Raw genomic sequence first — 111,917 nt, 5'->3', positions numbered from 1 at the left:
TCAACCCCGAGCCCTGGCCGGGCCAGCGCGCCATGCCGGCCCTTGAGTCGGACGAACTCGCCCACGTCGAGCGGCTGGTACGGAAGGCCACCGGCGCCCCGCGCATCTGGGCGCAGGACCCCGGCGGCGCCGGCACGTTCAACCACAACTGCGTCCAGGCCGTCGGCAAGGACGAGTGCGAGAGCCGCCCCCACACGGACTCCCGCAGTCTGTGCCGCTACGCCGCCGTGCTCTACCTCAGCACGGACACCCCCAAGGACTGCGGCACCAGCTTCTACCGGCAGAGCCTCCCGGGCGGCCGGCTCGGCGGCAACCAGGTGCTGGCCCCGCACAACAACCTGGTCGACGCCCTCGGCACCCGTTTCGTCCCGCCGGACTCCTTCACCGAGGACATCAGCGTCCCGCACCGCTACAACCGCCTGCTGCTCTACTCGGCCAACATCATCCACAGCGCGACGAACTACTGGGGCACCACCCTGGAGGACAAGCGGATGACCGCGGTCTTCTTCTGGATGGCCTGACCACCGGCACGTACGGCGAAGGGCCCGGGCTCCCACGGGGGGAGGCCGGGCCCTTCGCCGTTTCGATGCCGACGCGGCTACCGCACGAACACTCCCGCCTGGCTCGCCAGGTCCAGGAAGTACTGCGGCGCCACACCGAGCACCAGCGTGACCACCACGCCCGCCGTGATCGCCACCGACGTGAACGCCGACGGCACCGCGACCGTGGGGCCGTCCGCCTTCGGCTCGCTGAAGAACATCAGCACGATCACCCGGATGTAGAAGAACGCGGCGACCGCCGAGGACAGCACACCGATCACGACCAGCACGCCCGCGCCGCCGTCCGCCGCCGCCTTGAAGACCGCGAACTTCCCGGAGAAGCCCGAGGTCAGCGGGATGCCGGCGAAGGCGAGCAGGAACACCGCGAAGACCGCCGCGACGAGCGGCGAACGGCGGCCGAGACCGGCCCACTTGGACAGGTGGGTGGCCTCGCCGCCCGCGTCCCGGACCAGCGTGACGACGGCGAAGGCGCCGATCGTCACGAAGGAGTAGGCCGCCAGGTAGAACAGCACGGACGAGACGCCGCTCGGCGTGGCCGCGATGACACCGGCCAGGATGAAGCCGGCGTGGGCGATCGACGAGTAGGCGAGCAGCCGCTTGATGTCGGTCTGGGTGATGGCGACGATCGCGCCGCCCAGCATGGTGGCGATGGCGACGCCCCACATGACCGGCCGCCAGTCCCAGGTGAGGCCCGGCAGCACCACGTACAGCAGGCGCAGCATCGCGCCGAACGCGGCGACCTTGGTGGCCGCGGCCATGAAGCCGGTGACCGGGGTCGGGGCGCCCTGGTAGACGTCCGGGGTCCACATGTGGAACGGGACGGCGCCGACCTTGAAGAGCAGGCCCATCGTCACCATGGCGAAGCCGATGAGCAGCAGCACGTCGTTGCCCATGGTGCCGGCGAGCGCCGGGTCGATCGCGGTGACGTCGCCGCTGACGACCTCGGCGATCGCGGCGTACGAGACGGAGCCCGCGTAACCGTAGAGCAGCGCGATGCCGAAGAGCAGGAACGCCGAGGAGAAGGCGCCGAGGAGGAAGTACTTGACCGCGGCCTCCTGCGACATCAGCCGCTTGCGGCGGGCGACGGCGCACAGCAGGTAGAGCGGCAGCGAGAAGACCTCCAGGGCGATGAAGAGCGTCAGGAGGTCGTTGGCGGCCGGGAAGACCAGCATGCCGGAGACCGCGAACAGGACCAGCGGGAAGACCTCGGTGGTGGTGAAGCCGGCCTTGACGGCGGCCTGCTCCTGCTCGCTGCCGGGGACGGCGGCGGCCTCGGCGGCGAAGGAGTCGACCTTGTGGCCGTGCCGGGCCGGGTCGAGCCGGCGCTCGGCGAAGGTGAACACCGAGACGATCGCGGCGAGCAGGATCACGCCCTGGAGGAACAGGGCGGGTCCGTCGACGGCGACGGCGCCCATGGCCGCGATGTGGGCCTTGGTGGAGCCGTAGCCGCCCGCGGCGAGGCCGACGACCGCCGCGAAGGCGGCGGCGAGGGCGAGGACGCTCAGGAACACCTGGGTGTAGTGGCGGCCCCTGCGCGGCACGAACGCCTCGACGAGGACACTGATGACGGCCGCGCCCAGCACGATGAGCACGGGCGAGAGCTGGGTGTACTCGATGTGGGGTGCCGGGATCTTGTCGACCGGCCCGGCGGCCGCCGACGTCCACAGGCTGTGGACAGCCATGGAACTCACTTGGCCGCCTCCAGGTTCTGAGTAGGCACTTCGGGGCTCGGGTCCTTCTGCTGGACATCGGACATGGTGTGCTGGACCGCCGGGTTGACGACGTCCGTCAGCGGCTTCGGGAAGACGCCGAGGAAGATCAGTACGGCGATCAGCGGGGCGACCACCGCCAGCTCGCGCGCCCGCAGGTCGGGCAGCTTGCGGACCTCCTCCTTCACCGGGCCCGTCATCGTCCGCTGGTAGAGGACGAGGACGTACAGCGCGGCGAGGACGATGCCGGTGGTCGCGATGATGCCGGCCACCGGGTAGCGCTCGAAGGTGCCGACGAGGACCAGGAACTCGCTGACGAACGGGGCGAGTCCGGGCAGCGACAGGGTCGCGAGGCCGCCGATCAGGAAGGTGCCGGCGAGCACCGGGGCGACCTTCTGCACACCGCCGTAGTCACCGATGAGCCGCGAGCCGCGCCGGGAGATCAGGAAGCCGGCGACGAGCATCAGCGCGGCCGTCGAGACGCCGTGGTTGACCATGTAGAGCGTGGCGCCGGACTGGCCCTGGGTGGTCATCGCGAAGATGCCCATGATGATGAAGCCGAAGTGCGAGATCGACGCGTAGGCGACCAGGCGCTTCATGTCCCGCTGGCCGACGGCGAGCAGCGCCCCGTACACGATGCTGATCAGGGCGAGGACGACGATCGCGGGCGTGGCCCACTTCGACGCCTCGGGGAAGAGCCCGAGGCAGAAGCGGAGCATCGCGAAGGTGCCGACCTTGTCGACGACGGCGGTGATGAGGACGGCGACCGGGGCGGTGGCCTCCCCCATCGCGTTCGGCAGCCAGGTGTGCAGCGGCCACAGCGGCGCCTTCACCGCGAAGGCGAAGAAGAAGCCGAGGAAGAGCAGCCGCTCGGTGCTGGTCGCCATGTCGAGCGAGCCACTGGCCCGGGCCGCCGCGATCTCCGGCAGGGAGAAGTTGCCGGCGACGACGTACAGCCCGATGACCGCGGCCAGCATGATCAGGCCGCCGACCAGGTTGTAGAGCAGGAACTTGACGGCCGCGTACGAGCGCTGGGCCGCCGCGTTCTCCTCGGTGCCGCTGTGGGCGTGGTCGCCGAAGCCGCCGATGAGGAAGTACATCGGGATCAGCATGGCTTCGAACAGCACGTAGAAGAGGAAGACGTCGGTGGCCTCGAAGGAGAGCACCACCATCGCCTCGACCATGAGGATCAGAGCGAAGAAGCCCTGGGTGGGCCGCCACCGCTTGGAGGCGGTCTCCAGCGGGTCGGCGTCGTGCCAGCCGGCCAGGATGACGAACGGGATGAGCAGCGCGGTGAGCGCGATCAGCGCCACCCCGATGCCGTCCACGCCCAGCTCGTACCGGACCCCGAAGTCCTTGATCCAGGCGTGGGACTCGACGAGCTGGTAGCGGTCGCCGCCGGGCTCCAACCGTACGAAGATCACGGCGGCGAGCACGAGCGTGGCGAGCGAGACGAGCAGCGCGAGCCACTTGGCGGCGGTGCGGCGGGCGGCGGGCACGGCGGCGGTGAGCACGGCGCCCACCGCGGGGACCGCCGCCGTCACCGTAAGGAGCGGGAAGCCCGCATTGACCACTTGGGACATTCGATTACACCGCCCTCATCAGCAGGGTCGCGGCGATGATCACGGCGGCGCCTCCGAACATGGAGACCGCGTACGACCGTGCGTAGCCGTTCTGGATCTTGCGCAGTCGGCCGGAGAGGCCGCCGACCGAGGCCGCGGTGCCGTTGACCACGCCGTCCACGAGGCTGTGGTCGACGTAGACCAGGGAGCGGGTCAGGTGGGTGCCGCCGCGGACGAAGACGACGTGGTTGAAGTCGTCCTGGAGCAGGTCGCGGCGGGCGGCCCGGGTGAGCAGCGAGCCGCGCGGGGCCACCACCGGCACGGGGCGGCGCCCGTACTGGAGGTAGGCGAGGCCGACGCCGAGGACCATGACCGCGACGGTGGCGGTGGTGATGGCGGCCGCGCCGATCGGCGGGTGGCCCTCCTCGAAGCCGGTGACCGGCTCCAGCCACTTCACGAAGCGGTCGCCGATACCGAAGAAGGCTCCCGCGAAGACCGAGCCGAAGGCGAGCAGGACCATCGGGATCGTCATGGACTTCGGCGACTCGTGCGGGTGCGGCAGCTGCCCCTCGGCGTGCTCGGCGGCCGGTTCGGCGCTGGGCACCTTGTCGGCGTCCGGCGCGGGCTGCCAGCGCTTCTCACCGAAGAAGGTCATGATCATCACGCGGGTCATGTAGTACGCGGTGATGGCCGCGCCGAGCAGGGCGGCCGAGCCGAGGATCCAGCCCTCGGTGCCGCCCTGGGCGAAGGCCGCCTCGATGATCTTGTCCTTGGAGAAGAAGCCGGACAGGCCCGGGAAGCCGATGATGGCGAGGTAGCCGAGGCCGAAGGTGACGAAGGTGACCGGCATGTACTTCCGCAGGCCGCCGTAGTGGCGCATGTCGACCTCGTCGTTCATGCCGTGCATGACCGAGCCGGCGCCGAGGAACAGCCCGGCCTTGAAGAAGCCGTGGGTCACCAGGTGCATGATCGCGAAGGCGTAGCCGATCGGGCCGAGGCCGGCCGCGAGGATCATGTAGCCGATCTGCGACATCGTCGAGCCGGCCAGCGCCTTCTTGATGTCGTCCTTCGCGCAACCGACGATCGCACCGAAGAGGAGCGTGACGGCGCCGACGATGGTGACGGCGAGCCGCGCGTCCGGGGCCGCGTTGAAGATGTCGGCGGAGCGGACGATCAGGTAGACGCCGGCGGTCACCATGGTGGCGGCGTGGATGAGGGCCGAGACCGGGGTCGGGCCCTCCATCGCGTCCCCGAGCCAGGACTGCAGCGGCACCTGGGCCGACTTGCCGCAGGCCGCGAGGAGCAGCATCAGCCCGATCGCGGTCAGCTTGCCCTCGCTCGCCTCGCCCGCCGACGCCAGGACCGGCCCGAAGGCGAAGGTCCCGAAGGTGGTGAACATCAGCATGACCGCGATCGACAGGCCCATGTCGCCGACCCGGTTGACGATGAACGCCTTCTTGGCGGCGGTGGCCGCGCTGGGCTTGTGCTGCCAGAAGCCGATCAGGAGGTACGAGGCGAGGCCGACGCCCTCCCAGCCGAAGTACAGCAGCAGGTAGTTGTCGGCGAGGACGAGCAGCAGCATCGCCGCGACGAACAGGTTGAGGTAGCCGAAGAAGCGGCGGCGCCGCTCGTCGTGCTCCATGTACCCGATCGAGTAGACGTGGATCAGCGTGCCGACGCCCGTGATGAGCAGGACGAAGGTCATCGACAGCTGGTCGAGCTGGAAGGCCATGTCGGCCTTGAAGCCGCCGACCTGGATCCAGGTGAACAGCTTCTGGTGCAGGGTCCGGTCGTCGGCGCTCCTGGAGAGCATGTCGGCGAACAGGACCAGGCCGATCACGAAGGACGCGCCGGCGAGCAGGGTGCCGAGCCAGTGCCCGGTCTTGTCGAGCCGCCGCCCGCCGCACAGCAGGACGGCAGCTCCGAGCAGGGGCGCCGCGATCAGCAGCGCAATGAGGTTGTCCACGGTCAGCCCCTCACAGCTTCATCAGGCTGGCGTCGTCGACCGAGGCCGAGTGACGGGCACGGAAGACGGACACGATGATCGCGAGTCCGACGACGACCTCCGCGGCGGCGACGACCATCGTGAAGAAGGCGATGATCTGGCCGTCGAGGTTGCCGTGCATGCGGGAGAAGGTGACGAACGCGAGGTTGCAGGCGTTGAGCATCAGCTCGACGCACATGAAGAGCACGATCGCGTTCCGTCGGATGAGCACCCCGATCGCGCCGATGGTGAACAGCAGGGCGGCGAGATACAGGTAGTTGACGGGGTTCACCGCGTGGCCTCCTCTCCGTCACGGATGTCCCGGACCGCGTCCCGGTCGCGGCCCAGGCGCTCCTCGGAGCGCCGCTCCAGGGCCTTGAGGTCCGCCAGCGCCTCCTGCGACACGTCCCGGATCTGGCCGCGCTTGCGCAGCGTCGAGATCACGGTGAGGTCGGCCGGGGTGCCGTCGGGCAGCAGGCCGGCGATGTCCACCGCGTTGTGCCGGGCGTAGACGCCGGGCGCGGGCAGCGGCGGCAGGTGCTTGCCCTCGCGCACGCGCTGCTCGGACAGCTCGCGCTGGGTGCGGGCGCGCTCGGTGCGCTCGCGGTGGGTGAGCACCATGGCGCCGACCGCGGCGGTGATGAGCAGGGCGCCGGTGATCTCGAAGGCGAAGACGTACTTGGTGAAGAGGAGGGCGGCGAGGCCCTCCACGTTTCCGCCGTGGGCCGTGTTGGCCGCGCCGAGCCCGTCGAACTCCTTCAGGGAGGCGTGGGCGAGGCCGGCGACCAGCAGGATGCCGAAGCCGAGCCCGCAGGCGGCGGCCCACCAGCGCTGTCCCTTGATGGTCTCCTTCAGCGAGTCGGCGGCGGTGACGCCGACCAGCATGACGACGAAGAGGAACAGCATCATGATGGCGCCGGTGTAGACGATGATCTGGACGATGCCCAGGAAGTAGGCGCCGTTGGCGAGGTAGAACACCGCCAGGATGATCATGGTGCCGGCGAGGCAGAGCGCCGCGTGGACGGCCCTCCTCATCAGGATCGTGCCCAGCGCGCCGAGGACGGCGACGGTGCCGAGCACCCAGAACTGGAACGCCTCACCCGTGGACGTCGTGTAGGCGGCGAGCGCGCTCATGCGTCCACCTCCTCCGGCGCTGCGTCGTCGGCGGCCTTCTCCCCCTTGGAGACGGCGACCTGACGGACCGTGCCGGGCGCGGCCTCGGTGACGGAGCCGCGGTAGTAGTCCTGCTCGTCCGTGCCCGGGTAGATGGCGTGCGGGGTGTCGACCATGCCCTCGGTGAGCCCCGCGAGCAGCTGCTCCTTGGTGTAGATCAGGTTCTCGCGGGAGGAGTCGGCCAGCTCGAACTCGTTGGTCATCGTCAGCGCGCGGGTGGGGCACGCCTCGATGCACAGGCCGCACAGGATGCAGCGGGCGTAGTTGATCTGGTACACCCGCCCGTACCGCTCGCCCGGCGAGTAGCGCTCCTCGTCGGTGTTGTCCGCGCCCTCCACGTAGATGGCGTCGGCGGGGCAGGCCCAGGCGCACAGTTCGCAGCCGACGCACTTCTCCAGACCGTCGGGGTGACGGTTGAGCTGGTGCCGGCCGTGGAAGCGGGGCGCCGTCGTCTTCTGCTGCTCCGGGTACTGCTCGGTCAGCCGCTTCTTGAACATGGCCTTGAAGGTCACGCCGAAGCCGGCCACCGGATTCTGGAAATCAGACACCGTCCGTCTCCTTTCCATCACTCGCAGTAGCAGTATCGGGGCCACCACTGACAATCAGCTCCCGCTCGCTGCGGGGCCGACGCCGCGGTACGGGCGGCAGGGACTGTCCGGGCATGGGCGGTACGGGGAAGCCGCCGGCCATCGGGTCGAACGGGGCCGGGGCGGGCGCCTTCGCGGCCTCGCCCTTCGCCTTCCTGTCGCGGAAGACGTCCACGACGAAGGAGAGCAGCAGCACCGTGAGGACGGCCCCGGCCACGTACAGCACGATCGTCTGGAAGTCGTAGTTCTCGTTGCGCAGCGCCCGGACGGTGGCGACCAGCATCAGCCACACCACGGAGACCGGGATGAGCACCTTCCAGCCCAGCTTCATCAGCTGGTCGTAGCGGACGCGGGGCAGCGTGCCGCGCAGCCAGATGAAGAAGAACAGCAGCAGCTGGACCTTGATGATGAACCAGAGCATCGGCCACCAGCCGTGGTTGGCGCCCTCCCAGAAGCCGGAGATCGGCCACGGGGCGCGCCAGCCGCCCAGGAAGAGGGTGGTGGAGACGGCCGAGACGGTCACCATGTTCACGTACTCGGCGAGCATGAACAGCGCGAACTTGATCGACGAGTACTCGGTGTTGAAGCCGCCGACCAGGTCGCCCTCGGACTCCGGCATGTCGAAGGGGGCGCGGTTGGTCTCGCCGACCATCGTCACGACGTAGATGAGGAAGGAGACCGGGAGCAGCACGATGTACCAGCGGTCGGCCTGCGCCTCCACGATCGCCGAGGTCGACATCGACCCGGAGTAGAGGAAGACGGAGGCGAAGGCGGCGCCCATGGCGATCTCGTACGAGATCATCTGCGCGGCCGAGCGCAGTCCGCCGAGCAGCGGGTACGTGGAGCCGGACGACCAGCCGGCGAGGACGATGCCGTAGATGCCGACGGAGGCGACCGCGAGGATGTAGAGCATCGCGATCGGCAGGTCGGTGAGCTGCATCGTGGTGCGCTGGCCGAAGATCGACACCTCGTCGTCGGCCGGGCCGAACGGGATGACGGCGATGGCCATGAACGCCGGGATGGCGGCGACGACCGGGGCGAGGACGTAGACCGCCTTGTCGGCCCGCTTGACGATCACGTCCTCCTTGAGCATCAGCTTGACGCCGTCCGCGAGGGACTGGAGGAGGCCCCAGGGGCCGTGCCGGTTGGGGCCGACGCGCAGCTGCATCCAGGCGACGACCTTGCGCTCCCACACGATGGCGAGGAGCACGGTCACCATGAGGAACGCGAAGCAGAAGACGGCCTTGACCGCGACGAGCCACCAGGGGTCCGTGCCGAACATGGACAGGTCTTCCGCGGCGAGCAGCGTGTTCACGCCTCCACCACCTCCTTCGAGGTCGCCGGGCCGATGCGGACCAGGTCGCCGGGGCGGGCGCCGGTGTCGGTCAGGACGCCGTGGCCCGCGGAGTTCAGCGGGAGCCAGACCACCCGGTCGGGCATCTCGGTGACGGCCAGCGGGAAGGCCACCGAACCGGCAGGGCCGGTGACTTCGAGGAGGTCGCCGTCCTTGACGCCGGTGGCCTGCGCGGTGTCGGCGGAGAGCCGGGCGACGGCGGCGTGCCGGGTGCCGGCCAGGGCCGTGTCGCCCTCCTGGAGGCGGCCCAGGTCGAGCAGGAGGCGGTGTCCGGCGAGGACGGCCTCGCCGTCGCCGGGGCGGGCGGCGGCCTGGCCGGGCTCGGCGGGCTCGGTGGCCCGCTCGCCGGTCCAGCCGGCCAGCCGGTCCAGCTCGCGCCGGATCGACCGCAGGTCGGGCAGCCCCAGGTGCACGTCCATCGCGTCGGCCAGCATGTGCAGCACGCGGGCGTCGGTCGGCGGCAGCGGCCGGGTCATGTGCTCCGGCTTCAGCGCCGCCTCGAAGAGCCGGGCACGGCCCTCCCAGTTCAGGAAGGTGCCGGGCTTCTCGGCGACCGCCGCGACCGGCAGGACCACGTCGGCCCGCTCGGTGACCGCGCCGGGGCGCAGCTCCAGGGAGACGACGAAGGCCGCGTCGAGCGCCTCGCGGGCGCGGGCCGGGTCCGGCAGGTCGTCGACGTCGACGCCCGCGACGACGAGGGCGGCGAGTTCGCCGGTGGCGGCGGCCTCGACGATCTGGCCGGTGTCGCGGCCGTAGCCGTGCGGCAGTTCGCGTACGCCCCAGACGCCGGCGACCTCCTCGCGGGCGCGGGGATCGGTCGCGGGCCGCCCGCCGGGCAGCAGCGCCGGGATGGCGCCCGCCTCGACGGCGCCGCGCTCACCGGCCCGGCGCGGGATCCACACCAGCTTCGCGCCGGTGGCGGTCGCGGCCCGGACGGCGGCGGTCAGCGCGCTGGGCACCCCGGCGAGCCGCTCGCCGACGGCGATGACGGCGCCGTCCCGGCGCAGCGCCTCGGCGGCGGCGGTCCCGTCCGGCGAGAGCCCGACGCGGGAGGTGAGGGCGTCCAGCCACTCGGTCTCGGTGCCGGGCGCGGCGGGCAGCAGCGTGCCGCCGGCCTTCTCCAGGCCACGGGTGGCGTGGGACGCGACCGCGTAGGTCCGCTGCCCCTTCTTCCGCCACGCCTTGCGCAGCCGCAGGAAGACGCCGGGTGCTTCCTCCTCGGCCTCCAGGCCGACGAGCAGCACCACCGGGGCGGCTTCGAGCGAGGTGTAGGTGAGGCCCGTGCCGTCCAGGTCACGGCCACGCCCCGCGACGACGGAGGCCAGGAAGTCGGCCTCCTCGCCCGAGTGGATCCGGGCCCGGAAGTCGACGTCGTTGGTGTCGAGGGCGACCCGGGCGAACTTGGCGTACGCGTAGGAGTCCTCGACCGTCAGCCGGCCGCCGGTCAGCACGCCGGTGCGCCCGCGCACGAGCCCGCGTGCCGCCGCCTCCAGCGCCTCCGGCCAGGACGCCGTCTCCAGGACGCCGGTCTCGGGATCGCGCACGAGCGGCGTGGTCAGCCGGTCGCGCTGCTGCGCGTACCGGAAGCCGAACCGGCCCTTGTCGCAGACCCACTCCTCGTTGACCTCGGGGTCCTCGGCGGCGAGCCGGCGCATGACCTTGCCGCGCCGGTGGTCGGTGCGGGTCGCGCAGCCGCCGGCGCAGTGCTCGCACACGCTCGGCGACGACACCAGGTCGAAGGGCCGGGAGCGGAAGCGGTACGCGGCCGAGGTCAGCGCGCCGACCGGGCAGATCTGGATGGTGTTGCCGGAGAAGTACGACTCGAAGGGGTCGCTGTTGCCGAGGCCGACCTGCTGGAGCGCGCCGCGCTCGATCAGCTCGATCATCGGGTCGCCGGCGATCTGCTGCGAGAAGCGGGTGCAGCGCGCGCACAGCACGCACCGCTCGCGGTCGAGGAGCACCTGCGTGGAGAGCGGGATCGGCTTCTCGTACGTCCGCTTCTTCCCGTCGAAGCGGGACTCGGCCTGGCCGTGCGACATGGCCTGGTTCTGCAGCGGGCACTCGCCGCCCTTGTCGCAGACCGGGCAGTCCAGCGGGTGGTTGATGAGCAGCAGCTCCATCACACCGTGCTGGGCCTTCTCGGCGACCGGCGAGGTGAGCTGCGACCTGACCACCATGCCGTCGGTGCAGGTGATGGTGCAGGACGCCATCGGCTTGCGCTGGCCCTCGACCTCGACGATGCACTGGCGGCAGGCGCCGGCCGGGTCGAGGAGCGGGTGGTCGCAGAAGCGGGGGATCTCGATGCCGAGCTGCTCGGCGGCGCGGATCACCAGGGTCCCCTTGGGGACGGAGATCTCGATGCCGTCGATGGTCAGCGTGACGAGATCCTCCGGCGGCACCGCCGCACCTCCCCCTCCGGGGGCGGACGTGGTGACGGTCATGCGTTCACCTCCCGGTGCTTGTCCGCCCAGGCGGTCGACTTGGCGGGGTCGAAGGGGCAGCCCTTGCCCGTGATGTGCTGCTCGTACTCCTCGCGGAAGTACTTCAGCGAGGAGAAGATCGGCGAGGCGGCGCCGTCGCCGAGGGCGCAGAACGACTTGCCGTTGATGTTGTCGGCGATGTCGTTCAGCTTGTCGAGGTCGGACATGACGCCCTTGCCGGCCTCGATGTCGCGGAGCAACTGGACCAGCCAGTAGGTGCCCTCGCGGCACGGGGTGCACTTGCCGCAGGACTCGTGGGCGTAGAACTCGGTCCAGCGGGTCACCGCCCGCACCACGCACGTCGTCTCGTCGAAGCACTGCAGCGCCTTGGTGCCGAGCATGGAGCCGGCGGCGCCGACGCCCTCGTAGTCGAGCGGGACGTCGAGGTGCTCGGCGGTGAACATCGGCGTCGAGGAGCCGCCCGGGGTCCAGAACTTCAGCCGGTGGCCGGGCCGCATCCCTCCGCTCATGTCGAGGAGCTGGCGCAGGGTGATGCCGAGCGGGGCCTCGTACTGGCCGGGCGAGGCGACGTGGCCGCTGAGCGAGTAGAGCGTGAAGCCCGGGGACTTCTCGGTGCCCATCGACGTGAACCAGTCCTTGCCGCGGTTCAGGATCGCCGGAACCGACGCGATGGACTCGACGTTGTTCACGACAGTGGGGCACGCGTACAGACCGGCGACCGCGGGGAAGGGGGGACGCAGCCGGGGCTGGCCGCGGCGTCCTTCCAGCGAGTCGAGCAGCGCGGTCTCCTCGCCGCAGATGTACGCCCCGGCGCCGGCGTGCACGGTGAGTTCGACGTCGAGCCCGCTGCCCTGGATGTTCCGGCCGAGGTAACCCGCCTCGTACGCCTCCCGCACGGCCTCGTGCAGGCGGCGCAGGACGGGCACGACCTCGCCGCGCAGATAGATGAAGGCGTGGCTGGACCGGATCGCGTAGCAGGCGATCACGATGCCCTCGATGAGGGAGTGCGGGTTGGCGAAGAGGAGGGGGATGTCCTTGCAGGTGCCGGGCTCGGACTCGTCGGCGTTGACGACGAGGTAGTGCGGCTTGCCGTCGCCCTGCGGGATGAACTGCCACTTCATCCCGGTGGGGAAGCCGGCGCCGCCACGGCCGCGCAGGCCCGAGTCCTTCACGTACGCGATGAGGTCGTCGGGGGACATCGCGAGGGCCTTGCGCAGGCCCTCGTAGCCGTCGTGCCGGCGGTAGGTCTCCAGGGTCCAGGCGTCGGGCTGGTCCCAGAAGGCCGACAGGACGGGTGAGAGCAGCTTCTCCGGGCTGCTGTTGTTGATCTCGGCCGCCAAGGTCATCACGCTCCCTCCCCACTGGCTGCCTCGCCGCGCGGGTGGACGATTCGGGTGGGCTGGGTCTCGCCCTTGGCCAGGCGCAGACCGACGAGCGATGCGGGTCCCGCGGCGCCGGACGCCTCGACGGCGCCCTCGCGCTCGTCGGGGAAGCCGGCCAGGATCCGGGCGGTCTCCTTGAAGGTGCACAGGGGAGCGCCGCGGGTGGGCGAGACGGGGCGGCCGGCCCTCAGGTCGTCGACGAGCCGCTTGGCCGACTCGGGCGTCTGGTTGTCGAAGAACTCCCAGTTGACCATCACGACGGGCGCGTAGTCGCAGGCCGCGTTGCACTCGATGTGTTCGAGGGTGACCTTGCCGTCGGGGGTCGTCTCGTTGTTGCCGACGGCGAGGTGCTCCTTGAGCTCCTCGAAGATGGCGTCGCCGCCCATGACCGCGCACAGGGTGTTGGTGCAGACGCCGACCTGGTAGTCGCCGGACGGCTTGCGCCGGTACATGGTGTAGAAGGTGGCGACGGCGGTGACCTCGGCGGTGGTGAGGTCCAGCAGGTCGGCGCAGAACCGCATGCCGGTGCGGGTCACGTGGCCCTCCTCCGCCTGCACGAGGTGCAGCATCGGCAGGAGCGCGGAGCGGGAGTCGGGATAGCGGGCGATGATCGCCCGCGCGTCCTCCTCCAGCCGGGCGCGGACCTCGGCGGGGTAATCGGGCGCGGGGAGCTGGGGCATGCCCAGGCTGACGTTCTCGGTCATCGATCGACGCCTCCCATCACAGGGTCGATGGAGGCGACAGCGACGATGACATCGGCGACCTGGCCGCCCTCGCACATCGCGGCCATGGCCTGGAGGTTGGTGAAGGACGGATCACGGAAGTGGACCCGGTAGGGGCGGGTGCCGCCGTCGGACACGACATGGACGCCGAGTTCGCCCTTGGGCGACTCGACGGCCGCGTAGGCCTGTCCGGCCGGGACCCGGAAGCCCTCGGTGACCAGCTTGAAGTGGTGGATCAGGGCCTCCATGGAGGTGCCCATGATCTTCTTGATGTGGTCGAGGGAGTTGCCGAGGCCGTCGGGGCCGAGGGCGAGCTGGGCGGGCCAGGCGATCTTCTTGTCGCCGACCATGACCGGCCCGGGCTCCAGCCGGTCGAGGCACTGCTCGACGATCCGCAGCGACTGGCGCATCTCCTCCAGGCGGACCAGGAAGCGGCCGTAGGCGTCGCAGCTGTCGGCGGTGGGCACCTCGAACTCGTAGGTCTCGTAGCCGCAGTACGGGTCGGTCTTGCGCAGGTCGTGCGGGAGGCCCGCGGAGCGCAGGATCGGTCCGGTGGCGCCGAGCGCCATGCAGCCGGTGAGGTCGAGGTAGCCGACGTCCTGCATGCGGCCCTTGAAGATGGGGTTGCCGGTGGCGAGCTTGTCGTACTCCGGCAGGTTCTTCCGCATCGTCTTCACGAACTCGCGCACGGCGTCGACGGCGCCGGGCGGGAGGTCCTGGGCGAGGCCGCCGGGCCGGATGTAGGCGTGGTTCATGCGCAGGCCGGTGATCAGCTCGTACAGGTCCAGGATCATCTCGCGGTCCCGGAAGCCGTAGATCATGATCGTGGTGGCGCCGAGCTCCATGCCGCCGGTGGCGATGGCGACCAGGTGCGAGGAGAGCCGGTTGAGCTCCATGAGGAGCACCCGGATGATGCCGGCCCGGTCCGGGATGTCGTCGGTGATGCCGAGGAGCTTCTCCACGGCGAGGCAGTACGCCGTCTCGTTGTAGAACGAGGTGAGGTAGTCCATCCGGGTGACGAAGGTGGTGCCCTGCGTCCAGGTCCGGTACTCGAGGTTCTTCTCGATGCCGGTGTGGAGGTAGCCGATGCCGCAGCGGGCCTCGGTGACGGTCTCGCCGTCGATCTCCAGGATGAGCCGGAGCACGCCGTGGGTGGACGGGTGCTGGGGGCCCATGTTGACGACGATGCGCTCGTCGTCGGCCTTGGCGGCGGACTGGACGACCTCGTCCCAGTCGCCGCCGGTGACCGTGTAGACGGTCCCCTCGGTGGTCTCGCGTGCGTCCGAGGCGTTGGGGCTGGTCACGAGTACGACCTCCGCTGGTCCGGAGCCGGGATCTGGGCGCCCTTGTACTCGACGGCGATGCCGCCGAGCGGGTAGTCCTTGCGCTGCGGGTGGCCCTGCCAGTCGTCCGGCATCATGATCCGGGTGAGGGCGGGGTGGCCGTCGAAGACGATGCCGAAGAAGTCGTACGTCTCGCGCTCGTGCCAGTCGTTGGTCGGGTAGACCGCGACCAGCGACGGGATGCGCGGCTCGGCGTCGGGGGCCGAGACCTCCAGGCGGATCAGCCGGCCGTGGGTGAGCGAGCGCAGGTGGTAGACGGCGTGCAGCTCGCGGCCCTTGTCGCCGGGGTAGTGGACGCCGGAGACGCCCGTACACAGCTCGAAGCGCAGGGCGGGGTCGTCGCGCAGGGTGCGGGCGACCCGGACGAGGTGTTCGCGCGCGATGTGGAAGGTGAGTTCGCCGCGGTCGACGACCGTCTTCTCGATCGCGTTCTCCGGGACGAGGCCCTGTTCCTCCAGGGCGCCCTCCAGCTCGTCGGCGACCTCGTCGAACCAGCCGCCGTACGGCCTGGTGGCCTCGCCGGGGAGTCTGATCGAGCGGACCAGGCCGCCGTAGCCGGAGGTGTCGCCGCCGCCGTCGGCGCCGAACATGCCGCGCTGGACGCGGACCTCCTCGCCGTGCTCCCCGCGCTGGCCCGGCAGGTTCTGGGCGCTCAGCTCCTTCTCGGGGTTGGGTGTCTCGTCGCTCACCGGAGCAGACCCTTCATCTCAATGGTGGGCAGCGCCTTGAGCGCCGCCTCCTCCGCCTCGCGGGCCGCCTCCTTGGCGTTCACGCCGAGCTTGGAGGTCTGGATCTTCTGGTGGAGCTTGAGGATCGCGTCCATCAGCATCTCGGGGCGGGGCGGGCAGCCCGGCAGGTAGATGTCGACCGGGACGATGTGGTCGACGCCCTGGACGATCGCGTAGTTGTTGAACATTCCGCCCGAGGAGGCGCAGACCCCCATGGAGATGACCCACTTCGGGTTCGGCATCTGGTCGTAGACCTGCCGCAGGACGGGCGCCATCTTCTGGCTGACGCGGCCGGCGACGATCATCAGGTCGGCCTGGCGCGGCGAGCCGCGGAAGACCTCCATGCCGAAGCGGGCCAGGTCGTAGCGGCCGGCGCCGGTCGTCATCATCTCGATGGCGCAGCAGGCGAGGCCGAAGGTCGCGGGAAAGACGGACGCCTTCCGGACCCAGCCCGCGGCCTGCTCGACGGTCGTCAGCAGGAAACCGCTCGGCAGCTTCTCTTCGAGTCCCATGGGTGCTCCTCAGCCCCTCAGTCCCATTCCAGGCCGCCGCGCCGCCACACGTAGGCGTAGGCGACGAAGACGGTGAGCACGAAGAGCAGCATCTCCACGAGCCCGAAAAGCCCCAGGGCGTCGAAGGTGACGGCCCAGGGGTAGAGGAAGACGATCTCGATGTCGAAGACGATGAAGAGCATCGCCGTCAGGTAGTACTTGATCGGGAAGCGACCGCCCCCGGCCGGCGTCGGCGTGGGCTCGATGCCGCATTCGTACGCCTCAAGTTTTGCCCTATTGTACCGCTTTGGCCCGATTAGCGTGGCCATGACCACGGAGAAGATCGCAAACCCGGCTCCCAGGGCACCGAGCACGAGGATGGGCGCGTACGCATTCACGCTCCTCGCTCCTTCCAGTCGTCCTTGACCGTTGGACCGCACCGCCGGGGCCCTGAAAGATCGCCCCCATGTGAGGCAGTTCACAAGCCCGGCTGCCGCGTATCTTAAGCCCGCCCCTCTGTGATCTGCGACACGGGGTACACCAACGACTTTGTGATCTCCACCACCTGACGAAGGATCATGAAGTCGGATGAGCGGTGATCTTGCCACTCGAAGCGCCCAGGTGATCACCAGATGTGACATCCGTACCGGAAATCGCTGGTCGAGAGGGGTGTCGCACTATCAAGAGTTGGGCCCTACAGGCAAATTGGCACTGGAACGCGCACGGGTGATAAGGGAACCGGCCGTCGCCCGGTCGGGGGGTCCGGCGTACCGCGGTGGACGTGTGCACGCATTCACGAGCCAGGATGTGACCTGCGTCACTCGATCCCGGTCGCCGGAAGAACGGGGCTTGGCCATCGACGTGAAGAGGTGGTAAGCGGCGGGCAATTCGGACGTTTCATTGAAAACGCGTGATCAAGAGCCTGTTGGCGCCTGCCCGATTTGCCCGTTACGGCGTCAATAAGGGCGTCAGAGAAGCGGATTAGGTGGTTCCGGACGTAACTGTGGCGCAACCCACGTTTCTTGAAGGGAACCGTGAAGCCCTGATAGCGGTTGTTCTCATGTCCCAGACCGCTCACATACGTAGCCACCGGAAGCCCCGCCAGAGCGCCTCGAAGCTCGCGCTCCGGGCCGGAGTTGCCGGTGGCGTTCTCAGCACCATCGCGGTGGCCGGTGCGGCCGCCCCGGCGAACGCCGAGCCACTGACCGAGAAGACCCTCGAGATGCCCACCCTGGGCTCCCTCGACGCCGATCTCGCCAGCGCCGTCTCCGCCTCCGCCGAGGCGTCCCAGCAGGAGGCCCTGGACCAGGCCCTCGCCTCCCAGGAGGACGCGGCGCTGAAGAAGGCCGCGAAGGACGCCAAGAAGGCCAAGGCGGAGGCCGAGCGCAAGGCCGAGGCCGAGCGCGCCGAGAAGGCCCGCGCCGAGGCCCGCGAGCGCGCCTCCCGTACGGCGACGCGCACCTCGCTCTCCGCGGGCTCCTCGTCGTCGTACAGCTCCATGTCGAGCAGCAGCAGCTCGCAGGTCGCCACCGGCTCCGCCGCCGCGATCGTGGCCTTCGCCAAGGCCCAGATCGGCGACGCCTACGTCTCCGGCGGCACCGGCCCCAACTCCTGGGACTGCTCCGGCCTCGTGCAGGCCGCGTACCGCCAGGCCGGCATCGACCTCCCGCGGGTCTCGTACGACCAGTCGAGCATGGGCACCTCCGTCTCCCTGAGCAACCTCCAGCCGGGCGACATCCTCTACTGGGGCTCCCGCAGCGGCTCGTACCACGTCGCCATCTACGTCGGCGGCGGCAAGTACGTCGGCGCGCAGAACCCGTCCACCGGCGTCGTCGAGCGCGACCTGGACTGGGACCCGCCGTCGGGCGCCGTGCGGATCCTCTGATCGCGCACCCAGTCGTACGAGACGAAGGGCCGTCACTCCTCGGGGGAGCGACGGCCCTTCGCCGTTTCATCCTAAAGAGGGCGCTACTTCCGGTATGCCTCGATGATCCGCGCGTAGCTGCCCCCGCCGTGGCCGGCCTCGAGCGGATCGGGGAGGAGAGCGGTTGGGTTCGGCGGCGAACCTGCGCCGCCACTTCACCCGTGCCGTCGGCGTCTCCCCGGCCGCCTACCGGGCCCGGTTCACCCGCTGAGGCTCATGCCTGCGGGCTCACGCCTTCGGGGCGACCTTCGACAGACCGTTGATGATGCGGTCCATCGCGTCGCCGCCCGTCGGGTCGGTGAGGTTGGCCAGCATCTTCAGCGTGAACTTCATCAGCAGCGGGTGCGTCAGGCCGTGCTGCGTCGCGACCTTCATGATCTTCGGGTTGCCGATGAGCTTCACGAAGGCGCGGCCCAGCGTGTAGTAGCCGCCGTAGGTGTCCTTGAGGACCTTCGGGTAGCCCTGGAGGGCCAGTTCGCGCTGGGCGGGGGTGGCGCGGGCGTGTGCCTGGACGATGACGTCGGCGGCGATCTGGCCGGACTCCATCGCGTAGGCGATGCCCTCGCCGTTGAACGGGTTGACGAGGCCGCCCGCGTCGCCGACGAGCAGCAGGCCGCGGGTGTAGTGCGGCTGGCGGTTGAAGGCCATCGGCAGGGCGGCGCCGCGGATCGGCGTCGTCATGTTCTCCGGGGTGAAGCCCCAGTCCTCCGGCATGGACGCGCACCACGCCTTGAGGACCTCGCGCCAGTCCAGCTCGCGGAAGGCGGCGGAGGAGTTGAGGATGCCGAGGCCGACGTTGGAGGTGCCGTCGCCCATGCCGAAGATCCAGCCGTAGCCGGGCAGCAGCCGGTCCTGCGGGCCGCGCCGGTCCCACAGCTCCAGCCAGGACTCCAGGTAGTCGTCCTCGTGGCGCGGGGTCGTGAAGTACGTGCGCACCGCCACGCCCATCGGCCGGTCCTCGCGCCGGTGCAGGCCCATGGCGAGCGAGAGCCGGGTGGAGTTGCCGTCGGCGGCGACGACGAGCGGCGCGTGGAAGGTGACCTCGCGCTTCTCCTCGCCGAGCTTCGCCGTGACGCCGGTGATCCGGCCCGTACGGTCGTCGACGACCGGGCCGCTCACGTTGCAGCGCTCGTAGAGCCGCGCCCCGGCCTTCTGCGCCTGCCGGGCCAGCATCTCGTCGAAGTCGTCGCGCTTGCGGACGAGTCCGTAGTCCGGGTAGGAGGCGAGATCCGGCCAGTCCAGCTGGAGCCGCACGCCGCCGCCGATGATCCGCAGGCCCTTGTTGCGGAGCCAGCCGGCCTCCTCGGAGATGTCGATGCCCATCGCCACCAGCTGCTTGGTGGCGCGCGGGGTGAGGCCGTCGCCGCACACCTTCTCGCGCGGGAACGCGGTCTTCTCCAGGAGCAGGACGTCGAGTCCCGCCTTGGCCAGGTAGTACGCGGTGGTCGAACCCGCCGGGCCGGCCCCGACGACGATCACATCTGCGCTGTGCTCGGACAGGGGCTGCTGCTCGGTCACGGCGGGGTCTCCCGGGGGTTTTGACGGTAGGACGGTGCGCTCCCGAGTCTATGGGGCGCGCCCCCGGATGTTTGGGGGGCCACCCGTCAGCGCATGATCATCGACCGTGATCATCAATCGCACACACATACGCCGAAGGTGGCTGCTCGCCGCCGTACTCGCCCTGTTCGCCGCGGCGTTCCTCGTCCTGCCGACGGACGCCGAGGCCGAGCCCTTCCCGGACTGCCCCGCCGGACGGTTCTGCCTCTACGACGGCAGCGGCGGCACCGGCACCCGCGTCGACCTCGCCGAGGGTGCCAGGGCCGAGCGGGACGCCGGCACCATCCTGTCCGTCCAGAACAACACCCGCATGTGGGCCTGCATGTACGGCAAGCCCGAGTACGGCGGCGGCCTCCAGACCGTCAAGCCGGGCAACCCCGACGAGTACGTCACCGACGGCACCCGCTGGGTCGTCGGCTCGTACAAGCTGGTGCCCACCCGCGCCCTGTGCTTCACCGGCTACGAGCGCTGCCCCGACGGCAAGGCGTGCACCTTCGCCGAGCGCAACGGGCGCGGCGCCATGACCGTCCACACGCCGGGCACGGACGCCACCACCCAGAACTACGGCAACAGCTACGGCCCCGAGGTCCCCTCCGCGTCCGTGTTCAACAGGACCGGCAAGCACCTCTGCTTCTACCCCACCGCCACGTACGACGGCACCTGGACGCGGGGCAGCACAACCTACGGCGCGTACGTCGTGCTGCGCGGCCAGAGCGTCACCGTCCCCGCCCCCTTCGCGGGCACGTTCCGCTCCCACGAGCTCGTCAACGGAACCTCGGAGTGCCAGTGACCACGCCCCTGCGCCCGGCGCTCGCCGTCGCCGCCGCCCTCACCGCGACCCTCGCCCTGACCACCTCGGCCGCCCCGGCCTCCACGGCCGCGGGGACCGATCCGAGCCCGCTCGCCGCGAACTGGACCCAGACCACGGTGCCGGGCGCCGATACCCTTCCCGCCGGTGTCACGGTCACCAACTGGACCGAGAAGAACCTGGACAACCGCACCAGACCCCGTCTGCTCCAGCTCGTCGAGATCGACCCCACCGCGGCACCCCTCGACCTGTCGAGCACCGTCGGCGCGGGCGACGGCCTCGCCGAGACGGTCGCCGACCAGCTCGCCGGCGTCAGCACGACGCCGACCCGGCACCCCGCCGCCGGCGTCAACGGCGGCCTGTTCAAGTCGGAGCCGTCGCACCCCGACCTGAGGCAGGCGCTGCCCCTCACCCTCCAGCACGTGGGCGTCTCGGTCATCGACGGCGTCCTGCACAGCGCCGGTTGCTGGGGCAGCGGGGGCCAGGGCACGTCGGGCGCCGTCATCCAGTACGGCGTCCCGTACATCACCAAGCTGCGCACCGAGCTCACCCTGACCGCGTCCGACGGCTCCCCCGCCGAGCCCTTCGACGACATCAACCGCGACCCCGGCCGCGCCCGTGGCTGCGCCCGTGACGCCGACGACAAGCTCGTCCCGGAGACGACCACCGGGCAGAAGAGCGTCTACGCCGACGCGAACGAGATCGTCCTGTTCACGTCCGACTACAAGTACCCGGTGCCCAAGCCCGACCTCGACCCGACGATCACCACCGACGACGACCCGGGCTTCGAGGTCGTCCTCGACTCCACGGGCAAGGTGACGGCCGCCCGCGAGGGCCGCGGCGGCGGCAAGGGCAACACCACGCAGGTCAGGGTGGCGTCCGGCGGGCGCATCCTGCAGGGCGTCGGCACCGGCGCCGGATGGCTGCGCGCCCACGCCCTCCCCGGCACCACGCTCACGGTCTCCCAGAAGCTGACCGACACCCGGCTCGGCCGGGAGATCCCGCTGGACCCGTCGCTCGACGTCGTGAGCTCCTTCCACCAGCTCCTGCGCGACGGCGACATCCCGGCCGAACTGCCCGACACCTGCGGACAGACCGGCCCCGGCGCCACCCCCGGCACCGAGATCTGCACCGACTCGCGGGTCGCCCTCGGCACGAACGTGCGCGGTCACACGGTGTTCGTCACCCTGACGGGACAGCTCCAGCCGGACAACACCACCACCCACGAGGACGGTGACTGGCTGCACACCTTCGCCGAGCTCCTGGACTCCGACGAGCTCGGCCTGATCGACGCGCTCAACCTGGACGGCGGCGGCTCGGCGACCCTGATCACCGCCACCGCCGGCGCGGACGACCTGATGACCGGCACCACCGTGCGCACCCCGCCGACGGACCGCGTCAACGGCGTGTACGTGCACCGGGCGGTCGCCGACGCGGTGTACGCCGGAGTCAGCGGCTACGGCATGTACAGGAAGTAGCCCGAGCGGTGAGGGCTACGCCGGCTTGAACCCGCGGTGCAGGGCCACGATCCCGCCCGTCAGGTTCCGCCAGGCCACCTTCGACCAGCCGGCCTTCTGCATCAGTCCCGCGAGGGTCGGCTGGTCGGGCCAGTCCTGGATGGACTCGGCGAGGTAGACGTACGCGTCGGGGTTGGACGACACGGCCCGCGCGACCGGCGGCAGCGCGCGCATCAGGTACTCCTCGTACACCGTGCGGAACGGCGCCCAGGTGGCGTGCGAGAACTCGCAGATGACGACCCGGCCGCCGGGCTTCGTCACCCGGTACAGCTCGCGCAGCGCCTGGTCGGTGTCCTGGATGTTGCGCAGGCCGAAGGAGATGGTGACGGCGTCGAAGACGTCGTCCCTGAAGGGCAGCCTGGTGCCGTCGCCGGCGGTGAACGGCATCCACGGGTGCTTCTGCTTGCCGACCCGCAGCATCCCGAGCGAGAAGTCGCACGGCACGACGTACGCCCCGGCCGCCACGAACGGCTGCGAGGACGTCGCGGTCCCGGCCGCCAGGTCCAGGACCTTCTGCGCCGGCCGCGCGTCGACGGCCTTCGCGACCTCCTTGCGCCAGCGCCGGTCCTGGCCGAGCGAGAGGACGTCGTTGGTGAGGTCGTAGTTGGCCGCCACGTCGTCGAACATCGAGGCGACCTCGTGCGGCTGCTTGTCCAGGGTTGCGCGGATCACTGGCGTTCGCCTCGCTCGTGTCGTGCTGCTGTGTCGTACTGCCGGATGACGTCCGGATGACGTTACGCCCGCATTGTCGCAGGGCGCCCGGGACCCGCCGGTCAGCGGGCCCGGTAGACCAGCCGCCCCGCGATCACCGTCGCCACGCACGTGCCCGCGCCCGCACGCACGAGGGTCGCGCGGTCCGGCACGTCGAAGACCGCGAACCGGGCCGGGCCGCCCGCCGCCAGGGCCGGCAGCAGGACGAGCGGCGCCGGCGAGAGGGACGGCGGGCCCGGCAGGTTCGGCGGGCGCTGCCCGACGGCGAGCCCGGCCCGGCGCACCGCGTCCAGGGCGGCGCGCCCGCGCAGCTCACCGGCGACGGCGACGGTGCCGTGCGCGAGGAGCCGCTGCACGCCGCGCCGCGCGCTGGCGCCGAGCCGCGCCGGGTCGGCGCGGAAGATCGCCCGCGCCCGCTCCCCGGTGATCGGCTCGGTGCCGTACTCGTCGGCCTCGCGCGGGTCCGGGTGGTAGGTCTGTTCGAGCAGCTCGGGGCCGTACGGGTTGAGCAGCCCGGGTGTGAGGATGCCGGGCCAGCGGCGCAGCCGGGCGTCCTGGTGGGCGGCGGCCAGCTCCTCGTACGGTCCGACGGCGGCGAGGCGCGCGCCGTCGACCAGGACCGCGGTCTCGGGCGACGCCTCGGCGAAGTGGAGCGTGACCATCAGTTGGCGTCGAGGAGCTTCAGCTCGGGGTGCGCCGTGCCGCCCTCGATGGCGATCGAGGAGATGTGCGAGGCGACGCGCTCGTCGACCGGGTCGTTCGCCGGGTCGTCGTGCACGACGAGGTGCTCGTACGTCGTGGAGCGCTGGGCCGGGACCCGGCCCGCCTTGCGGATCAGGTCGATGATCTCCAGGCGGTTCGAGCGGTGCTTGGCGCCCGCCGAGGAGACCACGTTCTCCTCCAGCATGATCGAGCCGAGGTCGTCCGCGCCGTAGTGCAGCGACAGCTGGCCGACCTCCTTGCCGGTGGTGAGCCAGGAGCCCTGGATGTGGGCCACGTTGTCGAGGAACAGGCGGGCTACGGCGATCATCCGCAGGTACTCGAAGAGGGTCGCCTGGGTGCGGCCCTTCAGGTGGTTGTTCTCCGGCTGGTACGTGTAGGGGATGAAGGCCCGGAAGCCGCCCGTCCGGTCCTGCGTGTCGCGGATCATCCGCAGGTGCTCGATGCGCTCGGCGTTGGTCTCGCCGGTGCCCATCAGCATCGTGGAGGTCGACTCGACACCCAGCTTGTGGGCGATCTCCATGATCTCCAGCCAGCGCTCGCCGCTCTCCTTCAGCGGGGCGATCGCCTTGCGCGGGCGCTCCGGGAGCAGCTCGGCGCCGGCGCCGGCGAAGGAGTCGAGGCCGGCCTCGTGGATGCGGGTGATGGCCTCCTCGACGGAGACGCCGGAGATGCGGGCCATGTGCTCGACCTCGGACGCGCCGAGGGAGTGGATGACCAGCTGCGGGAAGTCCTTCTTGATGGCGGCGAAGTGCTTCTCGTAGTACTCGACGCCGTAGTCGGGGTGGTGGCCGCCCTGGAACATGATCTGGGTGCCGCCGAGCTCCACGGTCTCCGCGCAGCGGCGCAGGATGTCGTCGAGGTCGCGGGTCCAGCCCTTCTTGGTGTCCTTCGGCGGCGCGTAGAAGGCGCAGAACTTGCACGCCGTCACACAGACGTTCGTGTAGTTGATGTTGCGCTCGATGATGTACGTGGCGATGTGCTCGGTCCCCGCGTACCGGCGGCGGCGCACCGCGTCGGCGGCGGCGCCGAGCGCGTGCAGCGGCGCCGAGCGGTACAGGTCGAGCGCCTCCTCGGGGGTGATCCGGCCACCCGCGGCGGCGCGGTCGAGAACAGACTGGAGTTCGGCCTTCTCGGTCACCGGGTGAGTCCCTTTCGGAGGGGTGCGTACGCGTACTTCTCGGACGCGGCCAGCCTACGCCAGCACCTCCGCGCGGATTCGGGGCGGCCCCGAGCCAACCGATCCGGCGCCACGCCCCTCTCCTACAGCGGAATCCGTCGTTTGCCCCGAATCCGCTCAGGGCCTGACGTAAGCACCGGAGTCAGCCATGAACCGTCGTCCGTCCCGGACCTCCGCCCGGACCTCCCGGAGCGCCCGGACCTCCCGGACCGTCGCCGCCGCGCTCGCGGTCGGCACCACGCTGGCCGTGGTGGCCGGCTGCTCGGACCCGGGGCCCGGCTCGGTCTCGTTCGACACGCCGGGCGGCGGAAGGCCCGTACAGCAGCAGGCGGTGCGGAACCACCACGGGAAGGCGGGGTCCGGCACCCCCGCGCCCGAGACGGTGTTCCCGACCGGGCCCAAGGCTACCTTCGAGGACGCCAGCACCGTCGAGGACGGCACCAAGATCGGGGTGACCGAACTCCACGGCGAGAAGTCCGGGTTCACCGGCAAGGTGTGGGTGTGGGCTCCGAAGCAGTATTTCGACCCCCAGTACGCGAACAGCGGGTTCCCCGTGCTCATCGCGCTGCCCGGCGGCGTCGGCTATCCGACGAATTACTGGATGGGCACCGACCTCAAACTGCAGTCGAGCATCGCCCGGTGGTCGCAGGAGGGAAAGAGCCTGCCGTTCATTGTCGTGATGCCTGTACTCAACCCGGAGGCCCACCACTACTACGACGGCAGTGATATTCCGGGCCAGCCGAAAATGGGCACCTGGCTCACCGAGGACGTGCCGGATTTCGTGCGGGCGAATTTCCGCACGTTCAAGTCCCGGGACGGCTGGGCCTTCATGGGTTCGTCCTCGGGCGGCTTCGTCGGACTGAAGTCCGTGCTGCAGAAGCCGGACAGGTTCAAGGCCGTGATCGCCTCCGGCCCGGACATCGTCCCGGACTCGCCGCTGTGGAAGGGCCACGAGCCCGCGCGCCTCGCCAACGACCCGCAGCGGCTCGCCGCCGCGCTGGCGCGCAGGCCCGACACGCCGGCGAACCGGGTCTACCTGGCGTTCCAGCTGGGCACCAGGGAGACCAAGCTGGCGCCGCACGTGAAGGCGTTCATCCGCGACTACACCAACAAGGGCCCGATCAGGTCCCGGCTCCAGGTCATCCCGAACGGCGCGCACAACGCGCGCAGCTACATCCGGGGCATGGACATGGGGTCGATCGCCTGGATCAGCCAGTACCTCCAGGCGCCGATCCCCTCGGCCTGACGGGGCTCCCGGTTCAGCGGGCCGGGAGCAGTTCGACCCGTACGTCCGCCGGGAAGCCGGTCGTGGGACCGGTCCGGCGGGCGAACTCCCGTACGCCGGCGAGCTGCTCGGCGCCGAAGCGGAAGTCGAGCGTCCGGAAGTACCGCTCAAGCAGCTCCGCGTCGAAGGTCTCCCAGCGCGCCGCCTGCTCCGCGACCTTCGCGACCTCTTCCAGGGACAGATCGCGCGAGGCCAGGAAGGCCCGGTGCACGTCGTGGACGGTCTCCGGCTCGCGCGCCAGGAAGTCCTTCCGCACCGCCCACACGGCGAAGACGAACGGCAGCCCCGTCCAGTCCTTCCACATCAGCCCCAGGTCGTGGACCTGGAGGCCGAGCCGCGGCGCGTCGTGCAGCGAGGCCCGCAGCGCGGCGTCGCCGATCAGCACCGCCGCGTCCGCCTCCTGCATCATCAGGCCGAGGTCGGGCGGGCACGTGAAGTAGTCCGGCGACACGCCGTACTGCTCGGCGAGCAGCAGCTGCGCCAGGCGCACGGAGGTGCGCGAGGTCGAGCCGAGTGCGACCCGTGCGCCGTCCAGCCGGTCGAGCGGGCGCTGCGAGACGATCACGCAGGACATGACGGGACCGTCGCAGCCGACGGCGATGTCCGGCAGCGCGACCAGCTCGTCGGCGTGCCTGAGGTATTCGACGAGGGTGACGGGGCCGATGTCGAGGTCGCCGCGCACCAGCCGCTCGCTGAGCTTCTCCGGGGTGTCCTTCGTCAGCTCCAGATCGAGGAGCGTCCCGGTGCGGGCCAGGCCCCAATAGAGGGGCAGACAGTTCAGGAACTGGATGTGTCCGACCCGCGGCCGGCTGCGCCGGTGATCGCCGTGATCGTCGGGTGCGCCGCTTGCCTCAGTTGCATTGTCCACATCGCGAGGCTAGACCCGTCTCGAACGGTGGACATCGCCGGGTGGGCCGTCAGCGCGTACGGCGCGTGTCAAACATCCGGGTGACGTGATCTTTCCCTCTACCCCTTCGAGCACGCTGCGTGCTACGCTCGACGCAAGTTGCAGTTTGGTTTCCCTTGCAGTACAGAGCCTGCGGAGCATGTGACCCGCAGGCTTTTGTAGTTTTCAGACTTGGTTGCAGGTTCTGGAGCAGGGCGACCCTTTGGCCCATAGGAGGGCTCATGGCTACCGGAACCGTGAAGTGGTTCAACGCTGAAAAGGGCTTTGGCTTCATCGCCCAGGAAGGCGGCGGCCCGGATGTCTTCGTCCACTACTCCGCGATCAACGCCTCTGGCTTCCGCTCCCTCGAGGAGAACCAGCAGGTGAACTTCGACGTCACGCAGGGCCCGAAGGGCCCGCAGGCGGAGAACGTCACCCCGGTCTAAGTGACCCCGGGGTCGACGATCGCGATCCTCTAGAGCTGTACCCAAGGAGCCCTGCTCCGTGCACGCCACGTGCCCGGAGCGGGGCTCCTGCCGTTTTTCCCGGCGAGACGGGCAGGACGGGCGGGTACACGGGCCCGTACGCGCCGTGACCGCGCCGCCCGGAATACGTACGCTGGACACATGACCGAACGCAAACCGCCCGGAGTCAGCTTCGAGTCATTCGTCGACAAGCAGATCCGCGAGGCGGCCGAGCGCGGCGAGTTCGCCGGGCTGAGCGGCTTCGGCAAGCCGCTCGCCGACGACACCGCGCCGTACGACGAGCTGTGGTGGGTCAAGCAGAAGATGCACCGCGAGGGCTTCTCCGCCCTCCCGCCGGCCCTGGCCCTCCGCAAGGAGGCCGAGGACGCGGCCGAGGCGGCCCGCACCGCCGTCTCCGAGTCGCAGCTGCGCCGCATCCTCGGCGACATCAACACCAGGATCGCCGCGGCCCTGGCCCGTCCACCGGCCGGCCCGCCGCTCAACCTGACGTTGTTCGACGTGGAGAAGGCGGCGGAGGAATGGCGCCGGGAGCACCCCCGCGGCCCCCGGGACCACTCCCGGAGCCGCCGGAATCCCCGGAACTAGCCCGGAGTCCACCCGGAACCGCCATCCCCCCGCCCGGTGTCCTCATCTACCCTGAAGCGCGTTCGAATGTGACCGTGCATCAGGTGCGACCAGGGGGATCAGACCGGCATGAGCGGCGAGAACGGGACGGGCGGAAAAGGCAGCGGCATGGAGCCGCTCGCCGTCGGGGATCCGCGGACGGTCGGGCCGTACCGGCTGCTCGGGCGGCTGGGGTCCGGCGGCATGGGGCGGGTGTTCCTGGGACGGTCCGAGGGCGGGCGGACGGTCGCCGTCAAGGTCGTCCACGAGGAGCACGCGCAGGATCCGCAGTTCCGGGCCCGGTTCCGGCGCGAGATCGAGGCCGTGCGGCGGGTGGGCGAGCACTACACCGCGCCCGTCCTGGACGCCGACCCGGACGCCGAGCGGCCGTGGGTGGTGACCGGCTTCGTGCCCGGGCCGTCCCTCGAACAGGTCGTACGGGAGCACGGGCCGCTGCCCGCCGACTCGGTCCTGGCGCTCGCGCTCGGCCTGCTGCGGGCGCTGCAGGGCATCCACGGGGCCGGGATCCTGCACCGCGACCTCAAGCCGTCGAACGTGATGCTGACCGTCGAGGGCCCCCGGGTGATCGACTTCGGCATCGCGCGCGCCCTGGAGCCCTCCGTCGAGTCGCTGCTCACCAGCACCGGCATGGTGGTCGGCTCGCCCGGCTTCATGGCGCCCGAGCAGGTGCGCGGCGAGTCCCTGGGCCCGGCGGCCGACGTCTTCGCGCTCGGCTGCGTGCTGATGTACGCGGCGACGGGGCGGCTGCCGTTCGGGCACGGGGCCAGCAACCAGCACGCGATCATGTTCCAGATCGTGGAGGCGGAGCCGGAGCTGCACCGGGTGGAGGGCGAGGAACTGCGCGCCTTCATCGGCCGCTGCCTGATCAAGGACCCCGCCGAGCGCCCCGGCATCGAGGCCCTGCTCGCCGACCCGGCCCTGCCGGGCGAGGAGTCCGGCCGCGGGGCCGTGGGCGGCGCCTGGCTGCCGCCCGACCTGGTGGCCCGGCTCGCCCGGCAGGCGGCGCGGCTGCTCGACGCGGAGGCGCTGTCGGTGGAGCTGGAGCGCGAGGCGGCCGAGGCGGAGGCGGCGGCCGGGGCAGGGACCGGAGCCTCGGACACGGGGACGCTCGGGCTGCGCCCGAAGGCGGCGGGCACGGCTGCGGGCCGGACCCGCGAGCCGCGCCGGGCCTCCCGTATCTGGGCGGTCGTGGCGGCGGTCTTCGTCGTCCTCGGCATCAGCGGCACGGTCGTCAAGCTGATCGACAACGACGCCGGGCAGCGTGACCTCCAGGGCGCCCCCGGCACGACGGCGACCTCGCCCTCCGCCACGGCCCCGGCCGGCACCCCGAGCACGGGCCCGACGCCGCCGAACCAGGCGCCGACCACCGGCGCCTCGTCCGCTCCCCCGTCGCAGGCCGGCCCGCCGGCGGACCCGGGCGGCGCGGTGGGCGGCGCGGCGGGTGGAGGCTCGGCCTCCGGCGGCTCCGTATCCGGCGGTACGGTCTCCGGCGGCTCCTCGTCCTCGGGCGGTACGGCCTCGGGCGGCGGCTCCGGCAGTGGCGGTACGGCCCCGAGGCCGCCCGCCACGACCACCGCGCCCCCGCCGGCCAAGACCACGGCGCCCACCACGACGAACAGGATCTCGTCGGCGTTCGCCGGCACCTGGTCGTACACCAACGCGTACAACCTCGGGCAGCCGAAGACGGTCTACATCTACCGGGTCGCCCCCGGCCAGATCGCCGCCAGGATGATCACGGAGATCAACGGCGCCCACTGCGAGCACGTGGCCAAACTGGTCTCGATCACCGACGGCGGCAAGCGCATCAACCTGGGCGGCACGATCGTGGACCAGGCCCATTCGGACGGGTACCCGTCCTGCACGAACGGTGACCCGTCCTACTTCGAGCTCGCCGTCCCGACCGGACTCCGCCACGACGTCGGACCGGCGTACGGCGACGGCTTCCACTACGAGCGCGCCTGACGGCCGCCTGGCAGCAAGATCCGAAATACCCGATTGGGCGACTGCGGCGCGCAGGGGAGCCGGGCCAAGATCATCGGCATGCGAGCCTCCCTGACGCGCCGTGCGTGCGCCGCAGCCCTGCTTCTGACCTCGACCCTCACCCCCGCGGTGGCCATGGCCGCCGCCCAGCCGGCGTACCCGGCCCGGCCGTCGGCGCGGGCGGCACAGGCTCGTCTGCTCGGCGAGAAGATCGTCCCGCACAAGCTGGACTTCGAGGGCACCACGGTCGGCGGTCTCTCCGGCGTCGACCGCGACCGGTGCACCGGCGAGTACGTGTTCATCAGCGACGACCGCTCGTACCTCCAGCCCGCCCGCTTCTACACCGCCAGGGTGGACGTGGACGCCGGCGGCGTGCACGCGGTCGACTTCACCGGCACCCACGCGTTTCGCCAGCCCGACGGCTCCGTCTACCCGGCGCCGACCGCCGGGGACGGCAAGGCCGTCGACCCGGAGGAGATCCGGGTCGACCCGCGCACCTGCGACTACTGGTGGGGCCAGGAGGGCGACCGGCCCAAGACGGTCGGCCCGCCGGTGATCCAGCCGTCCATCCAGTTCGCCTCCCCCACCGGTGACTACCTCGGTCGGCTGCCGCTGCCCGCGAACTACGAGATCACCATGGAGGAGCGCGGACCGCGCCGGAACCAGGCGATCGAGGCGCTCACCTTCGGCGCCGGGGGCCATGTGGTGACCAGCGCGATCGAGGGCCCGCTGCTCCAGGACGGCCCGGAGCCCACCGTGGAGCACGGAGCGCTCGTCCGGGTCACGCAGCAGACGCGCGACGGCCGGGTGCTCGGGCAGTTCGCCTATCCCCTCGAGAAGATCTTCGCGGTGAACGACCCCACCAGCCCCTGGGGCCCCGACACCGGCGTCCCGTCGATCCTCGCCTTCCCCGACGACCCCAGCCGCTACCTCGTGCTCGAACGCACCTGGGTCGCCGGCGCCGGCTACAAGATCCGCCTCTTCGACGCGACCACGCGCGGGGCGACGGACGTCCAGGCGGTGGACTCGCTGGCGGGCCGGCCCGTGCAGCCGATGCGCAAGACGCTCGTGGCGGACTTCGACGCGCTGGGCCTGTCGACCGTGGACAACACGGAGGGCATGACGTGGGGACCGACGCTGCCGTCGGGCGAGCGCTCCCTGGTCCTGGTCAGCGACGACAACTTCGCGACGGAGGCGGTGACCCAGATCGTGGCGCTGGCCGTGCGGTGAGGCGGCGAGCGCCCTCGCCCCGTGTGGGACACGGCGGCGGGCGGGTGTTCGGCGTACCGTGGTGCCTGAAGAGGTCCGTGACCCCACGAGGAGGGCCATGAAGAGCGCCGAGCTTCTCCTTGATGCCTTCAGCCGGATCCAGGACGCCGTCCACGAGGCCGTCGAGGGCCTGTCGGACGGCGAGCTGACCGAACGGATCGATCCCGACGCCAACTCCATCGCGTGGCTCGTCTGGCACCTGACCCGGATTCAGGACGACCACATCGCCGACGCGTTCGGCACGGAGCAGATCTGGACGTCCGAGGGCTTCTCCGGCCGCTTCGGGCTCCCCTTCCCCGAGGACGCCACCGGCTACGGCCACACCTCCGCCCAGGTCGCCGCCGTCCGCGCGCCCGCCGACCTGCTCCTCGACTACTACGACACCGTCCACGCCCGCACCGTCGAGCACGTCACCCCGCTCACCGAGGCCGACCTCGACCGCGTGGTCGACACCCGCTGGACCCCGCACGTCACGCTGGGCGTCCGGATCGTCAGCGTCATCACCGACGACAACCAGCACGTGGGGCAGGCGGCGTACGTGCGCGGAGTGGTGGAGCGGGCCGGCTAGGACACGACGCGCCAGGACGGCCGGACACCGCCCTCGTGGTGTCCGGCCGTCCTGGCGTCCTGCTGTTCCGCCGGCGCGGCTGGTGCGGCCGGCCGTACGGCTACGAGGCCGGCCCGATGCCCATCAGCGCCTGGACCGCGTCCACCGCGCTGCCGTCGTGGTCGCTGCCCGCCGTCCCGCCGCTGCCGGCCTGCACGTTCCCCGCCCGGTCGACCTCCAGGATCGAGTCGGCCTGCCGGTTGTCGATCACGGTGACGAGGCTGCCCTCCGCGACGGCGGGCCCGGCCCCGACGGCGAGCAGCACGGCCGCGAGCCCCAGCGCCCTCAGGGCCGCCGTCACGCGCTCACCTGCTCCTGCTGCTGGTGCCGGGCGATGTTCCGCTCCAGCAGCCGGGTGGAGGCGGCGACGCCGACCCCGTTCGCCGGGTCGAAGGCGGGCAACCGTCCGTCCTGCGCCTTCAGTTCGGTCAGCGCCGAGTCCATCGCCGCGTGCGCCGCGAACAGACACGGCGTGCTGTAGATGGCCACGTCCACGCCCAGTTCCGACAGCTCGCCGAGCGACAGGCGCGGCGACTTCCCGCCCGCGATCTGGTTGAAGAGCAGCGGCTTGCCGTCCACGACCTCCCGGATCCGGCGGATCCACTCCACGCTCCGCACGCCGTCCACGAGCACCACGTCCGCGTCGGTCGCCGCCAGGCACTTGGCCCGCCGCAGGATGTCGTCCTCGTCCGTCGCGTCCGTCCGCGCCACGACCACCAGGTCCCGCCGCGTCTGCAGCACCATCTCCAGCTTGGCCAGGTACTCCTCCAGCGGCAGCACCTGCTTCCCGTCCGCGTGCCCGCACCGCCGCGGCCGCTTCTGGTCCTCCAGGATCACCCCGGAGGCCCCGATCCGCTCCAGGCCCTCGACGACGTGACAGGCCACCTCCGGGTCCACGTAACCGTCGTCGATGTCCACGAGCAGGTGGTGCCGCGGGAACGCCCCGCGCAGCCGCTGCACGAAGGCCACCATGTCCGGCCAGGCGATGAACCCGATGTCCGGCAGCCCGTAGTACGAGGCGGCGAAGCCGAACCCGGACACGAACATCCCGTCGTAGTGCTCCGCGGCGACGGACGCCGAGTACATGTCGTACACACCGATCAGCGGCGTGGTCCCGGGCTCGGCGATCTGCCGCCGCAGGTCGTTCCCGTAACTGGTCCCCATCGCGTGACTCCTCATCAGCATCAACACGCTGGCACTTTGCCAAAACAAGATGTTTTCGGGAGACACGCTAGAAAGTCTCGTTACGAACGCTTTACTCACTCTCCAGGTGGACCGGATTCACCCCAGAAACGTCACCGCAGGGCTTCACCGGAGGAACGTCTGCACGGTGGGCGCGAGCAGCGGCGAGAACATCAGGTCGTAGTGCGTCGCGCCCGGGATCACGCTCAGGCGGGACGCCGTACGGCCGGTGCCCTCCCAGCCCGGGTCCCGCTGCCCGCCACCGAGGAGTCCGAAGAACTCCACCATGTGGGCGGGCCGGATGCCGTCCGCGTCCGCGAAGACGAGGAGCACGGGCACGGTGAGCGCGGCGAACTCGTCGCTCCAGTCGTAGGGCCGCTGGTTCAGGGCGGCGACCTTGCCGACGAGGACCGGCCAGTCCGCGGGCTCGGGCGCGATCCGCGCGTACAGCTCGTACATCGGTGACTGCTTCAGGAACTCCGCCGCGGCCTCGCTCATCTGGTCCATCTGCGCCGTGACCTCGGGGAACCATCCGTCGCGCCGCGCCGGAACCGAGATCAGGACCAGCCGCCGGACCAGCTCCTCGTGCTGGATCGCGACCCGCGCGGCCGTCCCGGCGCCGAGGGAGTAGCCGAGCAGGTCGACCTGCTCCAGTCCCAGGTGCTTGACCAGCGCGGCGACGTCGTCCCCCATCGCCTCGCAGGTCATCTCCCGCGCGGCCGCGACCGGCGTCCGCCCGTGCCCCTGCAGGTCCACGGTGATCACCCGCCGGCCCTCCCCGAGCCCGGCGGCGAGCAGCGGCTGGAACATCTCACCGGCGCCGAAGCCGCCGTGGAGGAGGACGAGCGGCGGCTCGGTGCTCACCGGACCGTGCTCCTCGAAGTACAGGGACACTCCGTTGACGTCGGCGTAGGGCATCTCTTACGTCTCCTCTCAGGGGTTACGAGAGGTAGACGACGGCGGCGGCGAAAACTCATCGGTGCAGACGCCTTTCCGGGTCATGGACGTAGCATCGCCCGCGTGACCAGCGAAAACAGCGAAAACAGCGAGCAGTTCGTCCTCTTCGACGTCGACGGCACCCTCATGGACGCCGTCGCCAACCAGCGGCGCGTGTGGCACTCCTGGGCCGCCCGGCACGGGCTCGACGGGGACGAGGTGTACGCCGTCGCGCTCCGGACGCGGCCCGTCGAGACGTTCGCGACCGTCGCGCCGGGGCTCGACCCCGACGAGTGCCTGGCGCTCCTCCACGCCCTGGAGGACGAGGACGTACGCACGGGAACGTACGCGGCCTTCGCCGGCGCCGCCGAGCTGCTCGCCGCGCTGCCCGCCGGCCGGTGGGCGCTCGTCACCTCGAACTACGAGCACCGGGTGCGCGGACGGTTCGAGCGGACGGGCCTTCCGATGCCGGCGGTCGTCGTGGACGCGGCCTCCGTGAGCGAGGGCAAGCCGTCGCCGGTGCCGTACCTGCGGGCCGCGGAGCTGCTCGGCGCGGACCCCGCCGACTGCCTGGTCGTCGAGGACGCGCCGTCCGGCGTGCAGGCGGGACGGGCGGCCGGGATGACGGTCTGGACGGTCAACACCCCGACGGCCGCCGAGGGTTCGCAGCGCCACTTCGACACACTCGCCGAGGCCGCGCCGGAGATCCTGGCCCGCGCCCTGCCCCGGGCCGGCGTGGCCTGCTAGCCCGCGCCGTCCAGGACGTCGTCGATGAGGCCGTACGCCACGGCCTCGTCGGGCGTCAGCCAGCGGTCGTCGGCGAAATCGGCGGCGATCTGGGCGGTCGTGCGGTGGGTGTGCTCGGCGAGGAGCTCCGTGACGCGGATCCGGGTGTGGTGCAGCTCGCCGACCGGGGTGCCCTCGCCGTCGGCCGTGGCCGCGTCGGCGAAGGCCGGCAGGTGCAGCATCATCCGCGTGTTGGGCAGGGCGTGGCGCCGGCCCGGGGTGCCAGCCGTGACGAGGAACTGGGCCATCGAGGCGCAGTACCCGAGCGCGATGGTCGTGACGTCGTTCCCGATGTGCCGCATGGTGTCGTAGATCGCCATGCCGGCGGGGACCGATCCGCCGGTCGAGTTGATGTAGAGGGTGACAGGGCGGTCGCTCTCGGCGCCGAGGAGCAGCAGCTGGGCGGTGACACGGTCGGCGGTCTCGGCGGTGATCGGCTCGGCGATGTGGATGATCCGGTGCCGGAGGAGCCGGTCGAGGACGGGGTCGGCCGGGCCGGGGGCGGGGTCGTGGTCTCTGTCGGTGTCGGGCATGGCACAGGCATGTCTTCCACCGGCCGCGCGGCGCGTCACGGGGCGTACCCCGGATGGGGCCATGGGCCGGCGCCGGAACCTCTTGTTAGCCACCTGGACAACAGTATATTGTCCACCCTGCTAACAGGAGAGAGCTGCGAGGGCCGGACCCACCATGACCGCTTCCGAACGACGACGGCGCCGCACCCCCGAGCAGGCCCGCGCCGAGATCCTCGACGCCGCCACCGATCTCATCGCGCGGCACGGGCCCGACGGGGTCGGGCTGCGGCGGGTCGCGGAGGCGGCCGGGGTGACGCACGGGCTGGTGACGCACTACTTCGGGACGTACCGCGCGCTGGTGCGGACCGTCCTGGAGCGGGAGAACGAGCGGAAGCGGGAGCTGGTACGGGACCGGCTGCGGGCCGACGGGCAGGTGCCGTACGCGAGCGGGATGACCGACGTGCTCTTCGAGATCCTCGGGGACGAGCGGTACGTCCGGCTGTGGGCGTGGTCCAACCTGCACGACTGGGACGTCGAGAAGGCCCCCGACTCCCCCACCAACCTGTCCCGGCTCGTCGACGCGATCGAGGACGGCATCCGCACGGTGCTCCCCGCGCCCGAGGGACCGGACCGGGCGCGGATCGAGATGGTCGTGCTGCTCGCCATGTCCGGGGCGTACGGGTACGCGATGGGCCGGCGCTACTGGCTCACCGACCTCGGTCACGACCCCGACGAGCCCGGCCGCGACGAGGCGTACCGCGCCGCCCTCTCCTCCGTACTCGCCGCCCATCTCGGAGGGTTGACGTAATGCTGGAGAAGCACGACGGCCACGGCCCCGACCGCAACCACGACCTCCACATCCTCGCCTCGGACTCCGAGCGCCACGCCGCCGAGGAGCGGCTGCGATCCGCCGTCGAGAACGGGCGGCTGCCGATCGACCAGCTCGACACCCGCCTCGACGAGGTGCACGCGGCCCGCACCCGGGGCGATCTGGAGACCGCCTGCCGCGGCCTGCCGGTGCCGGGCCCACGGGACGCGCTCGTGGTGGACCGGCCGCCGACCTCGGGGACGTTCCTGGCGGGGATCTTCGGCGGGTTCGTGCGCAAGGGGCAGTGGGTCGTGCCGTCCCGGATGACCACCTGGTCGATGTGGGGCGGCGGCCGACTGGACCTGACCGAGGCGCGGTTCAGCAGTCAGGACACCGTCATCCGGGCCGTCGCGCTGTGGGGCGGCACCAAGATCTGGGTGCCGGAGGACATCGAGGTCGAGGTGAAGGGCTTCGGCCTCTTCGGCGCCTTCGACAAGCGCGCGGCCAGGCGGATCGGCAAGCCGGGCACCCCGCGCGTGACCGTCAAGGGCCTCGCGCTCTTCGGCGCGGTGGTGACCCGGACCAAGCGCTAACCGCGCCGCAGCACCGGCTTGATGTCCAGGACCGGGGTCCCGTCGATCGCCTCCAGCGCCCGTACGTGCACGCGGGATCCGGCCACCTCCAGGACCTGGACCGTGTGCAGGCCGATCGGGTTGGGGCGGTCCGGGGCGCGGGTGCTGAACACGCCGGCGAGGGGGCGGTCCGTCTCGCCGCGCGGGTGGACGGTGAGCGTGTCCCGGTCGGCGCGGTCCAGCCAGGTGACGAGGACGATGTCGGCGCCGGCGGCGATGCCGTCGAGCGCCGGGGCGTACCGCTCGTCGAGCGCGAGCCAGGCGTCCGGGGCGCCCTCGTCCGGCTGGCGGGGCGCGCCCGCCCGGTCCGCGAGCGGCGATTCGACGTGACCGATCGGGCGGAGCTCGTACACGGTCGTATCCTCTCCCTAAGGACCAAGTACCGCTCCTCACCGTACAGTTGGCGCCGCCCGCCGCTTACTCCGGGCCGTTCCAGTCGAACGGGAAGTGCTTGCTCGACTGCCCTTCGCGGTCCCACTTGAAGCCGAACGCGTCCGCGCGGTCGGCGGTCGACCGGCCCCAGGTGGCGACCTGGCCGGGGCCGACCTCGGCGCCCGGGGCGTTGTGGACCTGGACGCGCGTGCCCTCAGCCGTGGTCGGGCCGGTCAGGGCCTCGGCGCTCGCGCGCACCTTGTCGGGGATCTCGACGGACCAGGTGGCGAGGTCGTCGTCGATCGCGAACCGGATGGGCACGACGTCCATGCCGCGCATCTCGGGGCCGAACATCGACCCGAACTGCGCGGGCCAGCCGCCCGCCTGCCCGCCGAAGATCGCACCGAGCGCCGCCCGCTGCGAGTCGTCGGCGCGCTCGTCGAGGAAGACGGCGGCGAAGGGGTCGGTGTGTTCGCCCGCCCACACGTTCCCGGTGAAGGAACCGAGCATGACGACGTTGAGGTCGTCGAGGCGGACGTCTCCGTAGTTGCCCTCGCGGATGTGCCAGGCCATGACGCCTTCGCAGTCCCCGTACGTCGGGGTCCGGGCGAAGGTGCAGGGGCAGGGGATATCGCATTTACAGGTGTCGAACCAGTCGCCGGCGAGGTGCCAGCGGGTGTCGGTCTGCGTACTCGCCGTGGTGTCGGTGGCAGTCATCTCGCTCGCCTCCCACCTTCCAGGATGACGCCGTCGACGGTCTGCAGCCCGTCGGCGACGCGCCCGCGGAGGCAACCGCGGCAATCAGCTCAGCCGGGCGTCCGCGTAGACAACCATCGCAGCGCGCTGATACTCGGCCAGGCCCTCGGCGATCCTGTCGAAGTTCCCGCGAAAGCGCGGGTCCTCGGCGTAGGTCGCGGCGAGGCCGCGGTACGCCTCCGCGTTCGGGGTCCAGAAGCGGCAGACGTCCCGGTAGTGGACGTCGACCTCGGCCTGGACGGCCGGGTCGTCGGCCGGCGTGCCGGCGGCCATGAACTCGGCGAAGCGGATCATCTGGGCCGTGACCTCGCGCTGCCACTGCTCGCTGGTCTCCGGGGTCAGCGCCTCGACGGCCTGCCGGGCCTGCTCGTACGCCTCCGGATAGCGCTCGCGCGTCTCCGCCTCGAGCTCGGGGTCGGGCTGGAAGCCCTCGAAGAGGTTCTCGGGGCGGTTGATCTCCACCTCGGGCATGTTCGTGTCCTCGCTTTCGAGTGCGGCGATGGTGCGGGCGACCGTACGGGCCAGGGTGCCGAGCCGGTCCTGTTCCGTGAGCAGCCGGGCGTGGTGCTCGCGCAGGACGGCCACCCGGTCGGCCTGGCTGTCCAGGACGGCCTGGATCTCGCGCAGGCCCACGTCCAGCTCCCGCATCAGCAGGATCTGCTGGAGGCGGAGCAGCTGGGACTCCTCGTAGTAGCGGTGTCCGTTGCTCGCGGTCCACGCCGGCGGCAGCAGACCGATCTCGTCGTAGTGCCGCAAAGTCCGGGAGGTCACCCCGGACATCCGGGCCACGTCCGCGATCGACCAGGCCATGACGGTGGCCCCCTTCGTCGTTCCATCGCCGGGGCCGGTCCTTCCGGCCCCACACGAAGACCGTAGGAGTTGCCGCAGCGTCAACCGCAAGCCGGCAGCGGACACGCCCCGGAAACGGCTCGACACCGCCGCCGGCCCGAACAGATCATCACGCCATGGAATTCCTCTGCTATCACCGCGACCGGCCCGGCTCCCTGCCGCTGCGCCAGGAACTCGTCGAGGCGCACTGGTCGTACATGGACGGCTACGAGAAGGAGCTGATCGCCCGCGGCCCGACGTTCGACCGGGACGAGGAGACGCTCACCGGCAGCGTCCACATCGTCGACCTGCCCGACCCGGCCGCGGCCCGCGCGTTCGCCTTCGACGAGCCGAACTACCAGGCCGGCGCCTTCCGCGACGTGATGATCCGCCGCTGGCGCAACGCGCTCGGCCGCACCATGTGGGAGTACCCGGGCGGCCGGAGCGGCGGCAACCGCTATCTGGTGCTCGGTCTCGGCCTGCCCGTACGCCTGGACGCGGGCGAGGTCCCCGACCTGGCCGTGCCCGACGACCCGGACGGCGACCTCATCGCGTACGGCCCGCTCCTCTCCGACGACGGCGCCACCTGGCTCGGCACGGCGGCCCTCCTTCGCGCCCCGGACGCGCAGGCGGCGCGGGCGCTGCTGACGGCGGACCGGTACGCCGACATCGAGGTGCACGACTGGGAGATGGGCGGCCGCCGCTAGCGGCCCGTCCGCGGGGCAGGCCCTGGCCCGCTAGGCCGCGCGGGCCGGCCTGAACACCGGGACCCGGAAGTCGCCCTCCGGGCGGAAGGTGACCTCCAGGTCCATCCCGATCCGCAGCTCCGCCTCCTCGCAGCCCACGACCTCCGTCATCATCCGCGGCCCCTCCTCGAGGTCGACGACCGCCGCCACGTACGGCACGCGCTCGCCGAACGGCGGGAGGTCGTTGCGGTGCACGACGGACCAGGTGTAGAGCACCGCCCGGCCGCTCGCCCGCCGCCACTCGACGTCCTCGCTCCAGCAGTGCGGGCAGAACTCGCGCGGGTAGTGGTGCGGGCGGTCGCAGGCGGTGCAGTGGCGGAGCAGGAGGCGGCCTTCGGCGGCGGCGTCCCAGTAGGGCCGGGTGAAGGCGTCGGCCTCCGGGACGCTCGCGGGAGTGCCTGTCATCAGAACAGTCCGATCGCGTGGTCGAGGGACCAGGTCTGCCAGGACACGGCGAAGAGGGCGACGAGGGAGATCAGCGCCATCATCGCGTTCTGCCCCTGCTCGGCCCAGTCGTGGATCATCAGGGTGAGGTAGAGCAGGTTGAGGAGCAGGCCGCCGGCCAGGGCGACGGGGGTGAGGAGGCCGCCGACCAGACCGAGGCCGAGGGCGAGTTCGGCGTGGACGACGACGTACGCCATGAGCTTGGGGCGCGGGGCGACGACGGTCTCGAAGCCGCGCCTGACCGCGGGCCATCTGTGCTTGCGGGCCACGTCCGCGGCCCAGGCTATGCCGGTGCCGCGCTCGAACCAGCCCTTCCGGTCCTTGTGACGCCAGCTCTCCAGCCACCACAGGCCGAGGCCGATGCGGAGGACGGCGAGCCATTCGGCGCCGGTGAGCCAGATCGTCTGCATGGGTCCCGCCCGCCCTTCGAGGGAAATCTGACAGGCCGTCAGTTCAGCGGACGCACCCGCCTCTCCGCAAGACCCCCGCCGGTTCCCCGCACCCGTGATCGATTCGCAACCGAACTCCCTCTTGACCGAGACCCACGGCGTGTACGCGTCATTACGCTCAGCAGTCATGACCACCCCCCTGACCCACCCCGTCTACGTCATCGGCGGCGGCCCCGGCGGACTCGCCGTCGCGGCGGCGCTGCGCGAGCGCGGCGTACGGGCCGTCGTCCTGGAGAAGTCGGACGCGATCGGCAACTCCTGGCGCCACCACTACGACCGGCTGCGGCTGCACACCACCCGCCGCCTGTCCGCCCTCCCCGGCCTGCGGATCCCCCGCTCCTTCGGGCGCTGGGTGGCCCGCGCGGACGTGGTGCGCTACCTGGAGAAGTACGCCGAGTTCCACGACCTGGAGATCGTGACGGGCGTCGAGGTCGACCGGGTCGAGCGGGAGGCCGACGGCTGGGTGTTGCACGGGACCGGGGGGCGGCGGCTCGTCGGCTCCGCCGTCGTCGTGGCCACCGGCTACAACCACACGCCCCGCCTTCCCGAGTGGCCGGGCTCCGACGCGTTCACCGGCACCCACGGCCGCGAGCTGCTGCACGCGAGCGCGTACCGCAACCCCGCCCCGTACGAGGGCCGTGACGTCCTCGTCGTCGGCGCCGGCAACACCGGGGCCGAGATCGCGGCCGACCTGGCGGAGGGCGGCGCCGCCCGGGTCCGGCTCGCGGTGCGCACCGCGCCGTACATCGTGCGCCGCTCCACCCTCGGCTGGCCCACGCAGCGCAGCGGCGTCCTGGTGCGGCGGCTGCCGGTGGGCCTGGTGGACCGGCTCACCGGCCTGGCCGGCCGCTTCATGACCGCCGACCTCTCCGCGTACGGGCTGCCCCGGCCCACCGGCGGCCTGTACGCGCGGGTCGGCGAGGGCGCGATCCCGGTGCAGGACGTGGGCCTGGTCGCCGCCGTCCGGGCCGGGAAGGTGGAGCCGGTGGCAGCCGTCGCCGGCTTCGAGGGCGCGGAGGTCGTCCTCGCGGACGGCTCCCGCCTCGCGCCCGACGTCGTCATCGCCGCCACCGGATACGAGCGCGGGCTCGAACCGCTGGTCGGGCACCTGGGCGTGCTCGACGAGCGGGGGCGGCCGGCGCCGCGCGGGGCGCGGTGCGCCCGGGAGACACCCGGGCTCTACTTCACCGGGTTCACCAATCCGATCAGCGGGATGCTGCGGGAGATCGCGCTCGACGCGGAGAAGATCGCGAAGCGGATAGCGAAGGCACAGGCGAAGGCACGGTTGAAGGAGAAGGCGAAGGAGAAGGCGAAAGGGCGTCGCCGCGAGTATTCCTGACTACTCGTCGGTTCTGTAATCTGACGGTGAGTCAGAGAAGGGACGACGCGATGCTTGGATCGACCCACGGCACCTTCACCACCGACCTCCGCGCCCGCGTCGTCGCCTGCGGCGAGCAGCCCGCCGCCCGGGTGGCCGTGCACGGCGCCGTCGCCGTCGAGGGCGACACGGACGTCAGCGGGCGCCCGCTGCACGCGCCCGTGCCGGACCTGGACCGGTTCTTCCGGCCCGAGGTGGTCGCGGTCGTCGGGGCGTCCGACACCGACGGGCGACCCAACACCGGGATCACCCGGCAGCTGATCGACTGGGCCGGACGGGTCGGGGCGCGAGTGGTGCCGGTGCATCCGACGCGCAGGGCCGTGTTCGGGATCGACTGCGTGGCCTCGGTGGCCGACCTCGACGCGCTCGGGGTGTCCGTCGACCTCGCCGTCCTCCTCGTCGCCGATCCACTGCCCGTCGTCGAGCAACTGGCCGCGGCCAAGGTGAGGTTCGCCGTCGCCTTCGCCTCCGGATTCGCCGAGACCGGCGAGGCCGGGGCGGCGGCGCAGGAGCGGCTCGCGGCGGCCGTCGGGCGCTCCGGCCTCCGGCTGCTCGGGCCCAACACCAACCTCAACGCCTTCGAGCGCTTCCGGGACGACCTGGAGGGGCCGGCGATCGCGCTGATCACCCAGTCCGGGCACCAGGGCCGGCCCGTGTTCACGATGCAGGAGCTGGGCGTCCGGCTCTCGCACTGGGCGCCGACCGGCAACGAGGCCGACCTGGAGACCGCCGACTTCGTCTCGTACTTCGCGCACCGGCCCGAGGTCGGGGCCATCGCCTGTTACGTGGAGGGGCTGAAGGACGGACGGTCCTTCCTGCTCGCCGCCGACCAGGCAGCCCGCCACCAGGTCCCGGTCGTCGCGGTCAAGGTCGGCCGGACGGAGGCCGGGGCGCGGATGGCCGCCTCGCACACCGGGAAGCTGACCGGCGCGGACCGGGTCGTGGACGCGGCCATGCGGCAGTTCGGGGTGATCCGGGTCGACGGGCTCGACCAGCTCCAGGACACGGCCGCGCTGCTCGCCCGGGCCCGCAGGCCGGTCGCGGACGGCGTCGTCGTCTACTCCATCTCCGGCGGCACGGGCGCCCACTTCTCCGACCTGGCCACGGCGGCCGGGCTCCGGCTGCCCACGCTCTCGCAGGCCAGGCAGGACGAGCTGCACCAGTGGATCCCCGGCTACCTGAGCGTGGCCAACCCGGTCGACAACGGCGGGCACCCGGTCGGCGACTGGCGCGGCCGGAAGATCATCGACGCGATCCTCGCCGACCCCGAGGTCGGGGTGCTGATCTGCCCGATCACCGGGCCCTTCCCGCCGATGAGCGACAAGCTCGCGCAGGACCTGGTGGACGCGGCCGAGCAGACGGACAAGCTGGTGTGCGTGGTGTGGGGCTCGCCGGTGGGCACCGAGGACGCCTACCGGAGGACGCTGCTCGGCTCCTCGCGCGTCGCCACCTTCCGCACCTTCGGCAACTGCATCGGCGCCGTCAAGGCGTACCTCGACCACCACCGCTTCACCACCGGCTACCGCTCGCCCTTCGACGAGGCCCCGCGCACCCCGTCCCCCTCCCTGCGCAAGGCGCAGGCGCTGATGCGGCCCGGCCACCGGCTGAGCGAGCACGCGGCGAAGCAGCTGCTGCGGGCGTACGGGATCCGGGTGCCGCGCGAGCAGCTGGTGACCAGCGCGGCGGCGGCCGTGCGGGCGGCCGGGCTCGTGGGCTATCCGGTGGTGATGAAGGCGTCGGGCCCGCGGCTCGCGCACAAGACCGAGCTGGGGCTCGTCAAGGTCGGGCTGACGTCGGCGAGCCAGATCCGCGACGCCTACAAGGAGTTGACCGACATCGCCCGCTACGAGGGCATCGACCTGGACGGCATCCTGGTGTGCCAGATGGTCGGGCACGGCGTCGAGATGGTGGTCGGCGTCAGCCGCGACCCGCTCTTCGGGCCGACGGTCACGGTGGGCCTGGGCGGGGTGCTCGTGGAGGTGCTGAACGACGCGGCCGTGCGCGTACCGCCGTTCGGGGAGCGGGAGGCCCGGGACATGCTGGGCGAGCTGCGCGGGCGGGCGCTGCTCGACGGGGTGCGGGGGGCGCCGGCGGCGGACGTGGACGCGCTGGTGGAGGTGGTGCTGCGGGTGCAGCGCATGGCGCTCGAACTCGACGGGGATCTTGAGGAGTTGGACATCAATCCGCTGATGGTGCTGCCGCGGGGGCAGGGGGCGGTGGCCCTGGACGCGCTCGCGGTCTGCCGATAGGAGCTCTGGCTGTGTCCGACGTCCTGCACGTCGTCGAGAACGGCGTCTCGTGGATCACCCTCAACCGGCCCGAGGCGATGAACGCGGTCACCTGGGAGCAGCGCGAGCGGATCATCGGCCTGCTCGACGAGGCCTCCGCCGACCCGGCGGTCCGGGCGGTGGTGATCACCGCGACCGGGCGCGGCTTCTGTGCGGGCGCGGACCTGCGGGGCGGGCCGTCCTCCGGCGGCGGCCAGGCACAGGGGGACGTGGCGCGGATGATCCGGCGGGGCGCGCAGCGCTTCGTCGGAGCCGTACTGGACTGCGAGAAGCCGGTGATCGCGGCGGTGAACGGCACGGCCGCCGGCCTCGGGGCGCATCTCGCCTTCGCCTGCGACCTGGTGCTCGCGGCGGACTCGGCGCGCTTCGTGGAGGTGTTCGTCCGGCGCGGCATCGTGCCGGACGGCGGCGGCGCGTATCTGCTGCCGCGGCTGGTCGGCCCGCAGCGGGCGAAGGAGCTGATGTTCTTCGGCGACGCGGTGGCGGCGGCGGACGCGGCGGCGCTGGGCCTGGTCAACCGGGTCGTCCCGGCCGAGGAGCTGGCCAAGACCGCCCGCGAGTGGGCCGAACGCCTCGCCCAGGGCCCCACCCGCGCCCTCGCCCTCACCAAGCAGCTCGTCAACGCCTCCCTGGACGCCGACCGCGCCGCCGCCTTCGCGGCGGAGGCGGCGGCGCAGGAGCTGTGCATGACGACGCGGGACGCCCGGGAGGGCGTGTCGGCGTTCGTGGAGCGGCGGACGCCGACGTACGAGGGGCGGTAGCGGCCGCTCGGGGCGTAGCGACCGTACGGGGACGGTCCACGCGACGGCTCGGGCGACGCCCGTGCGCCCGTCCGGGACGCCCGCGATCGTGACGATGGTCAGCCCGCGGACGTCCTCGCCGAGGACGGCGGGCGCCTCTTCGTCGACACACTGCTCGCGTACGAGGCGGCGGTGACCGGCGAGGAGGACGAGGACTGACGTCCGGGGCTCCAGGGATTCCCATCTGACGGTGCGTCAGCTTCAATGGATGCTGTGATGGGACACGCTGGGATGGCGGCCACCGCCGTCCGATACCTCAGATCGGCCGGGGCGCCCACGGCCGTGGAAGCCCTGCCGCGGCCCGCGCTGCGTGCCGTACGGGACGACGAGAGGGCGCCGGTGGACGCGGCCGAGTTCCGGCGCGTGCTCGGGCACTTCGCGAGCGGCGTCACGATCGTGACGGCGCTCGACGAGGACGGGCCGGCGGGCTTCGCCTGCCAGTCCTTCGCCTCGCTGTCGCTCGACCCGCCGCTGGTCGTCTTCATGGTCGCCCGCACGTCGACCACCTGGCCGAGGATCGCCCGCGCGGGCCGCTTCTGCGTCAACATCCTCGGCGCGGGGCAGGGCGAGCTGTGCCGGGGCTTCGCGGTGAGCGGCGCGGACAAGTTCGCGGGCGTGGAGTGGGTGCCGGCGCCGTCGACCGGCTCGCCGCGGCTGCCGGCCGCCCCGGCCTGGGTGGACTGCACGATCGCGGCGGTGCACACGGGCGGCGACCACCTGATCGTGGTGGGCCGGGTGGAGGCGCTGGGCGCGGCCGAGGACCCGGACGAGGGCGGGGAGCCGCTGCTGTTCCACCGGGGGCGGTTCGGGCGCTTCAGCGCGTAGCGGCGCCGATGACGCCCAGGCCGCCGGCGGCGAGGACCGCGAGCGTCCCCCACACCAGCACCTTCACGAAGTAGCCCGCGCGCGCGTGCCGCGCCACGACCGCCGCCACGCCCAGGCACGCCCACGCCACCAGCCAGCAGCGCCACCCGAAGAGCGGCAGGAGCAGCACGCTTCCGACGCCTGTGAGCAGCAGCTGCCACGCGAGCGGCGGGCCCCCGATGCGGCGCCCGGCGGCCTCGCCCAGCACGACGGACGGCGCCACCACCGCGGCCGACACCGTGGCCGTCGCCAGCAGCGCGAACACGAAGAGGACCGGAAAGAGCACCACCGTCAGCGCGCTGATCTGCTCCTCCCCCGGTTCCGGCTTCCGGGTCTCGCCGAACACCATCCCGAGGACGAGCGCGAGCGCCGCCTCCAGGAACAGCACGAGCACCGAGACCCGGAGCATCCGCCAGAACGTGCGGCCGTCGTCCATCCCCCGCACCGGCCCTACCCGCGGCGTTCGAGGAGGTGGCGGCCCCCCTCGTCGGGATCGCCGATGCGGACAGCGGCCTTCGTCGTCTGCACGCCGGCCGCCGTCGCCCTGCCGTCCGCCGTCAGGCTCGGCGTGCCGCCCTCGCCGTCGGTCCAGGTCGCGGCGATCCGGCTCGCGTTCGGCTTCGGAGGCTCGCCCCCGAAGCCGGTCCACAGGGCGAAGCCGGCGAGCACGAACGCGGTGACGAGGGCGAGCGTCCCGTACAGCGCCACCCATCCGAACAACGCGCCGCCGCTGACGTACGGCCGGTCCGTGAGGAGCAGTCGGCGGGCCACCAGGGCCGCGACCGTGAGCCCCACCGTGGTCGCGAGCCAGCACACCGGGCTCCACAGCGGCCCGGCCCCCAGCGCCACCAGTCCGCCGACGACCGGCAGGACGGTGACGGCGGCCGTCACGGCCGGCACCCAGTACCAGGGCTCGCGCCCCTCGACCCGGCGGCCGGCCCAGCGGGCGAGCACGAGCAGCGGCGCCACCACGGCGACCGAAAGCAGCGCCCCGAAGGCGGTGCCGGCCACCGCGGAGACCGGCACGAACAGCAGCAGGGCGAAGATCGTCCCCGGGGTCCAGGTCAGACTCGGGAGCCACACCCACAGCGCGAGCGCGCCGATCACCGCCTCGACGCCGAGCACCGTCATCGACACGATGATGATCGCGCCGAGCCTGTCTCCTACCCGTATCAGCCGTTCTGAACGCAATTCTGAACGCATTCAAATCCCCTCCTGCCCCGCATCCTCCTCCATGCGGGACAGGTCTGTACACCCGGGTCCGTCACACGGCCGCCGCCCCGGCCTGCCGCACGCCGCCGGGCCGCCGGATCACCAGCGCCATCAGCGCCGCCGCCGCGCACAGCGCGCCCGAGGCGTACCAGACGATGTCGTACGAGCCGAAGACGTCACGCGCCAGGCCGCCGGCGAAGGCGATGAAGGCGGCGCCGACCTGGTGCGAGGCGAGGACCCAGCCGAAGACGATCGCGGAGTCGTCGCCGTAGTGCTCGCGGCACAGCGCGATGGTGGGCGGCACGGTGGCGACCCAGTCGAGGCCGTAGAAGACGATGAAGAACAGCATCGGCGGGTGGACGGACGGTGCGAGGAGCATCGGCAGGAAGAGGAGCGAGATCCCGCGCAGCGCGTAGTAGACGGCGAGCAGCCGGCGCGGCGCGAAGCGGTCGGTGAACCAGCCGGAGGCGATCGTGCCGACGACGTCGAAGACGCCGATGACCGCGAGGAGTCCGGCCGCCGCCGTCACCGGCATGCCGTGGTCGTGCGCGGCCGGCACGAAGTGGGTCTTGACCAGGCCGTTCGTCGAGGCGCCGCAGATCGCGAAGGAGCCGGCGAGCAGCCAGAAGGGGCCGGTGCGGGCCGCGCGGAAGAGGACGGTGAGGGCGCGGCGGGCGGCGCCGGTGACGGGCGCGGGCTTCTCGGCGTACTCACCGCCGTACGGGGCGAGCCGCACGTCCGCCGGGTGGTCGCGCAGCAGCAGCCAGACGAACGGGACGACGGCGGCCGCGGCGAGCGCGACGGTCACGGCGGCCGGGCGCCAGCCGTGGTGCTCGACCAGCCAGGAGAGGAGGGGCAGGAAGACCAGCTGGCCGGACGCGCCGGCCGCGGTGAGGATGCCGGTGACCAGGCCGCGCCGGGCGACGAACCACCGGTTCGTCACGGTCGCGGCGAACGCCAGCGCCATCGAGCCGCTGCCGAGGCCGACGAGCAGGCCCCAGTAGAGGACGAGCTGCCAGGCCGCCGTCATCCACACGGTGAGCAGCGAACCGAGCGAGATCACGCTCAGCGCGACGGCGACGACCCGGCGGATGCCGAAGGTGTCCATGAGCGCGGCGGCGAACGGCGCCGTCAGGCCGTACAGCGCCAGGTTCACCGACACCGCCAGGCCGATCGTGCCGCGCGACCAGTGGAACTCGCCGTGCAGCGGCTCGATGAGCAGGCCCGGCAGGGACGCGAAGGCGGCCGCGCCGATGATCGTGACGAAGGTGACGGCGGCGACGAACCAGGCGCGGTGGATGCGCGGGGTGCGGGGAAGGGCGGAGGTACGGGCGGGGGCGGAGCTCTCGGTTGTCTGGGTCACGTCACTCAGCATCGCGAGCCGCGCCCGCCCGGACCATTGGCCCGAATGACAGCTTTCCAACGGATCGAGCCAAGGGTTCGGGCCAAGGGATCGGGCAACGCGGTTCGAGCCAAGGGTTCGAGCCCTGGGGACGAGCCGCTACGAAGCCCGGGGCAGCGTCCTGATCGGGCGCACCACCAGCAGCGCCGTCACCACCAGCACCGCGATCCCCGCCCCCACGAGCAGCACCCGCTCCGTCCCGACCACCGCCGCCACCGGGCCCGACGCCGCCCGCCCCACGCCCATCATCAGCAGCGATCCGGCCACGTCGTACGCGTGCATCCGGTTCAGCGCCTCCTGCGGGACGTGCGTCTGCACCGACGTCGACCACATCACCAGCCAGAACGCGAAGGCCGCGCCCTCGACGAACCCGCCCGCGTACAGCAGCGGCAGCGGAGCACCCGTACCGAGCAGCGCCAGGAACAGCGGCAGGCCGAGCAGCCCCACCGCGCCCGCCGCCAGCGGGCGGCGCGGGCGGAGCCGTACGGCGAGCAGACCGCCGGCGGCGCTGCCCGCGCCGATGACGGTCATGAGGACGCCGTAGGTCGCCGAGCCGTACGCCCCCGTGATCAGGGTCGCGGTCAGCGGGATCATCGGGCCCGAGACCGTCAGGCCGTACACCGTCCAGATCGCGATCACCCCCCACAGCCAGCTCCGCGACCTGAACTCACGCCAGCCGAGCGCCATCTCCCGCAGCAGCGAGCCGCGCCGCACGCCGTCGGACGGCACGGGCGCGACGCGCAGGAGCGTGAAGCAGACGGCGCTGACCGCGAAGCAGGCGCCGTTGACGGCGAAGGCCGCGCCCGCGCTCCAGAGCGCGACGAGCAGACCGGCGGCGGCCGGGCCCGCCATCGTCATCAGGGCCTCGACGACCCGGATGACGGCGTTGGCACGCTGCACGTCGGGCGCGATGCGCGGGATCGTGGAGGCCACGCCCGGCTGGAAGAGCGCGGCCCCGACGCCGCTGAGCGCGGAGAGCGCGTAGACGGACCACAGCGGCGGGCTGCCGGTGCTGAAGGAGACGGCGAGGACGACGGCGCCGGGCAGCCGCAGCAGATCGGCCAGCACCATCATCCGGCGGGCGGTGAACCGGTCGGCGAGGACGCCGCCGAAGAGGACGAAGACGGCGAAGGCGCCGGTCCAGGCGCCGAGGGTGTAGCCGACGGAGGCGTCCGGGTAGCCGGCGCCGGTGAGCGCGGCGGCGAAGGCGACCGGGACCATGCCCTCGCCGAAGACGGCGACGGCGCGGGCGACGAAGAAGAGCCGGAAGTCGCGGTTCCAGAGTGCGTCCGGTCTGGCGGGCGGCTCGGCGGGGGCGGGCTCGGCCGGATCGGGAATCCGTTCGGCGGCCTCAGACTTGTAGGTGTTGTCCGTCACGAACAGACAGACGTACCAGCTCGGTGGTCTGGACCACCACTGTTTTACGGAGGAGCAGCCGCCCGTGCGCCCACACCGCGTCGCCGTCCTCGCCCTGCCCGGCCTGCTCCCCTTCGAACTGGGGATCCCGCACCGCATATTCGGCCGTGCCAAGGACCCCGACGGCCGCCCGCTGTACGAGATCGTCACCTGCGCCGTCGCGGCCGGCCCGGTCCAGACGGACGCCGACTTCGCCGTGCACGTCGAGCACGGCCCGGAGGTCCTGGCCACCGCCGACACGGTCGTCGTGCCCGCCTCGTACGAGCTGGGACCGGTGTACGAGGAGGGCCGGCTGCCCCCCGAGCTGGCCGCCGCCCTCGCGCACGTCCGGCCCGGCACCCGGGTGGCCTCCATCTGCACCGGCGGATACGTCCTCGCCGCCGCCGGCTGGCTCGACGGCCGCCCCGCCACCACCCACTGGGCGCACGCCGACCACTTCCAGCGCCTCTTCCCGAAGGTGCGGGTGGACGCGGAGGTGCTGTACGTGGACGACGGCGACGTCCTGACCTCCGCGGGCGTGGCCGCCGGGATCGACCTGTGCCTGCACATGGTGCGCCGCGACCACGGCACGGCCGTCGCGAACGCGGTGGCCCGGAGCACGGTCGTGCCCCCGCACCGGGACGGCGGCCAGGCCCAGTACATCGCCCGCCCGCTGCCCGAGGCCGGGGCGTCGACCACGACCACGGCCCGCGCCTGGGCGCTCGCCCATCTGCACGAGCCGATCCAGCTGCGGGACCTGGCGGTACGGGAGTCGATGAGCGTCCGCACCTTCACGCGCCGCTTCCGCGACGAGGTCGGCATCAGCCCGGGCCAATGGCTCACCCAGCAGCGCGTGGAGCGGGCCCGGCACCTGCTCGAATCCACCGACCTGCCCATCGACCAGATCGCCCACGACTCCGGCTTCGGCACCGCCCAGTCGCTGCGGGTGCACCTCCAGGCCGCGATCGGGGTGACGCCGACCGCCTACCGGCGCACCTTCCGGGCGGCGCCGGAACGGCTCCAGGGCCTGTCCGGCGGATCAGGGTCGGACAGGCCCTAGGCGATCGCCTCGCAGATCGTGACGGACCGCTCCTCCAGGAGCGGCACGACCTGGCCGAGGACCAGGGCCTGGAAGTGCTCCGACTCCCGGTGCGCGGTGAGCGCCGCGTCGTCGGCGTACTCCTCGAAGAGCAGGACCTCGGCCGGGTTCGCCACGGACCGCACGGGCCGGTAGTCCAGACAGCCCGGCTCGGCCCGGCTGGCCCTCGCGACCTCGTGCAGGAGCTCCGTCACGCGCTCCTCCTCGCCGGGCTTCACGAGCCAGCGCGCCACCACGTACACCGCCATGAGAATTCCCCTTCCGGTTCTTCAGCGTTGCGATACAGCCCCCTGAGGACAGCGTGGACCACCCGTGAGCGGCCGGTCCGTCACCGGTCGGAACCCGCGGTCCGCGGCCGGCCTCGCTCGGCAGACGGCCGAACGGCCGGCGTCGGGGGCTCCGGCTCGATGCGGCGCTCGCCCCACACGCCGATCGCCGTCAGCGTCAGCGTCAGGCCGACCCCGCACAGGATCGCCGTCGACGGCGCGACGGTCTTCAGCAGGGCGCCCGCGAGCGTGCCGCTGGTGGCGTAGCCGGCGCCGACCGCCGCGTACATCACGGAGTAGCCGGCGGCGACCGCTCCGGGCGGCAGGATCTGGCGCAGGGCGAGGTTGCGGGTGAGGCTGGCGGGGGCCTGGAGGAGGCCCGCGGCGACGAGGGCGACGGCGATGCCGGCGGCCCGGGGCAGTACGGCGGCCAGGGCGACGCCCGCCGACACGCCGACGATGAGCACGGCGGACTGCACCGGCAGCCGGCCGGGCCAGGAGCCGCGCAGGCCGTAGACGAACGCGCCGACGGCCGAGCCGATGGAGAACCCGGCGAGCAGCGGACCCGCCAGGGCGAGAGGGATCGCCCGCTGTTCGAGCAGGGCGGGCAGGACCAGCTCGGCGAGCGCGAGCAGCGTGAGGCCGGCGGCGCCGGTGACGTACACGGGCCAGGCCCGGGCCAGGACCCGGCCCATGGAGCCGCCGCGGTCCTTCGCCCCCTCGGCCTGCCAGCCGCGCGGCAGCAGCCACTGCCCGGCCACGGCGAGCGCCATCAGCACGCCCTGGAGCAGCAGCGGCGCGGCGGGGTCCGCGCCGAGGGCGAGGCCGGTCGTCAGGGCCGGGGCCGCGGCCCAGATGCCGAAGGTCAGCATCGATTCCATGCTCATCGCCTGCGTCACGGCCCGCTCCGGGACCATGCTGGTCAGCAGCGCGCGCTGGCCGCCGGGGACGGCGGCCGGGCCCGCGCCGGCGAGGAAGGCGAGCGCCCCCAGGAGAACCGGGTGGCCCGCTCCTCCGGCGGCCGCGAGCCCCAGGAACCCGGCCGCGCCGACGGCGAGCCCGGCGGCCAGCTGCGGACGGGCCCGCTCGGCGTCCAGCCGCATGCCGAGCACGGGCGAGGCGACGATCTCCCCGATCACGTACACGGCGGCGAGCACCGCGCCGAGGGGGTAGCCGCCGGGCTGCTCGCGCACCAGGAAGACCACCGCGAGCGGTGCCATGGCCACGGGCGTCCGGGCGGCGACGGTGACGGCGCACCAGGCGAGGACGGGTCGGGTGGCGAGCTCGCGGTAGGCCATGCTCAGGACCGTAACGAGTGCCCGGTCCTGCCGCACTCCATTAGGGCCGCCCTAGAACGTGAGCACGCCCCGCGCCACCTTCCCCTGCTCCGCGTCCTCCACCGCCCTCGCGAACTCCTCCACCGGGTACGTGGCGGTGACGAGTTCGTCGAGGAGCAGCCGGCCCGTCCGGTACAGCTCCGCGTACAGCGCGATGTCCTTCTGCGGCCGCGAGGAGCCGTAGCGGCAGCCCAGGATCGACTTGTCGAGGAACAACGCGGCGGGCACGAAGCCGGCCTCGGCGGTGGGCGCGGTCATGCCGAGGAGGACGGCCTGGCCGTGGCGGTCGAGGAGGTCGATCGCGGTGCGGACGAGACCCGTGTGGCCGACGCATTCGAAGACGTGGTCGGCGCCGGTGGGCAGGATCTCCCGCACGGAGTCGGTCGAGGTGAGGAAGTGGCTGGCGCCGAAGCGGAGGGCGGTGACCTCCTTCGCCGGGTTGGTGTCGACGGCGACGATCGTCGTCGCGCCGGCGATGCGGGCGCCCTGGAGGACGTTGAGGCCGATGCCGCCGGTGCCGATGACGACGACGGTCTCGCCGTGGGCGACCTTCGCCCGGTTGAGGACGGCGCCGACGCCCGTGAGGACGCCGCAGCCCATGAGCGCAGCCGAGGTGAGCGGGATGTCCTCGGGGATCTTCACCGCCTGGACGGCCTTGACGACGGTCCGCTCGGCGAAGGAGGAGTTCGAGGCGAACTGGAAGTGCGGGGTGCCGGCGCGGGTGAAGGGCCGGCTGGGCCTGCCGATCGCCTTGCGGCACATGGTGGGCCGGCCGCGGTCGCAGTCGGCGCAGGCACCGCAGTTGGCGAGGGTGGACAGGGCCACGTGGTCGCCCGGGGCGACATGGGTGACGCCGGGGCCGACGGCCTCGACGACGCCGGCGCCCTCGTGGCCGAGGACGACGGGCGCCGGGAACGGGATCGTCCCGTCCACGACGGACAGGTCGCTGTGGCAGAGCCCGGCGGCGCGGATGCCGACGAGCACCTCGCCGGGACCGGGGTCGCGGACCTCCAGGTCGTCGACGACCCGGACCTCCTTGCCGTCGAAGACGACGCCTCTCATCGGCCCTCCCCCTTGCCCCGGTCCGGCCCGGCCGCGTTGGGCCGGTCGCCGGCCGCCGCGGCCCGCGCCATCTCCTCCAGCTGCTGGAGCAGCGGCATCGGGTCGATGCCGACCGTCCCCGGCAGGAAGTCCGCGATCCGCTCCGGCGTCCACGCGCCGCCCTCCGCGTATCCGGCACGCAGCTCGCGCGGCTGGGCCCAGACGGCGATCTTGGGGCCGGCGATCGTGTAGACCTGGCCGGTGATCTTCTCGGCCCTGGCCCGGTCGGAGAGCAGGTAGACGACGAGCGCGGCGACGTCCTCCGGCTCGCCGATCTCCTTCAGCGTCATCGGCACGTTGGCCGACATGCGGGTACGGGCGACCGGTGCGACCGCGTTGGCGGTGACCCCGTACTTGTGGAGTCCGAGCGCCGCGCTCCGGACGAGCGAGATGATGCCGCCCTTGGCGGCGGAGTAGTTGGCCTGGGCGACCGAGCCCTGGTGGTTGCCGCTGGTGAAGCCGATGAGCGTGCCGGAGCCCTGCCGGCGCATGACGGCGGACGCGGCGCGGAAGACGGTGAAGGTGCCCTTGAGGTGGGTGGCGACGACGGGGTCCCACTCCTCCTCGGACATGTTGAAGAGCATCCGCTCGCGCAGGATGCCGGCCACGCACACGACCCCGTCGATCCGCCCGTACTCGGCGAGCGCCACGTCGACGATCCGCTGGCCGCCCGCCATCGTCGAGATGTCGTCGGCGACGGCGACCGCCGCGCCGCCCGCCGCCGCGATCTCCTTGACCACGGACTCGGCGATCTCGCTGGTGGGCTCGCCGCCCTCGATGGACACCCCGTAGTCGTTGACGACGACCTTCGCGCCCTCCGCCGCGCAGGCGAGGGCGACGGCACGGCCGATGCCCCGCCCCGCGCCCGTGACCGCGACGACCTTTCCTGCCAAGAAGTTCCCCACGACCGGCCCCTTCCCGGGTTTCTGACGGTCCGTTAGATTCCTTCGTCGGCAGGATTCTACGGCCCGTCAGATACCGGAAAACAAGACCCCGGAGGCGCCCGATGCCCCTACCGCCCGAATTCCACGAGATCGCCAAACGCGTCAACAACTGGGGACGTTGGGGCCGGGACGACGAGATCGGCACGCTCAACCTGATCACCGACGAGGTGGTACGGGAGGCCGCCGCGACCGTCCGCACCGGGCAGCGGATCCCGCTCGCCGTCGACCTCAAGCAGGACGGCGTGCAGACCGGCATGATCCCCGGCCGGGTCAACCCGCTCCACACGATGGTGCAGATCAACCAGGAGCTCTTCGGCCCCGGCACCGTCGCCACCAGCGACGACGCCGTGACCCTCGGCCTCCAGGCGGGCACCCACTGGGACGCGCTCACCCATGTCTCGCACTCGGGCCGGATCTACAACGGGCGCCCGGCCGGCACCGTCACCGCGCACGGCCGCTCCGAGTTCAGCGGCATCCACACCGCGCGGCACATCGTCAGCCGGGGCGTGCTGCTCGACGTGGCGGCGGCCAAGGGCGTGGACCGGCTGCCCGGCGACCACGCCGTGACGCCCGAGGACCTGGACGAGGCCGCCGAGTTCGGCGGGGTCACGGTCCGGTCCGGCGACATCGTGCTCGTACGGACCGGGCAGCTGCAGGTGTACCTGGCCGGCGACAAGCACGGCTACGCCTTCCCGTCACCCGGCCTGTCCGTCCGCACGCCCGAGTGGTTCCACGCCCGGGACGTGGCGGCGGTCGCCAACGACACGCTCACCTTCGAGATCTTCCCGCCGGAGATCGAGGACCTGTGGCTGCCCGTGCACGCCCTCGACCTGGTCGAGATGGGGATGCTCCAGGGGCAGAACTGGAATCTGGAGGCGCTGTCCACAGCCTGTGCACAGACGCGGCGGTACGCGTTCCTGCTCTCCGCCATGCCCGAGCCCTTCGTGGGCGGCACGGGCACACCGGTCTCACCGGTGGCCGTCCTGTAGGACTTCGCGGGTGGCGGCGCACTCGCGCGCGCCCCGAGCACGGCGCGTGGGTGTCCCCCCGCGTGCGGAGCACCGCGGGGGACGCCGCCACCCGTCACGACCCGCGCTCGCCGAGGGGCCACGCCCCTCGACTCCCCTCGCAGAACGAATCGCTCACCCAAGAGTGATCAATTCGCCACGAACCGTCAACACCACGCCCGGGTGGGTGACACCGCCACGACGGATTCCGGCGCCGGCGACCCGGCCGGAGCCCGGTCCACCTCGCACCAGATGCTCTTGCCCGCGCCTTCGCGCTGCCAGCCCCAGCGGTCCGCGAGGCCGTCCACGAGTTCCAGGCCGCGCCCGTTGGTGTCCTCGCCGGCCGCGTGCCGGGGCCGCGGCGGCCGGTCGCTGCGGTCGGCCACCTCGACCCGCACCCCGCCCCCGCCGAACAGCATCCGCAGCACGGCCGGACAGCCCGTGTGCACCACCGCGTTGGTCACGAGCTCCGAGATGAGCAGCACCAGCGTGTCCGCGAGCGGCTCGTCATCGCCTATCCCCGACCCGGCCAGCCGCGAACGCGCCCAACGCCGGGCGCGACCCACCTCTGCCGGGTCCGCCCCGACCTCCAACTGAACCTGAAGCACCTGCACCGTTCACACCATCCGAACCGGCGTCCTCGACGACCTAACGGAACGTGATTCCCTTGTGAGACAGCATGGTTGACGTACAGTCACCGCAACAAGCGCTTCAGGCATATTCCAGCGCGAAGGAGTACGCATGGTCCATACTGTGCGACGCACGCTGCGGGGAGTCGAACAGAGGCGCGCAAAACGCCGCCAGGGGGCGCGAGCGGCGGGCATTCCGGGACCCGGAGCCGCCCCGGGGGCGGCACCGGCGCGATCCGGTCCCACAAGCACTCGCATCCAACGGAGCGTACCGGAGGCCGGGGTCGACTCCGGCCCGTGACGACCCGGCCGAAGGACACAACCCGATATCGACGCTGCGTGACCCTCCGGACCGACCGCGTTACGGCGCCGGCTCCAGGGCCGCCGCCACCCGCTCCTCCGCCACCGCCCCGCCGAGCCCGCGCCCGGCCCGCACCCAGGCCCGTCTCAGGTGCAGATGGACATCGGCCTCCCAGGTGAAGCCCATGCCGCCGTGCACCTGGAGACAGTCCCGGGCGCAGCCGGCCGCCGCCTCGTCGGCGAGCAGCCGGGCGCCCGCGATCTCCACCGGGTCGGCGGTGACGGCGGCGGCGTAGACGGCGGCCCGGGCTACTTCCGTTCGTACGAGCATCTGCGCGCACAAGTGCTTGACGGCCTGGAAGGCGCCGATCGGCTGTCCGAACTGCTCGCGCACCCGGGCGTGCGCGACCGCGAGCTCGGTGGTGCGGGCGGCGCTGCCGAGCTGCTCGGCGGCGGTGAGGAGGCAGGCCGTGTCCGCTTCGGCGGGCGCGGCTCCGCCGGGCAGCCGGTGCAGGGGCGTCAGCGGGTCGACCGACCGCATCGGCGCGGCCCCGGAGACGTCGCCGACGACCGCGTCCGCCGCGTCCAGCCACTCCACGAGCTCGCCGTCGGCCCGCGCCACCACCGCCACGCCCTCGGCCGCGCCCGGCACCCGCCCCGCCGCCAGGTGCGTGGCCACGAGCGGGCCCGGCAGCAGCGCCCGGCCCGCCTCCTCGAAGACGAGGACCGCCTCGGGCAGCCCGAGCCCTACCCCGCCGTCCGCCTCCGGGAGCCGCAGCGCGAAGAACCCGGCCGCGCCGAGCTCCCGCCACAGCGCCCGGTCGAGCACCCCGCCGGCGTCCACGGCCGCCCGGAGGGCCTCCCGCCCGAAGCGGGCGGCGAGCAGCTCCCGTACCCCGCGCTTCAGCGCCTGCTGGTCCTCGGTGAGTCGGAAGTCCATGCGTCGGTTCACCGGCCCTTCGGCAGGCCGAGGATGCGCTCGGCGACGATGTTCTGCTGGATCTGCGAGGTGCCCGCGGCGATCGTGTACGAGAGCGAGGACAGCCGGTCGAGGTTCCAGTCGCGCGCCAGGTCGAGCGCGTCGGGCCCGAGGACGGCGGCGGCGGTGTCGTACAGCTCCTGGCGGGCGTGCGAGTAGCGCAGTTTGAAGACGGAGCCGCCGGTGCCGGGGACGCCGCCGGTGGCCTGGGCCTCGCTCACGTTCCACTGGGTGAGCCGCCACAGCGCCTGGAACTCGGCGCCGAGCCGGCCGAGCCGGCGGCGCAGGACGGGGTCGTCCCAGCGGCCGTTCTTCCGCGCCGTGCGGGCGAGTTCGCCGAGGACGCGGCGGCAGGCGACGACCTCGCCGACGAAGGCGGTGCCGCGCTCGAAGGAGAGGGTGACCATGGTGACGCGCCAGCCGTCGTTCTCCGCGCCGACGCGATGGGAGACCGGCACCCGCACCTCGTCGAGGAACATCTCGGCGAACTCGGCCGACCCGGCGAGCGTGCGCAGCGGCCGGACCGTGATCCCGGGGCTGTCCATCGGCATCGCGAGCCAGCTGATCCCGCGGTGCCTGGGCGCGTCGGGGTCGGTGCGGACGAGGAGTTCGCACCAGTCGGCGACCTCGGCGTGCGAGGTCCAGGTCTTCTGTCCGGTGACGACGTAGTGGTCGCCGTCCCGGACGGCCCGGGTGCGCAGCGACGCCAGGTCGGACCCGGCGTCGGGCTCGCTGAAGCCCTGGCACCACACCTCGTCGCCGCGCAGGACCGGCTCCAGCCAGCGGGCCCGCTGCTCCGCCGTGCCTTCGGCGGCGATGGTCGGTCCCGCGTGGAGCAGCCCGACGAAGTTGGCGCCGACGTAGGGCGCGCCGGCCCGTTCGGTCTCCTCCAGGAAGATCAGCCGCTGCGTCGGCGAGGCGTCCCAGTGCACGTGCCCGTACCCCGCCTCGTAGAGCCGCCGCTGCCAGCCGCAGTCGTACGCGCGCCGGGCGGGCCAGTCGAGCGGGTCGGGCCTGGGCGGGAGGCTGTGCAGTTCGCGCGCGAGCCAGTCCCTCAGCCCCGCCCGGAACTCCTCCTCTTCCTCCGTGTACGCGAGCTCCATCAGACGATTCCGAGGCCGAGCATGCGGATGGCGTTGCCGCGCATCAGCTTGTAGACGGTCTCGTCGTCGAGGCCCTTCACGTGGTCGAGCGCGACCTCCTTGGTGTGCGGGAAGGTCGAGTCGACGTGCGGGTAGTCGGTCTCGAAGGTGGCGTTGTCCCGCCCGACGACGTCCAGTGAGGCGATGCCGTGCTTGTCGCGGAAGAAGCAGCAGAAGATCTGCCGGTAGTAGTACGTGGACGGCGGCTCCGGGATCAGGTCGCGCACCCCGCCCCAGGCGCGGTGCTCCTCCCACACGTCGTCGGCGCGTTCGAGGGCGTACGGGATCCAGCCCATCTGGCCCTCGCTGTACGCGAGCTTCAGTCGCGGGAACCTCACCAGCACCCCGGAGAAGAGGAAGTCCATCATCGACGCCATCGCGTTGTTGAAGCTGAGCGAGGCCTGGACGGCGGGCGGGGCGTCGGGCGAGGCGGCGGGCATCTGCGAGGACGAGCCGATGTGCATGTTGACGACGGTCCCGGTCTCCTGGCAGACGGCGAAGAACGGGTCCCAGTAGCCGGAGTGGATCGACGGCAGCCCGAGGTGCGTCGGGATCTCGGAGAAGGTGACCGCCCGGACGCCGCGGGCCGCGTTGCGCCGGATCTCGGCGACGGCCAGGTCGATGTCCCACAGCGGGATGATGCACAGCGGGACGAGCCGGCCGCCGCTGTCGCCGCACCACTCCTCGACCATCCAGTCGTTGTAGGCGCGCACGCAGGCGAGCGCGACCTCCTTGTCCTTGGCCTCGGCGAAGGTCTGCCCGCAGAACCGCGGGAAGGTCGGGAAGCAGAGCGACGCCTCCACGTGGTTGAGGTCCATGTCCTTCAGCCGCGCGGCCGGGTCCCAGCAGCCGCGGCGCATCTCCTCGCGGGTGATGCCCTCCAGGGTCATGTCGTCCCGGTCGAAGCCGACGGCGGCGATGTTCCGCTTGTACGGGAACTTCAGGTCCTCGTAGATCCACCAGTCGGTGGGCGGCCCGTCGGGATCCATCGTGATCTGGTACTTGCCGCCGACGTACGCGAGCTCGCCGATCCCGGCGGTGAGGGGCTGCGGGCCGCGGTCGCGGTAGCGGGCCGGGAGCCAGCTGGCGAAGAGGTGCGCGGGCTCGATCACGTGGTCGTCGACGCTGATGATGCGGGGCAGTTCCGTCATGGACTCAACTCCCGGTGTCGGGGCCTCGGAGTTTCTGATGACCCGTCAGATACGAACGCGCCTTCAGGCTAGCCCCGCGCATCTGGACCGACAAGGACCGTCCCTCTACGCTCTCCGCACGATCTGACGAACCGTCAGCCAAAAGGAGCAGGGCATGCCCGAGTCCGAGACACCGACCGCGACCGAGACCGCACACGCCCTGGGCGCGTCCCGCACGCTCTGGGAGCTCGTCGAGCGCCGCGCCGCCCTCACGCCCGGCCGGCCCGTGCTCCTCCAGGGCGACCGGACCCTCACCTTCGGCGAGCTGCGCGACCGGGCCGAGCGGGTGGCCGCCGGGCTGTACGGGATGGGCGTGCGGCCCGGAACCGTCGTCGCGTGGCAGCTGCCGACCCGGATCGAGACCGCGGTGCTCTCCTTCGCGCTCGCCCGCCTCGGCGCCGTACAGACCCCGGTCATCCCCTTCTACCGGGACAAGGAGGTCGGCTTCGCGCTGCGCGAGTCCGGCGCCGAGTTCTTCGCCGTGCCCGGCGTCTGGCGCGGGTTCGACCACACCGCGATGGCCCGGCGGCTCGGGGCGCGCGGCGTCTTCGAGGCGTACGAACACGAGGGCATGCCCGACGGCGACCCGGCCGTGCTGCCGCCACCGCCCGCCGACGGGACCGCCGTCCGCTGGATCTACTGGACCTCGGGGACGACCTCGGACCCCAAGGGCGTGCTGCACACGGACCGTTCCCTGCTCGCGGGCGGCTCCTGCCTCGCCCACGCGCTGCACCTCGCCCCCGACGACGTCGGCTCGATGGCCTTCCCGTACGCGCACATCGCCGGGCCCGACTACACGGTGATGCTGCTGCTCTACGGCTTCCCCGCGGTCATGTTCGAGCAGTTCGCGCTGCCCGATGCGCTCGACGAGTACCGCAGGCACGGCGTCACCGTGGCCGGCGGCTCCACCGCCTTCTACGCGATGTTCCTGGCCGAGCAGCGCAAGCAGCCGGGCGAGCCGGTCATCCCCACGCTCCGCCTCCTCGCGGGCGGCGGCGCGCCCAAGCCGCCCGAGATCTACCACGCGGTCGTCCGCGAACTGGGCTGCCGGCTCACCCACGGCTACGGCATGACCGAGGTCCCCATGATCACCATGGGCGACCCGGGCGACACCGCCGAGAACCTGGCGACGACCGAGGGCCGGCCGCCCGCCGGCATGGAGATACGGATCACGGCGGACGGCGAGGTGCGGCTGCGCGGCGAGGCGGTCTGCCGCGGCTACCTCGACCCGGCGCAGACCGCGGCCGCCTTCGACGAGGACGGCTTCCTCATCACGGGGGACGTCGGGCACCTGACGCCGAGCGGGCACCTGGTCCTCACCGGGCGGATCAAGGACATCATCATCCGCAAGGGGGAGAACATCTCCGCCAAGGAGATCGAGGACCTGCTCCACGAGCACCCGGGCGTCGGCGACGCGGCCGTCATCGGACTGCCCGACCCCGAGCGCGGCGAGCGCGTCTGCGCGGTGGTCGAACAGCCCCCGGGCGCCGCGCCGCTGACCCTGGACGAGGTCACGGCCTTCCTGCGGAAGGCGGGGCTGTCGGTCTTCAAGCTGCCGGAGCAGCTGGAGGTGGTGGACGCGCTGCCGCGCAACGAGACGCTGCGCAAGGTGCTCAAGTACAAGCTGCGCGAGCGGTACGGGGCCGGGGCCTAGCGGTCGTCACGCGGACAGCGGCTCGGCCGCGTCGTCGAGGGCGGCCGGCACGTCCGCGTACACCTCGAAGAGGCGGCGCACGCCGAGCGCGCCGAGCACGCGGTTCACGTGCGCCCCGTCCTCGGCGCCGCGGGCGGGCAGGATCAGCCGGAGCCGGCCGCCGCAGGAGCGCATCAGCCGGCGGGCGGCCACCAGGACGCCGACGCCGCTGGAGTCGCAGAAGCGGACGGTGGAGAGATCGAGCACCACGTCGTGGCGGCCGACGGCGACGACGGCGTGGAGGCGTCTGCGGATCAGCGGGGAGGTCACGAGATCCAGCTCGCCGCTGATGCGCAGCACGGTCCATGGGTCCTGCTCGTCCTCGTCGACCTGGATCGTCACGAGCGGCACCTTTCGAGGCAAGGGGCAGGGGAACAGAAGCGGGAGCAAACGGAGTCCGGCGTTCCTGCCCCCTCCCGCTGCCCGTTCGCGCCGGTCCCAAACCCCCGGCTCCAGGGTTGTCGCTTTCCTTACCATTCCGCGGCGCGTCAAGGGCGCACTTGCGGCAATCAGGGGCGTGCCGGGGGCCGGGCCCGTTACTTTGGGGAAGGAACTCGGGTCGGGCAAGGGCTGTCGGGAGGGCCTCGGATGGCGGCGAAGGACACACCACCGCGCTGGGACCGCAGGATGCAGCAGCGGCTCGCGCGCGGTGAGGCGGCCGCGCTCGGCGAGCTCTACGACAAGTTCGCGTCGCTCGTGCACAGCCTGGCCCACCGGGTGCTCGACGACGACGACGCGGCCGACCAGGTCACCCGCGAGGTCTTCGGCTACATCTGGGAGAACCCCGACGCGTACGACCCCAAGCAGGGCAACATGCGCGCCTGGGTCGCCCGGCTCACCCAGCGGCAGGCCGTGCACCGGCTGCGGCAGGCCGAGGCGCTCGCCTTCGCGGAGCGCGGCGAGGGCTCGGCGGAGGAGCTGGAGCAGAAGGTGCGCCGGGCCTCGGTCGCGGCCCGCGCCGACTACATCGTGACGTCCATGCCGACGCCGCTGCGGCAGGCCCTGGAGCTGGCGTACTTCCAGCGCCGGGACTACCGGCAGACGGCCGCGGACCTCGGCGTGACCGAGGACGAGGCCCGGCGCCGGCTGCGGCTCGGGCTCCAGCTGCTCTCGACGGCCAACACCCGGCCGCTCGAGGGCTCGTCGCCGCCCGGCCACGGCGGCTACGGACGGGCGCTGTGAGCGGGGCGAACGACGATCCCGAGGAGGTCGCCCGCGCCCCGTGGATACCGGGCCCGCGCCCGGCGGCGGACGACCACGCGGACCTGTCGGCACCCTTCGTGCCGACGAGCGGGCCGGTGGAGCCCGAACCGGAGCCGGCGAGCCCCGAACCCGCCGAGGCGGAGCCCGTACCGGAACTCCCGCACCGGGTGCTCAAGTCCCTCCTCGGGGCCTGGGCGCTTTCGGCGTGCTCGGCCGCGGAGACCCGGGCCGTCGAGGACCACCTCACCGAGTGCGCCCCGTGCGCGGAGGAGGCGCTGCGGCTGCGCGACGCGGTCGGACTCCTGCACGCCGAGCGCGATCTGGACCTGGACCCGCTGCTGCGCTCCCGGGTCCTGGAGAACTGTCTCGGCCGCCGCCCGGCCCGGATCCCGGTGCCGGCGTGGGCGACTCCGTACGACGCGGAGACCGCCCGGCTCGACGCGCTGCTGCGCGACATCGGCGAGGCGGAGTGGCACGCGCCGGTGCGGCTCAAGTGGTTCGAGGGCGAGCGGCGAGTGAACCGGAAGACCACCGTGGCCGGGGTCATCGGCCATCTCCTCGCCGTGGACGGCCTGGTGGCGGCGTCGCTCGGGCTCGACGATCCGCTGGGCAAGGGCGTCGGCGAGCTGTCGCCGGCCGAGCGGACCGAGGCGTACTGGAACGCCGCGGTCCGGCCGCCGACCCGCACGATCCGCGAGCCGTGGCGGGAGCAGGGCCACACCCTGATCCGCACGGTGTCGTTCGCCGGCCGTGGCGTCGCCGACCTGACCGTGACCTACGGCGACTTCGCGATGCCGCTGCGGGACGCGCTCCTGGAGCGGGCCTTCGAGTGCTGGGTGCACGCCGGGGACATCGCGGAGGCGGTGGACTACCCGTACGAGCCGCCCAGCGGCGCGCATCTGCACGGCATGATCGACCTCGCCGCCCGTCAGCTCCCGGCCGTCCTCGCCGGGCGCCGCCGTGCGGGGCTGGCCGCCCCGCCCCGCGAACTCGTCACGGCCGGCTCTCCGGGCCGCTCGCTCCACCTGGAGATCGAGGGCGCGGGCGGCGGCCACTGGTTCATCGCCCTGGACTCCCCCGCCGCCCTCGGCTCCCGCGACCACGCGGTGGCCCAGGTCGCCATGGACGGCGTCGAGTTCTGCCAGCTCGTCGCGGGGCACATCCCGCCGGAGGACGCGGCCGCGGGCCAGGACGGCGACCGCGAGGCGATCAGGGACGTGCTGTTCGCGGCGGCGTCACTGAGCCGGATGTAGCGGGCGGGGCTTCCAGGCCCGCCCCCGCGCTACGCGAAGACGACCGTGCGCCGCCCGTTCAGCAGAATGCGGCGCTCCGCATGCCACTTCACCGCCCGCGCCAGCGCCTGGCACTCCACGTCCCGCCCGATCGCGACCAGCTGGTCCGGCGTGACCTCGTGGCCCACCCGCTCGACCTCCTGCTCGATGATCGGGCCCTCGTCGAGGTCGGCCGTCACGTAGTGGGCGGTGGCGCCGATGAGCTTCACGCCGCGGGCGTGGGCCTGGTGGTAGGGCTTGGCGCCCTTGAAGCTCGGCAGGAAGGAGTGGTGGATGTTGATGATCCGGCCGGAGAGCTGCTTGCAGAGGTCGTCGGAGAGGACCTGCATGTAGCGGGCGAGGACGACCAGCTCGACGCGCTCCTCGCGGACCAGCTCCAGGAGCTCCGCCTCGGCCTGGGCCTTGGTGTCCTTGGTGACCGGAATGTGCCGGAACGGGATGCTGTACGAGCCCACCAGCTCGGCGAAGTCGGTGTGGTTGGACACCACCGCGACGATGTCGACCGGCAGCGCGCCGATCCGCGAGCGGAACAGCAGGTCGTTCAGGCAGTGGCCGAACTTCGACACCATCAGCACGACGCGCATCCGCTCGTCGGCCCGGTTGATCTGCCAGTCCATCGCGAAGGAGTCGCCGACCGCGGCGAAGCTCGCCCGGAGCTTCTCCACCGTGACCGGGGCCTCGGCCGAGAAGTGGACCCGCATGAAGAAGAGACCGGTGTCACGGTCTCCGAACTGCTGGCTGTCCTCGATGTTGCAACCCGTGATGAAGAGGTAGCTCGACACGGCGTGCACGATGCCCTGCTTGTCGGGGCTCGAGAGGGTGAGGACGTACTGGTCGGTCATCTGCCTAGCCTGCCACAGTGAGCCCTGGCCACAGGCACACCGTCCGTCAGGCGGACCTCGTCATGATGCGCAGCACTTCGAGCGTGCGCGGCGGCGCGTCCGGGTCGTCCCCGTCGGCCGTCGCCATGCGTATGTGCGCCTCGCGCGCGGCCCGTACCGCCTCCGGCCAGCCGTGGTGCTCCAGATACGCGGAGACCGGCGCGTCCGCCCCGACCTGGTGCATGATCCGCAGCACGCGCAGGACGGCGACGTCGACGAGCGCGGCCTCACCGGAGTCGCGGAAGATCGTCCCCACGTACTTCTCGGCGGACCAGTTGTCCAGCCAGGTGTCCTCCACCAGCCGGTACACGGCGTCGGTGATGTCCCCGTACCCCTCCTGGCCGGCCAGCCAGGCGGTCTCGTGGAACCCCGGGTCCGAGAGCATGTGCAGCGCCGAGCGCACGTTCGCGCGCCAGCGCCACCACGGCATGTCGTTGAGAGGCATGCCGCCCATGGTGGAGGAGCGACGGCCGCGACGGGAAGAGTTCACTGAAGGGGACGTGGAGCTGGACACCGTTCGATCGTACGTTCCCCCTCCGGCAGCGCGGTTCCCGGCCTCGGCCGACGCCTGTAATTCACCTTGACGTCACCCACCGTTGCATCAGGCTCACCGCCGCGTTACCCGTGAGGCGGAAGTGTGCATGCCCATGACCGGTAGGCGACTTACTTCCCCCATCGCGTACGTCACGACAGCGGCGGCCGCAGCGTCGCTGCTGACCGGCTGCGGCGTACTCCCTGGGGCCACGGGGGGCTCCAGGGAGCCCGTCACCGTCATGACCTGGGCTCCTGACCAGACCCGTGCCACCAACATGCCCGGCATGCCCGCCATGGCCAAGGCCTATGCCCGCTGGGTCAACGCCAACGGCGGCATCAACGGCCACGAGCTCCGCGTACTCACCTGCAACGAAGAGAACACCACCGCCGGCGCCGCCGCGTGCGCCCGCCGGGCCGTCCACGAGGGCGCGGTCGCCGTCGTCGGCTCGTACAGCCAGAACGGCAACGCCTTCATGGCCCCGCTGGAGGCCGCGGACATCCCGTACATCGGCGGCTACGGCATCTCCGAGGACGAGTTCACCAGCCCGCTCTCCTATCCCGTCAACGGCGGCGTGGCCTCCCTCATCGCCGGCCACGGCATGCAGCTCGCCGCGAGCTGCCGCAAGGTCTCCCTGGTCCGCCCCGACACCATCGCCGGCGACCGGCTGCCCGACCTGCTCAACTCCGGGCTCCGCAAGGCCGACCACCGCAGCGCCATCGACATCCCGGCCGTCGAGGACGCCGGCGAGTACACCCAGCAGGCCACCCGCGCCCGGGCCCGGGCGGGCGGCGACGAGGGCTGCGTCACCGCCGTGCTCGGCGAGCGCACCCAGACCTTCTTCGACTCCTTCCGCCGGCTGCCGAAGCAGGGCGACGGCTCCGTGCGGATCTCCTCCGTCCTCGGCAGCGTCGACCAGCCGCTCATCGACCGCACCGGCGGCCCGCACAGCCCCTTCGAGGGCGCCTACGTCACCGGCTGGTACCCGCAGGCCGACGACAAGGCGTGGGACCCGATGCGCAAGGTGATCAAGGAGCACGCCTTCGCCGACAACCGCGTCGACCCGACCGACACGGGCGTGCAGACCACCTGGATCGCCTACACGGTCCTCAAGCAGCTCATCGAGTCGCTCGACAGCGACAGGGTCACCGGACTCCAGCTCTCGCACGCGCTCGACGAGGGCGCCAAGATCGACACCGGCGGTCTGACGCCCCCGCTCCGCTGGCGGTACGACGACCTGCTCGGCGCCCCCGGCTTCCCCCGGATCGTCAACCACGACGTGACCTTCCAGGTCGTACGGGACGGGCGCCTGGTGGCGGAGAAGCCCGGCTTCGTCGACGTCGGCGAGACGGTCCTGGCCGCGCCCTAGGGCCTGTCCGACCCCGATCCGCCGGGCAGGCCCTGGCGGCCCGCCCCGCCCACCCCGTCAGAGCTGGGTGTAGTTGCGCTTCGTCAGTCCGTACTTCTCGGCGGTCGGGTTCCACAGCCCGGCCGCCGTCTTCTTCGCGGCCGTCGCCTCCAGGCTCTTGCTGTCGCCCGCGTTCGTCTCGCTGGTGTGCCGGGCGTGGTCGCCCTTGCAGATCTTCTTGTTGCCGTTCGCCTGGTCCGCCCAGGCCGCGTAGTGGGCGTCGGCCGCGGCCGACGCCTCCCACGCCTTGACGAGGGCGGCGGACAGTGCCGTGCTGTTCGGCAGCTTGTCCACGGAGAGCGACTGGAGCCGGGTGACGAGCTCACGGCGCTGCTGGGCCGCGCCGCGCAGGTCGGTGGCGGCCTGGCCGAGGTTCTCGCACTGCCGGATGTTCCCGACCGAGCGGATCACCGTGTCGCGGCTGTTGTTGCTGTCCGCGAGCAGCTTGTCCAGGGCCTGCGCCTGGGCCTTCACCGGGTCGGCGGCCTGCTCGTCCGGCTCGCCCGAGGAGCCGGAGGGCGCGGCCGAGCTCGCGGCCACGTTCTGTCCGGCGCCGGCCGTGTCCTTCTTGTCGTCGTCCCCGCCGCTGAGCAGCGCGCCCGCCGCGAGCCCGATCACGGCGCAGCCCGCCACGACACCCGCGATCAGCGCGAGGGGCGACTTGCGGCGCGGCGGCTCGGGCTCGTCGTCGTAGTAGGCGTCCTGGTAGCCGTACTGCTGCTGCGGGGGCGGCGGCTGCGGCGACTGGAACTGCGCGGTCGCCTGCGGCGGCGGTGCCTGCGGGTAGCCGTAACCGGGCTGCTGGGCCGGCCGCGGGGCCGGGGGCTGCGGGGTCTCGCTGCGGAACAGGTTGTCGAAGTCGGCGAGCGGCGGCCGCTCCTGCGGCACCGGCGCCTGGGGCGGGACGGGAGCCTGGGGCTGCACCGGCGCCTGGGGCGGGACGGGAGCCATGTACTGGGTCGCCTGGGCGTCGGGCCCGGCGGCGGCCGGCGGGATGTACTGCGTGGCCTGGGAGTCCGCGGCCGGCGGGATGTACTGCGTGGCCTGGGAGTCCGCGACCGGCGCGATGAACTGCGTCGCCTGGGAGTCCGGGCCGGGGTAGCCGTACCCCGGCTGCGGCTGCGGCTGCTGTGGGGCGGCCTGCGGGTAGCCGTAGCCGGGCTGCGGCGGCGCGACCGGCGGCTGCGCCGGGATCGGCGGCAGGTACTGCGTGGCCTGGGCGTCCGAGGAGCCACCAGGGGTCACCTCAGGGGGGAGGGGCTGAGCGGCCGGATACTGCTGCTCCGGCCCCTGTCCGCTGTGCGTCACCGGGACTCCTGTGTACTGGACTGCTGGGCGTTCTCGCGCTGGCTACGGAACCGTCGGCTCACGCTACCGGGTGCCCCCGGGCCGCCGCACACACGTCCGACCCGGTGTGACGCAGGTGTGACGTACGGGTGTGACCCGTGTCCTACGCGCGTGACCCGTGCCGTACGCGTGTGACCTACGCCGCGTGCAGGTCGAGCCGCGCCCCGAACTCCCGCACCACCGCCTCCCCCGAGAACGGCTCCAGGCGGTCCTTCAGATCGCCCAGGTACTCCGCGCCCCGCGAGGACCGCAGCGTCCCCAGCATCTCCAGGGCGCGGGTGCCGGTCCGGCAGGCCGCCTCGACCTCGCGCTGCTGGACCTGCGCCGAGGCGAGCAGCGCCAGGCCGATCGCCCGCCGCCGGACCCGCGACTCGGGGTGGCCGGCCAGGGAGCGCTCGGCCGCCCGGGCCGCCTCCCGGCCCTGGCCCAGGTCGCGGTGGCAGTGCGCCAGCTCGTCCGCGAGGTACGCCTCGTCGAAGTGGGCGATCCAGGACGGGTCGTCGCCGGCGTCCGGGTCGGCCCGCTGCAGGGCCTCCTCGGCCCGGCCCGCGACCAGCTCGCAGGCCCGGGCGTCGCCGAGCAGCGCGTGCCCGCGGGCCTCGGCGGCGAGGAACATCGCCTCCGCGCGCGGCGGCACCTGCCCGCGTGCGCCCTCCTGCGCGGCCCGCGCGAGCTGCGCGATCTCCCGCGGGTTGCCGAGCTGGGCGGCGAGGTGGCTCATCGAGGCGGCCAGCACGTAACCGCCGTACGCCCGGTCGCCGCCGGCCTGCGCGAGCCGCAGCGCCTGGATGTAGTAGCGCTGGGCGAGTCCCGGCTGGCCGGTGTCGACGGCCATGTAGCCGGCGAGTTCGGTGAGCCGGGAGACGGCGGCGAACAGCTCGCGGCCGACGGCCTCCCGGTAGGAGCCGGAGAGCATGCCCGACACCACGCTGTTGAGGTAGTGGACGACCACCGGGCGCACGTGCCCGCTGCCGAACTTCCGGTCCAGGTCCACCAGGGCGGCCGTCATCGCCCGAACCGCCGCCACGTCCGACGCCCCGACCCGGGCCCCGGCGTGCCGGGCGACCTGCGGGTCGGCGCCGGTGATCAGCCAGTCGCGGCTGGGCTCGACGAGCGCGGAGGCGGCCACCGTCGAGGCGGACAGGAAGTCCCGTCTGCCGACGTCGCTGCGCCACAGCTCGCAGACCTGCTCGATGGCCCCGAGCACGGTCGGCGCGAACTGGAGGCCGACGCCGGAGGCGAGGTTGCGGCCGTTGGCCATGCCGACCTCGTCGATGGTGACCGTGCGGCCGAGCTTGCGGCCGAGGGCCTCGGCGATGATGCCCGGCGCCCGGCCGCGCGGCTGCTGCCCGCGCAGCCAGCGCGCCACCGACGTCTTGTCGTAGCGCAGGTCGAGGCCGCGCTCCGCGCCGACCATGTTGACCCTGCGGGCGAGGCCGGCGTTGGAGCACCCGGCTTCCTGGATGAGCGCCTGCAGCCGTTCGTTGGGCTGGCGGGCGACGAGTGGCCTGGCTGCCATGATTGCTACCCCCTGAGGCCGCGCATGAGCGTGATCGGTGATCGAAGTGATCGACTGGCTGATCACTGCCCGGCCGATATCCGGTCAATGCAGATGTGAACACGCGAAACCGGACACGTCGGTCGCCCTGCCCCACCCGTCCACGCACGGTACGGCGGTACGTCACCGACGCCCCCCGTCCCATCCGTACCCCCCACCCGCTCTACCTGCCCCCGCGCGCCCCCGTCCGTGCACCCGTGCGCCCCGCATGCAGGATCGATGCGCCACCCGGCGGGGGTGCCGCGCCCGTAACCCCAGGTGACGGCGGGAGTTGAGTTCGTCGTGGAAGAGACCATCGGAGTCACGGAAGCCGCACAGATTCCCAAGCAGCGGGGCGAGCTGCTGCTGGACAGCGCGGTGCGGTACGCGGAAGAGCGGCACTGGGACGTGTTCCCCGGGACCTGGCTGGAGGCGGTCGAGGGCGGCGAGCGCTGCTCCTGCGGCGCGGACGCGTGTCCGGCGCCCGGCGCGCACCCGGCCAGGCCGGACTGGTCGACCCAGGCGACGGGCAGCGCCGTCGGGGCCCGCCGGATGTGGTCCAAGCAGCCGAAGGCGTCGATCCTGCTGCCGACCGGGCGGACCTTCGACGCGATCGAGGTGTCGGAGTCGGCCGGCTTCCTCGCGCTGGCCCGGATGGAGCGGATGGAGCTGACGCTCGGCCCGGTGACCTGCACGCCGGACCGCCGGATGTTCTTCTTCGTGCTGCCCGGCGCCGCGGCCAAGGTGCCGGACCAGGTGCGCAAGCTGGGCTGGGTGCCCTCCTCGATCGACCTGGTCACGCGCGGCGAGGGGCACTTCGTGGCGGCGCCGCCGACCCGGGTCGGCGGGTACGGGGCGGTGCAGTGGGCCCGTAAGCCCACGGCGGCGAACCGCTGGCTGCCGGACGCGGAGGAGCTGATCAGCGCGCTGGCGTACGCGTGCGGGCGGGAGGCGGCGGACGCCAGGTCGCGGCGGCAGTGAAGGGCCCTTCCTCGTTGCCGGGTCCTGGCAATGTGGCCGAAAGGCGCTCAGCCGTATGGTGGTGCCCGACTACACGGGGACAACCGAAGGGTTGACGCAAGATGATGCCTGACCAGGCATTCGACGGGGCGTACGAAGCGGCGGGCGCCGCACCGGGATCCGGTGCGGCGCCCGCCGTTCATGTCGAGGGGCTGTGGAAGCGCTTCGGCCAGCAGATCGCGGTGAACGGGATCGATCTCGTGCTTCCCGCGGGCAAGTTCATCGGCCTTGTCGGGCCCAACGGCGCCGGCAAGACCACCACCCTCTCCATGATCACCGGACTGCTGCGGCCCGACGCCGGGCGCATCCGGGTCGGCGGCCACGACGTCTGGGCCGATGCCGAGTCCGTCGCCCAGGTCAAGGCGCGGATCGGCATCCTGCCCGAGGGGCTGCGGCTCTTCGAACGGCTCTCGGGCCGTGAACTCCTCGCCTACAGCGGCCGGCTGCGCGGTCTGCCGGGCGCCGAGGTCGACAAGCGCGCCACGCAGCTCCTCGAGGTGCTCGACCTCGCGGGCTCGCAGCACAAGCTGGTCGTCGACTACTCGACCGGCATGCGGAAGAAGATCGGCCTGGCGGCGGCCCTGCTGCACAATCCCGAAGTCCTCTTCCTGGACGAGCCGTTCGAGGGCGTCGACCCGGTCTCCGCGCAGACCATCCGCGGGGTCCTGGAGCGCTACACCTCCTCCGGTGCGACCGTCGTCTTCTCCAGCCACGTCATGGAGCTGGTGGAGTCGCTGTGCGACTGGGTCGCCGTGATGGCCGCCGGGCAGATCCGCGCGCAGGGCCCGCTGGCGCAGGTACGGGGCTCGGCGCCGTCGCTGCAGGCCGCGTTCCTGGAGCTGGTCGGCGCGAACGGGCGGGACGCCGGGCAGTCGCTCGACTGGCTGGGCGGTTCGGCCCGATGACCACCGCTCCTGCCGCGGCCCCCTCGCTGACCTCGGTCTTCGTACGGCTCAAGCTCTCGCTCCTGAAGAACGGCCTGAGGCAGTCGGGCGGCCGGACCGCCGCCTATGTCTCGTCGATCGTCGTCGCGGCGCTCCTCGCCACCGTCATGACGCTCGCCTTCCTCGCGCTGCGCGGACACGCGGCCGCGACCACGGTCTCGGTACTGATCACGGGCGTGCTCGCGCTGTCCTGGACGGTCATGCCGCTGTTCCTGCCGAGCGGCGACGAGACCCTCGACCCGTCGCGTCTCGTGATGCTGCCGCTGCGGCCGCGGCCGCTGGTCCGGGCGCTGCTCGTGGCCTCGCTCGTCGGCATCGGCCCGGGCCTCACCCTGGTCCTGGCGGTCGGCGCGGCCCTGGCGGTCGCGCACGGCGCGGCCGGTACGGTCGTCGCCGTGCTCGCCGTGCCCCTGGAGGTCGTCGGCTGCGTGGCGCTCTCGCGCGCGGTGGCCGCCGCGAACGTACGGCTCCTGACCTCGCGCAAGGGCCGTGACCTGGCCGTCCTGTCCGGCCTCGTGATCGCGGTCGGCATGCAGCTGGTCAACTTCGGCGCGCAGCGGCTCAGCCGGGCCGGCGGGCTCTCGGCGCTCGAACCGGCCGCCCAGGTCGTGGGCTGGCTGCCGCCGGCCTCCGCGGTCTCCGCGATCGGCGCGGCGGGCGAGGGCGACTACGTCGTCGCCGCCGCGAAGCTGCTGCTCGCCGCGGCCGGCGTGGCCGGCCTGCTGGTGTGGTGGCAGGGCAGCCTGGTGAAGCTGATGACCGCGCCGGACGGCTCGACGATCGGCGCGTCGGACGGCGCGGGCACCAAGGACAAGTCGGCTTCGTCGGGCCGGCTCGGCCGGCTGCTTCCGGGCGGACGCACGGGCACGGTGATGGAGCGCGGTCTGCGCTACATCTGGCGCGACCCGAAGACGAAGGCCGGCTGGGTGACCTCGCTCGCCATCGGCGCGATCATCCCGCTGTTCAACGCCCTGCAGGGCACCGGCTCGCTCTACTTCGCGTGCTTCGCGTCGGGCATGCTGGGCCTGCAGATGTTCAACCAGTTCGGCCAGGACACGTCCGCCTTCTGGATGGTGGCGCAGACCATCTCGACGCCGGCCGACGCCTTCGCCGAACTGCGGGCGCGGGCCCTGACGATGCTGTCCATCACCGTGCCGTTCACGGTCCTCGTGATGACGGCGACGGCCGGCGTCATCGGCGCGTGGGGCGGCTTCCCGCAGGCCCTCGGCATGGCGCTCGCGGTGCTCGGCGCGATGGTCGGCATCGGTGCGGTGACCTCGGCCTGGTTCCCGTACTCGATCCCGCAGGGCAGCGCGTACAAGAACGTGGCGCCGGGCCAGGCCGGTCTGTCGCTGATCTCCGTCTTCGGCGGCATGTTCTCCGCCGCGGTGCTCTGCTCCCCGGTGATCGTCACGATCGTCGTCCTGCACCTCGCGGACGCCGAGTCGGCCCTGTGGCTGCTGCTGCCGGGCGGCGCGCTCTACGGCGCGCTGCTGGTCTGGGGCGGCCTGAAGGTGGCGGCGCCTCGGGTGTCGAAGCGGCTGCCGGAGATCCTGGCGGCGGTGAGCAAGGGCTAGGGACCGGGCATGTCCTCGCGGCCGGCGGCGGATGCGTCGCCGGCCGCTCTGTTTCCGGACGATCAAGAACGCCCGTAACTGGTCCAAGGTCGAACATTTCTTCCATCGACGCAGGTCGGCGGACCGTACGGGTTTGAACGGCTCGGGGTGAGACAGCCGCGCGAGGGCCGAACGACCAGTCGGGCGAGGGGTCGTACGGGGGTGCGGCCGGAAAACGGCGGACGGATGTGCGATCACGCTGCGCGTCGACGAGACTCCGTTGCGCAGCCGATCGGCTCGCATCTCCCGTCACTCCCGTGTCTTCGGACCCAACAGGAAAGGGACACCCCCGTGCGCTCCTTCCGTACGCTCGGCGCCACCGCGCTCGCCACCGCGAGCGGCCTCGCCCTGCTCGGCACCGCCGTCACCGGCAGCGGCACCGCCGCCGCCGCGCCCGCCTCGACCACGAGCCTGTACCCGCCGTCGGCGCTCGTGCTCACGCTCGGCAGGGGCGAACGCCCCGCCACCGCCACGGTGGTCCGCGCGGTCACCCTGAGCTGTTCCCCGACCCCGTCCGGGACCCATCCCGCACCGGTCGAGGCGTGCCGCGAACTCGACGAGGCGGAGGGCGACTTCGCCCGCCTGAACAGCGTGACCGTCACCTCGCGGCACCTCCCGTGCACCCGCGAGTGGGACCCGGTCACGGTGACCGGCGACGGGGTCTGGGAGGGCAAGCGGGTGCGCTGGTCGGCCCGGTACGGCAACTCGTGCGAGATGCGCGCGGCGACGGGCGAGGGGACGGTCTTCGCGTTCTGAGTGTTGCTCCAGGTGAGCCCGGCCGGGCCCGGGTGCGCCCGGGCCCGGCCGGGGTCCTAGTAGGTGGAGTACGTGTTGTACGCGTCGCCGACCCACTGGGCGAAGTACGGCGAGCGCATCTCGGTCGGGCTGGTCGCGCTGTCGACGTTGCTGTTCACGCCGTTGACCCAGCCGCTGTAGTACACGTTGTCGTCCTTGCCGTAGATCCAGGGACCACCGCTCGACCCGCCGGTCATGTTGCAGGGCATCTTGATCTGGTCGGTGATCCAGAAGCTGCGCTGCGAGGTGGTGGCGGCGCAGTAGTACTGCCACTGTCCGTCGAACGGCGCGGCCTGCGGGTAGCCCATGGACGTCATGTAGCGGTCCTTGGGGTAGTTCCACTGCACGCCCAGGCCGCCGACGTTGTTGACGAGTTCCCCGTTGCCGTTCGGCCAGGTGATGACGATGCCGAGGTCGTAGCCGAAGTTGCCGCTCTGGGTCCAGCCGTTGAAGGCGACGAGGGTCTTGGCCCACCAGGTGCCGTAGGGCCGGCTGCCGTGGTCGTAGTACGGCACGAACTGCCAGTTGGTGTTCCAGGACTTGCCGGGGCCGCCGTGGACGCAGTGCCCGGCGGTGAACACCATGTTCTTGTTGGTGCTGTTGACGGCCGAGCCGGAGCAGACGTAGTCGATGCCGTCCGAGCCGGTGAAGAAGACCTTGCCGACGACCTGGGTCGCGGTGACGCTGATCCTGATGCCGCCGGGCGCGGGCGCGTGCCCCTCGACGGGGTTCGAGCCGGTGGTCGCGGGCCCGGTCGGCTTCTGCGGCGCCTGCGGGACGGCCGGGACGCCCTTGGGCGCGCGGTAGGTCATGTCGAGCGGCTTGGCGTGGGCCATCCGCTCGGGCGTCCAGTACTCGGCGAGCCGCGCGCCCTCGGTCGCGGGTACGGCGTGCTCGACGGCCGCGGTGGGCGCGGCGGTCGTCGTGTTCGGTGCCTTCGGGGCCTCGGCCGCCTGCGCGGCGGCCGTGGGGAGGAGGAAGAGCGCGACCGCGGCGGCGAGGCCGGCGGCGTACGAGCGCGAGCGTCTGTGGCGTATGCCCAACACGTGATACCTCGATCTCCGTTGCTGGCATTGCTGACATGAACACGGCATGTCTATGCGGCACATGACAGAGCGTCAACGCGGAGTGAGAGGAATGGCCGGTTCGCCGGTACGCATTTCAGCCGCCCAGGACCGCTGGCCTGGACCTTTGACCACACAGGCCCCGGGAGTCACCCGAGCGGGCCCCAAGAGTTGTCCGAGCCGGGGCCCGCACGCACAGCCGGCGGCGACTCCCGAGACGGTGGGACTCAGGACGTGAGGACGCCGTTCAGGAACGGCTCCACCACCTCGCGCCACGCGTCGGCGTGTTCGTAGTGGAGGAGGTGGCCCGCGTCGGGGATCTCCGCGTACGCCCCGCGGGGCAGGACGCGGACCATCTCCTGGGCCTCGGCGCGGCCGAGTTCGCCGTCGAGGCCGCGGACGACGAGGGTGGGGCAGCGGACCTGGGCGAGGGAGTCCCAGTGGGCGTCGTGGACCCAGGTCTCGCGGGAGGTGAGCATCTGGGCCGGGTCGAAGACGGGGTGCCAGCCGTCGGGGCGCTCGGTCATCACCTCGGCGAAGAAGGCGCCGCGGGCCGGGTGCGGGCGCTCCACCCAGGGGTCGTCCTCGCCGAACCACTGGCGGACGGCGTCGAGCGAGGGGAAGGGCAGCGGCCAGCGGCGGAACCAGTCCTGCCACTCGCGCTGGGAGGCGGCACCGAGGGCGGAGGCCCGCATGTCGCAGATGACGAGGGCGTGCACGAGGTCGGGACGCTCGGCGGCGAGCTGCCAGGCGGTGAGCGCGCCCATGGAGTGGCCGACGAGGGTGACCGGGCCGAGGCCGAGCCGCTCGACGGCGGCGATCGCGTCGGCCACGTACGCCTCACGCGTGAAGGGGCCGGCGGCGGGCTTCTCGCTGCGGCCGTGGCCGCGCTGGTCGAGGGCGATCGTGCGGTGCCGGGCGGCGAGCCAGTGGGCGGCGGGGGCCCAGTGGGAGGCCCGGCCCATCAGACCGTGGAGCAGTAAGACACCGGGACCGCTCTGCGGGGCGGTCCGTTCCGTGAAGTCCCAGGCCGCCAGGCGTACGCCGTCGGCTCCCGTGACGTCGAGTCGTCGCACCATGCTGCTCGGCACCCCCTCTTTCCCGGTCCCTGTGGAACTGCGCCAGAGTATCGAACCCATATTCGAAAATGCGCTTCTGCCGCTCAACACCCCACGTTCGAGTGACAGCGCTCAAGGATTGACGGCTTCTGCCGAGGGGAGATCTTCAACGGGAGGCGGACCGCTCGGGGAAAACGGTCCGACGGGACTGACCTTGAGAGCTCGGGGCTCCAGGTCAGATCAGGGGAGGACGAACCCCGGCGCCGCGAGGCGCCGGGGTTCAGTGTCGTCAGGAGGACTGCCCTCATCCCCCAAGCGTGGCACGGGAGGGGGCGCGTGCGTGGCGATTCCGCCGTAAAACGGGCCCTGGGGGGATGAGGACCCGGGAAGAGCAGCCGCTAGCGCTTGGCGACGAAGACGTGCGCGGCGACCTCCGCGTCCAGCTCGGCCGCCTCGCCGCTGCTGCCCACCAGGACACCGCCCGGGGACTCCGTCACCGACACCACGGAGCCGGGCTGCACGCCCGCGCGCCGCAGCGTGTACATCAGCTGGGCGTCCGTCTGGATCGGCTCGCCGATGCGCCGGACGATCACGGTCTTGCCCTCGCCGCCGGCCTCCAGGTCCGCGAGCGACACCATCGAGTCGTCGAGGAAGGACTCGGCCTCGGCCTTCTCGCCGAGCTCGTCCAGGCCGGGGATCGGGTTCCCGTACGGCGACTCCGTCGGGTGCCGCAGCAGCTCCAGGACGCGGCGCTCCACGGCCTCGCTCATCACGTGCTCCCAGCGGCACGCCTCGGCGTGGACCTGCTCCCACTCCAGGCCGATCACGTCGACGAGCAGGCACTCGGCGAGCCGGTGCTTGCGCATCACGCGGGTGGCCAGGCGGCGGCCCTCCTCGGTCAGCTCCAAGTGGCGGTCGCTGGCGACGGCCACCAGACCGTCGCGCTCCATGCGGGCCACCGTCTGGCTGACCGTCGGACCGCTCTGGTCCAGCCGCTCGGCGATCCGGGCGCGCATGGGGACCACACCTTCCTCCTCCAGCTCCAGGATGGTGCGGAGGTACATCTCCGTGGTGTCGATCAGTCCGGACATACGTGCCCCTCGATGAGTCGTGCGCTGGCCCTGCCCCAATTCTGACGCATCGCACCGACAACCGGGGCGCGCCGGAGCGAGGCGGTATTGACAGAGCAATGGTCCAGACCGCACCGTGATCCGCGACCACGACGAGAAGGAGTCGCCGCCATGGGCGAGAGCAAGCTGGCCGGACAGTTCTTCGACGCCGCGATCGCCCTGCTCCAGAAGGTGCGGGACGAGGACGCGGACGACATCGCGGCCGCCGGCACCGCCATCGCGGAGGCGGTCGCGAACGGCAACCGGCTCTTCGCGTTCGGCGCCGGCCACTCGTCGCTCGCCGCGCAGGACGTCGTCTACCGCGCCGGTGGCCTCGCCCTGATGAACCTGCTCGCCGTCCCCGGCGTCGTCGGCGTCGACGTCATGCCCGCCACCCTCGGCTCCGCCCTGGAACGGGTCGACGGCCTGGCCGGCGCCGTCCTCGACTCCTCCCCCGCCCGGGCCGGCGACGTCCTGGTCATCATCTCCCTGTCCGGCCGCAACGCCCTCCCGGTCGAGATGGCCATGAACGCCCGCGCCCTCGGCCTCACCGTGATCGGCGTCACCTCGGTCGCGTACGCGACGGAGACGAAGTCCCGGCACGTCTCGGGGACGTACCTCAAGGACCACTGCGACATCGTCCTCGACTCCAGGATCGCCGTCGGCGACGCCGAGCTCACCCACGAGGCCATCGAGGCCCCCTTCGCCCCCGCCTCCACGGTCGTCACCAGCGCCCTCATGCAGGCCACGATGGCCGCGGCCGCCGAGGAACTGGTCCGCCTCGGCATCGAGCCCCCGCTGCTGCGGTCGGGGAACGTGGACGGCGGCCACGAGTGGAACGGCCGGGTGATGACGGAGTACGGCGACCGCATCTTCTTCCGCCACTGACTCCACTGACTCACTGACTCACTGACTCACTGACTCCACTGACCTACTGATTCCGCCACCGAGGCCGGAAAACGACCCAGGGGCCGCGGCGAGAACTCGCCGCGGCCCCTGGGTTCTGTGTCAGGTCCTAGGACACGTAGTAACCGGCGACATCCGCCAGCAGCCGCGTGGACCCCGAGTGGTTGTAGAAACTCACCTTCCCGTTCACGACCGGGACCACGACCAGGTTGGGGATGGTCGTCCCGGCGGTGAAGTTCAGGTTCGAGGTGGCGGGGCGCGGTGTCCCGTCCGGGAAGACGGACACGTAGCCGGTCGCCGTCGGCGCCACCGCCGTCACGTTCATGACCACGGCGGTGACCCCGGTCGCCGGAATGCCGGCCTTGCCGGCCACCTGAAGGGTGACCGTCCCGCCGGCCCCGGCCGTGGCGTCCATGACCCGGGTCGGAGCGATCGGGTTGAAGGCGGACCCCAGCCCGTCCGTGGTGAAGTAACCGGCCACGTCGGCGAGCAGGTCCACCGAACCGGAGTGGTTGTAGAAGGTCACCTTGCCGTCCGCCGACAGGGGCACCACGACCAGGTTCGGGATGGTCTGCCCGGCGGTGAAGTTCAGGTTCGACGTCGACGGACGGGCCGTACCGGCCGGGAAGACGGATACGTAACCGGCCGCCGTCGGCGCCACCGCGGTCACGTTCATCACGACCGCCGTCACCCCGGACGCCGGGATCCCGGACTTGCCCGTCACCTGGAGCGTGACCGTCTTGCCGCCCGCCACCCTGGCCTTGGGCACACCCACACCCGCCATGGTGTTCATCATCCGCACCGGCCCCAGGGGCTTGTACGTGGCTCCGGAGCCGTCCGTGACGTAGTACCCGGACACGTCGGCGAGCAGGTCCACCGAACCGGAGTGGTTGTAGAAGCTGACCTTGCCGTCCGCCGACAGGGGCACGACCACCAGGTTGGGGATGGTCTTGCCGGCCGTGAAGTTCAGGTTCGACGTCGCCGGACGGGCCGTGCCCGCAGGGAACACCGACACGTAACCGGCCGCCGTCGGCGCCACCGCCGTCACGTTCATGACCACGGCGGTGACCCCGGTCGCCGGAATGCCGGCCTTGCCGGCCACCTGAAGCGTGACCGTCTTGCCGGCGCCGACCTTGCCCTGCGGCACCCCCACACCCGCGATGGTGTTCATCAGGCGGGTGGGTGACATCGGACGGAAAGTGCCGAGACCGGCCGCGGCGGGCTTGGTGACGGTGAAGATGCCGCGCTGGTACTCCCAGCCGGTGATCACGCTGATGTTCCAGGTGCTCTCACCGACCGTCCGCAGGTCCAGCGAAGCCGTCAGGGTGCGGGCGTCCGGGGACACGGACACCGTGGTGGCCGTGAGCGTCTTGGAGCCGTTGGTCAGCCGGACGTAGTCCTTCATGCCGAGCGCCGTGCCGGTCACCGCCAGGGTGACGACCTGGCCGCCCCGGGCGGTGGTCGGCGAGACCGTCCCGACGGACACCTCTTCGGTGCCGCAAGGGGTCGCGGCGCAGTCGAGCCGACTGCTGAAGTCCGTCAGGGACGCCTTCTCGGGCAGGCCGAGGACGAAGGTGGTGGGCGACGGCCCCGACGTACCGGGGATGCCGCAGTCGTACCCCTCGGACGTGCGGTAGCACGGGTCGCTGCCCTTGGCGTCGTACAGCCGGGGCACGGCAGTGTCCGTCCGGCCCTCGGTGTCCACGGTCGTGACCTTGAACCTGTCGCCCGCGGCGGTGGGCAGTGCCAGGCAGACCGCCGTGTGCTGCTCGTCGAGCCGGCCCTTGACCGGCCCGTACCCGTAGGGGAGGGCCGGGACCTTGGTGCACTCCGGGGCCGGACCCGTGGGCGTGCCGATGCGCAGCGCGTCGAAGTGGTAGGCGTCGGCCGCCTTCAGGCTCGCCGGGACGGTCAGCACGACCTGGTAGGTGGCCGAACCGGAGACCACGCAGGAGCGGTTGCGGTAGCCGCAGGTGGGTACGCCGTTGCCGTCCTTGTCGTACGCCAGGATGTTCGCCGTACCGAGCGGGTCGCGGACGTCCAGGTGCAGCACGTCACCGGTGGCACCGGTGGTCACCTGACGGCAGACCAGCACACCGGGGGCACCCATGACGCCGCTCGCCGACGGGCCGCCGACGGCAGTCGCCGGCGTCGGCGCGCAGCCCTTCGCCGTCGTGGTCACGTCACGGCGGGCCAGGACGTACGCCGACGGAGCGTCGTCACCGACGAAGAGCACGGTGTGGGCGAGACCCGGAGTCAGCGCGCAGGTGGTGAAGCTGCCGTAGTTGGACCAGCCCTGGCAGATCTGCTTGCCCGTGGCGTCGAGCAGCGAGTACTGGGCGGGGGCGGCGCCCGTCTCGGGGCGGATCTGCACGTTCTCGTTGGCGGTGTGTGCGTCGGCCGGAATCGTCAGGCAGTGGGAGAAGACACCGCCGCCGGTGGTCAGGCGGACCGTGGCACCGGTGGCGCTGAAGTCGCCCGCCGGGAAGACCGGGCAGGTGTTCGCGACGTCCGTGCGGTAAAGCATCATCCGGTAGGTGCCGGTCGACGGCTGGGTGTCGTCGGTGGAGACGATCACGTGGTACGGAGCCGGGCCGGTCAGCACACAGGTGCCCGCGGTCAGCTTGTCGTCGCCGCAGACGTAACCGCCCTGCGCGTTCCAGACGAGGACGTCGGGACGGGGCGCGGTGCCGCGCGTGGGCGTGAGCAGCGCCAGGTGAGCGTTCTCGGCGAGCGGCAGCGTCAGGCAGTCGATCTCACCGGGCACGGCGAAGCTGCCCTCGACCGCGCCGAGAGCGGTCTGCACGCAGCCGGCGGTGGCGGCGCGGGCCAGGATCAGGGTGGCGTCGTCGGTGGTCACCGTGTACGTGACGCCGGACGTCAGCGCGCAGATACCGTCCCAGGTCTGGCAGCGGATCTCGCCCTTCTGGTCGTAGACCTTGAGGCGCGAGCGCTGCCCCTCGGGCTGCGCGACGCCGTACACGTCGTACGAGCCGGTGGTGGGCACGGTGAAGGTCTTGCAGCCGGTCGCCGGGGTCACGACGGTCGGGGCCGAGCCATAGGCGTTCGGCGCCACGGACGCACAGCCCTCGGGGTCGGATAGGCGGCGGATCTTCAGCCGGTACTCGGCGGGGAAGCCCTCGGAGGCGTAGCTGCCCTCGCCGATGACGCGGTAGGGGCCGCTGCCGGGCAGGACACAGCCGTCGCCGTCAGCGGGCACCGGGCAGATCGGGCCGCCGGTCGCGTCGGTGATCCAGCCGCGCTCGTCGCCGTAGACGACCATCTGGAAGTCGAGCGTCACGCGCTCGCCCGGCTTGGCCTCGAACGGCTGGCAGATGAGACCCACCCGGCTGACCAGGGAACCCTTCAGGGGCTCCTGGTTCCAGGACGTGCCGGTCGTGGGAAGGCAGCCGGCGTTGGACACGAGCGGCGTGACCGTCACCGACGCCTGGTCGGGGTCGAACGAGCTGTTGTCGAGACGCAGCGTGAACGCGCCCGCGCGGGGCAGCGCGCACCAGCCCGGGCCCCAGTTGTAGTCGTAGCAGTCGAGCGCCGTCTCGCCGTCGTAGACCGTGGCACGGGTGTCGTAGTGGCCGCCGACCAAAACCCGGTGCATACCGGGCTTCTCGGCGGTGAAGGTGAAGCAGGCCGTGCCGTTTCCGGCCAGCGATGCCTTGCCGACGGCCTCCCCCGGGCCGCCGAACGAAGCGAGCGCGAGCGGCGTGCACTCCTCGGCCGCGGGAGCGGCGGGCGCAGACGCGGGCGCAGACGCGGACGTAGGCGTGGGCGCAGACGCGGACGTAGGCGCGGGCGCAGTAGGCGTTTCGACCGCCCACGCCGCTTCTGCCGGAAGGATCGGGAGCAGCAGGGACAGCAACAGTGTGAGCGTGGCAGTCAGGGCGGTGTAGGGCGCGGATCTAGGCGCCGTACACGAAGGTTGGGACATTCCCGTTCCCCCCAGGAGCGGTGACATCGTCGATCAGCCGCGATGATCGCACGGCTGACCGACAACTCCGCTCCAATTTCCTACCGGAGTCCCGGATTCCACGCGCCACCCAGCGCCGCCGCCACCTGCCCCGCCGCCGTCTCCGCGTACGCCGTGTCGTCGCGGCTGAACGGCGGGCGGGACGGGGAGCGGAGGAAGGTGACGACGCCGAGGGTGCGGGCGCGGGTGCGGAGGGGGAGGCTGAGGGCGTGGGCGGTGTCCGGGGGCCAGCGGCGGTCGGTGGCCCAGCGGGGGATGCCGGGAGTCGCGTCGGCGCGGACGGGGCCCGGGTGGGCCAGGGCCTGCAACGCGGGGTGGTACGAGGGGTAGCGCAGCGGGATGCCGCCCGAGGCGACCGGGGCGACGGGGCCCGGGGTGCCGAGCGGGGTGGCGAGGGCGCGGACCAGGCGCCCGTCGGGCGTGGCACGGTCGAGCAGGACGTGGTCGGCGAAGCCCGCCAGGGCGAAGTCCAGGAGGACGGCGGCGGCGCGCAGCGGGTCCTCGCACTCGGCGGCGGCCGCGCCCGCCCGGTGCAGCTGGCTCCAGCGGAAGCGCAGCCGGTCGGCGTCCTGTTCGGCGCGGCGGGCCTCCGTGACGTCCTGGAAGAGCCAGCCGACGCCGAGCGGTACGGGTTCCGCCTCCTCGGCGAACGGTGAGGCGAGCCGTACGAAACCGCACCGCCAGCAGCGCCGCCGGTCGCCGCCCGGGCCGCCGTCCGGGCCGCCGTCCGGGCCGCCGTCCGGCCCGCGCAACGTCAGCCACACGTCGGCCGGTTCGGGCGGCGCGCCCGCTGCCAGGACGTGCTGGAGTGCGCCCTCCAGCTCCTCCACGCCCTCCGCCACGAGTTCACCGAGCGGGCGGCCGAGCAGCGAACCGCGGCCGGCGCCGAGAGCGCGGACCGCGTAGGCGTTGAGGACGGCCGGGCGCAGGTCCACGTCGACCAGGACGACACCCCAGGCGGCGTCCGCGAACAGCGCCTCGCTCAGGGCGAGGGACCGCTCCAGGTCGAGCTGGACGTGCACCTCGGTGAACGCGCAGTACACCCCGGACGGCTGCCCGTCCGCGCCGCGCACGCCCGTGGTCTGGACCCGGACGAGGACCCGGCCGCCGTCCTTCCGTAACAGCGGGAACTCGTGCACCTGGCGGCCCGGCGCCGTCATCGCGCGCAGCAGCCGGCCCAGGGTCTCCTCGGCGTCCGCGCTGCGGGCCGCCCAGCCCGCGAAGCCGCGCCGGCCGACGGCGTCGCCGGCGCTCCAGCCGAGGATGCGCTCGGCCTCGCGGTTCCAGTGGGTGACGGTGCCGGTGGCATCGAGCGCGCAGAGCGCCGCGTCCATGCCGTCGAGCAGGGCGGTCAGCAGTTCGCCGCCGGCCAGCCCCCGCACCCCCGCCGCTCCCGCCGTTCCGGCCGCTCCGGCCGTTCCCGTTGTGTCACGCGCAGAGCCACTCATCCGGCACCCCCCGGCCACATTCAACTCGAATGTGACCCAAGACACATCCTGTTTCCCGCAAAAACGCAGCGATAAATCGCTTGAGGCGACGGCCCGAGGGTTCTTAAGGTGTGGGTACACGCGAAAGGAGGTGATCCGAAAAAATGGTTTCTTTTCGGACTCGTGAGGTGACTGCGGGCTAACGCCTGCCGTCGCACTCTTGTGCACCTCGGCAGGCACTCTGCCGACACCACCGCAGTCACCCGACCCGTGGGCCGCCGGTCAGTCCGGCCGGCTCCCGTCCGAACCTAGGCGGACGGGACCAAGGCCCACGGGTCGTCTGCGTTCCCGGGCCCCGGCCCCGGCCCTTGGGTCCGTCACCTCAGGGGGACAGGCGTTCCACCCGCCAGGACTCGCCCGCCGCGCCCTCGCCCGCCTCCCGCACGTACCGCAACCGGTCGTGCAGCCTGTTCTCGTGGCCCTGCCAGAACTCCACCGTCTCCGGCACCACCCGGAATCCGCCCCACTCCGGCGGCACCGGCACCTGCTCGCCCTCCGGGTAGCGGGCGTGCAGCTCCTCGTACCGGGCGAGCAGCTCGGCCCGCGACTCGATCACCGAGGACTGGTGGCTGGCCCAGGCCCCCAGCTGGGAGCCGTGCGGGCGGGTGCGGAAGTACGCCACGGTCTCGTCGCGGCCGGTGCGCTCGGCGCGGCCGGTGACGATCACCTGGCGGGCCAGCGGGTGCCAGGGGAAGAGCAGCGAGACGTACGGGTTGGCCGCCAGCTCCCGGCCCTTGCGCGAGCCGTAGTTGGAGAAGAAGACGAAGCCGGCCTGGTCGTAGTGCTTGAGCAGCACCGTACGGGAGGACGGGCGGCCGTCCGCGTCGGCGGTGGAGACGACCATGGCGTTCGGCTCGTGGATCGCCGGATTGCTGGCGGTCTCCTTGAACCAGTGTGCGAACTGCTCGATCGGATCCGGGGCGAGATCGGCCACGGTCAGCTCCATGGTCCGGTACACCTCGCGCATGTCGGCGGGATCGAGGGCGTCGAAAGGATCCAGGGCGTCGGTCACGGGCCCCATCCTGCCGTAGCGCCTGGCGCGGCACCCCAGTCTGCCCGGCACTCCGTGCCGCTAATCCTCCGTCGCCGGATCGGCGCAGTGTGCCGGATGTCACGCTTCCCCGCATCATCAGAACCGTACAGACTCATGCGCTGGATCACTGTTGCTCTCCACCAAGCCCCCGGGCCGAATGATTGATCATCGATCAGATGGCATCATCGACCGCCCGGAGCGCCTGTCGGCCTTCGCCCACCGAACATCGACCACCGAACATCGTCCATCGAATATCGACCATCGATTGAGGAGCCGCCTCATGTCCGACTTCGTACCCGGCCTCGAAGGGGTCGTCGCGTTCGAGACGGAGATCGCCGAACCCGACAAGGAGGGCGGCGCCCTCCGTTACCGCGGGGTCGACATCGAGGACCTGGTCGGTCACGTCTCCTTCGGCAACGTCTGGGGCCTGCTCGTCGACGGGGCCTTCAACCCGGGCCTGCCCGCCGCCGAGCCCTTCCCGATCCCCGTGCACTCCGGCGACATCCGCGTCGACGTGCAGTCCGCGCTCGCCATGCTCGCGCCGGTCTGGGGCCTGAAACCGCTCCTGGACATCTCCGCCGAGCAGGCCCGCGACGACCTCGCCCGCGCCGCCGTCATGGCCCTGTCGTACGTCGCCCAGTCGGCGCGCGGCCAGGGCCTGCCGATGGTCCCGCAGAGCGAGATCGACAAGGCGCAGTCCGTCGTCGAGCGGTTCATGATCCGCTGGCGCGGCGAGCCGGACCCGAAGCACGTCAAGGCCGTCGACGCCTACTGGACCTCGGCCGCCGAGCACGGCATGAACGCCTCCACCTTCACCGCCCGCGTCATCGCCTCCACCGGCGCCGACGTGGCCGCGGCGCTGTCCGGCGCGGTCGGCGCGATGTCCGGCCCGCTGCACGGCGGCGCCCCGTCCCGCGTCCTCGGCATGATCGAGGAGATCGAGCGCACCGGCGACGCGGTCGGCTACGTGAAGAAGGCCCTGGACCAGGGCGAGCGCCTGATGGGCTTCGGCCACCGCGTCTACCGCGCCGAGGACCCGCGCGCCCGCGTCCTGCGCCGTACGGCCAAGGAGCTCGACGCCCCGCGCTTCGAGGTCGCCGCGGCGCTGGAGAAGGCGGCCCTCGAAGAGCTGCACAACCGCCGCCCGGACCGGGTCCTGGCGACGAACGTGGAGTTCTGGGCCGCGATCGTGCTCGACTTCGCCGAGGTCCCGGCGCACATGTTCACGTCGATGTTCACCTGCGCCCGTACGGCCGGCTGGTCGGCGCACATCCTGGAGCAGAAGCGCACCGGCCGCCTGGTCCGCCCGTCCGCGCGCTACGTGGGCCCCGGCCAGCGGAACCCGCGCGAGATCGTCGGCTACTCCGACATCGCGGGCTGAGCCTCGCGGGCTGAGGCCGAGCCGCGCCGCGCGGGCGACAAGAGACGACGCACGGCGCGGCGACGCCACGACGACGCGGACACCGCCGGCGCCTGCGCGGACACCGCCGGCGGCTACGCGGACATCGCCGGCAGCTGCGCGGACTCCGCCGACGGCTACGCGGACATCGCCGGCCGGCCGGGCGCGGTCAGCAGGTCCGCGTGGTGGCGGGCCGCCGCCAGCGGGTGCGCCCGGAGCTTGCCCTTCAGCTCATTGCGGCCGTACTCGGCGAACAGCGGGTTCGCCGGGTCGGCCGTGATGCCGGGCGCGGCCGCCGCGTACGGGAACTCCAGCGGACGGACCCGGGCGTCGAGCCGCGGGTTGTAGAAGAACGGGACGGAGTACCGCTCCGTCGCACCGGGCGGTGAGACGACCCGGTGGTTGGTCGCGACGAGATAGCCGTTCGTCGCCACTTCCAGCAGCTCGCCCAGGTTCACGACGAACGCGCCCGGCAGCGGCGGCACGTCGTGGAACCGCCCGTCCTCCCGCTCCACCTGCAGCCCGCCCACCTGGTCCTGGAGCAGCAGGGTCAGGAAGCCGTAGTCCTTGTGCGCGCCCACGCCCTGGTCGTCGCCCGCGTCGCCGCTGCTGCCCGGGTAGCGGACCAGCTTCAGGTGCGGGTGGGCGGCCCGGCCGAAGACGTCGTCGTAGAAGTCCGGACGCGCGCCGATCGACGTCAGCAGCTCGTGCAGCAGCCGCTCGGCGACCCCGCTGAGCCGCTCGATCCAGTTCAGCGCCGCGAGCCGCAGCTCCGGCAGCGCCTCGGGCCACTGGTTGGGCCCCTGCAGCCACCAGTACGGCGGCTCCCCCGGCCCCGGTACGTGCGCCGGGCGCTCGGCCCCGATGTCCAGCTGGTCCCGCCAGTCCCGGGCGCCGGCCGTCTGCTCGTCGCCGACCCGGGTGTAGCCGCGGAAGTGCGGCGAGTTCGTGGTGTCCAGGGCCAGCCGGTCCGCCTCCGGCAGCGCGAAGAAGGCCCGCATGGCGGAGGTCAGCGCGCGCGTCTCGACCTCGCTCACGCCGTGCCCGACGAGCTGGAAGAAGCCCACGTCATGGGCGGCGGAGTGGAGCTGCGCGTGCAGCAGCCGGCGCGCCTGGGGGCCGCGGTCGGCGGCGGCGAGGTCGACGATGGGGAGCTGGGAGGGGTACGAGAGGTACGGGGCGGAGTCCTGCGGGAGGTGCTGCGAGGAGTCGCGCGAAGGGGCCTGGGAGTGGGCCTGCGAGGGGTGGCTCATGGTGTGCGTCCGCGGTGGGTGTACGGCGCCCGGTGCCGGGCCGGGGGTGGTGGCCGTGCCGGGCGGTGGGGTGGGGCGAGGGTCGGGGGTCAGGGACGACCGGGACAGCCCATGCTCGCGACGCGGAGGAAGTCCACGTGGCGGCGACGTACGAGCGAAAGCATGCGACAAGCGTACTGCGGGCGGGTGAGGCGTGATGTGGCCCGCGTCACGGCGCGGAGGGGGCGACGGGGGGACCTCGGTCGCGGAGGCGGAGCGGGAACGAGGTCGCGACCCGGTCGCCGGGACAGAGCGGGACGGAGCAGCCGAAGAAGGAGAAGGCGACGGCCTGCGCTGTCGTGGCCGCCCGGAGGGTCTGCGCCACCGTCCCGTCCGGTATCCCGTCCGGAAGGCAGGCGTCAGCCCAGGGCCTCGTCGAGGAGCCGGGCCCACTGGGCGACGACCCGTTCGCGCCGTGCCTGGTCGTCCGTGAGGAGGGTCGCGAGGCCCAGGCCGCGGGCCATGTCGAGGAGGCCCTGGACGGACTCGCGGACGCCGGGACGGGACTCGTCGGCGCCGAGGAGTTCGACGGCGATGCGGTGGGACTCGCGGCCGACGCGGGCCTCCAGCTCGGTGACGCGGGGGCGCAGCTGCTCCTCGTCGGAGGCGGCGACCCAGAGGTGGAGGGCGGCGCGGAAGAGGGGGCCGGTGTAGAGGTCGACGAGGGCGGCGACGACCGTGCGGCGGTCCTGGGTGGGGAGGGTGCGCAGGGCCTGGGAGCGTTCCTCGGCGACGTACTCGACGGCGGCCGTGAACAGGTCCTCGCGGGTCGGGAAGTGGTGCTGTGCGGCGCCGCGGGACACGCCGGCCCGCTCGGCGACCGCCGAGACGGTGGAGCCCGCCCAGCCGTGCTCGGCAAGACAGGCCACCGCCGCCTCCAGGAGCCGCTGCCGGGTGGCGCGGCTCCTGTCCTGCTTGGGGCCGGACTTGGACTCGGTCCGGGGGCTGGACTTCGGCTCGGCGCCGGTGCCGGACCTGGGGCCGGACTTGGACTCGGTCCTGGGGCCGGACTTCGGGCCGGTCACAGTCTCCACGTGGGGTCCCGTCGTTCGAGGAAGGCCGTCATCCCTTCTCTCGCCTCGGCGGAGGCGAAGAGCGTGGCGGACAACTGGACCAGTTCCTCCGCGTCGCGCTCGAAGGTCTCCAGGACTCTAGCCGTGACCAGCCGCTTCGCCGCGCGCAGCCCCTGCGGGGAGGCCGCGCGCAGCCCGTCGAGGATCCGTGGCAGATCGGCGAGCGGCGCGGTGACCAGGCCCATCGCCCGCGCCTCGGCCGCGCCGAAGCGCTCGCCGGTGAGGTAGTAGCGGGCGGCAGCGCGCTGGTCCAGCTTCGGCAGCAGGGTCAGCGAGATGACGGCGGGCGCGACCCCGATCCGTACCTCAGTGAGCGCGAAGTCCGCCTCCTCCGAGGCCACGACCACGTCACAGGCACCGAGCAGGCCGAGGCCGCCGGCCCGGGCGTGGCCGGTGACGAGGCCGACGACCGGCTTCGGCAGCTCGACGATCTGCCGGAGCAGGTCGACGAAGGCGTACGGCCCGGGCGGCGCCTTCAGGTCGGCGCCCGCGCTGAAGGTGCCGCCGGTGTGCGTGAGCACGACCGCCCGGACGGCCGGGTCCTTGGCGCAGGCGGCGAGGGCGTCGGCGAGTTCGGTGACGAGGGCGGCGGAGAGCGCGTTGCGGTTGGCCGGGGAGTCCAGGGTCAGGGTGGTGATGCCGCGTTCGGACGCGGCGTGAACGAGGCTGTTGTCCGTACTCATGTGCGGTCCCTCAGCTCCCGGCGCAGGATCTTGCCCGACGCCGCTCGGGGCACGGTGTCGATGAACTCCACCTGCCGGATCTTCTTGTACGGGGCGACGCGCCCGGCCACGTACGCGAGCACGTCCTCGGCGCCGAGCCCGGCGGCGTGCGGCTGCCGCACGACGAACGCCTTGGGGATCTCGGTGCCGTCCGCGTCCCGGACGCCGATGACGGCGGCGTCGGCGATGCCGTCGTGGGTGAGCAGCAGGGCCTCCAGTTCGGCGGGCGGGACCTGGAAGCCCTTGTACTTGATGAGCTCCTTCACGCGGTCGACGACGTACAGCCAGCCGTCCTCGTCGACCCGCCCGATGTCCCCGGTGTGCAGCCAGCCGTCGGCGTCGACCATCGCGGCGGTGGCCTCCGGCCGGCCCAGGTAGCCCTTCATGACCTGCGGCCCGCGGATCACGATCTCGCCCGCCTCGCCGGGCGGCACGTCCTTCGCCGGGTCGTCGAGCGAGACCAGCCGCATCCCGGTCGACGGCAGCAGCTTGCCGACCGTGCCCGGCGGCGGGTTCCCGGCGGCGAGCGGCACCAGGTGGGTGGCCGGGGACAGCTCCGTCATCCCGTACGCCTGGAGGATCGGCGGCAGCCCGAGCCGCGCCGAACACGCCTCGGCGAGCGCCGCGTCGAGCGGGGCCGCCGAGCAGACGATGTACTTCAGCGACGACAGGTCGTACTCCGCCACCGCCGGGTGCTTCGCGAGCGCGAGGACGATCGGCGGCGCCACGTACAGCGCGTTGATCCGGTGCTTCTCGATCGCCGCGAGGAACCCGTCGAGCTCGAACCGCGGCAGCACGACGACGGTGGCACCGCGCCGCAGCGGGGCGTTCATCAGGGCGGTCAAGCCGTATACGTGAAAGAAGGGCAGCACTGCCAGGATCCGGTCGCCGGTCCCCATCGGCATGAGCGGTTCGAGCTGGGCGAGGTTCGTGGCGATGGAGGCGTGCGTGAGCATCACGCCCTTGGGGACGCCGGTGGTCCCGGAGGAGTACGGAAGGGCGGCGAGGTCCTCCGCCGGGTCGACCTCGACCTCCGGCTCGGGCGCGGTGGAGCCGAGGAAGTCCTGGAGCGACCGGGCCCCCTCCCCCTCGTGCGAGCCCTCCGGCACCCGGTCGCACACGAATATCTCCGCCACCCCGCCCGCGAGCTCCGCCGCCGCGCGCGCCGTCGCGAGCAACGGCGACACGGTGACGATCCAGCGCGCCGACGAGTCGCGCAGCTGCTTCGCGAACTCCTCGGGCGTGGCGAGCGGGTGCACGGTGGTCACGGCCGCCCCGGCGCGCGTCGCGGCGTAGAACGCCACCGGGAACAGCACGGTGTTGGGACTGTGCAGCGCGAGCACGTCCCCCTTCCGCACCCCGGCCCCGGCGAGCCCGGCCGCCACCCGCCGGTGAAACGCGTCCACTTGCCCGTACGTGAGCGTCAACGCCCCGTCCCCGCCGGTGCCGTCGACCAGGGCCGGCGTGTCCCCGAACTCGGCGGCGCGCCCGAGGACGGCGTCGTGGATGGGGAGGGAGACGACCGGGACGTCGGCGTACTCGCTGTGAAACACCATGCGTGCGTGCCCCCTGACTCTGGGTGGGTCGTGGCGGACAGGATGGCTTGCTCGAGTGCGGCTTGGGGAGACCTTGGCAGCGCCGAAAGAAACAATCAAGCACGCCTGCATGATTTTGATTCGCACTGGCGGGGGCGAGCGCGCCGGGGCTACGATCAAGGCGATGACGACTCACTCTGTTCACAGATCGGAGGTCCCGTCCGCTCAAGGTGAGTGCTGATGCTCACTTACGAAGCGAACGGTGAGACCCGTTTCTCCTTCTGGCCGCGCGTGCGCGAGTTCGCCGTGCCGGCCTCCATGATCGAGACCGCGACCGCCCGTCGCCGCGTCGGCGACTGGGCCGGGGCATGCGCCGCCGCGGGTTTCGACGTCGACCTGGACCTGAAGGCCCTGTCCCGCACCCACGGACAGACCATGGCCACCCAAGTCCGATCCGACCTACGCCACTTGGCACCCGACCTGCTGCGCTGGCACATGCCGCGGATCGCCCCGGACGGGCTGCTCCGGCCGGGGCTGACCGTCCCGCTGGCCCGGTACGGAACGCTGCACCTCGTCGTGCGGACGGCGCCGGCCTGGGCGGACGGCGGCCAGCGGATCAGTCTCGCCCTCTGGGACGCCGCTTCCGCGACGACCCTGGGCGCGGCCGCGACCGCGCGCCATCCGCATCCCCGGCCCAGCCGCCGCTTCCGGCTCGACCTGCACCGCCACTTGTGGGACGCGCGGCGGTCCGGGGAGCTGCGGGGCAGGTCGGGGGCGGACGCCACGCCGCCGGACGTCACTCCGGCACTCACGACTTCTCCGCAGCGCTCGTACGGCCTGCGGTGGGCCGTCGAGCGCTGGGCGGCCGAAGCCGGGATCCTGCTGCGAGCCGAAGCGGCATCGGGCAGTGGACCGGTCGGTTGCGTGGGCGTACGGGCCGCGGGCCGGCGCCTCGTCCTCGACGTGGGCGTCGGGCCCCGGCCCGGCACCGTCCGGATCTCCGACGCTCCCCGGGGCGGCACAGGCGCTCCGCTGCCGGTGCTGCCCGACGCGGCGACCTGGGTTCCGCCCGACCTGGAGCTGCTGCGGGCGGGCGCGATCGAGGCGGACCGGCTGCACCCGCTGGTCGCCGCCGCACTCGTACCGGGGTACGCACCGGCGGAGCAGCGGCCTGCCGCGCCGAACGATCCGGGGCGGCCCCGGATCGTGGAGTGCCGCGGGGCGCTGCACCGGATCGCGCTCGTCGACGGCGTCCTGTCGCCGCTGGACCACGACCCCGCCGAGCTGCGGCGGGAGGAACTGCTGGTCGCGCTGTCCGGGCCGCCGTTGCCCTGCCTGCGCGCCATCGACGAGACGCACCGCCGCCCGGACTCCCTCGGCGGCGTCCGCGAACGCCTGGACCACGGCGACACCGCCGGGGCCCTGGCGGTCGTCGAGGGACTGCTGGGCCCGGAGGCGGTCCTGCGCGACGGGCCGCTCCGGGACGCCCTGGAGGCCGCCGCCCGGCGGCGCGTCACCTACGGCCTCTACCGGACGGGCCTGATCGAACCCACGCGCCCGGCGGCCCAGGCACACACGTACGCCCATCGCAAGGACGCCGTCCGCACCCGTCCGCGCCTCGCCGCGGCAGCACCCTGACGGGGGCCGGACCCCCGCGCCCGCCCGCCGCCACCCCGACCACCCCACACCCACAGGTGACCCTTATGACCACATTTGCAACGCCCTCCTCCGCCCAGCTCGACGTCGCCGCCGACCTGCTCGCCCTGCTCCGTGACACCACCACCGAACCTCGCCCCGACGACCAGCTGGAGGCACTGACCCTGGCGGTGGCCGCCGACCTGCCGGTCCTCCTCTGGGGAGAGCCCGGCATCGGCAAGACGGCTGCCCTGACCCAGCTGGCCGAGGAGCTGGAGCTGCCCCTCACCACCGTCATCGCGAGCGTGCACGAGCCCTCCGACTTCTCCGGACTGCCGATCGTCGGCGACGACCCGGCCGAGCAGGGCGTGCCGCTGGCGCCGCCGGACTGGGCGGTCCGGCTCGTACGGGAGGGGCGCGGGCTGCTGTTCCTGGACGAGCTGTCCACAGCCACGCCCGCCGTGCAGGCGGCACTGCTCCGGCTCGTGCTGGAGCGGCGGATCGGTTCGCTCCGACTGCCCGCCGGGGTGAGGATCGTGGCCGCCGCCAACCCCCGCTCGTCGGCTGCCGACGGCTGGGAGCTGAGCGCCCCGCTCGCCAACCGGTTCGTGCATCTGCAGTGGACGCACGACCACGAGGTGGTGGTCCGCGGCCTCGGCGGCACCTGGCCCCGCGCGACGCTGCCCCGACTCGACCCCGGCCTGCTGCCCGAGGCCGTGGACCGGGCCCGGCGGGCGGTGTGCGGACTGCTCTCCGCGCGGCCCGCGCTCGTGCACCGGCTGCCCAGCAGCGAGGCCCGCAAGGGCGGTGCCTGGCCGTCGCCGCGCAGCTGGGACATGACGCTGTCCCTGATCGCCTTCGCGACCGCCGCCGGCTCCTCGCGGGACGTGCTCTCGCTGCTCGTGCGCGGCACGGTCGGGGACGGGCCGGGGCTCGAACTCCTCGCCTGCCTCGACCGGATGGACCTCCCCGACCCCGAGAAGCTGCTCGCCGACCCCGGCAACGCGGAGCTGCCCGAGCGCGGCGACCGGCGCCAGGCCACGCTCGAAGGGGTCGTCGAAGCGGTCAAGGCCCGGCCGGAGAAGGACCGTTGGGAAGCGGCCTGGGCGCTGCTCGTACGGGCCATGGAGACCGGGGCGCCGGACCTGGTGGTCGTGCCGGCCACCACCCTGGCCGCGCTGCGGCGCGAGGACTGGGACGTGCCGGAGGCGATCGAGCGGCTCGCGGGCGTGGTGTCCCTGTCCCGGCGCGCGGACCGCTCCGTGGCGCGGACGGCGGCCGCCGCTGCGGCTTCGGGTGCGGGCCGATGAGCGTCGAACTGGACCGGGAGAAGCTCTTCGCCGCGCGCCTGCACGCCGTACGGGTCCGGCCGTATCTGGCGACGGCGCTGTTCGCCCTGCACGTGGTGGAGTCGCCGCGGGTCCCCACGATGGCGGTCGACCGCTACTGGCGCTGCTACGTGTCGCCGGAGTTCGTGGCCCGGATGCCGGTCGAGGAGCTCGCCGGAGTGTGGGTGCACGAGGTCTCCCACCTGCTCCGCGACCACCACGGGCGCGGCGACCGGGTCGCGCGGGAGCGGGGGTTGACCGGCGCCGGGGACCGGCTGCGGATGAACATCGCGGCGGACTGCGAGATCAACGACGACGTGTACGGCGACGGCCTCGCCCAGCCGGAGGGCGCGGTCACGCCGCAGACCCTCGGCCTGCCCGTCGGCGGGCTCATGGAGGACTACCTGCGGCAGTTCCGGCTCGGACCCTGGCTGGACGACAGGGCCGCCTGGCTGGACTGCGGAAGCGGCGCCGACGGTCTGGACCGGGACTGGGACCTCGGCCCGGACGGCGCCGACGGCCTGAGCGCCCAGGAACAGGACGCGGTCCGGTTCCGGGTCGCCCAGGGCATCATCGGCGCCCCGGGCGACGCGCCCGAGGGCTGGCGGCGCTGGGCGGAGGAGGCGTTCCATCCGCCGCAGCCCTGGCGGCAGCTGCTCGGCGCGGCACTGCGCTCGGCCGTGTCCGGGTCGGGAGCCGGCACGGACCACAGCTACGGCCGGCCCTCCCGCCGCTCGGTCGCCCTGCCCGGCATCGTCCTGCCGAGCCTGCGCCGGCGGCCGCCCCGCGTGTCCGTCGTCATCGACACCTCCGGCTCGGTCAGCGACGCCGAACTCGGCAGCGCCCTCCTGGAGGTCACCGCCATCTCCCGCGCCCTGGGCGGCCGCCGCGACCTGGTCAGCGTGCTGCCCTGCGACGCCGCTGCCCGCGTGGTCCACCCGCTGTGCCGGGCGGAGGGCGTCCCGCTGGTCGGTGGCGGCGGCACTGACCTCCGCACCGGCTTCGCCACCGCCCTCCGTACCAGCCCCCGGCCGGACGTCGTGGTCGTCCTCACCGACGGCCAGACACCCTGGCCGGACACCCGCCCCGGCTGCCGCACGGTCGTCGGCCTCTTCCGCCGGGCCGGCCGCCGCGTGAACGAGGACAACCCCGACTACGTCCCGGACGCGCCGCCCGACTGGGCCCGGGTCGTCCGCATCGGCTGAGCGAGGCCACCGCCCGTGAGCCGCCGGTCCAGGGCCCGCTGGCCCTTGGCCAGCCAGCGCACCGGCCAGTGCAGCAGGACGGCCAGGCACAGCAGCCAGCCGCCCGCGTGGACGGTCCAGACGCCGGCCATGGTGGGGCCGCCCCAGGCCTGGTGGTAGTCGGTGTGGAGGTACCAGATCGGGTAGCCGAAGTTGCGGACCGAGTTGAAGATCGCGTACCCGAGGACGACGAAGGCCAGCAGGTCCAGGGGCAGGCCGAGGACCGTACGGGCCAGCGTCCTGCCGCCGGTCCAGCCGCGGGCCCCGGTGCCGGGCTCGCCGCCGGGCCGGCCGCGGGTCCCGGTGCCGGGCTCGGGGTCGGTGAGGCGGGCGCGGAGGCGGCCGGCGCGGGTCGGGTGTCCGGTGAGGGTGAGGGCGGTCGCCGCGAGGCCGGCCGGGAGGGCGAGGAAGGCGTGGGCCGCGGTGCGCAGGTCCGTGCGGGCGGTGCGGTGGATCGGGTACATGGCGGGCTCCTCACCCTCGCCGGGCTGATGCCCGTACCGTCCCGCCCGCATGGTGCCGTCGTCTTCGGACCCCGGTGCCAGATCCGGGGTGATACCCCAGTACGACTCAGTACGACTTCGGCAGGCCCAGGGTCTGGTGCGACACGAAGTTGAGGATCATCTCGCGGCTCACCGGGGCGATCCGGGCCACCCGCGCCGCCGTGATCAGGCGGGCCAGGCCGAACTCCTTGGTCAGGCCGTTGCCGCCGAGGGTGTGGACGGCCTGGTCGACGGCCCTGACGCAGGCTTCGGCGGCGGCGTACTTCGCCATGTTGGCGGCCTCGCCGGCGGCCAGGTCGTCGCCCGCGTCGTAGAGGGCCGCGGCCTTCTGCATCATCAGGCGGGCGAGTTCGAGTTCGATGTGGGCCTGGGCGAGGGGGTGGGCGATGGCCTGGTGGGCGCCGATGGGGGTCTTCCAGACCTGGCGTTCCCTGGCGTACGTGACGGCCTGGGCGAGCGCGTAGCGGCCCATGCCGATCGCGAAGGCCGCGGTCATGATGCGCTCGGGGTTGAGGCCCGCGAAGAGCTGGAGGAGGCCCGCGTCCTCGTCGCCGACGAGGGCGTCGGCCGGGAGGTGCACATCGTCGAGGGTGAGCTCGAACTGCTTCTCGTTCGCGTCGAGTTCCATCTCGATGGCGCGGCGGCCGAAGCCGGGCGTGTCGCGCGGGACGATGAAGAGACACGCCTTGAGGTTGCCGGTGCGGGCGTCCGAGGTGCGGCCGACGACGAGGGTGGCGTCGGCGATGTCGACGCCGGAGACGAAGACCTTGCGGCCGTTGAGGACCCAGCCGTCCTCGGTACGGGTGGCCGTGGTGGTGATGCGGTGGGAGTTGGAGCCGGCGTCCGGCTCCGTGATGCCGAAGGCCATGGTGCGGCTGCCGTCGGCGAGGCCGGGCAGCCAGGCCGCCTTCTGCTCCGCCGTGCCGAAGCGGGATATCACCGTGCCGCAGATCGCCGGCGACACGACCATCATCAGCAGTGGCGCGCCGGCCGCGCCCGCCTCCTCCAGGACGATGGACAGCTCGGCCATGCCGCCGCCCCCGCCGCCGTACTCCTCGGGCAGGTTCACGCCCAGGTAGCCGAGCTTGCCGGCCTCGGCCCAGAGCGTGGCGCGGTCGAAGCCGGGGCCGTGGCGCCGGCCGAGCGCGGAGACGGCGGCGCGGAGGGCGGTGTGCTCCGCCGGTTCGATGAGGCTGCTCATGAGTTCGGGTCCTCCTGTGCTTCGGTCGAGACGACGGCGAGCAGGGCGCCTACCTCGACCTGGCGGCCGGGGACGGCGTGGAGCGCGGTGAGCGTGCCGGAGGCGGGTGCGGTGACCCGGTGTTCCATCTTCATGGCCTCCAGCCAGAGCAGGGGCTGCCCGGCCTCGACGCGGTCGCCGGCGGCGAGGCCCTCGGCGACGCGGACGACGGTGCCGGGCATGGGGGCGAGCAGGGAGCCGGGTTCCCGCTCGTCGGTCGGGTCGGGGAAGCGGGGGGCCGGGGTGAGGCGGTGCGGGCCGACGTACACCGTGTCGTCGTGCCGGGCCACGTCGAAGTGCCGTACGACACCGGCCACTTCGAGATCGACCCGGTCGGCGGTCACCGCCGCCACGCGGATGCCCGGCGGGCTCGTCACCTCGTAGCCGCCCTCGCGCGTCGGGCGGTAGCGGACCTCGTGTCCGCCGTACGCCTTCACCTCGTCCTGCGAGCGGACGTTGCGCCAGCCGCCCCCGAAGCGGCCGGCCCCCCGGCTCGTCCCGCGGGCCGCCTCCGCGAGCGCCGCCGCCACCGCCGCGTACCCTGCCTCGGCCTGGGCCCCGGCGGGCGGCTCGGTCAGGGCGGGCAGGTGCGCCGCGTAGAAGCCGGTCGCGAGGCGCGCCGGGTCGGTGAAGTCCGGATGGCGCAGGGAGGCCACGAGCAGGTCGCGGTTGGTGACGGGGCCGTGCAGGCGGGCGCGCTCCAGGGCGCGGGCGAGCTTGCGGACGGCCTCGGCGCGGGTCGGGGCGTGGGCGACGACCTTGGCGAGCATGGCGTCGTAGTGCACGCCCACGGTGTCGCCGGACGCGTAACCGGTGTCGACGCGCAGGCCGGGCCCGGTCGGCACGTCGAAGGTGTGCAGCCGGCCCGTCTGCGGGGTCCAGCCGGCGGCCGGGTCCTCCGCGTAGAGCCGGGCCTCGACGGCGTGGCCGTGCGGGGCGGGGGGCTCGGGCGGGAGCGGGGTGCCCTCGGCGACGGCGAGCTGGAGGGCGACGAGGTCGACGCCGTACACCGCCTCGGTGACCGGGTGTTCGACCTGGAGGCGGGTGTTCATCTCCAGGAAGTGGGCCCGGCCGTGGGCGACGAGGAACTCGACCGTGCCCGCGCCGGCGTACCCGACGGCCTTCGCCGCGGCCGCCGACCGCTCGTACAGCTCGTCGACGAGCGACGCCGGCAGGCCGGGCGCCGGGGCCTCCTCGACGACCTTCTGGTGGCGGCGCTGGAGGGAGCAGTCGCGGGTGCCGAGCGTCCAGACGGTGCCGTGCGTGTCGGCGAGGATCTGCACCTCGACGTGCCGGCCGTGCTCCACGTACGGCTCGACGAACACCTCGCCGTCCCCGAACGCGCTCAGCGCCTCGGCGGAGGCGGCCGACAACTCCCCTTCCATCGAGTCGAGTTCGCGGACGACGCGCATGCCGCGGCCGCCGCCGCCCGCCGCCGCCTTCACCAGCACCGGCAGGTCGGCCTCGGTGAGCGTGGCCAGGTCGAGCGGCGCCACGCCGAGGAGTTCCTTGGCGCGGGTCTTCGACGCCATGGCCTCGATCGCGGCCGGCGGCGGCCCGATCCAGACCAGGCCGGCGGCCGTCACCGCCTCCGCGAACTCCTTGTTCTCGGAGAGGAAGCCGTAGCCGGGGTGCACGGCGTCCGCGCCCGCCGCGAGCGCGGCCGCCACGACCAGGTCGCCGCGCAGATACGTCTCCGCGGGTGTCGCGCCCGGCAGCCGCACGGCCGCGTCCGCCTCCCGTACGTGCAGGGCGCCGGCGTCCGCGTCGGAGTACACGGCCACCGTGGAGACGCCCAGGTCACGGCAGGTGCGGAAGATCCGGCAGGCGATCTCGCCGCGGTTCGCCACAAGGACAGAGGAAATCATGCGGTGGGCCTCACATTCGGAAGACGCCGAAGCCGCCGCGCGCGCCCTCGACCGGTGCCGTGTGGATCGCGGACAGGCAGAGCCCGAGGACCGTGCGCGTGTCGCGCGGGTCGATCACCCCGTCGTCGTACAGCCGCCCGGAGAGGAACACGGGCAGCGACTCCGCCTCGATCTGCGCCTCGACGAGCGCGCGCAGCCCCGCGTCCGCCTCCTCGTCGTACGGCTGCCCCTTCGCGGCGGCCGAAGCGCGCGCCACGATCGACAGCACGCCCGCGAGCTGCTGTGGGCCCATGACGGCGGACTTGGCGCTCGGCCAGGCGAAGAGGAAGCGCGGGTCGTAGGCCCGGCCGCACATGCCGTAGTGCCCGGCCCCGTACGACGCGCCCATCAGGACGCTCACATGGGGCACGCGGGAGTTCGACACCGCGTTGATCATCATGGCGCCGTGCTTGATGATGCCGCCCTGCTCGTACTCCTTGCCGACCATGTAGCCGGTGGTGTTGTGCAGGAAGAGCAGCGGGATGTCGCGCTGGTTCGCCAACTGGATGAACTGGGCGGCCTTCTGCGACTCGGCGCTGAACAGCACGCCCTGCGCGTTGGCGAGGATGCCGACCGGGTAGCCGTGCAGCCGTGCCCAGCCGGTCACCAGGCTCGGCCCGTACAGCGGCTTGAACTCGTCGAAGTCCGAGCCGTCCACGATCCGCGCGATCACCTCACGCGGGTCGAACGGCGTCTTGAGGTCGCCCGGCACGATCCCGAGCAGCTCCTCCTCGGCGTACTTCGGCGGCTCGACCGTCAGCGCGTCCGGGTCGGCGTGCGCCTTGCGGTGGTTGAGGCGGGCGACGATCCGGCGGGCCTGGCGCAGCGCGTCGTGCTCGTCGACGGCGTAGTGGTCGGCGAGTCCGCTGGTCCGGGCGTGCATCTCGGCGCCGCCGAGCGACTCGTCGTCGCTCTCCTCCCCCGTCGCCATCTTCACGAGCGGCGGGCCGCCGAGGAAGACCTTCGACCGCTCCTTGATCATCACCGTGTGGTCGGACATGCCGGGGACGTACGCGCCGCCCGCCGTCGAGTTGCCGAAGACGACCGCGACGGTCGGGATGCCGGCGGCGGAGAGCCGGGTGAGGTCGCGGAAGAGCGCCCCGCCCGGGATGAAGATCTCCTTCTGGGAGGGCAGGTCCGCACCGCCGGACTCGACGAGCGAGACGACGGGGAGGCGGTTGGCGTACGCGATCTCGTTGGCGCGCAGGGCCTTCTTCAGCGTCCACGGGTTGGACGCCCCACCGCGCACCGTGGGGTCGTTGGCGGTGATCACGCACTCGACGCCCTCGATCACCCCGATGCCGGTGACCAGGGACGCCCCTACGGGATAGTCGCTGCCCCAGGCGGCGAGCGGCGACAGCTCCAGGAAGGGGGTGTCGGGGTCGACGAGGAGTTCGATCCGCTCGCGGGCGAGCAGCTTGCCGCGCCGCCGGTGGCGTTCGGTGTACTTCTCGCCGCCGCCCGCGAGCGCCTTGGCGTGCTCGGCGTCGAGGTCGGCCAGCTTGTCGAGCATGGCGGCGCGGTGGGCCGCGTACTCCGGTCCGCCGGTGTCGAGGGCGGAGGCGAGGACGGTCACAGCAGTACCTCCGGGATGTCGAGGTGGCGGGAGCGCAGCCATTCGCCGAGGGCCTTGGCCTGCGGGTCGAACCGGGCCCGGGAGGCGACGCCCTCGCCGAGGATCCCGGTGATCGTGAAGTTGAGCGCGCGCAGTTCGGGCAGCACGTGCCGCTCGACCGGCAGGTCCGCCGTCTCCGGCAGCAGTGCGCGGAAGCGCTCGACGGTGAGGGTGTGCACGAGCCAGCGCCACTCCTCGGCCGTGCGGGTCCAGACGCCGACGTTGGCGTCGCCGCCCTTGTCGCCGCTGCGGGCGCCGGCCACGAGGCCGAGCGGCGCGCGCCGGGTCGGCCCCGGCGGCAGCGGCGGCGGGATCTCCGGGTCCGGTACGGGTTCGAGGGGCCGGGTCCGCGGCGGTACGGGGACGGGGGCGCGGGTCCCGTCGGGCAGCACGGCCGTGTGCGGGACCTCTTCCACGGGCACGGACGCGGCTTCGAAGACCCCGTAGGGGGCACCCTTGCCGGGCGGGGCGGTGACGTGGAAGCCGGGGTAGCTCGCGAGGGCCAGTTCGATCGCGGCCCCGGTCAGGGTGCGGCCGACCTTGTCGGGGTCGGGGTCGCGGACCACGAGCCGGAGCAGGGCGCTGGCGGTCTCCTCGGTGCCGGCGTCCGCGCGGTCGGTGCGGGCGAGCTCCCAACGGACCTCGGCGGGCGGGTCCTTCGCCAGGACGTCGCCGAGCTGCTCCCGCACGAGCTCCGCCTTCGCCTCGATGTCGAGTCCGGTGAGCACGAACACGACCTCGTTGCGGAAGCCGCCGAGCCGGCACAGGCCCGCCTTGAGCGTCGGGGGCGGTGCCTCGCCCCGTACGCCCTCGACGCGGACGCGGTCGGGGCCCTCCTGGGTGAGCCGGACCGTGTCGAGGCGGGCGGTCACGTCGGGGCCGGGGTAGCGGGCGCCGGCCGTCTCGTAGAGGAGCTGGGCGGTGACCGTGCCGACGTCGACGAGACCGCCGGTGCCGGGGTGCTTGGTGATGACGGCGGTGCCGTCCGCGTGGAGTTCCGCGAGGGGGAAGCCGGGGCGGCGCACGTCATGGCCTTGGAAGAAGGCGTAGTTGCCGCCGGTCGCCTGGGTGCCGCACTCCAGGACGTGACCGGCGACGACCGCGCCCGCCAGCTCGTCGTACGCCTCCGGGCCCCAGCCGAAGAACCACTGCGCGGGCCCGGTGACGAGGGCCGCGTCGGTGACCCGGCCGGTGACGACGACGTCCGCGCCGGCGGCGAGACAGGCGGCGATCCCGCCGCCGCCGAGATAGGCGTTGGCCGCCAGCACGCCGGGCCGCGGCGGGAGCCGGTCGCCCTCGACGTGGGCGACGCGGACCGGTATGCCGAGCCGCTCGGCGAGCGCGCGCAGGGCGTCGGCGAGACCGGCCGGGTTGAGGCCGCCGGCGTTGGTGACGATGCGGGTGCCGCGCTCGTGGGCGAGCCCGAGGCCCTCCTCCATCTGGCGCAGGAAGGTCCTGGCGTAACCGGCGGAGGGGTCCTTGAGCAGGTCGCGGCCGAGGATGAGCATGGTCAGCTCGGCGAGGTAGTCCCCGGTGAGGACGTCGAGCCGGCCGTCGGGCCCGCCCCCGGTCAGCATGTCCTTGACGGCGTCGAAGCGGTCACCGTAGAAGCCCGACGCGTTGCCGATACGGAGGATCACGCGTCCGCCCCCTTCGGCGGCCGCCCCTGACCCGCCGGCCCGGCGAAGGCCTGGGCGATGCCGAGCCACTCCTCCGCGTCGGCGCCGTGCGCGACGAGCGCGGTGTCGGCGCGGTGGACGCGCTGGGTCACCAGGAGGCAGAAGTCGAGGGCGGGTCCGGTGACGAGCTGGGGCGCGTCCTCGGGTCCGTACGCCCACACCTCGCCGGCGTCCGGCACACCCGCCGAGACCCCCTCGGGCGGGGTGAGTTCGAGGCGGAAGGGCTCGGCGGGCGGGGTGAGGCCGCGCACCAGGTACGCGTAGTCGCGCGCCCGCAGCCCGATCCACGCGATGTGCCGCAGCCGGGCGGTCGGCCGGCGTACGACTCCGAGGGCGTCGGCCACGTCCTGGCCGTGCGCCCAGGTCTCCATGAGGCGGGCGGTCGCGAGCGACACGGCGCTCATGGCGGGCCCGTACCAGGGGAAGCGGGTGCCGGGCGGCGCCTCGCGCAGCACCCGGTGGAGCCGGTCGCGGCCCTCGCGCCAGCGGGCCAGCAGCTCGGCGGGCGGCAGCGCGGCGCCCTCCTCGGCGCCGTCGTCGACGAAGCGGTCGGGCGCGTCGAGCGCCTTCCGCGCCTCGGCGGCGAACGCCTCGGGGTCGGTCGCGGCGAGCAGCGCGGCGGCGTCGGTCCAGGCGAGGTGGGCGATCTGATGGGCGACGGTCCAGCGCGGCGCCGGCGTGGGCGCGGCCCACTGTTCGGCGGTCAAGTCGCTGACCAGGGCGTCGACTTCCTCGCTCTCGACACGTAGGTCGTCGAGCACCGCAGCGGGGTCGGACACGGAGCGCTCCCCTCGGGGACGGGCGGGTCACGGACGTGCGTGAGGAGCATGGCAGCCGGGACAGAAACAATCAAGCGTGCTTGCTTTTTGATTTCGGCAAGGCGGCCGGAGTCATCACGGCGAGGTACGCCCACGCTTCCCACGGCGGCTCCGCGGCCGGCTCCGGGCCCTGCCGTACAACCCCCGGCCATGACCGGTTGTCCAACCTTCGTCCCAGCAGCTTCTACGCACGGGCAAGGACAGGTCATGCGCTTCAGAACGGCAGCGGTCGGCGCAACGGCCGCTCTCCTCCTGACCGTTCCGGTCACGGCGGCTCAGGCGGACCCGACGACTCCCCCGGACAAGACTGCCGCCCCGGCCCCGTCTGCGGCCCCGGCCGCGCCTGCGGCGCCGGCCGCGCCTGCGGCGCCGGCCGCGGACCCGGTCGACGTGGCGGCCTCGCTCAGGACGAGCCTGGCCTCGGTCGTACCCGGCGGCTACTTCGACCTCCGGGTCGGCGGCAGGGTCGTGTCGGGTGCGGTGGAGAAGCTGGACGTGACGGTCCGGCTGCCCGCCGGGATCACGTACGCGGCGACCGGCAGCGGGTTCGGCTGCAGGCCGAGCGCCGACGGCCGGTCGTTCACCTGCCCCGGCCAGAAGCCGTTGGCCCCGGGCGCGGAGGGCCTGCCCGTCGCGCTCCGGGTCGACGAGGACGTGCCCGTCGGCCGCGAACTCACCCTCACCGGCACGGTCACCCCGGTCGGCGCGACCGACACCGAGCCGGGGAACGACACCGCGACCGCCACGGTCACGGCCGTCGAAGGCGCCGACCTCGCCGTCACCTGGAAGCCGGGCTCGGCGTCCGTACGCCCCGGGAAGGACTTCACGACCGAGCTCGTCGTCACCAACAACGGCCCGGGCACGGCCGCCGAGGTCGTCGTGGCGGTCTACAACGGGTACGACAACGTGCCGAAGAACAACGACAAGCGCTGCTGGTGGGACCCGGGCACGGCGATCTGCGAGGAGTACGCGGACCTCGCGCCCGGCAAGAGCGTGTCCTTCCCCTTCACCTGGAACTTCGCCGAGGGCGCGGCGGGGAAGACGCACAAGGTGCTGGCGCGGCTGTACACGCCGCCGACAGGCGACAAGGTGAAGGAGAACGACCAGGACGAGCTCGTGGTCAAGGTCCTGAAGCCGGCGAAGCCGACGCCGAAGCCGACCCCGACACCGACCTCGACGCCGACGAAGCAGACCCCCACCGCGACCTCGACGCCGACGGTCTCACCCTCGTCCACCTCGCCCGGCGGCAGCCTGGCGGACACGGGCAGCGGGTCCGCCGGGGCCGCGGCGGGAGCGGTGGTGCTCCTGACGGCGGGCGTCCTGCTCTCCCGTAACCGCAAGCGGACCGGTAGTCGCGGCCGGCACTGAGTCAGCGGGACCGGCGGGACGAACGGGACGGGCGGGCCACCTGGGTCCGGACCGCGCCCATGCTCGCCGCGATGACGAGTGCGATCGCGAGCGCGTCCGTCAGGTCGAGCGCCTGGTGCAGGACGAGGAAGCCGGCGGTGGCGGCGATGGCCGGTTCCAGGCTCATGAGGACGGCGAAGGTGGGGGCCGGGAGGCGGCGCAGGGCGAGCAGTTCGAGGGTGTACGGCAGGACCGAGGACATCAGCGCGACGGCGAGGCCCAGGCCGATCGTCGACGGGACGAGGAGCCGGTCGCCCGCCTCCGTGATGCCGAACGGCAGGCTGATCACCGCGCCGAAGGCCATGGCGAGGGCGAGGCCGTCGGCCTGCGGGAAGCGGCGGCCGGTCCGGGCGCTGAAGACGATGTACGTCGCCCACATGGCGCCGGCGGCGAGCGCGAAGCCGGCGCCGGCCGGGTTCAGCCGGTCGAGGCCGCCGCTGGTGACGCCGCTGAGGAGGGCGACGCCGACGAGGGCGAGGCCGGCCCAGAGGAGGTTGACCAGGCGGCGGGAGGCGACGACGGAGAGCACGAGCGGGCCGAGCACCTCCAGGGTGACGGCGGCGCCGAGCGGGATCCGGTCGACGGAGAGGTAGAAGAGGATGTTCATGCCGGACATGGCGGCGCCGAAGGCGAGCACGGTGCCCCAGTCGGCGCGGCTGTAGCCGCGGACCTTGGGCCGGCAGGCGATCAGGAGCACGGCGGCGGCGAGGACGAGCCGCAGGGTGACGACGCCGAGGGCGCCGGCGCGGGGCATGAGGAGGACGGCGACGGCGGAGCCGAACTGTACGGAGAGGCCGCCGGCGACGACGAGGGCGACGGGCCCGAGACGGCCGGTGCCGGTACGGGTGACGGGCGCGGGCGCGGCGGCGGATGCGGTGGCGGGCGCCGCCGCGCGTGCGGTGGGCGCGGGGGCGGTGGCTGAGGCCGCGGGTATGTCCTTGACCGGGCTGTCCACCGGCGTGCTCCTTGCCTTGATCACGATCCGAGTCCACTGGAATGGACCCTGAAGTCCAGAGTAATGCACCGCTGGTTCAGGACTCCACCCTTCACGCTACGAGCACCCGCGCGGCGCGGGAAATGCCGATTGGGCTGCGCTTATGCTCCGCACGCATGAGCCGCACGAGCATCGAGCTCCGCCACCTCCGCTGCTTTCTGGCCATCGCGGAGGAGGGGAACCTGACCCGGGCCGCCGCCCGGCTCCACCTCACCCAGCCCGCCGTGTCCCGCACCCTCGCGGCGCTCGAGAAGCACATGGGGGCGCGGCTCGTCGACCGCTCCACCCACCACGTGTCGCTCACACCCGAGGGACGCGACGTCCGCGACCGGGCCGCGGCGGCCGTCGCCGCGTTCGACGCGGCCGTCGACCCCGCACGGCTCCACCACCGGCCGCTGCGCCTCGGCCACGCCTGGTCGGCCTTCGGCCCGTACACCACGCCCCTGCTGCGCCGCTGGCAGCGCGAACACCCCGGGACCCCGCTCGAACTCCTCCGCATCGACGACCGCACGGCCGGCCTGCTGCGCGGCGAGGTCGACGCGGCGCTGCTCCGCGGACCGGTGGAGATCCCCGGCCTGGCCGCCGAGGAACTCCTCACCGAACGGCGGGTGGCGGCGGTGCCCGCGGACAGCCCGCTCGCCACGCGCGACACGCTGACCCTGGCCGAGCTGGCGACGCAGACCGCGATCCTCAACCCGGTGTCCGGCACCACCACCCTCGACCTCTGGCCCCCGGCCGCCCGCCCCCGCTCCACCCTCACCGTCGCCAACACCGACGACTGGCTCACCGCGATCGCCGCCGGCCGCGGCATCGGCGTCTCCGCCGCCTCCACCGCCGCCCTCCACCCCCACCCGGGCGTCGCCTACCGCCCCCTGCCCGACGCACCACCCCTCCCGGTCCTGCTCGCCTGGCGGGACGGCGACCGGCACCCGGCGACGGGGGAACTGGTGGAGATGGCGCGGCAGATCGCGGGAGAGGGCGAACGGTAGGCGACGTCAGCCGCGCCCGCTCCGCTCCAACGCATCCACGACCTCGTCGCCGTGTTCGAAGGCCCAGGCGCCGAGGGCGTCGATCGGAGCCAGCAGGGTCGTGCCGAGCGCGGTGAGTCCGTAGTCGACGCGAGGCGGCGACTCCGCGTACGCCCGGCGCTCGACCAGACCGTGGGACTCCAGGCGGCGGAGGGTCTCCGTGAGGACCTTGGGGCGGATGCCGCCGATGCGGTCGCGCAGCTCGCGCGGGCGCAGCGGGCCGTCACGGAGGCTCCAGAGGACCACCGGGTTCCAGGTGTTGGCGAGGAGGTCGAAGGCGAGGCGGGCGCGGCAGTCGGCGATGAAGGCGGAGGCGTCGGCGTCGGTCGTCACCCTTCACACGTACCAGATCGTCAGGCACCAGATGGTGCCCGACGGGCGTCCTACGGTCGCCTTGCCGGCTAGTCAGCGGAACGACCAGAAGGGGGAACCTCCGTGCAGATCGGGGTACTTGGAAACGGAAACATGGCCCACGCCCTCGCCGCCCACTGGGTTCGCGCCGGTCATCACGTGCTCGTCGGCGGCCGGGACCGGCGGCGGGCCGAGGCGCTCGCCGAGCGCCTCGGCGGCGGGGCCGGGGCCGGGGGCCTTCGTGAGGCCGCGGAGTTCGGGGAGGTGGTGCTGGTGGCGTTGCCGTACGGCGTCGGGCAGGAAGTCGTACGGGAGCTGAGCGACGTCCTCGACGGGAAGGTACTGGTGGACTGCTCGAACCCGGTGGGGCCCGGGTTCGTCCTGCGCACGGATGGCGACGGCGGGCCGTCGGCCGCCGCCCGGCTCGCCGCGGAAGCGCAGAAGGCGCATGTCGTGAAGGCGTTCAACCTCTGCCACGAGGACGTGTGGCGCATGGACCCGCCCGTCTTCGACGGGCGCCGCCTCGCCGTGCCGGTCTGCGGTGACGATCCGGCGGCCCTGGCGCTGGTGCACCGGCTGGTGCAGGACGCGGGCTGCGAGCCGTTGGCCGGGGGCGGGCTCGCGCGGGCCGGGCTCGTCGAGGCGACAGCCGCGCTGTTCATCGGGCTGTGGGTGGGGGAGGGCGCGGACGCGCAGGCCATCGCGCCCCCGCTCGCCTACGCCACCGGGCCGACGCGACCCGCCGAACCGACGGGACCTGACGGGCCGACGGGACCTGACGGGCCGACACGCTGACCGGTGCCGGCCCGGTCGGTCCGGGCCGGCACTCCGCCCCGCGCCGAACCGTGGTGAATTCGGAAAGGCGTCGTCACCAAGTTGTGAAGCTGCCACGGGATCCTGGTCCTCACCACAGCGCGAGCACTGCGCACGCGCGTCGTCATCGGGGGAGAACCACCATGAGCACCGTCCGCAGAGCCGCCGCCGTCCTCGTCGCCGTGTCCGCGCTCGGCCTGACCGCCTGTGGGCCGTCCGAGGACGGCGCGGCCGGCGCGCCGACCACCCCCGCCGCGCCGTCCGCCACGTCCTCCGCCAAGCCCGGCGCGCCGAAGACGGACGCGCCGACGAAGTCGCCGAAGACGGACGCGCCCAAGCCCAAGGCGCCGAAGCCGACCACCGCGCCCACCAAGACCGCGAAGCCGTCGACCGACCCCGACTACGACGTCTTCCCGTGCAGCACCTTCGACGTGACGTTCAAGGCGGAGCTCGCGGAGCCCACCACCAGCAGCTACCTGCTGAAGATCACCAACAAGTCCGGCAAGGCGTGCCGGGCGATCGGGCACCCGATCGTGACCTTCGGCGATCTCGACGGGGCGGCGCACCAGGTGGGCACCGCGCCCGGCATCGACGACGCGCTGCGGCTGGAGCCGGGGCAGTCGGCGTACGCGGGCCTGATGGGCGGCGCCGCCGGCGCGGGCAGCAAGACCGTGTCGTACGTCAGGATGACCATGGACACCGACTCCGACCTGACGCAGACGCCGCTCAAGGCCGCCACGCCCGGCTTCAACGTCTCGGACAAGTCCTCCGTCACCCCGTGGGTGGACAACGCCGAGGATGCTCTGAGCATCGGCTAGTCACTCCCGCGGCGCCTCGTCGAGCGCCTCCGCCAGGACCTCCGCCACGTGGCGCGGGTGGCGGTCCTGGGTCGCGTGCGCGATCTGCGTACGGCAGGAGAAGCCGTCCGCCAGGACCACCGCGTCCGCCGGCGCGGCCCGCAGCGCGGGCAGCAGCTGGTCCTCCGCGCAGGCCATCGACACCTCGTAGTGCCCCGGTTCGAAGCCGAAGTCGCCCGCCAGGCCGCAGCAGCCGCCCGCCAGCTCGCCGGTCAGTCCGGCGCGTCGGCGGAGGCGCCGCTCCGCCGCGTCGCCGAGGACCGCGTGTTGGTGGCAGTGGGTCTGGCCGGCGACCGGGCGGTCGACGCGGGGCGGAGACCAGTCGGGGGCGAGTTCCTCCAGGGCCTCGGCGAAGGTGCGGACGGACGCGGCGAGCCGGACCGCGCGCGGGTCGTCGGGCAGCAGCTCGGGGAGGTCGGTGCGCAGGGCCGCCGCGCAGGAGGGTTCCAGGACGACCACCGGCAGGTCCAGGGCTCCCCCGGGCTCGGCCCCGGACGCACCGGCACCCGCATCCGCACCCCCAGCCCCACCCGCCATGACGTCCAGCGTCCGGCGCATGACCCGGCGCGCCGCGTCGAGCCGGCCCGTCGACACGTACGTGAGCCCGCAGCAGACCCGCCCCGGCGGCAGCGCCACCCCGAGGCCCGCCGCCTCCATGACCCGGACCGCCGCGGCGCCGACCTGCGGGGCGAGGTGGTCGGTGAAGGTGTCCGGCCAGAGGGTGAGCGCGGGCGGGCGGTCCGAGGCGCGTTCGCCGAACCAGGACACGAAGGACTGTCCGGCCACCCTCGGCATGGCGCGTTCCGGCGTGACGCCCGCGATCCTCGCGGCGAACGGCAGCCCCATGGCCACGTTCAGCCCGCGCCCGAACAGGTCGAGCAAGTGCGGCAGTCCGCCCATCGTCCAGTGCGAGCGCGGCCGTTTCCACGCCCGCCGCCCGGCGTAGTGACCGTGCAGGAACTCCGCCTTGTACGCCGCCATGTCGACGCCCACGGGGCAGTCGCTGCGGCAGCCCTTGCAGGACAGGCACAGGTCGAGGGCGTCCCGGACCTCCTCCGAGCGCAGCCCGTCGGTGATCGTCTCGCCGAGCGCCATCTCGTGGAGCAGGCGCGCCCGGCCGCGCGTGGAGTGCTTCTCCTCGCCGGTGGCCCGGTACGAGGGGCACATCACGCCCGGGCCCGAACTCGGCTCGTCGGAGCGGCACTTGGCGACGCCCACGCACCGGGCCGCCTCCCGCCCGAGACGAGCCACCGCTCCCGCGCCCCGCCCGGCACCGTGCCCCGCACCCTGCCCCACGACCGGCAGCCCGGTGAACCTCAGCCCCGAGTCCAGCGGCTCCGGCCGCACCAGCATTCCCGGGTTCAGACCGCCGTCCGGGTCCCACAGGTCCTTGACCGCGCCGAACACGGCGACGAGCTCGTCCCCGTACATCTTCGGCAGCAGCTCCGCGCGCGCCTTCCCGTCCCCGTGCTCGCCGGACAGCGAACCGCCGTGCGCCACCACCAGGTCGGCGACCTCCGCCGAGAACTCCCGGAAGCGTGCCACGCCCTCCCGCGTCCACAGGTCGAAGTCGATGCGGACATGGACGCAGCCGTCACCGAAGTGCCCGTACGGCACGCCTCGCAGCCCGAACCCCCGCAGCAGCGCACGGAATTCGCGGAGGTACGAGCCGAGGCGGGCCGGCGGCACCGCGCAGTCCTCCCAGCCCGGCCACGCCTCCCCGCCGTCCGGCATCCTCGTGGCCGTACCCGCCGCGTCCTCGCGGATCCGCCACAGCGCCCGCTGCCCCGCCGGGTCCCGCACCACCAGGGCGTCCAGGGCGTCCGCCGCCCGCACCAGTCCGGCAGCCGGTCCCGCGCCGTCCATCTCGACGAACAGCCAGGCCCCGCCGCGCGGCAGCCCGGCCGCCGCCCCGTCCCGTACGAGATCCGTGGCCATGCCCTCGACGGTCAGCGGCCCGAACCGCAGCAGCCCGGCCGCCGCGTCCGCGGCCGCGCTCTCGTCCGCGTACCCGAGGACCACCAGTGCGGGTTCGGCCGGCAGCGGCACGAGCCGCACCGTCGCCTCCGTCACCACGCCGAGCGTGCCCTCGCTCCCGCAGAAGAAGCGCGCCACGTCCGCGCCGCGCTCCGGCAGCAGCGCGTCGAGCGCGTATCCGGAGATGCGGCGCGGCAGGCCCTCCGGGTAGCCGGTGCGCAGCAGGGCGAGCCGGCTCTCCACCAGCTCCCGCAGCCCGGCCGGCGCGCCCTGCCACTTCTTCCCGAGGGAGAGCCGCCGACCGCCGTACGTCACGGCGTCCAGGGCCCGGACGTTGTCGGCGGTCGTCCCCCACGCCACGGAGTGCGCGCCGCACGCGTTGTTGCCGATCATTCCGCCGAGGGTGCAGCGGCTGTGCGTGGACGGGTCGGGGCCGAAGGTCAGACCGTACGGGCGGGCCGCGTCCCGCAGCCGGTCCAGGACGAGTCCGGGCCGGACGACGGCGGTGCGCGCCTCGGGGTCGAGGGACACGACGCCCCGCATGTGGCGGGTGAGATCGAGCACGACGCCCGTGCCGGTGGCCTGCCCGGCGATGGAGGTGCCGCCGCCGCGGGCGACGACCGGCACCCCGTGCGTACGGCAGACGGCGAGGGCGGCGGCGACGTCGTCGGCGTCGCGCGGGGCGACCACGCCGAGCGGGACGCGCCGGTAGTTGGAGGCGTCCATCGAGGTCAGGGCGCGGGCGGTGGCGGAGAAGTCGACGTCGCCGGACACGGCGGCGCGCAGCGCGTGCGCCAGCTCGCCGCCCGGCTCCGCCGCCTGCTCCCGCGCCCTCCCGCCCGCCCGCTCGCGCGCCCTCTCCCCCGCCGAATTCTTGTGTGATCCCACGACTACAGAATGTCTCAGCCGTCGTCCCAACGGGCGGACATCCTGCAATCCCGCTCTCCCGACCCGATACGCTCCGCCTCGTGGCCGATATCCAGATTCCCGCTGACATGAAGCCCGCCGATGGCCGTTTCGGCGCGGGCCCCTCCAAGGTGCGTACGGAGGCGCTGGACGCCCTGGCCGCCACCGGCACCTCCTACCTCGGTACCTCCCACCGCCAGGCCCGGGTCAAGAACCTGGTCGGCGAGGTGCGTGCCGGCATCAGTGACCTGTTCTCGCTGCCCGAGGGCTACGAGGTGATCCTGGGCAACGGCGGCTCGACCGCCTTCTGGGACATCGCGACGCACGGTCTCATCGAGAACAAGTCGCAGCACCTCACCTTCGGCGAGTTCTCGTCGAAGTTCGCGAAGGCCGCGAAGCTGGCCCCGTGGCTGGCCGAGCCGACCGTCGTCTCCTCCGACCCGGGCACCCACCCGGAGCCGGTCGCCGAGGCGGGCGTCGACGTCTACGCCTTCACCCACAACGAGACCTCCACCGGTGTCGCCGCCCCGCTGAAGCGGGTCGCGGGCGCCGACGAGGGCGCGCTCGTGCTGGTCGACGCGACCTCGGGCGCCGGCGGTCTGCCGGTCGACATCACCGAGACGGACGTCTACTACTTCGCCCCGCAGAAGTCCTTCGCCGCCGACGGCGGCCTGTGGCTGGCCGCGTTCTCGCCGGCCGCGCTCGAGCGCGCGAAGAAGATCCACGAGTCGGGCCGGCACATCCCGGAGTTCTTCAGCCTGCCGACCGCGATCGACAACTCGCTGAAGAACCAGACGTACAACACCCCGGCCCTCGCGACCCTCTTCCTGCTCAACGAGCAGCTGAAGTGGATCAACGGCCAGGGCGGTCTGGACTGGGCCGTGGCCCGTACGAAGGAGTCCTCGGACGCGCTGTACGGCTGGGCCGAGGAGTCCAAGTACGCGACGCCGTTCGTCACCGACCCGGCGAAGCGCTCGCAGGTCATCGGCACGATCGACTTCTCCGACGACATCGACGCCGCCGCCGTCGCCAAGGCGCTGCGCGCCAACGGCATCGTGGACACCGAGCCGTACCGCAAGCTGGGCCGCAACCAGCTGCGCATCGCGATGTTCCCGGCGATCGACCCGGCGGACGTGCGGGCGCTCACGGCCTGCATCGACTACGTCATCGGTCAGCTGTAGGCACCCCAGCGACACGCGAGGGCCCGGGGGGCGGGGGGGGGTGGGGGGGGCGGCCCCGCCCCGGAGGGGGGCCCACCCCCCGAGGCCCACCCCACGCGATAGCAAAACAAACAACAAAACACACACAAAA

Annotated in this window: 102 protein-coding genes (1 of these 102 running past the window's edge); 38 read left to right on the top strand and 64 right to left on the bottom strand. The window is 72.6% G+C overall.

Going from position 1 to position 111,917, the window contains the following annotated elements; all coding sequences use genetic code 11:
- On the top strand, window positions 1–521 hold the 3' portion of the coding sequence (locus tag ACWEV0_RS03105) for a DUF6445 family protein (protein WP_453145930.1). The gene continues 169 nt to the left of window position 1, outside the view; 521 of the gene's 690 nt are visible here — the last part of the coding sequence; its start codon lies off the left edge, out of view; the stop codon is at window positions 519–521.
- A gap of 77 nt (window positions 522–598) precedes the next feature.
- Here ACWEV0_RS03105 and nuoN read toward each other — a convergent pair whose 3' ends face one another.
- The 14 genes from nuoN to ACWEV0_RS03035 are packed head-to-tail and all read right to left on the bottom strand — an operon-like array spanning window position 599 to window position 16,434.
- Window positions 599–2,251, bottom strand: coding sequence for an NADH-quinone oxidoreductase subunit NuoN (nuoN, locus tag ACWEV0_RS03100; protein ID WP_453145928.1), 1,653 nt, complete (start codon window positions 2,249–2,251; stop codon window positions 599–601).
- Complete coding sequence (locus ACWEV0_RS03095) at window positions 2,248–3,852, bottom strand: NADH-quinone oxidoreductase subunit M (protein ID WP_453145926.1); 1,605 nt, start codon at window positions 3,850–3,852, stop codon at window positions 2,248–2,250. Before ACWEV0_RS03095 ends, nuoN begins: the two co-directional genes overlap by 4 nt.
- 4 nt (window positions 3,853–3,856) lie before the next feature.
- Window positions 3,857–5,797, bottom strand: coding sequence for an NADH-quinone oxidoreductase subunit L (nuoL, locus tag ACWEV0_RS03090; RefSeq protein ID WP_453145924.1), 1,941 nt, complete (start codon window positions 5,795–5,797; stop codon window positions 3,857–3,859).
- 10 nt (window positions 5,798–5,807) lie between these two features.
- Complete coding sequence (nuoK, locus tag ACWEV0_RS03085; protein WP_389204911.1) at window positions 5,808–6,107, bottom strand: NADH-quinone oxidoreductase subunit NuoK; 300 nt, start codon at window positions 6,105–6,107, stop codon at window positions 5,808–5,810.
- Complete coding sequence (locus ACWEV0_RS03080; protein ID WP_453145922.1) at window positions 6,104–6,949, bottom strand: NADH-quinone oxidoreductase subunit J; 846 nt, start codon at window positions 6,947–6,949, stop codon at window positions 6,104–6,106. The genes nuoK and ACWEV0_RS03080 overlap by 4 nt, the downstream gene beginning before the upstream one ends.
- Window positions 6,946–7,554 (bottom strand): NADH-quinone oxidoreductase subunit NuoI, encoded by a 609-nt coding sequence (nuoI, locus tag ACWEV0_RS03075; RefSeq protein ID WP_453145920.1) that lies wholly within the window; start codon window positions 7,552–7,554, stop codon window positions 6,946–6,948. Before nuoI ends, ACWEV0_RS03080 begins: the two co-directional genes overlap by 4 nt.
- Window positions 7,529–8,857: an NADH-quinone oxidoreductase subunit NuoH gene (nuoH, locus tag ACWEV0_RS03070; RefSeq protein WP_453146015.1), complete on the bottom strand. Its 1,329-nt coding sequence runs from the start codon at window positions 8,855–8,857 to the stop codon at window positions 7,529–7,531. Before nuoH ends, nuoI begins: the two co-directional genes overlap by 26 nt.
- A 29-nt stretch (window positions 8,858–8,886) precedes the next feature.
- Complete coding sequence (locus ACWEV0_RS03065; protein ID WP_453145918.1) at window positions 8,887–11,370, bottom strand: NADH-quinone oxidoreductase subunit G; 2,484 nt, start codon at window positions 11,368–11,370, stop codon at window positions 8,887–8,889.
- Window positions 11,367–12,716, bottom strand: a complete 1,350-nt coding sequence (nuoF, locus tag ACWEV0_RS03060) for an NADH-quinone oxidoreductase subunit NuoF (protein ID WP_453146014.1) — start codon at window positions 12,714–12,716, stop codon at window positions 11,367–11,369. The genes ACWEV0_RS03065 and nuoF overlap by 4 nt, the downstream gene beginning before the upstream one ends.
- Entirely contained in the window at window positions 12,716–13,456 is a 741-nt protein-coding gene (nuoE, locus tag ACWEV0_RS03055) for an NADH-quinone oxidoreductase subunit NuoE (RefSeq protein ID WP_453145917.1), read from the bottom strand. The genes nuoF and nuoE overlap by 1 nt, the downstream gene beginning before the upstream one ends.
- Window positions 13,453–14,778, bottom strand: coding sequence for an NADH-quinone oxidoreductase subunit D (locus ACWEV0_RS03050; protein WP_453145915.1), 1,326 nt, complete (start codon window positions 14,776–14,778; stop codon window positions 13,453–13,455). Before ACWEV0_RS03050 ends, nuoE begins: the two co-directional genes overlap by 4 nt.
- Entirely contained in the window at window positions 14,775–15,506 is a 732-nt protein-coding gene (locus tag ACWEV0_RS03045) for an NADH-quinone oxidoreductase subunit C (protein ID WP_453145913.1), read from the bottom strand. Before ACWEV0_RS03045 ends, ACWEV0_RS03050 begins: the two co-directional genes overlap by 4 nt.
- Window positions 15,503–16,057: a NuoB/complex I 20 kDa subunit family protein gene (locus ACWEV0_RS03040; RefSeq protein ID WP_053654534.1), complete on the bottom strand. Its 555-nt coding sequence runs from the start codon at window positions 16,055–16,057 to the stop codon at window positions 15,503–15,505. The genes ACWEV0_RS03045 and ACWEV0_RS03040 overlap by 4 nt, the downstream gene beginning before the upstream one ends.
- A gap of 17 nt (window positions 16,058–16,074) precedes the next feature.
- Window positions 16,075–16,434 (bottom strand): NADH-quinone oxidoreductase subunit A, encoded by a 360-nt coding sequence (locus ACWEV0_RS03035; RefSeq protein WP_030494815.1) that lies wholly within the window; start codon window positions 16,432–16,434, stop codon window positions 16,075–16,077.
- Between the two features lie 662 nt (window positions 16,435–17,096).
- Here ACWEV0_RS03035 and ACWEV0_RS03030 point away from each other — a divergent pair.
- Window positions 17,097–17,921, top strand: a complete 825-nt coding sequence (locus ACWEV0_RS03030) for a C40 family peptidase (protein ID WP_453145910.1) — start codon at window positions 17,097–17,099, stop codon at window positions 17,919–17,921.
- A 267-nt stretch (window positions 17,922–18,188) separates the two neighbouring features.
- On the opposite strand, the gene ACWEV0_RS03025 is transcribed toward ACWEV0_RS03030, so the two are convergent.
- The gene (locus tag ACWEV0_RS03025; protein ID WP_453145908.1) at window positions 18,189–19,478 is read right to left on the bottom strand and encodes a geranylgeranyl reductase family protein; all 1,290 of its coding nucleotides are present in this window, start codon (window positions 19,476–19,478) and stop codon (window positions 18,189–18,191) included.
- Window positions 19,479–19,584: 106 nt separating this feature from the next.
- Here ACWEV0_RS03025 and ACWEV0_RS03020 point away from each other — a divergent pair, with 106 nt between their 5' ends.
- Window positions 19,585–20,307 carry a peptidase inhibitor family I36 protein gene (locus tag ACWEV0_RS03020; protein WP_453145906.1) on the top strand — a complete coding sequence of 241 codons (723 nt, stop codon included), beginning with the start codon at window positions 19,585–19,587 and terminating at the stop codon, window positions 20,305–20,307.
- The gene (locus ACWEV0_RS03015) at window positions 20,304–21,803 is read left to right on the top strand and encodes a phosphodiester glycosidase family protein (protein WP_453145904.1); all 1,500 of its coding nucleotides are present in this window, start codon (window positions 20,304–20,306) and stop codon (window positions 21,801–21,803) included. Before ACWEV0_RS03020 ends, ACWEV0_RS03015 begins: the two co-directional genes overlap by 4 nt.
- Window positions 21,804–21,818: 15 nt before the next feature.
- Here ACWEV0_RS03015 and ACWEV0_RS03010 read toward each other — a convergent pair whose 3' ends face one another.
- From ACWEV0_RS03010 to mqnC, 3 genes are all read right to left on the bottom strand, one after another.
- Window positions 21,819–22,514 carry a demethylmenaquinone methyltransferase gene (locus ACWEV0_RS03010; protein ID WP_453145902.1) on the bottom strand — a complete coding sequence of 232 codons (696 nt, stop codon included), beginning with the start codon at window positions 22,512–22,514 and terminating at the stop codon, window positions 21,819–21,821.
- A 101-nt stretch (window positions 22,515–22,615) separates the two neighbouring features.
- The gene (locus ACWEV0_RS03005; protein ID WP_453145901.1) at window positions 22,616–23,215 is read right to left on the bottom strand and encodes an imidazolonepropionase-like domain-containing protein; all 600 of its coding nucleotides are present in this window, start codon (window positions 23,213–23,215) and stop codon (window positions 22,616–22,618) included.
- Window positions 23,215–24,414: a cyclic dehypoxanthinyl futalosine synthase gene (gene mqnC / locus ACWEV0_RS03000; RefSeq protein ID WP_453145899.1), complete on the bottom strand. Its 1,200-nt coding sequence runs from the start codon at window positions 24,412–24,414 to the stop codon at window positions 23,215–23,217. Before mqnC ends, ACWEV0_RS03005 begins: the two co-directional genes overlap by 1 nt.
- 187 nt (window positions 24,415–24,601) lie before the next feature.
- Here mqnC and ACWEV0_RS02995 point away from each other — a divergent pair, with 187 nt between their 5' ends.
- Entirely contained in the window at window positions 24,602–25,699 is a 1,098-nt protein-coding gene (locus ACWEV0_RS02995; protein ID WP_453145897.1) for an alpha/beta hydrolase, read from the top strand.
- Between the two features lie 13 nt (window positions 25,700–25,712).
- On the opposite strand, the gene ACWEV0_RS02990 is transcribed toward ACWEV0_RS02995, so the two are convergent.
- Window positions 25,713–26,606: a menaquinone biosynthetic enzyme MqnA/MqnD family protein gene (locus tag ACWEV0_RS02990; RefSeq protein WP_453145895.1), complete on the bottom strand. Its 894-nt coding sequence runs from the start codon at window positions 26,604–26,606 to the stop codon at window positions 25,713–25,715.
- A gap of 260 nt (window positions 26,607–26,866) precedes the next feature.
- On the opposite strand from ACWEV0_RS02990, the gene ACWEV0_RS02985 reads away from it, so the two are divergent.
- From ACWEV0_RS02985 to ACWEV0_RS02965, 5 genes are all read left to right on the top strand, one after another.
- Window positions 26,867–27,070 (top strand): cold-shock protein, encoded by a 204-nt coding sequence (locus ACWEV0_RS02985; protein WP_046908818.1) that lies wholly within the window; start codon window positions 26,867–26,869, stop codon window positions 27,068–27,070.
- A gap of 180 nt (window positions 27,071–27,250) precedes the next feature.
- Entirely contained in the window at window positions 27,251–27,694 is a 444-nt protein-coding gene (locus ACWEV0_RS02980) for a DnaJ family domain-containing protein (RefSeq protein WP_453145893.1), read from the top strand.
- A gap of 108 nt (window positions 27,695–27,802) precedes the next feature.
- On the top strand, window positions 27,803–29,695 hold the full coding sequence (locus ACWEV0_RS02975) for a protein kinase domain-containing protein (RefSeq protein WP_453145892.1): 1,893 nt from the start codon (window positions 27,803–27,805) through the stop codon (window positions 29,693–29,695).
- Between the two features lie 78 nt (window positions 29,696–29,773).
- On the top strand, window positions 29,774–30,943 hold the full coding sequence (locus ACWEV0_RS02970; protein WP_453145890.1) for an esterase-like activity of phytase family protein: 1,170 nt from the start codon (window positions 29,774–29,776) through the stop codon (window positions 30,941–30,943).
- A 97-nt stretch (window positions 30,944–31,040) separates the two neighbouring features.
- The gene (locus ACWEV0_RS02965; RefSeq protein WP_453145888.1) at window positions 31,041–31,550 is read left to right on the top strand and encodes a mycothiol transferase; all 510 of its coding nucleotides are present in this window, start codon (window positions 31,041–31,043) and stop codon (window positions 31,548–31,550) included.
- 100 nt (window positions 31,551–31,650) lie between these two features.
- On the opposite strand, the gene ACWEV0_RS02960 is transcribed toward ACWEV0_RS02965, so the two are convergent.
- From ACWEV0_RS02960 to ACWEV0_RS02950, 3 genes are all read right to left on the bottom strand, one after another.
- A complete protein-coding gene (locus ACWEV0_RS02960; RefSeq protein ID WP_453145886.1) occupies window positions 31,651–31,890 on the bottom strand; it encodes a hypothetical protein in 240 nt (79 codons plus the stop codon).
- Complete coding sequence (locus ACWEV0_RS02955; protein ID WP_453145884.1) at window positions 31,887–32,753, bottom strand: isocitrate lyase/PEP mutase family protein; 867 nt, start codon at window positions 32,751–32,753, stop codon at window positions 31,887–31,889. Before ACWEV0_RS02955 ends, ACWEV0_RS02960 begins: the two co-directional genes overlap by 4 nt.
- Window positions 32,754–32,897: 144 nt before the next feature.
- Window positions 32,898–33,689, bottom strand: a complete 792-nt coding sequence (locus ACWEV0_RS02950) for an alpha/beta fold hydrolase (protein WP_453145883.1) — start codon at window positions 33,687–33,689, stop codon at window positions 32,898–32,900.
- A 102-nt stretch (window positions 33,690–33,791) separates the two neighbouring features.
- On the opposite strand from ACWEV0_RS02950, the gene ACWEV0_RS02945 reads away from it, so the two are divergent.
- Entirely contained in the window at window positions 33,792–34,454 is a 663-nt protein-coding gene (locus ACWEV0_RS02945; RefSeq protein ID WP_453145882.1) for an HAD-IA family hydrolase, read from the top strand.
- Here ACWEV0_RS02945 and ACWEV0_RS02940 read toward each other — a convergent pair.
- Entirely contained in the window at window positions 34,451–35,026 is a 576-nt protein-coding gene (locus tag ACWEV0_RS02940) for a ClpP family protease (RefSeq protein ID WP_453145880.1), read from the bottom strand. The two genes, ACWEV0_RS02945 and ACWEV0_RS02940, sit on opposite strands and share 4 nt — an antisense overlap.
- 154 nt (window positions 35,027–35,180) lie before the next feature.
- Between ACWEV0_RS02940 and ACWEV0_RS02935 the strand changes: the two genes are divergently transcribed.
- On the top strand, window positions 35,181–35,813 hold the full coding sequence (locus tag ACWEV0_RS02935) for a TetR/AcrR family transcriptional regulator (protein WP_453145879.1): 633 nt from the start codon (window positions 35,181–35,183) through the stop codon (window positions 35,811–35,813).
- Window positions 35,813–36,406 carry a DUF1707 SHOCT-like domain-containing protein gene (locus tag ACWEV0_RS02930; RefSeq protein WP_453145878.1) on the top strand — a complete coding sequence of 198 codons (594 nt, stop codon included), beginning with the start codon at window positions 35,813–35,815 and terminating at the stop codon, window positions 36,404–36,406. The genes ACWEV0_RS02935 and ACWEV0_RS02930 overlap by 1 nt, the downstream gene beginning before the upstream one ends.
- Here the strand turns inward: ACWEV0_RS02930 and tsaA are convergent.
- The 3 genes from tsaA to ACWEV0_RS02915 all read right to left on the bottom strand — a co-directional run bounded on the left by tsaA (window position 36,403) and on the right by ACWEV0_RS02915 (window position 38,383).
- Complete coding sequence (gene tsaA, locus ACWEV0_RS02925) at window positions 36,403–36,798, bottom strand: tRNA (N6-threonylcarbamoyladenosine(37)-N6)-methyltransferase TrmO (RefSeq protein WP_453145876.1); 396 nt, start codon at window positions 36,796–36,798, stop codon at window positions 36,403–36,405. The genes ACWEV0_RS02930 and tsaA overlap by 4 nt on opposite strands.
- Before the next feature lie 64 nt (window positions 36,799–36,862).
- Window positions 36,863–37,534, bottom strand: coding sequence for a DUF1326 domain-containing protein (locus ACWEV0_RS02920; protein ID WP_453145874.1), 672 nt, complete (start codon window positions 37,532–37,534; stop codon window positions 36,863–36,865).
- Between the two features lie 84 nt (window positions 37,535–37,618).
- Window positions 37,619–38,383 (bottom strand): MerR family transcriptional regulator, encoded by a 765-nt coding sequence (locus ACWEV0_RS02915; RefSeq protein WP_453145872.1) that lies wholly within the window; start codon window positions 38,381–38,383, stop codon window positions 37,619–37,621.
- 155 nt (window positions 38,384–38,538) lie between these two features.
- On the opposite strand from ACWEV0_RS02915, the gene ACWEV0_RS02910 reads away from it, so the two are divergent.
- Window positions 38,539–39,108, top strand: a complete 570-nt coding sequence (locus ACWEV0_RS02910) for a YciI family protein (RefSeq protein ID WP_453145870.1) — start codon at window positions 38,539–38,541, stop codon at window positions 39,106–39,108.
- 30 nt (window positions 39,109–39,138) lie between these two features.
- Here ACWEV0_RS02910 and ACWEV0_RS02905 read toward each other — a convergent pair whose 3' ends face one another.
- Both ACWEV0_RS02905 and ACWEV0_RS02900 read right to left on the bottom strand, forming a co-directional pair.
- Complete coding sequence (locus tag ACWEV0_RS02905; RefSeq protein WP_453145869.1) at window positions 39,139–39,552, bottom strand: Zn-ribbon domain-containing OB-fold protein; 414 nt, start codon at window positions 39,550–39,552, stop codon at window positions 39,139–39,141.
- The gene (locus ACWEV0_RS02900) at window positions 39,552–40,001 is read right to left on the bottom strand and encodes a DoxX family protein (RefSeq protein ID WP_453145867.1); all 450 of its coding nucleotides are present in this window, start codon (window positions 39,999–40,001) and stop codon (window positions 39,552–39,554) included. The genes ACWEV0_RS02905 and ACWEV0_RS02900 overlap by 1 nt, the downstream gene beginning before the upstream one ends.
- Window positions 40,002–40,167: 166 nt before the next feature.
- Here ACWEV0_RS02900 and ACWEV0_RS02895 point away from each other — a divergent pair, with 166 nt between their 5' ends.
- The 4 genes from ACWEV0_RS02895 to ACWEV0_RS02880 all read left to right on the top strand — a co-directional run bounded on the left by ACWEV0_RS02895 (window position 40,168) and on the right by ACWEV0_RS02880 (window position 45,331).
- Window positions 40,168–41,379, top strand: coding sequence for a flavin-containing monooxygenase (locus ACWEV0_RS02895; protein WP_453145865.1), 1,212 nt, complete (start codon window positions 40,168–40,170; stop codon window positions 41,377–41,379).
- Window positions 41,380–41,429: 50 nt separating this feature from the next.
- Window positions 41,430–43,667 carry an acetate--CoA ligase family protein gene (locus ACWEV0_RS02890; protein WP_453145863.1) on the top strand — a complete coding sequence of 746 codons (2,238 nt, stop codon included), beginning with the start codon at window positions 41,430–41,432 and terminating at the stop codon, window positions 43,665–43,667.
- 5 nt (window positions 43,668–43,672) lie between these two features.
- Window positions 43,673–44,467 carry an enoyl-CoA hydratase/isomerase family protein gene (locus ACWEV0_RS02885; RefSeq protein ID WP_453146012.1) on the top strand — a complete coding sequence of 265 codons (795 nt, stop codon included), beginning with the start codon at window positions 43,673–43,675 and terminating at the stop codon, window positions 44,465–44,467.
- Between the two features lie 270 nt (window positions 44,468–44,737).
- Window positions 44,738–45,331, top strand: a complete 594-nt coding sequence (locus ACWEV0_RS02880; protein ID WP_453146011.1) for a flavin reductase family protein — start codon at window positions 44,738–44,740, stop codon at window positions 45,329–45,331.
- Here the strand turns inward: ACWEV0_RS02880 and ACWEV0_RS02875 are convergent.
- The 4 genes from ACWEV0_RS02875 to ACWEV0_RS02860 form a co-directional block, all read right to left on the bottom strand.
- Complete coding sequence (locus tag ACWEV0_RS02875) at window positions 45,321–45,806, bottom strand: hypothetical protein (RefSeq protein ID WP_453145861.1); 486 nt, start codon at window positions 45,804–45,806, stop codon at window positions 45,321–45,323. The genes ACWEV0_RS02880 and ACWEV0_RS02875 overlap by 11 nt on opposite strands.
- A gap of 14 nt (window positions 45,807–45,820) precedes the next feature.
- Window positions 45,821–46,501 carry a hypothetical protein gene (locus tag ACWEV0_RS02870; protein WP_453145860.1) on the bottom strand — a complete coding sequence of 227 codons (681 nt, stop codon included), beginning with the start codon at window positions 46,499–46,501 and terminating at the stop codon, window positions 45,821–45,823.
- A gap of 133 nt (window positions 46,502–46,634) precedes the next feature.
- Window positions 46,635–47,957, bottom strand: coding sequence for an MFS transporter (locus ACWEV0_RS02865; protein ID WP_453145858.1), 1,323 nt, complete (start codon window positions 47,955–47,957; stop codon window positions 46,635–46,637).
- Between the two features lie 126 nt (window positions 47,958–48,083).
- Window positions 48,084–49,367, bottom strand: a complete 1,284-nt coding sequence (locus ACWEV0_RS02860; RefSeq protein ID WP_453146009.1) for an MFS transporter — start codon at window positions 49,365–49,367, stop codon at window positions 48,084–48,086.
- Window positions 49,368–49,425: 58 nt separating this feature from the next.
- Between ACWEV0_RS02860 and ACWEV0_RS02855 the strand changes: the two genes are divergently transcribed.
- On the top strand, window positions 49,426–50,439 hold the full coding sequence (locus ACWEV0_RS02855) for a GlxA family transcriptional regulator (protein ID WP_453145857.1): 1,014 nt from the start codon (window positions 49,426–49,428) through the stop codon (window positions 50,437–50,439).
- Here ACWEV0_RS02855 and ACWEV0_RS02850 read toward each other — a convergent pair.
- The 4 genes from ACWEV0_RS02850 to ACWEV0_RS02835 form a co-directional block, all read right to left on the bottom strand.
- Window positions 50,436–50,726, bottom strand: a complete 291-nt coding sequence (locus ACWEV0_RS02850; RefSeq protein ID WP_453145855.1) for a putative quinol monooxygenase — start codon at window positions 50,724–50,726, stop codon at window positions 50,436–50,438. The two genes, ACWEV0_RS02855 and ACWEV0_RS02850, sit on opposite strands and share 4 nt — an antisense overlap.
- An 80-nt stretch (window positions 50,727–50,806) precedes the next feature.
- The gene (locus tag ACWEV0_RS02845) at window positions 50,807–52,042 is read right to left on the bottom strand and encodes an MFS transporter (RefSeq protein WP_453145853.1); all 1,236 of its coding nucleotides are present in this window, start codon (window positions 52,040–52,042) and stop codon (window positions 50,807–50,809) included.
- Between the two features lie 51 nt (window positions 52,043–52,093).
- The gene (locus ACWEV0_RS02840; protein ID WP_453145851.1) at window positions 52,094–53,143 is read right to left on the bottom strand and encodes a Zn-dependent alcohol dehydrogenase; all 1,050 of its coding nucleotides are present in this window, start codon (window positions 53,141–53,143) and stop codon (window positions 52,094–52,096) included.
- The gene (locus ACWEV0_RS02835) at window positions 53,140–54,087 is read right to left on the bottom strand and encodes an SDR family oxidoreductase (protein ID WP_453145849.1); all 948 of its coding nucleotides are present in this window, start codon (window positions 54,085–54,087) and stop codon (window positions 53,140–53,142) included. The genes ACWEV0_RS02840 and ACWEV0_RS02835 overlap by 4 nt, the downstream gene beginning before the upstream one ends.
- 101 nt (window positions 54,088–54,188) lie before the next feature.
- Between ACWEV0_RS02835 and ACWEV0_RS02830 the strand changes: the two genes are divergently transcribed.
- Window positions 54,189–55,115 carry a cyclase family protein gene (locus tag ACWEV0_RS02830; protein WP_453145848.1) on the top strand — a complete coding sequence of 309 codons (927 nt, stop codon included), beginning with the start codon at window positions 54,189–54,191 and terminating at the stop codon, window positions 55,113–55,115.
- A 185-nt stretch (window positions 55,116–55,300) separates the two neighbouring features.
- Here the strand turns inward: ACWEV0_RS02830 and ACWEV0_RS02825 are convergent, their stop codons facing one another.
- The 4 genes from ACWEV0_RS02825 to ACWEV0_RS02810 form a co-directional block, all read right to left on the bottom strand.
- Window positions 55,301–55,747, bottom strand: a complete 447-nt coding sequence (locus tag ACWEV0_RS02825; RefSeq protein ID WP_453145847.1) for an ATP-binding protein — start codon at window positions 55,745–55,747, stop codon at window positions 55,301–55,303.
- A gap of 376 nt (window positions 55,748–56,123) precedes the next feature.
- Window positions 56,124–57,002, bottom strand: coding sequence for an acyl-CoA dehydrogenase family protein (locus ACWEV0_RS02820; RefSeq protein WP_453145846.1), 879 nt, complete (start codon window positions 57,000–57,002; stop codon window positions 56,124–56,126).
- A gap of 8 nt (window positions 57,003–57,010) precedes the next feature.
- Window positions 57,011–58,144, bottom strand: coding sequence for an acyl-CoA dehydrogenase family protein (locus ACWEV0_RS02815; RefSeq protein WP_453145844.1), 1,134 nt, complete (start codon window positions 58,142–58,144; stop codon window positions 57,011–57,013).
- Window positions 58,144–59,334, bottom strand: coding sequence for an amidohydrolase family protein (locus ACWEV0_RS02810; RefSeq protein ID WP_453145842.1), 1,191 nt, complete (start codon window positions 59,332–59,334; stop codon window positions 58,144–58,146). Before ACWEV0_RS02810 ends, ACWEV0_RS02815 begins: the two co-directional genes overlap by 1 nt.
- A gap of 154 nt (window positions 59,335–59,488) precedes the next feature.
- Here ACWEV0_RS02810 and ACWEV0_RS02805 point away from each other — a divergent pair, with 154 nt between their 5' ends.
- Window positions 59,489–61,027, top strand: a complete 1,539-nt coding sequence (locus ACWEV0_RS02805) for a class I adenylate-forming enzyme family protein (protein ID WP_453145840.1) — start codon at window positions 59,489–59,491, stop codon at window positions 61,025–61,027.
- 6 nt (window positions 61,028–61,033) lie between these two features.
- Here the strand turns inward: ACWEV0_RS02805 and ACWEV0_RS02800 are convergent, their stop codons facing one another.
- On the bottom strand, window positions 61,034–61,408 hold the full coding sequence (locus ACWEV0_RS02800) for an STAS domain-containing protein (RefSeq protein WP_453145838.1): 375 nt from the start codon (window positions 61,406–61,408) through the stop codon (window positions 61,034–61,036).
- Between the two features lie 246 nt (window positions 61,409–61,654).
- Here ACWEV0_RS02800 and ACWEV0_RS02795 point away from each other — a divergent pair, with 246 nt between their 5' ends.
- Entirely contained in the window at window positions 61,655–62,248 is a 594-nt protein-coding gene (locus tag ACWEV0_RS02795; protein WP_403795009.1) for a sigma-70 family RNA polymerase sigma factor, read from the top strand.
- Entirely contained in the window at window positions 62,245–63,522 is a 1,278-nt protein-coding gene (locus ACWEV0_RS02790; RefSeq protein ID WP_453145836.1) for a maleylpyruvate isomerase N-terminal domain-containing protein, read from the top strand. The genes ACWEV0_RS02795 and ACWEV0_RS02790 overlap by 4 nt, the downstream gene beginning before the upstream one ends.
- A gap of 29 nt (window positions 63,523–63,551) precedes the next feature.
- Here the strand turns inward: ACWEV0_RS02790 and purU are convergent, their stop codons facing one another.
- Both purU and ACWEV0_RS02780 read right to left on the bottom strand, forming a co-directional pair.
- The gene (purU, locus tag ACWEV0_RS02785; protein WP_453145834.1) at window positions 63,552–64,403 is read right to left on the bottom strand and encodes a formyltetrahydrofolate deformylase; all 852 of its coding nucleotides are present in this window, start codon (window positions 64,401–64,403) and stop codon (window positions 63,552–63,554) included.
- Window positions 64,404–64,449: 46 nt separating this feature from the next.
- Window positions 64,450–64,896 (bottom strand): SCO4402 family protein, encoded by a 447-nt coding sequence (locus ACWEV0_RS02780; protein ID WP_453146007.1) that lies wholly within the window; start codon window positions 64,894–64,896, stop codon window positions 64,450–64,452.
- 193 nt (window positions 64,897–65,089) lie between these two features.
- On the opposite strand from ACWEV0_RS02780, the gene ACWEV0_RS02775 reads away from it, so the two are divergent.
- Window positions 65,090–66,343, top strand: coding sequence for an ABC transporter substrate-binding protein (locus ACWEV0_RS02775; RefSeq protein WP_453146005.1), 1,254 nt, complete (start codon window positions 65,090–65,092; stop codon window positions 66,341–66,343).
- 57 nt (window positions 66,344–66,400) lie between these two features.
- Here ACWEV0_RS02775 and ACWEV0_RS02770 read toward each other — a convergent pair whose 3' ends face one another.
- Together ACWEV0_RS02770 and ACWEV0_RS02765 are read right to left on the bottom strand one after the other, a co-directional pair.
- Window positions 66,401–67,690 (bottom strand): hypothetical protein, encoded by a 1,290-nt coding sequence (locus ACWEV0_RS02770; RefSeq protein ID WP_453145832.1) that lies wholly within the window; start codon window positions 67,688–67,690, stop codon window positions 66,401–66,403.
- 175 nt (window positions 67,691–67,865) lie between these two features.
- The gene (locus tag ACWEV0_RS02765) at window positions 67,866–69,248 is read right to left on the bottom strand and encodes a transcriptional regulator (RefSeq protein WP_453145830.1); all 1,383 of its coding nucleotides are present in this window, start codon (window positions 69,246–69,248) and stop codon (window positions 67,866–67,868) included.
- Between the two features lie 321 nt (window positions 69,249–69,569).
- On the opposite strand from ACWEV0_RS02765, the gene ACWEV0_RS02760 reads away from it, so the two are divergent.
- The 4 genes from ACWEV0_RS02760 (at window position 69,570) to ACWEV0_RS02745 (ending at window position 73,602) form a co-directional block, all read left to right on the top strand.
- Window positions 69,570–70,247 (top strand): bifunctional DNA primase/polymerase, encoded by a 678-nt coding sequence (locus ACWEV0_RS02760; protein ID WP_453145828.1) that lies wholly within the window; start codon window positions 69,570–69,572, stop codon window positions 70,245–70,247.
- A 104-nt stretch (window positions 70,248–70,351) separates the two neighbouring features.
- On the top strand, window positions 70,352–71,191 hold the full coding sequence (locus ACWEV0_RS02755) for an ABC transporter ATP-binding protein (RefSeq protein WP_453145826.1): 840 nt from the start codon (window positions 70,352–70,354) through the stop codon (window positions 71,189–71,191).
- A complete protein-coding gene (locus ACWEV0_RS02750) occupies window positions 71,188–72,807 on the top strand; it encodes a transporter (protein ID WP_453145824.1) in 1,620 nt (539 codons plus the stop codon). The genes ACWEV0_RS02755 and ACWEV0_RS02750 overlap by 4 nt, the downstream gene beginning before the upstream one ends.
- 330 nt (window positions 72,808–73,137) lie before the next feature.
- A complete protein-coding gene (locus ACWEV0_RS02745; protein WP_453145822.1) occupies window positions 73,138–73,602 on the top strand; it encodes a subtilase-type protease inhibitor in 465 nt (154 codons plus the stop codon).
- A 56-nt stretch (window positions 73,603–73,658) separates the two neighbouring features.
- On the opposite strand, the gene ACWEV0_RS02740 is transcribed toward ACWEV0_RS02745, so the two are convergent.
- From ACWEV0_RS02740 to ACWEV0_RS02730, 3 genes are all read right to left on the bottom strand, one after another.
- Window positions 73,659–74,687 (bottom strand): trypsin-like serine peptidase, encoded by a 1,029-nt coding sequence (locus ACWEV0_RS02740; RefSeq protein ID WP_453145820.1) that lies wholly within the window; start codon window positions 74,685–74,687, stop codon window positions 73,659–73,661.
- 245 nt (window positions 74,688–74,932) lie between these two features.
- Complete coding sequence (locus ACWEV0_RS02735) at window positions 74,933–75,784, bottom strand: alpha/beta fold hydrolase (protein ID WP_453145819.1); 852 nt, start codon at window positions 75,782–75,784, stop codon at window positions 74,933–74,935.
- A gap of 377 nt (window positions 75,785–76,161) precedes the next feature.
- Window positions 76,162–76,854, bottom strand: a complete 693-nt coding sequence (locus ACWEV0_RS02730) for a metal-dependent transcriptional regulator (protein ID WP_453145817.1) — start codon at window positions 76,852–76,854, stop codon at window positions 76,162–76,164.
- A gap of 150 nt (window positions 76,855–77,004) precedes the next feature.
- Between ACWEV0_RS02730 and ACWEV0_RS02725 the strand changes: the two genes are divergently transcribed.
- Window positions 77,005–77,760, top strand: coding sequence for an SIS domain-containing protein (locus ACWEV0_RS02725; protein ID WP_453145815.1), 756 nt, complete (start codon window positions 77,005–77,007; stop codon window positions 77,758–77,760).
- Window positions 77,761–77,887: 127 nt separating this feature from the next.
- Here ACWEV0_RS02725 and ACWEV0_RS02720 read toward each other — a convergent pair whose 3' ends face one another.
- The 3 genes from ACWEV0_RS02720 to pdxH form a co-directional block, all read right to left on the bottom strand.
- Complete coding sequence (locus tag ACWEV0_RS02720; RefSeq protein ID WP_453145813.1) at window positions 77,888–81,394, bottom strand: hypothetical protein; 3,507 nt, start codon at window positions 81,392–81,394, stop codon at window positions 77,888–77,890.
- Window positions 81,395–81,804: 410 nt separating this feature from the next.
- Window positions 81,805–83,211, bottom strand: coding sequence for a PAS domain-containing protein (locus ACWEV0_RS02715; protein ID WP_453145811.1), 1,407 nt, complete (start codon window positions 83,209–83,211; stop codon window positions 81,805–81,807).
- A 361-nt stretch (window positions 83,212–83,572) separates the two neighbouring features.
- Window positions 83,573–84,217: a pyridoxamine 5'-phosphate oxidase gene (gene pdxH / locus ACWEV0_RS02710; protein WP_453146003.1), complete on the bottom strand. Its 645-nt coding sequence runs from the start codon at window positions 84,215–84,217 to the stop codon at window positions 83,573–83,575.
- Between the two features lie 346 nt (window positions 84,218–84,563).
- Between pdxH and ACWEV0_RS02705 the strand changes: the two genes are divergently transcribed.
- Window positions 84,564–85,664 carry a citrate synthase 2 gene (locus ACWEV0_RS02705; protein WP_453145809.1) on the top strand — a complete coding sequence of 367 codons (1,101 nt, stop codon included), beginning with the start codon at window positions 84,564–84,566 and terminating at the stop codon, window positions 85,662–85,664.
- A 155-nt stretch (window positions 85,665–85,819) separates the two neighbouring features.
- Here the strand turns inward: ACWEV0_RS02705 and ACWEV0_RS02700 are convergent, their stop codons facing one another.
- The 4 genes from ACWEV0_RS02700 to ACWEV0_RS02685 form a co-directional block, all read right to left on the bottom strand.
- The gene (locus tag ACWEV0_RS02700) at window positions 85,820–86,935 is read right to left on the bottom strand and encodes an isopenicillin N synthase family dioxygenase (RefSeq protein WP_453145808.1); all 1,116 of its coding nucleotides are present in this window, start codon (window positions 86,933–86,935) and stop codon (window positions 85,820–85,822) included.
- A 398-nt stretch (window positions 86,936–87,333) separates the two neighbouring features.
- Window positions 87,334–88,008, bottom strand: coding sequence for a TetR/AcrR family transcriptional regulator (locus tag ACWEV0_RS02695; protein ID WP_453145806.1), 675 nt, complete (start codon window positions 88,006–88,008; stop codon window positions 87,334–87,336).
- On the bottom strand, window positions 87,996–88,730 hold the full coding sequence (locus tag ACWEV0_RS02690; protein ID WP_453145804.1) for an enoyl-CoA hydratase family protein: 735 nt from the start codon (window positions 88,728–88,730) through the stop codon (window positions 87,996–87,998). The genes ACWEV0_RS02695 and ACWEV0_RS02690 overlap by 13 nt, the downstream gene beginning before the upstream one ends.
- Complete coding sequence (locus ACWEV0_RS02685) at window positions 88,727–90,325, bottom strand: 4-coumarate--CoA ligase family protein (RefSeq protein ID WP_453145802.1); 1,599 nt, start codon at window positions 90,323–90,325, stop codon at window positions 88,727–88,729. Before ACWEV0_RS02685 ends, ACWEV0_RS02690 begins: the two co-directional genes overlap by 4 nt.
- Before the next feature lie 219 nt (window positions 90,326–90,544).
- On the opposite strand from ACWEV0_RS02685, the gene ACWEV0_RS02680 reads away from it, so the two are divergent.
- From ACWEV0_RS02680 to ACWEV0_RS02670, 3 genes are all read left to right on the top strand, one after another.
- Window positions 90,545–91,942, top strand: a complete 1,398-nt coding sequence (locus tag ACWEV0_RS02680) for a hypothetical protein (RefSeq protein ID WP_453145800.1) — start codon at window positions 90,545–90,547, stop codon at window positions 91,940–91,942.
- A 65-nt stretch (window positions 91,943–92,007) separates the two neighbouring features.
- Complete coding sequence (locus ACWEV0_RS02675; protein WP_453145798.1) at window positions 92,008–93,249, top strand: AAA family ATPase; 1,242 nt, start codon at window positions 92,008–92,010, stop codon at window positions 93,247–93,249.
- A complete protein-coding gene (locus ACWEV0_RS02670) occupies window positions 93,246–94,472 on the top strand; it encodes a vWA domain-containing protein (protein WP_453145796.1) in 1,227 nt (408 codons plus the stop codon). Before ACWEV0_RS02675 ends, ACWEV0_RS02670 begins: the two co-directional genes overlap by 4 nt.
- Here the strand turns inward: ACWEV0_RS02670 and ACWEV0_RS02665 are convergent.
- From ACWEV0_RS02665 to ACWEV0_RS02640, 6 genes are all read right to left on the bottom strand, one after another.
- A complete protein-coding gene (locus ACWEV0_RS02665; RefSeq protein ID WP_453145795.1) occupies window positions 94,421–94,975 on the bottom strand; it encodes a hypothetical protein in 555 nt (184 codons plus the stop codon). The genes ACWEV0_RS02670 and ACWEV0_RS02665 overlap by 52 nt on opposite strands.
- A gap of 106 nt (window positions 94,976–95,081) precedes the next feature.
- Window positions 95,082–96,215: an acyl-CoA dehydrogenase family protein gene (locus tag ACWEV0_RS02660; RefSeq protein ID WP_453145793.1), complete on the bottom strand. Its 1,134-nt coding sequence runs from the start codon at window positions 96,213–96,215 to the stop codon at window positions 95,082–95,084.
- Window positions 96,212–98,122 carry an ATP-binding protein gene (locus ACWEV0_RS02655; protein WP_453145792.1) on the bottom strand — a complete coding sequence of 637 codons (1,911 nt, stop codon included), beginning with the start codon at window positions 98,120–98,122 and terminating at the stop codon, window positions 96,212–96,214. Before ACWEV0_RS02655 ends, ACWEV0_RS02660 begins: the two co-directional genes overlap by 4 nt.
- A 10-nt stretch (window positions 98,123–98,132) precedes the next feature.
- Window positions 98,133–99,737, bottom strand: a complete 1,605-nt coding sequence (locus ACWEV0_RS02650; RefSeq protein WP_453145790.1) for an acyl-CoA carboxylase subunit beta — start codon at window positions 99,735–99,737, stop codon at window positions 98,133–98,135.
- A complete protein-coding gene (locus ACWEV0_RS02645; RefSeq protein ID WP_453145788.1) occupies window positions 99,734–101,416 on the bottom strand; it encodes an acyclic terpene utilization AtuA family protein in 1,683 nt (560 codons plus the stop codon). Before ACWEV0_RS02645 ends, ACWEV0_RS02650 begins: the two co-directional genes overlap by 4 nt.
- A complete protein-coding gene (locus ACWEV0_RS02640; RefSeq protein ID WP_453145786.1) occupies window positions 101,413–102,234 on the bottom strand; it encodes a TIGR03084 family metal-binding protein in 822 nt (273 codons plus the stop codon). Before ACWEV0_RS02640 ends, ACWEV0_RS02645 begins: the two co-directional genes overlap by 4 nt.
- 246 nt (window positions 102,235–102,480) lie before the next feature.
- Between ACWEV0_RS02640 and ACWEV0_RS02635 the strand changes: the two genes are divergently transcribed.
- The gene (locus ACWEV0_RS02635) at window positions 102,481–103,641 is read left to right on the top strand and encodes a hypothetical protein (protein ID WP_453145784.1); all 1,161 of its coding nucleotides are present in this window, start codon (window positions 102,481–102,483) and stop codon (window positions 103,639–103,641) included.
- 1 nt (window position 103,642) lies between these two features.
- On the opposite strand, the gene ACWEV0_RS02630 is transcribed toward ACWEV0_RS02635, so the two are convergent.
- Entirely contained in the window at window positions 103,643–104,614 is a 972-nt protein-coding gene (locus ACWEV0_RS02630) for an EamA family transporter (protein ID WP_453146001.1), read from the bottom strand.
- Between the two features lie 143 nt (window positions 104,615–104,757).
- Here ACWEV0_RS02630 and ACWEV0_RS02625 point away from each other — a divergent pair, with 143 nt between their 5' ends.
- A complete protein-coding gene (locus ACWEV0_RS02625; RefSeq protein WP_453145999.1) occupies window positions 104,758–105,663 on the top strand; it encodes a LysR family transcriptional regulator in 906 nt (301 codons plus the stop codon).
- A 6-nt stretch (window positions 105,664–105,669) separates the two neighbouring features.
- On the opposite strand, the gene ACWEV0_RS02620 is transcribed toward ACWEV0_RS02625, so the two are convergent.
- A complete protein-coding gene (locus ACWEV0_RS02620) occupies window positions 105,670–106,035 on the bottom strand; it encodes a winged helix-turn-helix transcriptional regulator (protein ID WP_453145783.1) in 366 nt (121 codons plus the stop codon).
- A gap of 102 nt (window positions 106,036–106,137) precedes the next feature.
- On the opposite strand from ACWEV0_RS02620, the gene ACWEV0_RS02615 reads away from it, so the two are divergent.
- Both ACWEV0_RS02615 and ACWEV0_RS02610 read left to right on the top strand, forming a co-directional pair.
- Window positions 106,138–106,848 carry an NADPH-dependent F420 reductase gene (locus tag ACWEV0_RS02615; RefSeq protein ID WP_453145781.1) on the top strand — a complete coding sequence of 237 codons (711 nt, stop codon included), beginning with the start codon at window positions 106,138–106,140 and terminating at the stop codon, window positions 106,846–106,848.
- 161 nt (window positions 106,849–107,009) lie between these two features.
- A complete protein-coding gene (locus ACWEV0_RS02610) occupies window positions 107,010–107,684 on the top strand; it encodes a DUF4232 domain-containing protein (protein WP_453145780.1) in 675 nt (224 codons plus the stop codon).
- Here ACWEV0_RS02610 and ACWEV0_RS02605 read toward each other — a convergent pair whose 3' ends face one another.
- Window positions 107,685–110,498 carry an FAD-binding and (Fe-S)-binding domain-containing protein gene (locus ACWEV0_RS02605; RefSeq protein WP_453145997.1) on the bottom strand — a complete coding sequence of 938 codons (2,814 nt, stop codon included), beginning with the start codon at window positions 110,496–110,498 and terminating at the stop codon, window positions 107,685–107,687. It lies immediately after the preceding gene.
- 170 nt (window positions 110,499–110,668) lie between these two features.
- On the opposite strand from ACWEV0_RS02605, the gene serC reads away from it, so the two are divergent.
- The gene (serC, locus tag ACWEV0_RS02600) at window positions 110,669–111,787 is read left to right on the top strand and encodes a phosphoserine transaminase (RefSeq protein WP_453145778.1); all 1,119 of its coding nucleotides are present in this window, start codon (window positions 110,669–110,671) and stop codon (window positions 111,785–111,787) included.
- Window positions 111,788–111,917: the final 130 nt, after the last annotated feature.

The sequence above is a fragment of the Streptomyces sp. NPDC003943 genome, from assembly GCF_053605265.1.
Note: the sequence above shows the minus strand (reverse complement) of the source record. Positions and strands in the feature narration are given on the sequence as shown.

What these genes read in the sequence shown, in the direction of transcription:
- ACWEV0_RS03095 (WP_453145926.1), bottom strand. Translation starts at nt 3,852, where the DNA reads ATGTCCCAAGTGGTCAATGCGGGCTTCCCGCTCCTTACGGTGACGGCG.
- ACWEV0_RS03080 (WP_453145922.1), bottom strand. Translation starts at nt 6,949, where the DNA reads ATGAGCGCGCTCGCCGCCTACACGACGTCCACGGGTGAGGCGTTCCAG.
- nuoI (WP_453145920.1), bottom strand. Translation starts at nt 7,554, where the DNA reads ATGGAAAGGAGACGGACGGTGTCTGATTTCCAGAATCCGGTGGCCGGC.
- nuoH (WP_453146015.1), bottom strand. Translation starts at nt 8,857, where the DNA reads ATGTTCGGCACGGACCCCTGGTGGCTCGTCGCGGTCAAGGCCGTCTTC.
- ACWEV0_RS03065 (WP_453145918.1), bottom strand. Translation starts at nt 11,370, where the DNA reads ATGACCGTCACCACGTCCGCCCCCGGAGGGGGAGGTGCGGCGGTGCCG.
- nuoF (WP_453146014.1), bottom strand. Translation starts at nt 12,716, where the DNA reads ATGACCTTGGCGGCCGAGATCAACAACAGCAGCCCGGAGAAGCTGCTC.
- nuoE (WP_453145917.1), bottom strand. Translation starts at nt 13,456, where the DNA reads ATGACCGAGAACGTCAGCCTGGGCATGCCCCAGCTCCCCGCGCCCGAT.
- ACWEV0_RS03040 (WP_053654534.1), bottom strand. Translation starts at nt 16,057, where the DNA reads ATGGGACTCGAAGAGAAGCTGCCGAGCGGTTTCCTGCTGACGACCGTC.
- ACWEV0_RS03030 (WP_453145910.1), top strand. Translation starts at nt 17,097, where the DNA reads ATGTCCCAGACCGCTCACATACGTAGCCACCGGAAGCCCCGCCAGAGC.
- ACWEV0_RS03005 (WP_453145901.1), bottom strand. Translation starts at nt 23,215, where the DNA reads ATGGTCACGCTCCACTTCGCCGAGGCGTCGCCCGAGACCGCGGTCCTG.
- ACWEV0_RS02995 (WP_453145897.1), top strand. Translation starts at nt 24,602, where the DNA reads ATGAACCGTCGTCCGTCCCGGACCTCCGCCCGGACCTCCCGGAGCGCC.
- ACWEV0_RS02985 (WP_046908818.1), top strand. Translation starts at nt 26,867, where the DNA reads ATGGCTACCGGAACCGTGAAGTGGTTCAACGCTGAAAAGGGCTTTGGC.
- ACWEV0_RS02980 (WP_453145893.1), top strand. Translation starts at nt 27,251, where the DNA reads ATGACCGAACGCAAACCGCCCGGAGTCAGCTTCGAGTCATTCGTCGAC.
- ACWEV0_RS02975 (WP_453145892.1), top strand. Translation starts at nt 27,803, where the DNA reads ATGAGCGGCGAGAACGGGACGGGCGGAAAAGGCAGCGGCATGGAGCCG.
- ACWEV0_RS02970 (WP_453145890.1), top strand. Translation starts at nt 29,774, where the DNA reads ATGCGAGCCTCCCTGACGCGCCGTGCGTGCGCCGCAGCCCTGCTTCTG.
- ACWEV0_RS02965 (WP_453145888.1), top strand. Translation starts at nt 31,041, where the DNA reads ATGAAGAGCGCCGAGCTTCTCCTTGATGCCTTCAGCCGGATCCAGGAC.
- ACWEV0_RS02955 (WP_453145884.1), bottom strand. Translation starts at nt 32,753, where the DNA reads ATGGGGACCAGTTACGGGAACGACCTGCGGCGGCAGATCGCCGAGCCC.
- ACWEV0_RS02950 (WP_453145883.1), bottom strand. Translation starts at nt 33,689, where the DNA reads ATGCCCTACGCCGACGTCAACGGAGTGTCCCTGTACTTCGAGGAGCAC.
- ACWEV0_RS02940 (WP_453145880.1), bottom strand. Translation starts at nt 35,026, where the DNA reads ATGCCCGACACCGACAGAGACCACGACCCCGCCCCCGGCCCGGCCGAC.
- ACWEV0_RS02935 (WP_453145879.1), top strand. Translation starts at nt 35,181, where the DNA reads ATGACCGCTTCCGAACGACGACGGCGCCGCACCCCCGAGCAGGCCCGC.
- ACWEV0_RS02930 (WP_453145878.1), top strand. Translation starts at nt 35,813, where the DNA reads ATGCTGGAGAAGCACGACGGCCACGGCCCCGACCGCAACCACGACCTC.
- ACWEV0_RS02920 (WP_453145874.1), bottom strand. Translation starts at nt 37,534, where the DNA reads ATGACTGCCACCGACACCACGGCGAGTACGCAGACCGACACCCGCTGG.
- ACWEV0_RS02915 (WP_453145872.1), bottom strand. Translation starts at nt 38,383, where the DNA reads ATGGCCTGGTCGATCGCGGACGTGGCCCGGATGTCCGGGGTGACCTCC.
- ACWEV0_RS02910 (WP_453145870.1), top strand. Translation starts at nt 38,539, where the DNA reads ATGGAATTCCTCTGCTATCACCGCGACCGGCCCGGCTCCCTGCCGCTG.
- ACWEV0_RS02905 (WP_453145869.1), bottom strand. Translation starts at nt 39,552, where the DNA reads ATGACAGGCACTCCCGCGAGCGTCCCGGAGGCCGACGCCTTCACCCGG.
- ACWEV0_RS02900 (WP_453145867.1), bottom strand. Translation starts at nt 40,001, where the DNA reads ATGCAGACGATCTGGCTCACCGGCGCCGAATGGCTCGCCGTCCTCCGC.
- ACWEV0_RS02895 (WP_453145865.1), top strand. Translation starts at nt 40,168, where the DNA reads ATGACCACCCCCCTGACCCACCCCGTCTACGTCATCGGCGGCGGCCCC.
- ACWEV0_RS02890 (WP_453145863.1), top strand. Translation starts at nt 41,430, where the DNA reads ATGCTTGGATCGACCCACGGCACCTTCACCACCGACCTCCGCGCCCGC.
- ACWEV0_RS02880 (WP_453146011.1), top strand. Translation starts at nt 44,738, where the DNA reads ATGGCGGCCACCGCCGTCCGATACCTCAGATCGGCCGGGGCGCCCACG.
- ACWEV0_RS02875 (WP_453145861.1), bottom strand. Translation starts at nt 45,806, where the DNA reads ATGGACGACGGCCGCACGTTCTGGCGGATGCTCCGGGTCTCGGTGCTC.
- ACWEV0_RS02870 (WP_453145860.1), bottom strand. Translation starts at nt 46,501, where the DNA reads ATGACGGTGCTCGGCGTCGAGGCGGTGATCGGCGCGCTCGCGCTGTGG.
- ACWEV0_RS02865 (WP_453145858.1), bottom strand. Translation starts at nt 47,957, where the DNA reads ATGCTGAGTGACGTGACCCAGACAACCGAGAGCTCCGCCCCCGCCCGT.
- ACWEV0_RS02850 (WP_453145855.1), bottom strand. Translation starts at nt 50,726, where the DNA reads ATGGCGGTGTACGTGGTGGCGCGCTGGCTCGTGAAGCCCGGCGAGGAG.
- ACWEV0_RS02845 (WP_453145853.1), bottom strand. Translation starts at nt 52,042, where the DNA reads ATGGCCTACCGCGAGCTCGCCACCCGACCCGTCCTCGCCTGGTGCGCC.
- ACWEV0_RS02840 (WP_453145851.1), bottom strand. Translation starts at nt 53,143, where the DNA reads ATGAGAGGCGTCGTCTTCGACGGCAAGGAGGTCCGGGTCGTCGACGAC.
- ACWEV0_RS02830 (WP_453145848.1), top strand. Translation starts at nt 54,189, where the DNA reads ATGCCCCTACCGCCCGAATTCCACGAGATCGCCAAACGCGTCAACAAC.
- ACWEV0_RS02820 (WP_453145846.1), bottom strand. Translation starts at nt 57,002, where the DNA reads ATGGACTTCCGACTCACCGAGGACCAGCAGGCGCTGAAGCGCGGGGTA.
- ACWEV0_RS02815 (WP_453145844.1), bottom strand. Translation starts at nt 58,144, where the DNA reads ATGGAGCTCGCGTACACGGAGGAAGAGGAGGAGTTCCGGGCGGGGCTG.
- ACWEV0_RS02810 (WP_453145842.1), bottom strand. Translation starts at nt 59,334, where the DNA reads ATGACGGAACTGCCCCGCATCATCAGCGTCGACGACCACGTGATCGAG.
- ACWEV0_RS02805 (WP_453145840.1), top strand. Translation starts at nt 59,489, where the DNA reads ATGCCCGAGTCCGAGACACCGACCGCGACCGAGACCGCACACGCCCTG.
- ACWEV0_RS02795 (WP_403795009.1), top strand. Translation starts at nt 61,655, where the DNA reads ATGGCGGCGAAGGACACACCACCGCGCTGGGACCGCAGGATGCAGCAG.
- purU (WP_453145834.1), bottom strand. Translation starts at nt 64,403, where the DNA reads ATGACCGACCAGTACGTCCTCACCCTCTCGAGCCCCGACAAGCAGGGC.
- ACWEV0_RS02780 (WP_453146007.1), bottom strand. Translation starts at nt 64,896, where the DNA reads ATGGGCGGCATGCCTCTCAACGACATGCCGTGGTGGCGCTGGCGCGCG.
- ACWEV0_RS02775 (WP_453146005.1), top strand. Translation starts at nt 65,090, where the DNA reads ATGACCGGTAGGCGACTTACTTCCCCCATCGCGTACGTCACGACAGCG.
- ACWEV0_RS02765 (WP_453145830.1), bottom strand. Translation starts at nt 69,248, where the DNA reads ATGGCAGCCAGGCCACTCGTCGCCCGCCAGCCCAACGAACGGCTGCAG.
- ACWEV0_RS02755 (WP_453145826.1), top strand. Translation starts at nt 70,352, where the DNA reads ATGCCTGACCAGGCATTCGACGGGGCGTACGAAGCGGCGGGCGCCGCA.
- ACWEV0_RS02750 (WP_453145824.1), top strand. Translation starts at nt 71,188, where the DNA reads ATGACCACCGCTCCTGCCGCGGCCCCCTCGCTGACCTCGGTCTTCGTA.
- ACWEV0_RS02735 (WP_453145819.1), bottom strand. Translation starts at nt 75,784, where the DNA reads ATGGTGCGACGACTCGACGTCACGGGAGCCGACGGCGTACGCCTGGCG.
- ACWEV0_RS02730 (WP_453145817.1), bottom strand. Translation starts at nt 76,854, where the DNA reads ATGTCCGGACTGATCGACACCACGGAGATGTACCTCCGCACCATCCTG.
- ACWEV0_RS02725 (WP_453145815.1), top strand. Translation starts at nt 77,005, where the DNA reads ATGGGCGAGAGCAAGCTGGCCGGACAGTTCTTCGACGCCGCGATCGCC.
- ACWEV0_RS02720 (WP_453145813.1), bottom strand. Translation starts at nt 81,394, where the DNA reads ATGCACCGGGTTTTGGTCGGCGGCCACTACGACACCCGTGCCACGGTC.
- ACWEV0_RS02715 (WP_453145811.1), bottom strand. Translation starts at nt 83,211, where the DNA reads ATGAGTGGCTCTGCGCGTGACACAACGGGAACGGCCGGAGCGGCCGGA.
- pdxH (WP_453146003.1), bottom strand. Translation starts at nt 84,217, where the DNA reads ATGCGCGAGGTGTACCGGACCATGGAGCTGACCGTGGCCGATCTCGCC.
- ACWEV0_RS02705 (WP_453145809.1), top strand. Translation starts at nt 84,564, where the DNA reads ATGTCCGACTTCGTACCCGGCCTCGAAGGGGTCGTCGCGTTCGAGACG.
- ACWEV0_RS02700 (WP_453145808.1), bottom strand. Translation starts at nt 86,935, where the DNA reads ATGAGCCACCCCTCGCAGGCCCACTCCCAGGCCCCTTCGCGCGACTCC.
- ACWEV0_RS02690 (WP_453145804.1), bottom strand. Translation starts at nt 88,730, where the DNA reads ATGAGTACGGACAACAGCCTCGTTCACGCCGCGTCCGAACGCGGCATC.
- ACWEV0_RS02685 (WP_453145802.1), bottom strand. Translation starts at nt 90,325, where the DNA reads ATGGTGTTTCACAGCGAGTACGCCGACGTCCCGGTCGTCTCCCTCCCC.
- ACWEV0_RS02680 (WP_453145800.1), top strand. Translation starts at nt 90,545, where the DNA reads ATGCTCACTTACGAAGCGAACGGTGAGACCCGTTTCTCCTTCTGGCCG.
- ACWEV0_RS02675 (WP_453145798.1), top strand. Translation starts at nt 92,008, where the DNA reads ATGACCACATTTGCAACGCCCTCCTCCGCCCAGCTCGACGTCGCCGCC.
- ACWEV0_RS02670 (WP_453145796.1), top strand. Translation starts at nt 93,246, where the DNA reads ATGAGCGTCGAACTGGACCGGGAGAAGCTCTTCGCCGCGCGCCTGCAC.
- ACWEV0_RS02665 (WP_453145795.1), bottom strand. Translation starts at nt 94,975, where the DNA reads ATGTACCCGATCCACCGCACCGCCCGCACGGACCTGCGCACCGCGGCC.
- ACWEV0_RS02660 (WP_453145793.1), bottom strand. Translation starts at nt 96,215, where the DNA reads ATGAGCAGCCTCATCGAACCGGCGGAGCACACCGCCCTCCGCGCCGCC.
- ACWEV0_RS02655 (WP_453145792.1), bottom strand. Translation starts at nt 98,122, where the DNA reads ATGATTTCCTCTGTCCTTGTGGCGAACCGCGGCGAGATCGCCTGCCGG.
- ACWEV0_RS02635 (WP_453145784.1), top strand. Translation starts at nt 102,481, where the DNA reads ATGCGCTTCAGAACGGCAGCGGTCGGCGCAACGGCCGCTCTCCTCCTG.
- ACWEV0_RS02625 (WP_453145999.1), top strand. Translation starts at nt 104,758, where the DNA reads ATGCCGATTGGGCTGCGCTTATGCTCCGCACGCATGAGCCGCACGAGC.
- ACWEV0_RS02610 (WP_453145780.1), top strand. Translation starts at nt 107,010, where the DNA reads ATGAGCACCGTCCGCAGAGCCGCCGCCGTCCTCGTCGCCGTGTCCGCG.